103 protein-coding genes, 1 tRNA gene, 2 rRNA genes and 2 pseudogenes are annotated in these 109,323 nt (G+C 64.3%); 50 read left to right on the top strand and 58 right to left on the bottom strand.

The window, feature by feature from the left end:
* Positions 1-65: 65 nt before the first annotated feature.
* The gene (locus tag FJW05_RS21975) at positions 66-437 is read right to left on the bottom strand and encodes a VOC family protein (RefSeq protein WP_140635635.1); all 372 of its coding nucleotides are present in this window, start codon (positions 435-437) and stop codon (positions 66-68) included.
* A 70-nt stretch (positions 438-507) separates the two neighbouring features.
* Positions 508-1,218, bottom strand: a complete 711-nt coding sequence (locus tag FJW05_RS21970; RefSeq protein ID WP_140635633.1) for a YafY family protein — start codon at positions 1,216-1,218, stop codon at positions 508-510.
* Between the two features lie 102 nt (positions 1,219-1,320).
* Here FJW05_RS21970 and FJW05_RS21965 point away from each other — a divergent pair, with 102 nt between their 5' ends.
* The 7 genes from FJW05_RS21965 to FJW05_RS21935 all read left to right on the top strand — a co-directional run bounded on the left by FJW05_RS21965 (position 1,321) and on the right by FJW05_RS21935 (position 8,858).
* On the top strand, positions 1,321-1,806 hold the full coding sequence (locus FJW05_RS21965) for a DUF1772 domain-containing protein (protein WP_140635631.1): 486 nt from the start codon (positions 1,321-1,323) through the stop codon (positions 1,804-1,806).
* A gap of 88 nt (positions 1,807-1,894) precedes the next feature.
* The gene (locus tag FJW05_RS21960) at positions 1,895-2,977 is read left to right on the top strand and encodes a class I SAM-dependent rRNA methyltransferase (RefSeq protein ID WP_140635629.1); all 1,083 of its coding nucleotides are present in this window, start codon (positions 1,895-1,897) and stop codon (positions 2,975-2,977) included.
* On the top strand, positions 2,978-3,838 hold the full coding sequence (locus FJW05_RS21955; protein ID WP_140635627.1) for an RNA methyltransferase: 861 nt from the start codon (positions 2,978-2,980) through the stop codon (positions 3,836-3,838).
* Between the two features lie 10 nt (positions 3,839-3,848).
* Complete coding sequence (gene lspA / locus FJW05_RS21950) at positions 3,849-4,337, top strand: signal peptidase II (RefSeq protein ID WP_140635626.1); 489 nt, start codon at positions 3,849-3,851, stop codon at positions 4,335-4,337.
* Between the two features lie 55 nt (positions 4,338-4,392).
* A complete protein-coding gene (locus FJW05_RS21945) occupies positions 4,393-5,382 on the top strand; it encodes an MDR family oxidoreductase (protein WP_140635624.1) in 990 nt (329 codons plus the stop codon).
* Between the two features lie 125 nt (positions 5,383-5,507).
* A complete protein-coding gene (locus FJW05_RS21940) occupies positions 5,508-7,787 on the top strand; it encodes a PAS domain-containing hybrid sensor histidine kinase/response regulator (RefSeq protein ID WP_140635622.1) in 2,280 nt (759 codons plus the stop codon).
* A gap of 183 nt (positions 7,788-7,970) precedes the next feature.
* The gene (locus FJW05_RS21935; RefSeq protein WP_095769253.1) at positions 7,971-8,858 is read left to right on the top strand and encodes a GNAT family N-acetyltransferase; all 888 of its coding nucleotides are present in this window, start codon (positions 7,971-7,973) and stop codon (positions 8,856-8,858) included.
* A gap of 124 nt (positions 8,859-8,982) precedes the next feature.
* Here FJW05_RS21935 and FJW05_RS21930 read toward each other — a convergent pair whose 3' ends face one another.
* Both FJW05_RS21930 and grpE read right to left on the bottom strand, forming a co-directional pair.
* A complete protein-coding gene (locus FJW05_RS21930; RefSeq protein WP_140635620.1) occupies positions 8,983-9,615 on the bottom strand; it encodes a trimeric intracellular cation channel family protein in 633 nt (210 codons plus the stop codon).
* A 127-nt stretch (positions 9,616-9,742) separates the two neighbouring features.
* A complete protein-coding gene (gene grpE / locus FJW05_RS21925; protein ID WP_140635618.1) occupies positions 9,743-10,375 on the bottom strand; it encodes a nucleotide exchange factor GrpE in 633 nt (210 codons plus the stop codon).
* Between the two features lie 218 nt (positions 10,376-10,593).
* Between grpE and FJW05_RS21920 the strand changes: the two genes are divergently transcribed.
* Positions 10,594-10,794 carry a hypothetical protein gene (locus FJW05_RS21920; RefSeq protein ID WP_140635616.1) on the top strand — a complete coding sequence of 67 codons (201 nt, stop codon included), beginning with the start codon at positions 10,594-10,596 and terminating at the stop codon, positions 10,792-10,794.
* Between the two features lie 23 nt (positions 10,795-10,817).
* Here FJW05_RS21920 and FJW05_RS21915 read toward each other — a convergent pair whose 3' ends face one another.
* From FJW05_RS21915 to cysG, 6 genes are all read right to left on the bottom strand, one after another.
* The gene (locus tag FJW05_RS21915) at positions 10,818-11,438 is read right to left on the bottom strand and encodes a DJ-1/PfpI family protein (RefSeq protein WP_140635614.1); all 621 of its coding nucleotides are present in this window, start codon (positions 11,436-11,438) and stop codon (positions 10,818-10,820) included.
* A 217-nt stretch (positions 11,439-11,655) separates the two neighbouring features.
* The gene (locus tag FJW05_RS21910; protein WP_140547055.1) at positions 11,656-12,189 is read right to left on the bottom strand and encodes a DUF934 domain-containing protein; all 534 of its coding nucleotides are present in this window, start codon (positions 12,187-12,189) and stop codon (positions 11,656-11,658) included.
* Between the two features lie 97 nt (positions 12,190-12,286).
* On the bottom strand, positions 12,287-13,048 hold the full coding sequence (locus tag FJW05_RS21905) for a phosphoadenylyl-sulfate reductase (protein WP_140635612.1): 762 nt from the start codon (positions 13,046-13,048) through the stop codon (positions 12,287-12,289).
* Positions 13,023-14,693 (bottom strand): nitrite/sulfite reductase, encoded by a 1,671-nt coding sequence (locus tag FJW05_RS21900; RefSeq protein WP_140635610.1) that lies wholly within the window; start codon positions 14,691-14,693, stop codon positions 13,023-13,025. The genes FJW05_RS21905 and FJW05_RS21900 overlap by 26 nt, the downstream gene beginning before the upstream one ends.
* Before the next feature lie 41 nt (positions 14,694-14,734).
* Positions 14,735-15,040: a DUF2849 domain-containing protein gene (locus tag FJW05_RS21895; RefSeq protein WP_140635608.1), complete on the bottom strand. Its 306-nt coding sequence runs from the start codon at positions 15,038-15,040 to the stop codon at positions 14,735-14,737.
* The gene (gene cysG, locus FJW05_RS21890; protein ID WP_140635605.1) at positions 15,037-16,485 is read right to left on the bottom strand and encodes a siroheme synthase CysG; all 1,449 of its coding nucleotides are present in this window, start codon (positions 16,483-16,485) and stop codon (positions 15,037-15,039) included. Before cysG ends, FJW05_RS21895 begins: the two co-directional genes overlap by 4 nt.
* A 416-nt stretch (positions 16,486-16,901) precedes the next feature.
* Here cysG and FJW05_RS21885 point away from each other — a divergent pair, with 416 nt between their 5' ends.
* Both FJW05_RS21885 and FJW05_RS21880 read left to right on the top strand, forming a co-directional pair.
* Positions 16,902-17,342 (top strand): host attachment family protein, encoded by a 441-nt coding sequence (locus FJW05_RS21885; protein WP_140635603.1) that lies wholly within the window; start codon positions 16,902-16,904, stop codon positions 17,340-17,342.
* Positions 17,343-17,395: 53 nt separating this feature from the next.
* Positions 17,396-17,589, top strand: a pseudogene (locus FJW05_RS21880) (sodium:proton antiporter); the annotation flags it as partial.
* Between the two features lie 6 nt (positions 17,590-17,595).
* Here FJW05_RS21880 and FJW05_RS21875 read toward each other — a convergent pair.
* The gene (locus tag FJW05_RS21875) at positions 17,596-18,402 is read right to left on the bottom strand and encodes a helix-turn-helix transcriptional regulator (protein ID WP_140635601.1); all 807 of its coding nucleotides are present in this window, start codon (positions 18,400-18,402) and stop codon (positions 17,596-17,598) included.
* Positions 18,403-18,528: 126 nt separating this feature from the next.
* Between FJW05_RS21875 and FJW05_RS21870 the strand changes: the two genes are divergently transcribed.
* Positions 18,529-19,446 carry a zinc-binding dehydrogenase gene (locus FJW05_RS21870; protein ID WP_140635599.1) on the top strand — a complete coding sequence of 306 codons (918 nt, stop codon included), beginning with the start codon at positions 18,529-18,531 and terminating at the stop codon, positions 19,444-19,446.
* 10 nt (positions 19,447-19,456) lie between these two features.
* Here FJW05_RS21870 and FJW05_RS21865 read toward each other — a convergent pair whose 3' ends face one another.
* From FJW05_RS21865 to FJW05_RS21840, 6 genes are all read right to left on the bottom strand, one after another.
* Entirely contained in the window at positions 19,457-20,206 is a 750-nt protein-coding gene (locus FJW05_RS21865) for an SDR family oxidoreductase (RefSeq protein WP_095769240.1), read from the bottom strand.
* A gap of 65 nt (positions 20,207-20,271) precedes the next feature.
* Positions 20,272-22,551 (bottom strand): transglycosylase domain-containing protein, encoded by a 2,280-nt coding sequence (locus tag FJW05_RS21860; RefSeq protein WP_140635597.1) that lies wholly within the window; start codon positions 22,549-22,551, stop codon positions 20,272-20,274.
* A 229-nt stretch (positions 22,552-22,780) separates the two neighbouring features.
* On the bottom strand, positions 22,781-22,927 hold the full coding sequence (locus FJW05_RS21855) for a hypothetical protein (protein ID WP_140635595.1): 147 nt from the start codon (positions 22,925-22,927) through the stop codon (positions 22,781-22,783).
* Positions 22,928-22,987: 60 nt separating this feature from the next.
* Positions 22,988-23,194: a hypothetical protein gene (locus FJW05_RS21850; protein ID WP_140635593.1), complete on the bottom strand. Its 207-nt coding sequence runs from the start codon at positions 23,192-23,194 to the stop codon at positions 22,988-22,990.
* A 41-nt stretch (positions 23,195-23,235) separates the two neighbouring features.
* Positions 23,236-23,856: a ribonuclease D gene (locus tag FJW05_RS21845; RefSeq protein ID WP_140635591.1), complete on the bottom strand. Its 621-nt coding sequence runs from the start codon at positions 23,854-23,856 to the stop codon at positions 23,236-23,238.
* Positions 23,857-23,991: 135 nt separating this feature from the next.
* The gene (locus FJW05_RS21840) at positions 23,992-25,377 is read right to left on the bottom strand and encodes a M20/M25/M40 family metallo-hydrolase (RefSeq protein WP_140635589.1); all 1,386 of its coding nucleotides are present in this window, start codon (positions 25,375-25,377) and stop codon (positions 23,992-23,994) included.
* Positions 25,378-25,807: 430 nt separating this feature from the next.
* On the opposite strand from FJW05_RS21840, the gene polA reads away from it, so the two are divergent.
* Positions 25,808-28,771, top strand: a complete 2,964-nt coding sequence (gene polA, locus FJW05_RS21835; RefSeq protein WP_140635587.1) for a DNA polymerase I — start codon at positions 25,808-25,810, stop codon at positions 28,769-28,771.
* A 235-nt stretch (positions 28,772-29,006) separates the two neighbouring features.
* On the opposite strand, the gene FJW05_RS21830 is transcribed toward polA, so the two are convergent.
* The 8 genes from FJW05_RS21830 to FJW05_RS21795 all read right to left on the bottom strand — a co-directional run bounded on the left by FJW05_RS21830 (position 29,007) and on the right by FJW05_RS21795 (position 37,004).
* The gene (locus FJW05_RS21830; RefSeq protein WP_042640862.1) at positions 29,007-29,411 is read right to left on the bottom strand and encodes a Fur family transcriptional regulator; all 405 of its coding nucleotides are present in this window, start codon (positions 29,409-29,411) and stop codon (positions 29,007-29,009) included.
* Between the two features lie 144 nt (positions 29,412-29,555).
* The gene (gene mgrA, locus FJW05_RS21825; RefSeq protein ID WP_140635586.1) at positions 29,556-30,602 is read right to left on the bottom strand and encodes an L-glyceraldehyde 3-phosphate reductase; all 1,047 of its coding nucleotides are present in this window, start codon (positions 30,600-30,602) and stop codon (positions 29,556-29,558) included.
* A gap of 213 nt (positions 30,603-30,815) precedes the next feature.
* The gene (locus FJW05_RS21820; RefSeq protein WP_140635584.1) at positions 30,816-31,958 is read right to left on the bottom strand and encodes a Gfo/Idh/MocA family oxidoreductase; all 1,143 of its coding nucleotides are present in this window, start codon (positions 31,956-31,958) and stop codon (positions 30,816-30,818) included.
* A gap of 5 nt (positions 31,959-31,963) precedes the next feature.
* On the bottom strand, positions 31,964-32,716 hold the full coding sequence (locus FJW05_RS21815; protein ID WP_140635582.1) for a sugar phosphate isomerase/epimerase: 753 nt from the start codon (positions 32,714-32,716) through the stop codon (positions 31,964-31,966).
* A gap of 36 nt (positions 32,717-32,752) precedes the next feature.
* Positions 32,753-33,862, bottom strand: a complete 1,110-nt coding sequence (locus tag FJW05_RS21810) for an ABC transporter ATP-binding protein (RefSeq protein ID WP_181165031.1) — start codon at positions 33,860-33,862, stop codon at positions 32,753-32,755.
* Complete coding sequence (locus tag FJW05_RS21805) at positions 33,862-34,794, bottom strand: carbohydrate ABC transporter permease (RefSeq protein WP_140544558.1); 933 nt, start codon at positions 34,792-34,794, stop codon at positions 33,862-33,864. The genes FJW05_RS21810 and FJW05_RS21805 overlap by 1 nt, the downstream gene beginning before the upstream one ends.
* Positions 34,787-35,680 carry a sugar ABC transporter permease gene (locus tag FJW05_RS21800; protein ID WP_140544557.1) on the bottom strand — a complete coding sequence of 298 codons (894 nt, stop codon included), beginning with the start codon at positions 35,678-35,680 and terminating at the stop codon, positions 34,787-34,789. The genes FJW05_RS21805 and FJW05_RS21800 overlap by 8 nt, the downstream gene beginning before the upstream one ends.
* A gap of 85 nt (positions 35,681-35,765) precedes the next feature.
* Positions 35,766-37,004, bottom strand: coding sequence for an ABC transporter substrate-binding protein (locus FJW05_RS21795; RefSeq protein ID WP_140544555.1), 1,239 nt, complete (start codon positions 37,002-37,004; stop codon positions 35,766-35,768).
* Between the two features lie 384 nt (positions 37,005-37,388).
* Here FJW05_RS21795 and FJW05_RS21790 point away from each other — a divergent pair, with 384 nt between their 5' ends.
* Complete coding sequence (locus FJW05_RS21790) at positions 37,389-38,435, top strand: LacI family transcriptional regulator (RefSeq protein ID WP_140635580.1); 1,047 nt, start codon at positions 37,389-37,391, stop codon at positions 38,433-38,435.
* A 133-nt stretch (positions 38,436-38,568) separates the two neighbouring features.
* Here FJW05_RS21790 and gndA read toward each other — a convergent pair whose 3' ends face one another.
* The 6 genes from gndA to FJW05_RS21760 all read right to left on the bottom strand — a co-directional run bounded on the left by gndA (position 38,569) and on the right by FJW05_RS21760 (position 44,515).
* A complete protein-coding gene (gene gndA / locus FJW05_RS21785) occupies positions 38,569-40,056 on the bottom strand; it encodes an NADP-dependent phosphogluconate dehydrogenase (protein ID WP_281405781.1) in 1,488 nt (495 codons plus the stop codon).
* 188 nt (positions 40,057-40,244) lie between these two features.
* Positions 40,245-41,849: a copper resistance CopC/CopD family protein gene (locus FJW05_RS21780; RefSeq protein WP_246673586.1), complete on the bottom strand. Its 1,605-nt coding sequence runs from the start codon at positions 41,847-41,849 to the stop codon at positions 40,245-40,247.
* Between the two features lie 75 nt (positions 41,850-41,924).
* Positions 41,925-42,443 carry a YcnI family protein gene (locus FJW05_RS21775; protein WP_140635576.1) on the bottom strand — a complete coding sequence of 173 codons (519 nt, stop codon included), beginning with the start codon at positions 42,441-42,443 and terminating at the stop codon, positions 41,925-41,927.
* Between the two features lie 31 nt (positions 42,444-42,474).
* Positions 42,475-43,032 carry a copper chaperone PCu(A)C gene (locus FJW05_RS21770; RefSeq protein ID WP_140635575.1) on the bottom strand — a complete coding sequence of 186 codons (558 nt, stop codon included), beginning with the start codon at positions 43,030-43,032 and terminating at the stop codon, positions 42,475-42,477.
* 88 nt (positions 43,033-43,120) lie between these two features.
* Entirely contained in the window at positions 43,121-43,468 is a 348-nt protein-coding gene (locus FJW05_RS21765; RefSeq protein ID WP_140635573.1) for a hypothetical protein, read from the bottom strand.
* Positions 43,469-43,612: 144 nt separating this feature from the next.
* Complete coding sequence (locus tag FJW05_RS21760; protein WP_140544539.1) at positions 43,613-44,515, bottom strand: GntR family transcriptional regulator; 903 nt, start codon at positions 44,513-44,515, stop codon at positions 43,613-43,615.
* 355 nt (positions 44,516-44,870) lie between these two features.
* Between FJW05_RS21760 and FJW05_RS21750 the strand changes: the two genes are divergently transcribed.
* The 5 genes from FJW05_RS21750 to FJW05_RS21730 all read left to right on the top strand — a co-directional run bounded on the left by FJW05_RS21750 (position 44,871) and on the right by FJW05_RS21730 (position 51,461).
* Complete coding sequence (locus FJW05_RS21750; RefSeq protein WP_140635569.1) at positions 44,871-46,376, top strand: altronate dehydratase family protein; 1,506 nt, start codon at positions 44,871-44,873, stop codon at positions 46,374-46,376.
* 337 nt (positions 46,377-46,713) lie between these two features.
* Positions 46,714-47,709: an ABC transporter substrate-binding protein gene (locus tag FJW05_RS21745; RefSeq protein ID WP_140635567.1), complete on the top strand. Its 996-nt coding sequence runs from the start codon at positions 46,714-46,716 to the stop codon at positions 47,707-47,709.
* A 157-nt stretch (positions 47,710-47,866) separates the two neighbouring features.
* Positions 47,867-49,420, top strand: a complete 1,554-nt coding sequence (locus FJW05_RS21740; RefSeq protein ID WP_140635565.1) for a sugar ABC transporter ATP-binding protein — start codon at positions 47,867-47,869, stop codon at positions 49,418-49,420.
* Entirely contained in the window at positions 49,417-50,382 is a 966-nt protein-coding gene (locus FJW05_RS21735; RefSeq protein WP_140544531.1) for an ABC transporter permease, read from the top strand. The genes FJW05_RS21740 and FJW05_RS21735 overlap by 4 nt, the downstream gene beginning before the upstream one ends.
* Before the next feature lie 62 nt (positions 50,383-50,444).
* Entirely contained in the window at positions 50,445-51,461 is a 1,017-nt protein-coding gene (locus FJW05_RS21730; protein WP_140635563.1) for a zinc-binding alcohol dehydrogenase family protein, read from the top strand.
* Positions 51,462-51,763: 302 nt separating this feature from the next.
* Here the strand turns inward: FJW05_RS21730 and phnF are convergent, their stop codons facing one another.
* Entirely contained in the window at positions 51,764-52,507 is a 744-nt protein-coding gene (gene phnF, locus FJW05_RS21720; protein WP_140635561.1) for a phosphonate metabolism transcriptional regulator PhnF, read from the bottom strand.
* A gap of 138 nt (positions 52,508-52,645) precedes the next feature.
* Here phnF and phnG point away from each other — a divergent pair, with 138 nt between their 5' ends.
* The 12 genes from phnG to phnE (FJW05_RS21655) all read left to right on the top strand — a co-directional run bounded on the left by phnG (position 52,646) and on the right by phnE (FJW05_RS21655) (position 63,499).
* A complete protein-coding gene (phnG, locus tag FJW05_RS21715) occupies positions 52,646-53,107 on the top strand; it encodes a phosphonate C-P lyase system protein PhnG (RefSeq protein ID WP_140635559.1) in 462 nt (153 codons plus the stop codon).
* Complete coding sequence (gene phnH, locus FJW05_RS21710; RefSeq protein ID WP_140635557.1) at positions 53,107-53,718, top strand: phosphonate C-P lyase system protein PhnH; 612 nt, start codon at positions 53,107-53,109, stop codon at positions 53,716-53,718. Before phnG ends, phnH begins: the two co-directional genes overlap by 1 nt.
* Before the next feature lies 1 nt (position 53,719).
* Positions 53,720-54,832, top strand: a complete 1,113-nt coding sequence (locus tag FJW05_RS21705) for a carbon-phosphorus lyase complex subunit PhnI (protein WP_140635555.1) — start codon at positions 53,720-53,722, stop codon at positions 54,830-54,832.
* Positions 54,829-55,740 carry an alpha-D-ribose 1-methylphosphonate 5-phosphate C-P-lyase PhnJ gene (locus FJW05_RS21700; RefSeq protein ID WP_140635553.1) on the top strand — a complete coding sequence of 304 codons (912 nt, stop codon included), beginning with the start codon at positions 54,829-54,831 and terminating at the stop codon, positions 55,738-55,740. The genes FJW05_RS21705 and FJW05_RS21700 overlap by 4 nt, the downstream gene beginning before the upstream one ends.
* Positions 55,737-56,513, top strand: coding sequence for a phosphonate C-P lyase system protein PhnK (gene phnK / locus FJW05_RS21695; protein WP_140544515.1), 777 nt, complete (start codon positions 55,737-55,739; stop codon positions 56,511-56,513). The genes FJW05_RS21700 and phnK overlap by 4 nt, the downstream gene beginning before the upstream one ends.
* 202 nt (positions 56,514-56,715) lie before the next feature.
* Entirely contained in the window at positions 56,716-57,423 is a 708-nt protein-coding gene (phnL, locus tag FJW05_RS21685; RefSeq protein ID WP_140635549.1) for a phosphonate C-P lyase system protein PhnL, read from the top strand.
* Positions 57,420-58,034, top strand: coding sequence for a DapH/DapD/GlmU-related protein (locus FJW05_RS21680; RefSeq protein ID WP_140635547.1), 615 nt, complete (start codon positions 57,420-57,422; stop codon positions 58,032-58,034). Before phnL ends, FJW05_RS21680 begins: the two co-directional genes overlap by 4 nt.
* A 162-nt stretch (positions 58,035-58,196) precedes the next feature.
* A complete protein-coding gene (locus FJW05_RS21675) occupies positions 58,197-58,907 on the top strand; it encodes a DUF1868 domain-containing protein (protein WP_140635545.1) in 711 nt (236 codons plus the stop codon).
* A 115-nt stretch (positions 58,908-59,022) separates the two neighbouring features.
* On the top strand, positions 59,023-59,880 hold the full coding sequence (gene phnC / locus FJW05_RS21670; protein ID WP_140635543.1) for a phosphonate ABC transporter ATP-binding protein: 858 nt from the start codon (positions 59,023-59,025) through the stop codon (positions 59,878-59,880).
* 139 nt (positions 59,881-60,019) lie between these two features.
* Positions 60,020-60,928: a phosphonate ABC transporter substrate-binding protein gene (gene phnD, locus FJW05_RS21665; protein WP_140544502.1), complete on the top strand. Its 909-nt coding sequence runs from the start codon at positions 60,020-60,022 to the stop codon at positions 60,926-60,928.
* A 166-nt stretch (positions 60,929-61,094) separates the two neighbouring features.
* Positions 61,095-62,048: a phosphonate ABC transporter, permease protein PhnE gene (phnE, locus tag FJW05_RS21660; protein ID WP_140635541.1), complete on the top strand. Its 954-nt coding sequence runs from the start codon at positions 61,095-61,097 to the stop codon at positions 62,046-62,048.
* A 92-nt stretch (positions 62,049-62,140) separates the two neighbouring features.
* The gene (phnE, locus tag FJW05_RS21655) at positions 62,141-63,499 is read left to right on the top strand and encodes a phosphonate ABC transporter, permease protein PhnE (protein WP_246673582.1); all 1,359 of its coding nucleotides are present in this window, start codon (positions 62,141-62,143) and stop codon (positions 63,497-63,499) included.
* A 259-nt stretch (positions 63,500-63,758) separates the two neighbouring features.
* Here the strand turns inward: phnE (FJW05_RS21655) and FJW05_RS21645 are convergent, their stop codons facing one another.
* The 3 genes from FJW05_RS21645 to FJW05_RS21635 form a co-directional block, all read right to left on the bottom strand.
* Positions 63,759-64,610, bottom strand: a complete 852-nt coding sequence (locus FJW05_RS21645) for a sugar phosphate isomerase/epimerase (protein ID WP_140635537.1) — start codon at positions 64,608-64,610, stop codon at positions 63,759-63,761.
* 203 nt (positions 64,611-64,813) lie between these two features.
* Positions 64,814-66,001 (bottom strand): Gfo/Idh/MocA family oxidoreductase, encoded by a 1,188-nt coding sequence (locus FJW05_RS21640; protein ID WP_140545875.1) that lies wholly within the window; start codon positions 65,999-66,001, stop codon positions 64,814-64,816.
* A 143-nt stretch (positions 66,002-66,144) separates the two neighbouring features.
* Positions 66,145-67,200: a sugar phosphate isomerase/epimerase gene (locus FJW05_RS21635; RefSeq protein ID WP_140635535.1), complete on the bottom strand. Its 1,056-nt coding sequence runs from the start codon at positions 67,198-67,200 to the stop codon at positions 66,145-66,147.
* Between the two features lie 401 nt (positions 67,201-67,601).
* On the opposite strand from FJW05_RS21635, the gene FJW05_RS21630 reads away from it, so the two are divergent.
* From FJW05_RS21630 to FJW05_RS21615, 4 genes are all read left to right on the top strand, one after another.
* Positions 67,602-68,489 (top strand): sugar phosphate isomerase/epimerase, encoded by an 888-nt coding sequence (locus FJW05_RS21630; RefSeq protein WP_095769204.1) that lies wholly within the window; start codon positions 67,602-67,604, stop codon positions 68,487-68,489.
* Positions 68,490-68,546: 57 nt separating this feature from the next.
* Positions 68,547-69,716, top strand: a complete 1,170-nt coding sequence (locus tag FJW05_RS21625; protein ID WP_140635534.1) for a mandelate racemase/muconate lactonizing enzyme family protein — start codon at positions 68,547-68,549, stop codon at positions 69,714-69,716.
* A gap of 2 nt (positions 69,717-69,718) precedes the next feature.
* Positions 69,719-70,435 (top strand): FadR/GntR family transcriptional regulator, encoded by a 717-nt coding sequence (locus FJW05_RS21620; protein WP_140545878.1) that lies wholly within the window; start codon positions 69,719-69,721, stop codon positions 70,433-70,435.
* A 175-nt stretch (positions 70,436-70,610) separates the two neighbouring features.
* Positions 70,611-71,591: a hydroxyacid dehydrogenase gene (locus FJW05_RS21615; RefSeq protein ID WP_140635532.1), complete on the top strand. Its 981-nt coding sequence runs from the start codon at positions 70,611-70,613 to the stop codon at positions 71,589-71,591.
* Positions 71,592-71,672: 81 nt separating this feature from the next.
* Here FJW05_RS21615 and FJW05_RS21610 read toward each other — a convergent pair whose 3' ends face one another.
* On the bottom strand, positions 71,673-72,968 hold the full coding sequence (locus FJW05_RS21610; RefSeq protein ID WP_140635530.1) for an amidase: 1,296 nt from the start codon (positions 72,966-72,968) through the stop codon (positions 71,673-71,675).
* A 119-nt stretch (positions 72,969-73,087) separates the two neighbouring features.
* Between FJW05_RS21610 and FJW05_RS21605 the strand changes: the two genes are divergently transcribed.
* Positions 73,088-73,435, top strand: coding sequence for a GFA family protein (locus FJW05_RS21605; RefSeq protein ID WP_140635528.1), 348 nt, complete (start codon positions 73,088-73,090; stop codon positions 73,433-73,435).
* A gap of 69 nt (positions 73,436-73,504) precedes the next feature.
* On the opposite strand, the pseudogene FJW05_RS21600 reads toward FJW05_RS21605, so the two are convergent.
* A pseudogene (locus tag FJW05_RS21600) lies at positions 73,505-74,722 on the bottom strand (MFS transporter).
* 90 nt (positions 74,723-74,812) lie between these two features.
* Between FJW05_RS21600 and FJW05_RS21595 the strand changes: the two are divergent.
* A complete protein-coding gene (locus FJW05_RS21595) occupies positions 74,813-75,781 on the top strand; it encodes an AraC family transcriptional regulator (RefSeq protein WP_140635526.1) in 969 nt (322 codons plus the stop codon).
* A 98-nt stretch (positions 75,782-75,879) separates the two neighbouring features.
* Positions 75,880-76,311 (top strand): DUF4437 domain-containing protein, encoded by a 432-nt coding sequence (locus tag FJW05_RS21590; RefSeq protein WP_140545883.1) that lies wholly within the window; start codon positions 75,880-75,882, stop codon positions 76,309-76,311.
* Positions 76,312-76,333: 22 nt separating this feature from the next.
* Here the strand turns inward: FJW05_RS21590 and FJW05_RS21585 are convergent, their stop codons facing one another.
* From FJW05_RS21585 to FJW05_RS21555, 7 genes are all read right to left on the bottom strand, one after another.
* A complete protein-coding gene (locus FJW05_RS21585) occupies positions 76,334-77,437 on the bottom strand; it encodes an ABC transporter ATP-binding protein (RefSeq protein ID WP_140545884.1) in 1,104 nt (367 codons plus the stop codon).
* Positions 77,437-78,543, bottom strand: coding sequence for an ABC transporter ATP-binding protein (locus tag FJW05_RS21580; protein WP_140635524.1), 1,107 nt, complete (start codon positions 78,541-78,543; stop codon positions 77,437-77,439). Before FJW05_RS21580 ends, FJW05_RS21585 begins: the two co-directional genes overlap by 1 nt.
* Positions 78,540-78,761 (bottom strand): hypothetical protein, encoded by a 222-nt coding sequence (locus tag FJW05_RS21575; RefSeq protein WP_140635522.1) that lies wholly within the window; start codon positions 78,759-78,761, stop codon positions 78,540-78,542. Before FJW05_RS21575 ends, FJW05_RS21580 begins: the two co-directional genes overlap by 4 nt.
* Positions 78,758-79,714, bottom strand: a complete 957-nt coding sequence (locus FJW05_RS21570; RefSeq protein ID WP_140545886.1) for a carbohydrate ABC transporter permease — start codon at positions 79,712-79,714, stop codon at positions 78,758-78,760. Before FJW05_RS21570 ends, FJW05_RS21575 begins: the two co-directional genes overlap by 4 nt.
* Position 79,715: 1 nt before the next feature.
* Positions 79,716-80,621, bottom strand: a complete 906-nt coding sequence (locus FJW05_RS21565) for a sugar ABC transporter permease (RefSeq protein WP_140545887.1) — start codon at positions 80,619-80,621, stop codon at positions 79,716-79,718.
* A 64-nt stretch (positions 80,622-80,685) separates the two neighbouring features.
* Positions 80,686-82,002, bottom strand: coding sequence for an extracellular solute-binding protein (locus tag FJW05_RS21560; protein ID WP_140545888.1), 1,317 nt, complete (start codon positions 82,000-82,002; stop codon positions 80,686-80,688).
* 351 nt (positions 82,003-82,353) lie between these two features.
* On the bottom strand, positions 82,354-83,049 hold the full coding sequence (locus FJW05_RS21555) for a TetR/AcrR family transcriptional regulator (protein WP_140635643.1): 696 nt from the start codon (positions 83,047-83,049) through the stop codon (positions 82,354-82,356).
* Positions 83,050-83,345: 296 nt separating this feature from the next.
* On the opposite strand from FJW05_RS21555, the gene FJW05_RS21545 reads away from it, so the two are divergent.
* From FJW05_RS21545 to FJW05_RS21535, 3 genes are read left to right on the top strand one after another with little or no spacing between them, the layout of a single operon-like run.
* Positions 83,346-84,542, top strand: a complete 1,197-nt coding sequence (locus FJW05_RS21545) for a Tm-1-like ATP-binding domain-containing protein (RefSeq protein ID WP_140635520.1) — start codon at positions 83,346-83,348, stop codon at positions 84,540-84,542.
* Between the two features lie 12 nt (positions 84,543-84,554).
* Positions 84,555-85,421, top strand: a complete 867-nt coding sequence (locus tag FJW05_RS21540; protein ID WP_140635518.1) for a phosphoenolpyruvate hydrolase family protein — start codon at positions 84,555-84,557, stop codon at positions 85,419-85,421.
* Between the two features lie 4 nt (positions 85,422-85,425).
* The gene (locus FJW05_RS21535; RefSeq protein ID WP_140545892.1) at positions 85,426-85,842 is read left to right on the top strand and encodes a cupin domain-containing protein; all 417 of its coding nucleotides are present in this window, start codon (positions 85,426-85,428) and stop codon (positions 85,840-85,842) included.
* Positions 85,843-86,017: 175 nt separating this feature from the next.
* Here the strand turns inward: FJW05_RS21535 and FJW05_RS21530 are convergent, their stop codons facing one another.
* Complete coding sequence (locus tag FJW05_RS21530; RefSeq protein ID WP_140547035.1) at positions 86,018-87,211, bottom strand: Xaa-Pro peptidase family protein; 1,194 nt, start codon at positions 87,209-87,211, stop codon at positions 86,018-86,020.
* A gap of 335 nt (positions 87,212-87,546) precedes the next feature.
* Here FJW05_RS21530 and FJW05_RS21525 point away from each other — a divergent pair, with 335 nt between their 5' ends.
* The 6 genes from FJW05_RS21525 to FJW05_RS21495 all read left to right on the top strand — a co-directional run bounded on the left by FJW05_RS21525 (position 87,547) and on the right by FJW05_RS21495 (position 93,582).
* Positions 87,547-89,157, top strand: coding sequence for an ABC transporter substrate-binding protein (locus tag FJW05_RS21525; protein ID WP_140547036.1), 1,611 nt, complete (start codon positions 87,547-87,549; stop codon positions 89,155-89,157).
* Between the two features lie 267 nt (positions 89,158-89,424).
* Positions 89,425-90,411, top strand: a complete 987-nt coding sequence (locus FJW05_RS21515) for an ABC transporter permease (RefSeq protein WP_140635516.1) — start codon at positions 89,425-89,427, stop codon at positions 90,409-90,411.
* Positions 90,408-91,238: an ABC transporter permease gene (locus tag FJW05_RS21510; RefSeq protein WP_140635641.1), complete on the top strand. Its 831-nt coding sequence runs from the start codon at positions 90,408-90,410 to the stop codon at positions 91,236-91,238. Before FJW05_RS21515 ends, FJW05_RS21510 begins: the two co-directional genes overlap by 4 nt.
* Entirely contained in the window at positions 91,235-92,239 is a 1,005-nt protein-coding gene (locus FJW05_RS21505) for an ABC transporter ATP-binding protein (RefSeq protein WP_140635514.1), read from the top strand. The genes FJW05_RS21510 and FJW05_RS21505 overlap by 4 nt, the downstream gene beginning before the upstream one ends.
* Positions 92,236-93,012 carry an ATP-binding cassette domain-containing protein gene (locus FJW05_RS21500; protein WP_140635512.1) on the top strand — a complete coding sequence of 259 codons (777 nt, stop codon included), beginning with the start codon at positions 92,236-92,238 and terminating at the stop codon, positions 93,010-93,012. The genes FJW05_RS21505 and FJW05_RS21500 overlap by 4 nt, the downstream gene beginning before the upstream one ends.
* A gap of 63 nt (positions 93,013-93,075) precedes the next feature.
* The gene (locus FJW05_RS21495) at positions 93,076-93,582 is read left to right on the top strand and encodes an L-2-amino-thiazoline-4-carboxylic acid hydrolase (RefSeq protein WP_140635510.1); all 507 of its coding nucleotides are present in this window, start codon (positions 93,076-93,078) and stop codon (positions 93,580-93,582) included.
* Positions 93,583-93,587: 5 nt separating this feature from the next.
* Here the strand turns inward: FJW05_RS21495 and FJW05_RS21490 are convergent, their stop codons facing one another.
* From FJW05_RS21490 to FJW05_RS21450, 8 genes are all read right to left on the bottom strand, one after another.
* A complete protein-coding gene (locus tag FJW05_RS21490) occupies positions 93,588-94,376 on the bottom strand; it encodes a DeoR/GlpR family DNA-binding transcription regulator (protein WP_224633692.1) in 789 nt (262 codons plus the stop codon).
* Positions 94,377-94,487: 111 nt separating this feature from the next.
* Entirely contained in the window at positions 94,488-95,786 is a 1,299-nt protein-coding gene (locus FJW05_RS21485; RefSeq protein WP_140635508.1) for an FAD-binding oxidoreductase, read from the bottom strand.
* A 2-nt stretch (positions 95,787-95,788) separates the two neighbouring features.
* A complete protein-coding gene (locus tag FJW05_RS21480) occupies positions 95,789-97,159 on the bottom strand; it encodes a glutamine synthetase family protein (protein ID WP_140545826.1) in 1,371 nt (456 codons plus the stop codon).
* Positions 97,160-97,541: 382 nt separating this feature from the next.
* Positions 97,542-98,303 (bottom strand): glucose 1-dehydrogenase, encoded by a 762-nt coding sequence (locus FJW05_RS21470; RefSeq protein ID WP_140635504.1) that lies wholly within the window; start codon positions 98,301-98,303, stop codon positions 97,542-97,544.
* 11 nt (positions 98,304-98,314) lie between these two features.
* The gene (locus FJW05_RS21465; RefSeq protein ID WP_140635502.1) at positions 98,315-99,127 is read right to left on the bottom strand and encodes an ABC transporter permease; all 813 of its coding nucleotides are present in this window, start codon (positions 99,125-99,127) and stop codon (positions 98,315-98,317) included.
* A complete protein-coding gene (locus tag FJW05_RS21460; protein ID WP_140545822.1) occupies positions 99,127-99,990 on the bottom strand; it encodes an ABC transporter permease in 864 nt (287 codons plus the stop codon). The genes FJW05_RS21465 and FJW05_RS21460 overlap by 1 nt, the downstream gene beginning before the upstream one ends.
* 77 nt (positions 99,991-100,067) lie before the next feature.
* Positions 100,068-101,231: a spermidine/putrescine ABC transporter substrate-binding protein gene (locus FJW05_RS21455; protein ID WP_140635500.1), complete on the bottom strand. Its 1,164-nt coding sequence runs from the start codon at positions 101,229-101,231 to the stop codon at positions 100,068-100,070.
* Positions 101,212-102,348: an ABC transporter ATP-binding protein gene (locus FJW05_RS21450; protein ID WP_140635498.1), complete on the bottom strand. Its 1,137-nt coding sequence runs from the start codon at positions 102,346-102,348 to the stop codon at positions 101,212-101,214. Before FJW05_RS21450 ends, FJW05_RS21455 begins: the two co-directional genes overlap by 20 nt.
* A 116-nt stretch (positions 102,349-102,464) precedes the next feature.
* Between FJW05_RS21450 and FJW05_RS21445 the strand changes: the two genes are divergently transcribed.
* The 3 genes from FJW05_RS21445 (at position 102,465) to FJW05_RS21435 (ending at position 105,693) form a co-directional block, all read left to right on the top strand.
* Positions 102,465-103,277: a LuxR C-terminal-related transcriptional regulator gene (locus FJW05_RS21445; protein WP_140635496.1), complete on the top strand. Its 813-nt coding sequence runs from the start codon at positions 102,465-102,467 to the stop codon at positions 103,275-103,277.
* Between the two features lie 129 nt (positions 103,278-103,406).
* Entirely contained in the window at positions 103,407-104,105 is a 699-nt protein-coding gene (locus FJW05_RS21440; protein WP_140545818.1) for a GntR family transcriptional regulator, read from the top strand.
* A 232-nt stretch (positions 104,106-104,337) separates the two neighbouring features.
* The gene (locus FJW05_RS21435) at positions 104,338-105,693 is read left to right on the top strand and encodes a glutamine synthetase family protein (RefSeq protein WP_140635494.1); all 1,356 of its coding nucleotides are present in this window, start codon (positions 104,338-104,340) and stop codon (positions 105,691-105,693) included.
* Between the two features lie 19 nt (positions 105,694-105,712).
* Here FJW05_RS21435 and FJW05_RS21430 read toward each other — a convergent pair whose 3' ends face one another.
* Entirely contained in the window at positions 105,713-106,354 is a 642-nt protein-coding gene (locus tag FJW05_RS21430; RefSeq protein WP_140635637.1) for a ThuA domain-containing protein, read from the bottom strand.
* A gap of 315 nt (positions 106,355-106,669) precedes the next feature.
* Here FJW05_RS21430 and FJW05_RS21425 point away from each other — a divergent pair, with 315 nt between their 5' ends.
* Positions 106,670-107,521, top strand: coding sequence for an NmrA family NAD(P)-binding protein (locus FJW05_RS21425; RefSeq protein ID WP_140635492.1), 852 nt, complete (start codon positions 106,670-106,672; stop codon positions 107,519-107,521).
* Positions 107,522-107,749: 228 nt separating this feature from the next.
* On the opposite strand, the gene FJW05_RS21420 is transcribed toward FJW05_RS21425, so the two are convergent.
* From FJW05_RS21420 to FJW05_RS21405, 4 genes are all read right to left on the bottom strand, one after another.
* Positions 107,750-108,259: an AAA family ATPase gene (locus FJW05_RS21420; protein ID WP_140545815.1), complete on the bottom strand. Its 510-nt coding sequence runs from the start codon at positions 108,257-108,259 to the stop codon at positions 107,750-107,752.
* Between the two features lie 319 nt (positions 108,260-108,578).
* Positions 108,579-108,655 (bottom strand) — tRNA-Met (locus tag FJW05_RS21415).
* A gap of 211 nt (positions 108,656-108,866) precedes the next feature.
* Positions 108,867-108,981, bottom strand: a 5S ribosomal RNA gene (gene rrf / locus FJW05_RS21410).
* A gap of 262 nt (positions 108,982-109,243) precedes the next feature.
* A 23S ribosomal RNA gene (locus tag FJW05_RS21405) occupies positions 109,244-109,323 on the bottom strand; the annotation flags it as partial.

Below are 109,323 nucleotides of genomic sequence, written 5' to 3'. Positions count from 1 at the left end.
GCCTACTGCCTACTGCCTACTGCCTACTGCCTACTGCCTACTGCCTACTGCCTACTGCCTACTGCCTACTGCCCATTCGGCCAGTAGACGCGCAGGCGGTGATTGTCCGGATCGAGGGCGACGAAGGTGCGGCCGAAATCGAGATCGGTTGGCGCCTGCAGCACGTTGATACCTCTGCCAGCCCAATCCGCATGGGTGGCATCGACCGCGCTAGCGTCCTCGACCGCGATGACGATCTCGCCGCCCCCGCCCGCTGCCGCGGCCGCCGGTTCCACCGTGTGGCGCGACCAGAGGCCGAGCTTGAAGCCATTGTCGAGCACGAACATCACGAACGTCGGCGAAGACTCGATCGGCTCGCGTCCCAGCAGCGAAGCGTAGAACGCGCCGCTCTTTTCCGGGCTGTCGACATAGAGGATGACGAAATTCGGCGTGGTCATATCTGATCTCCAAAGTGTCTGAACCTTGGAGACAATACGCGGACCTGCTGTCAGATTCTGGCAGCAGCGATCAGCGGGAAGCGTCTTTCGCTCCATTTTGGCCCGGCGCATCGAGGGTTGCCCGCCACTCTTTGAGCATCGCCTGGCGGCGGCGCGGGTAGCGGATGTCTGTGGCTGTCAGGCCGGACATCCGGTCGGCGCGGAAGTGCCGGAAATCCTGGCGCGTTTCGCACCACGCCACCATCACCCGCACCTTGTCGAAGAAGGCGAGCGCGAACGGCCAGACCAGACGCTTCGATGCCGCTCCCCCGGCGTCACGGTAAAGGAAGCCAAGCTTGCGCTCGTCGCGGATCGCCTGCCGCACGATGCCGAGGTCGACCGCTTCGGCATTTTCCGAGCGCGGCCCGACGAGCAGTGTCGTAGCGTCGAGATCGTCGCGCAGATCATCCGGCAGCACCGCAGCGATCTTGGCCAGCGCATCCGCCGCGGCGGCCGCCAGCCTTTTGTCCGGCTGCTTCGCCACCCAGCGCGAGCCGAGCACGATCGCCTCGATCTCCTCGTCGGTGAACATCAGCGGCGGCAGCATGAAGCCGGGCTTCAGCACATAACCAAGCCCCGCCTCGCCTTCGATCGGCGCGCCCTGCCCCTGCAGCGTCGCGATGTCGCGATAGAGGGTGCGGATCGAGACGCCGATTGCACCCGCAAGCGTGCGGCCGCTCACCGGCCGACGATGGCGGCGAAGGATCTGGACGAGATCGAGCAAGCGGGCTGAACGGGACATTGATTTGTCATCAGGTACGATCGATCATAGAGCCGGGGCGCACATCGCGGCAAGCGACCTGATGCCAAGGAACGCCTGCGTCCGATCCTCGTTGTCTCAACAATGGAGATGCGCGGGACCCTGCTGTTCTGGGCGGTGCTGACCGCTTTCGTCGCGGCGCTCAGCCTTGGGCCGTCCTTTGCCCATGTGCTGGAATCGCTGCCCAGGCTGACGAAATGGTCGCCGGCGCTCTGGCGCGAGGCGACCGTCTTCAACGGTCAATTCCTGCTCTTTGCCGTCATCGGAGCGCCGCTCGATATAGCGGCGATCCTGTGCCCGGCGTTTCTCGCATGGATGCTGCGCGGCCAAGCTGGGGCGTTCGGCTTCGTGGTCACCGCCACACTGCTTTATGCCGTCTCGCTGGCGCTCTGGTTCGGACTGGTCAAACCGGCCAACGACATTCTTGCGACCTGGGCGCCCGGACCGATCCCGGACAATTTCGAAGCCGTCCGGCTGCGTTGGGAGACCGGCCACATGGCGGTGGCCGCGGCGAAGGCGCTTGGCTTCATTTCGCTTTGTTTCGGCCTGCTCGGCGTCCGGCATGGTTGATGACAGCACCATTGAATGAGCCGAGCTTTGTTGCGCCGGTGGACTGAGCTGTGGCAGAAGCGGACCGAACCGCCGGAGATGACCCTTCTTGAAATCTTTTCGCGACAAACGCCGCGATGGCCGCCCGCATCCCGCAAGGGCGGAACAGCCCCGCCCGCGTGATGCATTCGCGGCCGGACGGCAGCAGGCCGCACCTGCCGAGCGCCGTGAAACGAAGTCGGCGGAGCGGCAGGAAGCCAAGCCGGCGCCGCGCGTGCTTGCGCGCCGCGAAGGCGCGTTGCCCGCCGAGCGCCTGCCATTGATCCTCGAAGTCGCGCCCAACGCCGATTACGCCCTGCTGGACAGCGGCGCCGGCGAGAAGCTCGAGCAATACGGCCCGTACCGCATCGTGCGCCCCGAGGGCCAGGCGATCTGGCAGCGAGCCCTCCCGGCGAAGGAATGGGAGCGCGCCGACGCCATCTTCACCGGCGACACCGACGAGGAAGGCATCGGCCGCTGGCGGTTTCCCAAAACGCCGCTCGGCGAGACCTGGCCGATGAAGCATGACGGCATCGATTATCTCGGCCGCTTTACCTCGTTTCGCCATGTCGGCGTCTTTCCGGAGCAGGCCTCGCATTGGGACCATATGGCGGGGCTGATCGCGTCGGCGAGACGCCCGGTCAAGGTGCTTAACCTGTTCGGCTATACCGGCCTCGCCTCGCTGGTGGCGGCCCGCGCCGGCGCCGAGGTCACCCATGTCGATGCCTCGAAGAAGGCGATCGGCTGGGCGCGCGAGAACCAGGAGATGGCCGGCCTTGCCGACAAGCCGATCCGTTGGATCGTCGAGGACGCGATGAAATTCGCCGAGCGCGAGGAACGCCGCGGCAGCCGCTACGACATCGTGCTGTTCGACCCGCCGGCCTACGGCCGCGGCCCCAAGGGCGAGGTCTGGCAATTGTTCGAGGACCTGCCGGGGCTCACCGACCTTTGCCGCTCGATCCTGACGCCGAAACCGCTGGCTGTCGTTCTCACCGCCTATTCGATCCGCGCTTCCTTCTTCGCCATCCATGCGCTGATGCGCGATACCTTCGCCGGCATGGGCGGCACGGTCGAATCCGGCGAGCTGATCATTCGCGAGAAATCCGCCGGCCGCGCGCTGTCGACCTCGCTGTTCTCGCGTTGGGTGGCTTGAATGACGGCACATGACGGCGCTCGCCCTGTCGGGCAGGTCAAGGAAGTCACCAGCCTTGCCAATCCCCTGGTCAAGGACATCAAGGCGCTGGCGCTCAAGAAATTCCGCGACCAGCAGAACGCCTTCATGGCCGAGGGCCTGAAGCTGGTCATCGATGCCCTCGACCTCGGCTGGTCGATCAGGACCTTGGTCTTCGCCAAGGCCGGACTCGGCAACCCGGCCGTCGAAAAGGTCGCCGCGCGGACCGTCGCCGCCGGCGGCATGGTGCTCGAGGTTTCCGAAAAGGTGCTCGCTGCCATCACCCGCCGCGAGAACCCGCAAATGGTGGTCGGCGTCTTCGCGCAGCAGACCGTGCCGCTGAAGGACATCCGCGCCAGGGACGGTGATGTTTGGGTCGCGCTCGACCGGGTGCGCGACCCCGGCAATCTCGGCACCGTGATCCGCACCGTCGACGCGGTCGGCGCCAAAGGCGTCATCCTGGTCGGCGACACCACCGACCCGTTCTCGCTGGAGACGGTGCGCGCCACCATGGGCTCGATTTTCGCCGTGCCGGTCGCCAGGGCGACCGAGCAGGCCTTTCTCGCTTGGCGCCGCGATTTCTCCGGCCTTGTCGCCGGAACCCATCTCAAGGGCGCGGTCGACTATCGCTCGGTCGATTTCTCCAGAGGGCCGGTCTTGCTGCTGATGGGCAACGAGCAGCAGGGCCTGCCGGACAGTCTCGCCGAAAGCTGCGACCGGCTGCTCAGAATTCCCCAGGCAGGCCGGGCCGATTCGCTCAATCTGGCGGTCGCCACCGGCGTGATGTTGTTCGAGATCCGGCGCGGCGCGTTGAAGCTCGAGCCTGCCAACGACATCCGATGAGGACTGCCAAATGAAATCCTGGTCCCCTTACGCGGTGCTGGTCGTCATCGCCATCGCGCTCGACCAGTGGATCAAGCAGCTGGTCGAAAACGGTCTCGCCTTTCAGGAGAAGCTCGATCTCCTGCCGTTCCTGGCGCTGTTTCGCACCTACAACACCGGCATCGCCTTCTCGATGTTCCAGTCCTTCGGCGATACCGGCCTGGTTGTCATCGCCGTGCTGGTCGTCGCCTTCGTGCTCTATCTCGCCACGCGCACGCCCGTCGGCCATGTCGTCGCTCGTATCGGCTTTGCGCTGATCATCGGCGGCGCGCTCGGCAACCTCATCGACCGGGCCGTCTACGGCCACGTCATCGACTACATCCTGTTCCACACGCCCGTCTGGTCCTTCGCGGTCTTCAATCTCGCTGACGCCTTCATCTCGGTCGGCGCAGCGCTTGTCGTCTTCGACGAGCTGATCGGCTGGCGGCGCGAAGCCAAGTCCCAGGACCTTGGCAATTGACCTCACGCTGTTGAAACAGCAGACTTCCTCATCAGCCAGAGGCGAGGAGAAAATCATGCCCGACACCTTCAAAGCCATCCTCGTCTCGCGCGATGCGGACAAGAAGCAGTCCGTCGATGTCGTCGACATCAGCGAGGCCGACCTGATGGAAGGCGATGTCACCGTCGCCGTCGAGGCGACGACGGTGAACTACAAGGACGGGCTTGCCATCACCGGCAAGGCGCCGGTCGTGCGCCGCTGGCCGCTGGTTCCAGGCATCGATTTCGCCGGCACCGTGATTTCCTCCTCGCATGCCGACTGGCGCAAGGGAGACAAGGTGATCCTCAACGGCTGGGGCGTCGGCGAGACGCATTACGGCGCCTATGCCGGCCGCGCCCGCGTCAAGGGCGACTGGCTGGTGCCGCTGCCCGAGGGCATGAGCGCGCATGACGCGATGGCTATCGGCACGGCGGGCTACACGGCAATGCTCTCGGTCATGGCGCTGGAGCGGCACGGCATCGTGCCGGACCGCGGTCCCGTGGTGGTGACGGGCGCTGCCGGCGGCGTCGGCTCGGTCGCCATCTCGATCCTGTCGAGCCTCGGCTACCATGTCATCGCCTCGACCGGCCGCAACGCCGAGAGCCCCTATCTGATCGATCTTGGCGCGGCTGAGGTGATCTCGCGCGAAGAGCTCAGCCAGGCCGCGAAACCGCTCGCCAAGGAGCGCTGGGCAGGCGGCGTCGACTCGGTCGGCAGCCATACCTTGGCCAATGTGCTGTCGATGACCTCCTATGGCGGCGCGATCGCCGCTTGCGGCCTGGCCGGCGGCATGGACCTGCCGGGAAGCGTCGCGCCCTTCATCCTGCGCGGCGTCTCGCTGCTGGGCATCGATTCGGTGATGGCGCCGAAGGAAGTCCGCCTGGAGGCATGGCGCCGCATCGGCACCGACCTCGATTCCAAGAAGCTGTCGACATTGTCGCGCACGATCGGTTTCGACGGCATTGTCGCTGCCGCGCGCGATATCGTCGAGGGCAAGATCAGGGGTCGCGTCGTCGTCGACATGTAGCTGGCAACGACCTCGTAAAGCTACGGTTTCGCCCGCGCATGCGCGCGGCCGAAATCGGCGCGATTCGCTAAAATTCGAACGATCCCTCCCAGCCTTCCATAATTTCTGTCTGCCATGGTCTGCGCATGGTCGCGGACTCCGACATCAGACAGGACAGCAAAGCCGCGGGCGCTGACAGGCTCATCCCCGATGCGCCGAAGCGGCAGGTGCTCGTCGCGCCGCCGCTGGCTCCCGATCTGCCGGGGGCCAGCCACGACGGCCTGCCCTTCCTGACGATCGTCGCCATTGCCGTTTTGGCGGGGCTGGCGCATCTTACCGGGGCGCCGCTGATCGTCACCATCGGCCTCGCCGCAGCGGCCTTTGCCGGCCTTGCCATGCATCTGCGCAGCCGTCGCGACGAGCGGCGCACCGCAGTGCTGCTCGACGAAACCGCGGCCCGCAGCCGCGCCGAGATCGAGACTCTCGCCGACCGCATGTGGGAGATGCAGGAGAGCGAGGAGCGCTTCCGCGGCCTGATCGACGCGCTTGGCGATCTTGTCGTCCATCGCGATCGCGACGGCCACGTCGTTTATGCCAACAGCGTCTTTGCCTCGCTCGTCGAGCTCGATGCGCGCGATCTTGCCGGCAAGACCTTGTCGGAGCTTGGCATCGATGTCGGCATCGTTCCCGACGCCGCCTTCTCCGATCATGAATGCCTGAGCTCGACCGATGTGGCGATCCGCACCCCGAACGGACCACGCTGGTTCTCCTGGATCGAATTGTCGGTGCGCGACAAGGACACGGGCGCAGTCTCGCACCGGGCGATCGCCCGCGACATCACCGCCCGCAAGCGCGCCGAATCCTCGCTGATCACCGCGCGCGAACGGGCCGAATATGCCAGCCAGGCCAAGTCACGCTTCCTCGCCACCGTCAGCCATGAAATCCGCACGCCGATGAACGGCATCATGGGTATGGCGAAGCTGCTTGCCGATACCGACCTCTCGCCCGAACAGCGCACCTATGTCGGCGCTGTTTCCACCTCGGCCAGCGCGCTGCTCGCGCTCATCGAGGACCTGCTCGACTATTCCAAGATCGAGGCCGGCCGCTTCGAACCCGAGCCCCAGCCGACCTCGCTGCGCGAGATCGCCGACAACATCATCGAACTTTTGGCCGCAAAGGCCTTCGCCAAGAACATAGGCCTCGGCTGCCATGTCGAGCCCGATGTGCCGCAGATGATCACCGCCGATCCCGGCCGCGTGCGCCAGGTGCTGCTCAACCTCATCGGCAATGCGGTGAAGTTCACCGACACCGGCGGGGTGCTGCTGACCGTGACGCGCGCCCGCACAGAAACCACCGACCGCATCTGCTTCACCATCGCCGACACCGGCCCGGGCCTGCGCGAAGAGGACATGGAGCGCATTTTCGAGGAATTCGAGCAGTCCGACGGCACCTCGACCAGGGTGCATGGCGGCGCCGGCCTCGGGCTTGCCATCTCGAAGCGGCTGGCGACGGCGATGGGCGGCTCGATCTCGGTCTCGAGCCGGCTCGGCGAAGGATCCGAATTCGTCCTGGAGCTTCCGGCGGTCGCCGCGACCGAGCCGCCGCCGCATCGCCACAACATCCTTGCCGACCGGCGGGCAGTGATCGTGTCGAAAAACGCCATCGAGGCCGATGCCATCGCCCGCGCGATCAGGGCCCATGGCGGCATTGTCGAGGTTGCCGCGACACCGAGCCAGGCCGCCCCGTTCGCTGCAGGCTGCAACGTGCTCCTGATCGACGCTGCGCTCGAAAGCGGCGACGGCAGACTGCTCAAGCGGCTGCGCGATTCGGGCTTTGCCGACTGCGAGGCCATCACCCTGATTGCGCCGACGGATCGCGGCATGCTCGGCGAATTCCGCGCCAGCGGCTATGCCACCTTCCTGGCCCGGCCGGTGCGTGGCGAGACCCTGCTGCGGGTGCTGTTGACCAGCCATGGCTCAGCGCTGGCCAAGCCGCTGCCGGAGCCGCGCGGTGCCCCTTCGGTGCGCAAGCGCGACCAGGGCCTGTCGGTGCTGATCGCGGAAGACAATGACATCAACGCCATGCTCGCCCGCGCCACGCTCCTCAAGGCCGGGCATCGCGTCAAGGTCGTCGGCAACGGCAAGGCCGCGGTCGATGCCGTTACCGATGCCGGCCTCAAGTTCCGCTTCGATGTGGTGCTGATGGACCTGCATATGCCTGTCATGGACGGGCTGGACGCGATCGCCGCTATCCGTCGCCATGAAGAGTCCCTGGCCATGCCCCCGATTCCGATCATGGTGCTTTCGGCCGACAGCCAGGAAAAGACCCGGCATGCCGTGCTCGCCCATGGCGCCAGCGGTTTCGTGACCAAGCCGCTCGACCCGGACGCGCTCGTCCAGGCGGTCGAGGGCCAGGTTGCCGCCTGAGGAAATTTCTAACCGTTGAACGCCTTGGCTTGCTTGGCTTTCGCGGTCACAAGATAGCCGGTTGAGTGTATTGCCCAGCCGACAAAGTATTGCCCGCCACGTCGTATCACGGTACTGTCACAATCCTGTTGCACCTACACCGTATCCCCGTGCCAAGAGGGATGGCTCGAAGGAGAATCACTCGTGCATACAGTCGTGCCTGAATGTGACACTCGGCCGAATGCCGGCGGCGCCCTGCTCGCCGCTCGTACCGCCGACGCCGTCGCAAGCGGCGCTCCGCTGGGCCGCATCGGCAATCTCGAAGTGCGGCTCGCCCGCAACGAGGCCGAGATCGCCGCCGCCCAGGAAGTGCGCTATCGGGTATTCTACGACGAGCTTGGCGCGAGGAAGGACCTGTTCCAGGCGCAGGACCGGCGCGACGCCGACCGGTTCGACCCGCTCTGCGATCACCTTCTGGTGTTGGACAATTCCCTTCCCGGCCCTGAGCACCGCCGCATCGTCGGCACCTACCGCCTGCTGCGGCAGGAAATCGCCGCGACGGCCGGCGGCTTCTATTCCGAGGGCGAGTTCGAGCTCACCAAGCTGATTGCGCGGCATCCCGGCCAGCGCTTCCTCGAGCTCGGCCGTTCCTGCGTTCTGCCGGAATACCGCTCCAAGCGCACCATCGAGGCGCTCTGGCAAGGCATCTGGGCCTATATCAACCACTACGACATCGGCGTGATGACCGGCTGCGCCTCGTTCCATGGCATCGTGCCGGCGGCGCATGCCGAGGCGCTGACCTATCTCGCCCATCATTGCCGCACCAACTCTGCCTGGGATGTTCGCGCGGTTCCGGGACGCTACTGTTCGATGGACCTGATGCCGATCGAGGCGGTGAACGCCAAGGCGGCGATCGCCGCCATGCCGCCGCTGGTCAAGGGCTATCTGCGCGTCGGTGCCCGCATCGGCGACGGCTGCGTCATCGACCACGAATTCTCGACCGTCGACGTCTTCGTCGTCATGCCGGTCAAGGAGATCGGCGCCCGCTATGTCAACTACTATGGCGGCGAAGGACAGCGCTTCGCGGCGTGATTCCAGTGAGTAGTGAGTAGTGAGTAGTGAGTAGTGAGTAGTGAGTAGTGATGGACACCACCGCTCGCGCCTTGTCACTACTGACTACTGACCATTCACTATTCACCATTCACCACTCGCTCCCTCACGGAATATCCTCCGGCCTTCGCCCCGGCCGGCTCTTATAGGCCGGAAACGACCAGCCGAATTTAAGCGCTCCGCCGCGCACCGCGAATGCGCCCGCGAAGCCGAGCAGGCTGGACGCCAGCGCAGGCAGGCCGGCAACATCGCCAAGGGTGAAGATGGCGGCGCCGGCAAGGGCGGCCGTGACATAGATCTCGGGCCTGAGCAGCACCGATGGCTCGCCGGCAAGCAGGTCGCGCAGAATGCCGCCGAAGGTCGCTGTCAGCACGCCGGTGATGACCGACACGACGGGCGAGCCGGTGATCGCCAGCCCCTTGGCCGCGCCCATCACTGAAAAAGCCGCAAGGCCGACGGCATCGAGCCAGAGTAGCAGCTTGTAGCGGGATTCAAACCGGTGGGCGCTGAAGAAGACCAGCACCGCGACAACGGCACAGATCAGCACAAAGCCGCTGTTGGCGACCCAGAACACCGGCAGGTTGAGGATGACGTCGCGCAGCGTCCCGCCGCCGATGCCGGTGACGCTGGCCAGGAACAGGAAGCCGATGATGTCGAGTTCTTTGCGCGACGCGGCAAGCGCGCCCGTCGCCGCGAAGACGGCGACGCCGGCATAGTCGAGCAAGGCGATGGGATTCATGGGAGTAAGGCAGTAGGGGAGTAGGGGAGTAGGGGAGTAGGAAATTAAATAGCATAAGTCGCGTGAATTGCACGGCCGCTATCCAACACCCCTACTGCCCTACTGCCCTACTCCCCTACTCCCCTACTCACGCATCTTTCTCGGCCTGCTCGTTCACCGGGCCCGGCTCGACCTTGGCCTCGGCGGCCGCCTTCGGGCCGCCCTTGGCGACACCGACCATCGCTGGCCGCAGCACGCGCTCGCCTATCGAGTAGCCCGGCTGCACCACCTGGACGACGGTGCCTGCGGGAACATCCGGATTGGGGATCTCGAACATCGCCTGGTGGAAGTTCGGATCGAACTTCTCACCTTCGGGGGCGAGTCTCTTCACGCCGTGGCGCTCCAGCGCCGAAAGCATGGCGCGCTCGGTGAGGTCGACGCCTTCGATCAGCGATTTGAAGCCGGCGTCGCCGCTGGCCTTCGCCTCGGCGGGAATCGCGTCCAGCGCGCGGCGCAGATTGTCGGACACCGACAGCATGTCGCGCGCGAAATTGGCGACGGCATAGGCGCGGGCGTCCTGGACGTCGCGCGCGGTGCGCCGCCGCAAATTCTCCATTTCGGCCGCCGTGCGCAGCGCGCGGTCCTTCAGTTCGTCGTTTTCCTTCAGCAGCTGCACCAGCGCTTCGTAGTCGCCGTCGATGCCACCCTCCGCACGCTCGCCGGAAGCCTCGGCGGCTTCCATCTCTTCGGGCGTGCGTTCGTCTTTTGCCTGGTCGCTCATCGCGTTTCCCGTCATTTCGAATTGCTCTGGATTTGCGCCCGATATCGAGGTTTGGAGGCCAAAAATCAAGGGGCAAGCGCAGGCGGCTGGCGTCGGGCTACCGTTCCTAATTAATTCAAACTTTACCGTATCACGCAGCTTTGCTTGCTCTCGGACGCTGGCACGGGAACCATGGACTGGCTGCAGGAGTTTCGAAACCGACACAGGATTTTGGGACGATGAACGGCAACAGCGGCCATAGGCGCGCCGAATTGGCCAACGATATCAGGCGACAGGCGGGCAGCGAAGCGACGAAGCGCTTTCTGCGCACCTTGCCGGCATTTCGCCTGGAAAGGGAGATGCCCCGGCAGTTGACCGATCTGCTTGACCGCCTCGACGGCGCCGAGGCTGAGAACGCGGACGACCCGCGGCGTCAATAGCCGCGCGCCGCAACTGACAAGTTTCAGGCCGCCTTCCTGTCGTCGCGCATCAGCACTTCGCCGTGACGGATCTCGGTGCCGAGCACCTTCAGGCATTCTCGCATGAAGGCGGCAAGGCCCGGCCAGCCCTTGGCTGAAACCAGATTGCCGTCGACATGGGCGCCGGTCGGCGCGACATCGATATAGATGCCGCCGGCGAGCGTCACTTCCGGCTCGCAATAATGCAGCGCCGCCACTTCCTTGCCGCGCACCACGCCGTCGACCGCGATCAGGATCTGCGCGCCGTGGCAGATGGTGAAGATCGGCTTGCCGGTTTCATGGAAATGTCTGACCAGCGCCTGCACGCGCTTGTCGATGCGAATATATTCCGGCCCGCGGCCGCCCGCCGCATAAATTGCATCGTAGTCGGCAGGGTTCACTTCGGCGAAGGTCTTGTTGAGGATGTAATCGTGACCGGGTTTTTCGGTATAGGTCTGGTGGCCCTCGAAGTCGTGCAATGAGGTCTTGAGCACGTCGCCGGCCTTCTTGTCCGGGCACACGACATGGACGGTGTGGCCGACCGCGTGCATGGCCTGTTCAAAGACGAAAATCTCGTATTCCTCGCTGAACTCGCCAACGAGCATCAATATCTTCTTGCCTGCCATGCTGCTTCCTCCCTTAGGATAAGGCCATTATTTCGCGGTACGAAGTAATGGCCTTATCCTAAGGGCAGGTCGGCCGAAGCGGAAGCCCGAATCACCAATGTGGTCTGTCCAGACCAGCACCGCGAGCTTTCCAAACCTATCTTGAACCAAGCTGACCAACAAAATGCGTGACGCTGGTCGGACCACAGCGATTTCATTGGTCGTATGAAATGCCGCGTCAGCTGGGGCGCTTGCGCCGCCAGGAATATTTTGGACCCTTGGCCTCCGGTTCGACCGCCGGCTGGTAGTAAAGCGGCAAGCCGCCGGTGCGACCTTCCTCCAGCCGCTTCAGCAGCACCGGATTGGAGACCTCGAACTCGTCGAAGCCGAGCCGCAGCATATGCGGCAGCTGGTCGACCAGCACCTGCCCGGTGGCGCGCACCGCGCCCTTGAATTGATGCCGGGCGCGCAGCAATTCGCCCTTGGAAAAAGAGCGGCCGTCATTGAAGGCCGGGAAGGCCAGCGCCACCAGCGACAGCTGGTCGAGCAGGCCGGTTATCTTGTCCAGCTCGTCGCCGGGCTGCAGCAGGACGCCGAGGCGCTCCTTGGCTGACTTGCGAACTTCTTCATCCAGCCCGAGAAAAGCCTGCAGCGGCAGGATGAAACGGCCATTGCCGGCAAGCGCCTCGGCGCTTTCGGCGTGGGTCCACTCATCCTCGCGAAAACCGTCACGGGTCCAGAGGCGGGTCCCCGCTGTCGTCGATCCAGTCATCAAAATTCCTAAAGTTCCAAAGAGTCCCAAGCGAGCCGGCAGGCCGCCAGCAATCGGAACCCGCTTTCGGCCGACATCACGTGAATAGCGATATAACCTAAAGCGAGGCGTCGGTCAGCGACTTCTCCAAACCGGAGAGGTGAATGCCGCACTCGGTCTTGGCGTGTCCCGCCCAGCGGCCGCTGCGCGCATCCTCGCCCGGCTGCACCGGCTGCGTGCAGGGAAAGCAGCCGATCGAGAGATAGCCATAGGCGACCAGCGGATTTTCGCGCAGCGCATGCGCCCGCATATAGTCGGCCTGGTCCGATGTCGTCCAATGCGCCAGCGGATTGATGCGGATGCGCGAGCCGACGGCCTCGAAGACGGGTAAAGCCGTGCGCGTCGTAGCCTGGAAGCGCTTGCGCCCGGTGAACCAGGCGCGGAACGGCTCGACGCCGCGCGCCAGCGGCTCGACCTTGCGCACATTGCAGCAGGAATCGGTGTCGGTCTCGTGCAGCCTGCCGGTCGGGTCGACGCGTTGGAGCGCACCCTCTTCCGGCTTGATCACCCTGATGTCGGTGAGGCCGAAATCGGCGACCAACGCGTCGCGATAGCCGAGCGTCTCCTCGAAATGCTTGCCGGTGTCGAGGAAGATGACCGGCAGCGAGCGGTCGATCTCCGAAATCATGTGCAGCAGCACGGCGGAGTCCGCGCCGAAGGAAGACACCGCGGCGACCGCGCCGCGGAATTCATGCGCCGACCGTTCGATGATCTCGATCGGCTTCAGATGGCCCAACAGCGCGTCGAGCCCCGCTGCCTCGGCGGCAACGCCGGTCTCGACTTCGCCTGTCCGGTCAAGCGGCCTTGGTTTCGCCAGCATAGAGCGCCTCCTTGAACGGCGCGGGACCGACACGGCGGTAGGCGTCGATGAAACGTTCGTCGGGACTGAGCCGAAGGCCGAGATAGGTATCGACGATCTGCTCGATGGCATCGGTGATCTCATCCGAGGAGAAGCCGCGGCCGATGATCTCGCCGACGGATGTGTTTTCGTCGGCCGAGCCGCCAAGCGTCACCTGATAGAGCTCGGTGCCTTTCTTCTCCACGCCCAGAATGCCGATATGGCCGACGTGGTGGTGGCCGCAGGCATTGATGCAGCCGGAGATCTTCAGCTTCAGCTCGCCGATCTCGCGCTGCCGCTCCAGCGAGGCGAATCGGCGTGAGATTTCCTGCGCTACCGGGATCGAGCGCGCCGTGGCCAGCGCGCAATAATCGAGGCCCGGGCAGGAGATGATGTCGCTGATCAGATTGGAATTGGCTGTCGCCAGGCCGATCTCGACCAGCGCGTCATAGACGGCCTTGAGGTCGGCGCGCGCTACATGCGGCAGGATCAGGTTCTGTTCGTGGCTGACCCGCAATTCGTCGAAGGCGTACTTCTCGGCGATACCGGCAACCGCTTCCATCTGGCTGTCCGTTGCGTCGCCGGGCACCTCGCCGATGCCCTTGAGCGAGATCGTCACCGCCGCGTAGTCGGGATGGCGATGCGTCACGACATTCTGGTCGAGCCATTCCGAAAAGCTCTTGGAATCGAGCCTGGCCTGTTTCACCGCATCATCGCCTTCCGGACGGGAAACCAGCGCCGGCGGCGCGAAATAGGCGTTGATCGCCTGGATATCGGCTTCCGGCAGCTTGAGCTCGGCGTCCTTCAGCTCCTGCCACTCGGCCTCGACCTGGCGGGTGATCTCCTCCACGCCGGTCTCATGAACCAGGATCTTGATGCGCGCCTTGAACTTGTTGTCGCGGCGGCCGTAGAGGTTGTAAACGCGCAGGATGGCCGTGCAGTAGGACAGCAACTCCGCCTCCGGCAGGAAGTCGCGGATCTTTCTCGCCACCATCGGCGTGCGGCCCTGGCCGCCACCGACATAGACAGCGAAGCCCAGCTCGCCAGCCGCGTTCTTTTTCAGATGCAGGCCGATGTCATGCGTCTGGATGGCGGCGCGGTCGCGCTCGGCACCGGTCACCGCGATCTTGAACTTGCGCGGCAGGTACGAGAACTCGGGATGCACCGAAGACCATTGGCGCAGGATTTCCGCATAGGGACGCGGATCGGCGACCTCGTCGGCGGCGGCCCCGGCGAAATGGTCGGCGGTGACGTTGCGGATGCAGTTGCCGCTGGTCTGGATGGCGTGCATCTCGACGCTCGCCAGATCGGCGAGGATCGCCGGGATGTCCGACAGCGCCGGCCAGTTGAACTGGATATTCTGGCGCGTGGTGAAATGGCCGTAGCCCTTGTCGTACTTGCGCGCGATGTGGCCGAGCATGCGCAATTGCCTGCTGTTCAGCGTGCCGTAGGGCACGGCGATGCGCAGCATATAGGCGTGCAGCTGCAGATAGACGCCGTTCATCAGCCTGAGCGGCCGGAACTGGTCCTCGGTGATCTCGCCGGCAAGCCGGCGCTGCACCTGGTCGCTGAACTCGGCGACACGGGCGTGAACGAAATCCTGGTCGAACTCGTCGTAACGGTACATGCTTCGTCTTTCAGGGCGCGTCCGCCCGCTGCTTTCGTTGGTTAAGCCGCCCGTGCCGGTTGCGGGCTCGCCTGCTTGCCGAGATCGGTGCGGATGGTCGGGCCCGCGGCGCGGATCTTTTCGCGCAGCCGCACCGGTTCGACCAGGCCATCGACCATCGTGACGTCGATCAGGTTGACGTCGACCACCTCATTGTTGGCGCCAGCCGTGGCGCCGATCGCTTCCAGCCGGTCCTCCGCCGTCTTGTCATGCGCGATATCGGCGTGACCAACCGTCTCCGCCCAGCCGCCATCGGCGTACCAGACGGCGATGCCGTCGGAGAGCCTGTTCGCGGTGAGAACCTTCATTGCCGGACTCCTTCGGCGACGGCTGAAGCCGCGCCCTCATGCTTATGTGCCGCGAGCGGCTCGGATTGTTCAAAATTGGCGCCGGCGACGGCGTCGCCGATGATCGTCATCACCGGTCCGGTGAGATCGGCGCGCTCCTCCAGCGACGGCAGGTCGGCAAGCGTGCCGTGGAAACGGCGGCGGTTGCCGAGGCTGGCATTCTCGACGACGGCAACCGCCGTGTCCGGCGACAGTCCCGCTTCGATCAGCCGGCCGGCGACTTCGGCAGCCACCGAACGGCCCATATAGACGGCAACGGTCGCGCCCGAAATGGCAAGCTTGGCCCAGTCGGGCAGCGAGTTGCCCTTGAGGTCGTGGCCTGTGGTGAACACCATCGACGACGAAACGCCGCGCAGCGTCAGCGGTAGCTCGAAATCGGCGGCGGCGGCGAAGGCAGCGGTGACGCCCGGAACCACCTCATAGGCAATCCCGGCCTCGCGCAGCGCCGCCATCTCTTCGCCGGCGCGGCCGAACACCAGCGGATCGCCGGACTTCAGCCGCACCACGCGGTTTCCGGCGCGGCCCAGTTCGATGAGCAGCGCGTTGATCTCTTCCTGGCTTTTGGAATGGCAGCCCTTGCGTTTTCCCACCGGCAGGCGCTCGGCGTCGCGGCGACCCATGGCGACGATCGCCTGCGGCACCAGCGCGTCATAGACAATGGCGTCGGCCTCCAACAGCAGGCGATGCGCGCGCAAGGTCAAAAGGTCCTCCGCGCCCGGACCGGCGCCGACCAGCGCGATATGTCCGGTGACCGGAGCATCCTGGGCCAAGAGCTCGAGCGCCGCGCCATGCGCCTCGGCGAGGTCGCCTACTTCGATGGCCTTGGCCGGCGCGCCGGCGAAGAAATCGCTCCAGAAGCGGCGGCGGCGATTGCCTTTCGGCAGCGTCTCGGCGGCGGCGCGGAAGGACGCGGCAAGCGCCGCCAGCCGGCCGAGCGACGGCGACAGCATGCGGTCGATGCGCCCGCGCAGCATCTGCGCCAGAACCGGTCCGGCCCCCTCGGTGCCGATGGCGATCGCCACCGGCGCCCGGTTGACCAATGCAGGCGTGAAGAAATCGCACAGCTCCGGACGGTCGACGGCATTGACCGCAATGCCCAGCCGCCGCGCGTCGTCGACGACGCGGCGATCGAGCGCCTCGTCGCCGCTGGCGGCGAACGCCAGGACGGCACCTTGGAGATGCGCGGCCTCATAGGCTGCGTTAATGTGAACAGCGCCGGCCGACGCGATGAAATCCAGCAAGCCGTCGCTGGCATCGTCGGCAACGATGCGCAACACCGCGCTCGATTGCGAAAGCAGCCGCGCCTTGGCGAGCGCCTCCTCGCCATTGCCGACGATGGCTACGGCTTCGCCGTCGACCCGCATGAAGACGGGAAAGGCATTGAGCTTGGTGTTGGCTGGTGACATGGCGATGAGCAATACTGAAACAGTTTGGCAGTTTTACGCGGCCACGCCCAAAATCAGAAGGCAAGCACTCGCGCGCCGCCGAACGGCAGGCAATCGCTTTTTCGCAACCGCGAAGGCCAAGAGAAAAAAATTCTACTTCGAGGCTGAGACGGCCGGACCGGCATAAGAAACCGCCTTGATCCGTCGTAATTTTTAGCGCCTGACGGGGAAAGCCGCAAAACGGTTTATTCTAAATTCCACTAAGTTACTAGATTAAAGCCGACCCTGCGGTATCGGCGCTCGACCGTGTCTGCCGGAAGCGATCGAGACGCCATCGCCGGATCGGAACAATCATGCCTCGCGGCTCGTTTGCCTAGCAATCCATTTGCGGATCCCAAGCTCCATCTATCGGCAAGCAGCAGGCAAGGAGGAACGCCATGAGCATCAAGCTGAAACACGGACTGTGGGTCGTCGTGGCCGATGGCGAAAAGGCGCTCTTCCTGCGCAACCGGGGCGACAGCAAATTCCCGAACCTGGAAGTGGTGCAGGAGATGGAGCAGGACAACCCCGCCACGCGCGAGCAAGGCAGCGGAAAGCCGGGCCGGTACAGCAACGAGGGACCTCGCAGCGCCATTGAGGAGACCGACTGGCACCGTCTCGGCAAGGAACGCTTCGCCGTCGACATTGCCGACCGGCTCTACAAGCTGGCGCATCGCGGCGCGTTCGACGCGGTCGTGCTGATCGCGCCGCCGCAGGTGCTTGGCGAGATGCGCCAGAAACTGCACAAGGAGGTTTGCGAGAAGGTGCAGGCGGAAATCCCAAAGACGCTCACCAACCATACGATTCCCGACATCGAGAACCTGCTCCAGGCGGCATGAAGCGGCGAAAGAAAAGCGGCTGAGGGCAAAACAGGGTCCCGAAGCCGTCTCCCCGCGCCGCCAATCGGGCGATCAGCGCCATTGCCCGCGCTCATTGCGACGCCGAGGTCGAGCACCTCAAAGGACCGGGCCCGACGCCGTGATCATGGGCGAGCGCGAGATCGCTTGCGGTATCGTCGAGGTGGTGACCGGCAAGACCCTCGATCGGGCCGGGCCTGCCATGGAGATCAACCCGCAGCCTGCTTGATGGATGTCAGGCCCGGAACGCGGAACCGCCATTCTGCGCGATGTCGTTAAGATATTTCGCCGGCGGCTTGCCCAGCGCCTTTTTGAACATGGTGATGAAAGCGGTCACGGATTCATAGCCGAGATCGCCCGACACCTGCTGCACGCTGGCGCCGGAAGACAGCTCCCTGAGCGCGACGATCAGCTGCAGCTGCTGGCGCCAGCGCCCGAAGCTCAGGCCCGTCTCCTTCACGACGAGGCGCGCCAGGCTGCTCTCGCTGAGCGCTACGCGGTCCGCCCACTCCGCCAGCGTGCTGCGATCGGCAGGGTCGTCGGCCAGCGCTTCGGCGATCCGACGCAGCCGCGGCTCGGCCGAGATCGGCAAATGCAATTGCTGGACAGGCATACGCGGCAATTCCGCGAGCAGCACGCTTCCAAGGAAATTGCCGCGCGCATCGTCCGGCGCGCACTCCGACAGTTCGACGATCAACTCGCGCAGCAGCGGCGAGATCGAAAGCGTGCAGCACCGGTCCGGCAGGTCGGCGGCGCCGGGCTCGATATAGACGAAGAAAATCCGCGCGTTCGCCGTCGCGATGTTGCTGTGTTCCATGCGGCTCGGCACCCACACCCCGCAATGCGGCGGCACCATCCAAAGACCGCTCGGAACGCGGCAGATAACGCCGCCGCCGAGCGCGACGACGAGCTGCCCCTTGCGATGCCAATGCTCACGCGCCTCGGCCCTGGTCTCGGTGACATCGACGCCGACAGCCATCGCCGGCGCGGCCACGTCGTCGACGTCGAAATCCAGCCACGGCCAGCGAAGCGGCTGTCTCATTCTTGACTGCTTTCAGCGATCATCTGGCTTTATCTCTAAATTCTTCGACCACGAAAGTCGATAGGCTCCAGCCAATTCATCAATCGATCGCGACTCCCAAACGCCAAATTCAAAAGGATGGGGCCCATGCTCGCTCTCGCCATCTCTTCCGACAGCTCCGACCGGCTGAAGCTCACCGAGGTCGATCAGCCAAACTGCAATGGAAATGAAGTATTGGTGGCAGTTCATACAACATCGTTGAATCGTGGCGAGCTGCGCCTGCTCGGCATACGACCTGACGGGTGGATACCTGGCCAGGACATCGTCGGCATTGTCGAGCGCGCGGCGGCCGATGGCTCAGGCCCGACCGCAGGCACGCGCGTTGCCGCCTTGGTCGACCAGGCCGGCTGGGCTGAACGGGTGGCCGTTCCGACCGATCGTCTTGCCGTCGTGCCGGACGCAGTCAGCTTCGCCGCCGCAGCCACGCTTCCCGTGGCGGGCACGACGGCGCTGAGGACCTTGCGCCATGGCGGTGACCTGGCCGGACAGCAGGTCCTGATCACCGGCGCGAGCGGCGCGGTCGGTCGTTTCCAGGTCCAGATCGCCCGCGAGCAAGGCGCTTCGGTGACAGCGGTCGCTTCGGCGCGGCATCACGATGACCTTCGCGATCTGGGCGCCGGGCAGCTCGTCGAGTCGGTCGAACTGGCCGAGGGACCCTTTTCGCTGATCACCGAGTCGGTTGGCGGCAAAAGCCTCGCCGATGCGATCGAGCGCATCGCGCCCGGCGGGACCATCGTCATGTTCGGTTCGAGCAGCGGCGAGCTCACGCCGATCGGCTTCCGTCAATTCGCTCCCGGCCACGAAGGCGCGCGGCTACAGACCTTCGCCTATTACACGTCCGGCTCAGCCATCGGCGCCGACATCGCCGCGCTGCTCGATCTGGTCGCGGCCGGCCGGCTGGAGACCCGCGTGGCCATGACAGTGCCGTGGGCGGACATCGGCCGGGCCCTGGACGCGCTACGGCAGCGCAGCTTCAGCGGCAAGGCCGTTGTCACCATGACCTGAAGTCAGCCAATCAAACGTGCTGGCCGCCATTGATGTGGATCTCCGAGCCGGTGACGTAGGACGCCTGGCCCGAGCACAGGAAGAAGATGATGTCGGCCACTTCCGAAGTGGCGCCCAGCCGTCTCAGCGGGATCGTCTCGACTATTCTGTCGGTGCCGGGCGAAAGGATCGCCGTGTCGATCTCGCCCGGCGCGATCGCATTGACGCGGATGCCGTGCGGCCCGAAGTCATGCGCCATCTCGCGCGTCAGCGAGCCGAGCGCCGCTTTCGACGTGGCATAGGCCGTGCCGGCGAACGGATGCACCCTGGTGCCGGCGATCGAGGTGACATTGACGATCGAGCCCTTCGCGGCGGCGAGTTCCTTGAACAGGCCCCTTGCCAGCATGATCGGCGCGAAGAAATTGACCTGGAACACGTCGCGCCAGACATGCATCGGCGTCTCGATCGAGTCCATGCGCCTGCCGTCTTTCAGCTTCGGCGAAATGCCGGCATTGTTGACCAGGGCGTGCAGTTGCCCGCCATGCGCCTCCAGCCGGTGACGGATTTCCGAAACGGCGATGCCGACGTCTTCCTGGTCGGCGAGGTCGACCTTGATGTGGTCCTCCGGGCCGGCCGGCCACGGGCAGTCCTCGGCAAAGGCTTGGCGCGAGCAGGTGATGACGCGCCAGCCTTCGCGCGAAAAGCGCTTCACCGTCGCATGACCGATGCCGCGGCTGGCGCCGGTGAGCACGATCGTTTTTCTGCTGTCGGTCTCGGCCATGGTTTTGTCTCCGGCCGGACATGTAGCCGAAGGCGCTTGCCATTACGAGAGGTGAAGTTGCCGCTCTAACCGCCGCCCAGTATATCGAGGATCGAAGTCTGGCGCTTTTTCGTCGGGCCGCCGACATTTCCGGGCGGCACCGGATGCTTGATCGAGGCGGTTTCGCCGCTGTCGCTCGGCATGCCGAAGCCGCCGGTATCGACGGTCTCGGCAGGTCGCGTGGTCCGCACCTGACGCGCGGGCGCCTGCGCGACAGGCTGCGATGGAGCGGCAGGCTGTGACTGGCCGACAGCCGCGGGCGGCGCAGGCGGCGGCTGCGATGCATCCGCCGACGGGATCTCGTCCGGCACGATCGTGTCGGACGGCGTCGACTTCCAGGTGCCGGGCAGCGGCCGCACCGGCACGCCCTCATGCGCGGCCACCATGAATTCGTGCCAGGCCTGCGCCGGCAGGGCGCCGCCGGTGACCTTCTTCATCGGGCTGCCGTCGTCATTGCCGAACCACACGCCGGTGGTGAGATTGGCGGTGTAGCCGACGAACCAGGCGTCGCGCGAGTTCTGGCTGGTGCCGGTCTTGCCGGCCGACGGCCAATTGAAGGCCGCCTTCTTGGCGGTGCCGATCTCGACCGTGCCGGTCATCATCGAATTCATCATACCGACGACGTCGGCCTTGATGACGCGCGGCGCGCTGCCGCCGCTGTTCTCGTAAAGCACCTTGCCGTCGCCGGTGGTGATGCGGCGGATGAAATGGACGTCCGGCTTGTAGCCGCCATTGGCGAACGGGACGTAGGCGGAAGTCAGCTCCAGCGGCGTCACCTCCGAGGTGCCGAGCGCGATCGAGGTGTTGGCCTGCAGATCGGACTGGATGCCCATGCGATGCGCGGCTTCCACCACCGCGTCGGGCCCGACTTCCATGGTGAGCTGCGCCGCCACCGAGTTCAGCGACTTGGCCAAAGCCGTGGCCAGCGTCACCTTGCCGTAATATTTGCCGCCGTAATTGTCGGGCGTCCATTTGCCGATTTTGATTGGCGCGTCGTTGCGCACGCTGTCCGGCGTGCGGCCTGCTTCCAGCGCCGCCATGTAGACGAAGGGTTTGAAGGCCGAGCCCGGCTGTCGCCGCGCTTCCGAGGCGCGGTCGAACTGGCTGGTCGAATAATCATAGCCGCCGACCATGGCGCGCACCGCGCCGGAATCGTCGATCGACACCAGCGCGCCCTGCGTGACGTTGAGCTTCTTGCCGCTTTCGTCGATCAGCCGGCGGATCGATTGTTCGGCAAGCTTCTGCAGGGTCAAGTCGACGGTAGTGTCGACGATGATGTCGCCGCGCACGTCGCCGATGAGATCGGGAAGCTCCTCCATCACCGTGTCGGCGACATAATTCTCGGAGCCGGTCCAGTAGGACGGCGCGCGCGTCGCCGGCGCGCTCAGCGCCACCTTGTATTCCTTGTCGCTGATCTTGCCTTCCTCGCGCATGGCCGCGAGCACGAGCTGCGCCCGCTCCTCGGCCGCCTTCGGGTCGCGCGCCGGCGAAAGCTTGGACGGCGCCTTGAGCAGCCCCGCCAGCAGTGCTGCCTCCGAAAGGCTCACGTCGCGCGCGCTCTTGCCGAAATACCGGCGCGAAGCCGCTTCCACGCCATAGGCTCCGGATCCGAAATAAACCCGGTTGAGGTACATTTCGAGGATCTGGTCCTTGCTGTGCTTGTGTTCGAGCCACAGCGCCAGGAGCACTTCCTGCACCTTGCGCTCCAGCGTGCGGTCCGGCGTCAGGAACAAGTTCTTGGCCAGCTGCTGCGTCAGCGTCGAGCCGCCCTGCGAGAAATGGCCGCCGAGAACGTTGGTGACCATGGCGCGTGAAAGACCGATCGGGTCGATGCCGAAATGCGAATAAAAGCGGCGGTCCTCGATGGCGACGACGGCTTGCGGGATATAAGGCGACATTTCGTGCAGGCCGACGGCCTCGCCGCCCGACATGCCGCGATTGGCGATCAGCCCGCCATCGACCGAGACGATCTTGATGTTGGGCGCGCGGTCGGGGATCGACCAGGTGGTCGCCGCCGGCATCTTGGCGCCGTAATAGACGACGATGCCGGCCGCCGCGATGCCGCCCCAGATACAGAGCACGAAGCACCAGTAAACCAGGCGGGTGGCGATGCCGAACAGTCCTCGCCGGCTTCCGCCGCGCCCGCGGCGTGAGGTTTTCGCCTTGGCGGATTTGCCTTTTGCAGTGGATTTACGGGTGCGCGGCACGACGCGATCCTCCTCGCTCACCGAAAAGCCCTCGGAGGATTTCGCGCGCGGCGCCTCCTCGAAGCTCGGTTCGATGCGACTGTCTCTGCGGTTCGCCATGCGCTCTTGCTAGCCTGCCCCCGGGTCCCGATGGCGTTCGGGTTGAAGACTAGATGCGGCGATTTAAGGGCGGGTTAAAGCAGGGTTTATGCAGCCTTATGCAAACCCTCAGGATTTCCGAATCCGCTAACCGGCCGGCGTCATTTTGCCGGCGTCGGCATATCATTCATGACGACAATGTTGTTGGGACCGCAGCCGAAGCTGCCGGTCTCCCGGCTGGCCACCATGGTCAATTCTGCTGGATCGAAATGCCCTTGTCGTCGATCTTGAGCTCGACGCCTTTCGGCCTGGTCTGCTCGCGATAGACATAGATGCCGAGCGCGATGACAACCGCGACCAGCGCCCCAATGACGAGATAGAGCGTGTTCTGTCTCATTGCGCCCCCTTGTTGCGGCCAAGCCTCGCGCCCGCCCTGAAATTGTCGGGCGAGGCTCGCCTACTGGTCGTCGTCCCCTTCATCGGATGCCGGTCGCCAGCTCGTCGGATCGACCTTCTTCTGCGTGTCGCTGTCGGTGTAGACCCACCAGCCGCCGTCGCGATATTGCCCGACGGATTCGTTGACGACGCCGTCGCTGTCCTTCCACATGATCGTGACTTTGGAGCCGTCCTTCGGCGCGCTTTCTATCGGTTTGCGCTCTGCCATTTCAGTTCTCCACGGGCTAGGGTCGACGGACCTTCGTCCCCTCAACTATGCGCGAAAATATCTTCCTCAGCCCAGCCCATAAGGTCGAGCTTGGCGCGCGTCGGCAGGAAACGGAAGCAGGCGTCCGCCTCCTTGGTGCGGTTCTCGCGCGCCAGGCGCGCGCCCAGCACCTCGCGCAACCTGTGCAGGTAGAGCACGTCCGAGGCGGCATATTCGATCTGTTCGGGCGAGAGCGTTTCGGCCGCCCAGTCGGAGGATTGCTGCACCTTGGACAGGCCGATGCCGAGCAGTTCGCCGCAGAGATCCTTCAACCCGTGCCGGTCGGTATAGGTGCGGGTGAGCCGCGAGGCGATCTTGGTGCAGAACACCGGCTCGGCCATCACGCCGAAGGCATGGTAGAGCACGGCGATGTCGAAGCGGCCGTAGTGAAACAGCTTGGTGATCGTGTTGTTTCTCAACAGGCTGGCGAGATTCGGCGCCTCCTTCTGGCCTGGTGCGATCTGGATGACATCGGCGCTGCCGTCGCCGGGCGAAATCTGCACCACGCAGAGCCGGTCGCGATGCGGGTTGAGCCCCAGCGTTTCCGTGTCGATGGCCACCGCCCCGACATTGTATCGCGACAGGTCGGGCAGATCGTTTTTGTGGAAACGGATATCGGTCATTCTCTTCTCCGGGTCGCGCCTGCGGCGTGGCGCATCCTCGCAACGCCGCAGCATTTCGCGTAGCTAATTCGTCCTCGCCGCGATCCGGAGAAAAATCAACAGAAAGTTGAACCTCAGGGCTTTCGTGATTTTCGCTCAGCGGGTCAGCGCGTCGAGAATTCGCGCCCAGGACCGCTGCCCCTTGTGGAACGAGGTCAGCTCATACTTCTCGTTCGGCGAATGAATGCGGTCGTCGTCGAGGCCGAAGCCGACCAGCAGCGATTCCATGCCGAGATAGGTCTGGAAATCGCCGACCACGGGAATGGAGCCGCCACCGCCGGTGGTGACCGCCTGCTTCTCCCATTCGTCGGACAGCGCATCCTTGGCCTTGGCCAGGAACGGCGAATCGTAGGAAAGCTGGATCGCCGGCGAGCCGCCATGCGGGTGGAATTCGACCGAGCAATCGGCCGGGATGCGCTCGCGCACGAAGGCCTGGAAGGCGGCGCGGATCTTCTTCGGGTCCTGCTTGTGCACGAGCCGGAACGACACTTTCGCCGACGCTTGCGCCGCGATCACCGTCTTGAAACCCTTGCCGGTATAACCGCCGATGATGCCGTTGAATTCCGCCGTCGGCCGCGCCCAGGTGAGCTCGAGCACCGAGCGGCCCTTTTCGCCGGCCGGAATGGAGAGGCCGACCGGTCCGAGGAAAGTCTCGGCCGTCTCGCCAAGTCCCTCCCAGGATTTCAGCACCTGCGAAGGCGTCTCCTCGACGCCGTCATAGAAGCCTCGAATGGTGACGCGGCCGTCCTTATCGTGAATATCGGCCAGCACCTTGGCCAGGATCCGGATCGGATTGGCGGCGGGACCGCCATATAGGCCCGAATGCAGGTCGCGGTTGGCCGCCTTGACGGTGACCTCCTCGCCGACCATGCCGCGAAGCGACACGCAGATCGACGGCGTCTCGCGGTTCCACATACTGGTGTCGCAGACCAGCGCGAAATCAGCCTTCAGCTCGGCGGCGTTGGCTTCCAGGAACGGCTTCAACGACGGCGAGCCGGATTCCTCCTCGCCCTCGAACAGGATGGTGACGCGGCAGGGTAGATTGCCATGCACCTGCTTCCACGCGCGGCAGGCCTCGACGAAGGTCATCAACTGCCCCTTGTCGTCGGCCGAGCCGCGCCCGGTGATCACCTTGCGGCCGGGCTCGAGCTCCTTGACCGACGGCGCGAACGGATCGGTTTCCCACAATTCGATCGGATCGACCGGCTGGACGTCATAGTGGCCGTAGAACAGCACATGCGGCGCGCCCTCCGGTCCCTCGTGATGCGCCACCACCATCGGATGTCCGGGCGTATCGCGCATACTGGCGTCGAACCCGATCAGCTTGAGCTCGGCGACCAGCCATTCGGCACCCGTGCGGCAATCGGCGGCAAAGGCCGGATCGGTGGAGATCGACCTGATGCCGAGCAGGCCGAACAGCCGCTCCAGGCTCTGGTCGAGATTCTGGTCGAGACGGTCGAGGACGGGGGAGATTCTGGACATGCGCTTTGCCTTTCGATTTTGGGCAGACCCTAAAGGGCCATGCCGAAAACGAAAAGCCCGCGATCATTGGACCAAGCGGGAAAGGCTTGCCTGAAGGCAAAAAAGAACCGCCGTGGTGGAGGGGGAACCACGGCGGTCTTTACTTTACTCGAAACGATGCGGCAGCCCGGAGAGGGGGGATAGGCTGCCGCAATTGCCCGGGATAGGCGGGGGACGGGCCTTACTCCGGACTTCGGCGAAAAACTGCCGATGACGTGTATTTGGGTCCGTGAACATGGCGATTCAAGGGCACGAAAATTACACTTTTGTAACATGCCCGTGAGCGGCAAATTTCCAGCCGGACAGGATGTGTCAGGGGTGTTGCCCGAACCGGTGGGTTCCACAGCCTGAGCCATGGACCGCGAAGCCGGGCCGCGCTATCCCTGCCGGCATGAAAAAAGGCGATCACCTCTTCCTCGTCGACGGCTCCGGCTACATTTTCCGCGCCTACCACGCGCTGCCGCCGCTCAACCGCAAATCCGACGGCCTGCCGACCAGCGCCGTGCTCGGCTTCTGCAACATGGTGTGGAAGCTGATGCAGGACGCCCGCAACACCGATGTCGGCGTGGTGCCGACGCATTTCGCCGTCATCTTCGACTATTCGTCGAAAACCTTCCGCAGCGATCTCTACCCCGAATACAAGGCCAACCGCTCCGCGCCGCCGGAAGACCTGATCCCGCAATTCGGCCTGATCCGCCAGGCGACCGCGGCCTTCAATGTCCCTTGCATAGAGACGGAGGGTTTTGAAGCCGACGATATCATCGCGACTTACTGCCGGCTGGCTTGCGAAGCCGGCGCCGATACCACCATCATCTCTTCCGACAAGGATCTGATGCAGCTGGTCGGTCCGACCGTCGGCATGTACGACCCGATGAAGGATCGCCAGATCGGCATTCCCGAGGTGATCGAGAAATGGGGCGTGCCGCCCGAAAAGATGATCGACCTGCAGGCGCTGACCGGCGACTCGGTCGACAACGTCCCGGGCGTGCCCGGCATTGGCCCGAAAACCGCGGCGCAATTGCTCGAACAGTTCGGCGACCTTGACGGGCTGCTGGCGCGCGCTTCCGAGATCAAGCAGGACAAGCGCCGCGAGACCATCATCGCCAATGCCGACAAGGCGCGCATCTCGCGCGAGTTGGTGACGTTGAAGAACGACGTACCGCTAAGGGAAGGATTGGACGACCTTGTCCTGCATGCGCCGGATGGCCCGAAGCTGATCGGCTTCCTGAAGACGATGGAGTTCACCACGCTGACCCGACGCGTCGCCGAAGCGACCGCAACGGACATTGGCGACGTCCAGGCCACCGCCGTCACAATCGAGCGCGCCGATACCGCGCATGGCCCCGATGTCGGTGCCGGCGCTCCGCCGGTGCCAGGGCCGGCGGCCGCGCCGAACGATGCTTTAAAACCGGCTGCGCCGGTCAGGGGCGAGGACGCGCCGCCGCAAGGCGACACCCCATCGCTCCTCTCTGCCCTGCGGCTGGAGCAGGCGGCCGCTCGCAAGATCGACCCTTCGGCCTATGCGCCCATTCGCGACGCGGCAGCGCTCGAGGCCTGGATAGCCGAAGCCCGCGAGGCCGGTGTCCTTGCGTTCGACGCCGAGACCAGCTCGTCGGACCCGATGCGGGCGGACCTGATCGGCCTTTCCATGGCGCTCGCGCCTGGCCGCGCCGTCTATGTGCCGCTCGCCCACAAGAGCGGCAATGGCGACCTGCTCGGCGGCGGCATGCTGGAGAACCAGATCCCGGTCCGCAAGGCGCTGGCGCTGCTGAAGCCGCTGCTTGAGGACCGATCGGTCCTCAAGATCGTCCAGGATATGAAATACGACATCGTCGTGATGAGCCGGCACGGCATCGAGGTCGGCCCGTTCGACGACACGATGCTGATCTCCTACGTGCTCGACGCGGGCACATCCGGCGGTCACGACCTCGTCTCGCTATCGGAGAAGTGGCTCGGCCACGCGCCGGCCTCGAAGAAGGAACTCGCCGGCTCGGGTAAGAGCGCCATCGGCTTCGATCAGGTCGATATCGAACGCGCGACCGCCTATGCCGGCGAGCAGGCCGACCTGGCGCTGCAGCTCTGGCAGGTGCTGAAGCCGAGGCTTGCCGCCAAGGGCCTCGTTTCCGTCTATGAGCGGCTGGAAAGGCCGCTGGTGCCGGTGCTCGCCCGCATGGAGCAACGCGGCATCTCGATCGACCGCCAGATCCTGTCGCGGCTCTCCGGCGAGCTGGCTCAAGGCGCGGCTCGCGTCGAGGAAGAGATTTACGGGATCGTCGGCGAGCGCATCAACATCGGCTCACCGAAACAGCTCGGCGACATATTGTTCGGCAAGATGGGCCTGCCGGGCGGCTCGAAGACCAAGACCGGCCAATGGTCGACCTCGGCACAGCTTTTGGAAGATCTCGCCGCCGAGGGCCACGAGCTGCCGCGCAAGATCGTCGACTGGCGCCAGCTCACCAAGCTGAAATCGACCTATACCGACGCGCTGCCCGGTTTCATCAACCCCGGCACCAACCGCGTCCACACTTCCTATGCGCTGGCAGCGACCACCACCGGGCGCCTGTCGTCCTCCGACCCCAATCTGCAGAACATCCCGGTGCGCACGGCAGAAGGCCGCAAGATCAGGACCGCCTTCATTGCGGAGAAAGGCCACAAGCTGGTCTCGGCCGACTACAGCCAGATCGAATTGCGCGTGCTTGCCCATGTCGCCGAGATCCCGCAGCTCAAGCAAGCCTTCGCCGACGGCGCCGACATTCATGCCATCACCGCGTCGGAAATGTTCAACGTGCCGGTCGAGGGCATGCCTTCGGAAGTGCGCCGCCGCGCCAAGGCGATCAATTTCGGCATCATCTACGGCATCTCGGCCTTCGGCCTCGCCAACCAGCTGTCGATCCCGCGCGAGGAGGCGGGCGCCTACATCAAACGCTATTTCGAGCGTTTTCCGGGTATCCGGGACTATATCGAGGAAACCAAGGCCTATGCGCGCGAGAACGGTTTCGTCGAGACGATCTTCGGCCGCCGCATCCACTATCCGGAGATAAGGGCTTCCAACCCGTCGGTGCGCGCCTTCAACGAGCGCGCCTCGATCAACGCCAGGCTCCAGGGAACCGCCGCCGACATCATCCGCCGCGCCATGGTGCATATGGAAGAAGCGCTGGAGAAGGCGAAGCTCTCGGCCCGCATGCTGTTGCAGGTCCACGACGAGCTGATCTTCGAGACGGTGGAAGCGGAGGTCGAGGCGACGATCCCCGTGGTGCGCCGCGTCATGGAAAACGCGCCGATGCCGGCGGTCTCGATGTCGGTGCCGCTGCATGTCGATGCGCGAGCGGCGAACAACTGGGACGAGGCGCATTAGGCGCCTCACGTTCGTTCGTCATCCACGGGCGGAGCAAGGAGCGAAGCGACGCGGCGAAGACCCGAGGATCCATGCCGTGACGCAGGCCGTAAAACGCGGCGGTTGCGGATAGCCTTGCCAGGCTCTTCGATCCAGATTCTGCGCCGTGGCTGCGCGTGCATGTCACGGCATGGATACCAGGGTCTGCGCGCGTCGCTTCGCTCCTTGCTTCGCCCTAGTATGACGAAGTGATGGCTTACGCCGCCTCCGCCCTACACTTGGCGCATACACCGCGAAACTCGATCACCGCCTTCTTGGCCGCAAATCCCGTCGAGCGCACCCATTCGTCCAGCCGGTGGCCGACATCGTGGTCGGACATCTCGGTCACCTGGCCGCAATTGTCGCAGATGGCGAAGGCCGTCATCGAATGGCTGTGGTCGTGCGGCTCGGCGCAGGCGACGAAGGAGTTTAGGCTTTCGAGCCGATGCACGAAGCCGGACTTCACCAGTGTGTCGAGCGCCCGGTAGACCTGCAGCGGCGCGCGGAAACCGCGCTCGCGCAGCTGGTCGAGCAGCGTATAGGCGCTGAGCGGCCCGCTGGACGCCTCGAGCTTCTCGAGCACGCAGAGCTGGTTTTTGGTCAGCGCATCTCTTGCCGTCATCTTGCTCGCCCAATCGACGCTCGCGGCAGATCTCGCGAACGACTTCAATTCCACTGAGATAACGACGAACGAGCGATTTTGCCACTGTTTCCGCAGCGCATCCCTTCCGGCGCGCGCCGGACGGGATGTTTCGCCAGCTGATCGCTACTTGCGCGGCGGCCCCTTGCGCTCGGCCGAAGCCGCCCAGAGGTTGATGTCGGACTCGCGGGCGTGGCTGTCGATCTCGGCGAGCTCGGCGTCGGAGAACTCGAGCGCCTTGAGCGCGCCGACGCAATCCTCGACCTGTTCCGGCCGGCTGGCGCCGATCAGCGCCGTGGTCACGCGGCCTTTGCGCAGCACCCAGGCCAGCGCCATCTGCGCCAAGGTCTGTCCGCGGCGGCCGGCAATGGCGTTGAGCGCCTTGATGTTGGCGATCGACTTGTCGTTGATGAAGGCCGGTCGCAAAGACTTGCCCTGGGATGCGCGGCTGCCCTCGGGGATGCCGCCGAGATATTTGTCGGTCAGCATGCCTTGCGCCAGCGGCGAGAACACGATCGAGCCGATGCCGAGCCCCTCCAGCGTGTCAAGCAGCCCATCCTCCTCGACCCAGCGGTTGAGCATCGAATAGCTCGGCTGGTGGATCAGGCAAGGGGTGCCGAGCTGGCGCAGAATGTCGGCTGCTTCCCGCGTGCGCTGCGAATTGTAGGACGAGATGCCGGCATAGAGCGCCTTGCCCGAGCGCACCGCGTGGTCGAGCGCGCCCATCGTTTCTTCGAGCGGCGTCTCGGGATCGAAACGGTGCGAATAGAAGATGTCGACATAGTCGAGCCCCATGCGTTTGAGGCTCTGGTCGAGGCTGGCCAGCACATATTTGCGGCTGCCCCATTCGCCGTACGGACCGGCCCACATCTCGTAGCCGGCCTTGGTCGAGATGATCATCTCGTCGCGGTAGGCGGCGAAATCGGTGCGCAGGATCTCGCCGAACGCGGTTTCCGCCGAGCCGGGCGGCGGGCCGTAATTGTTGGCGAGGTCGAAATGCGTGATGCCGAGGTCGAAGGCCTTGCGCACGATCGCCTGCTTGGTCCTGTGCGGCGTGTCGTTGCCGAAATTGTGCCACAGCCCGAGCGAGATCGCCGGCAGCTTCAGGCCTGACCGTCCGCAGCGGTTATAGATCATCTTCTCGTAGCGGTTTTCGGCGGCGACATAGGGCATGGGAATCCTCGGGATCGAAACGGCGCAGCGACCACCGCCAGCCTGATTTGAATCGATGCTTGCCCCTAACCCTTACCCTCTCCCCGCCGGAACGGGGAGAGGGGGTTGCCACCTAAAGCGCGTCGCGATCTTTCAGATCGCTCCCTGCGCTTCAGGCTTTGATTTGCGCATGTCTTTGCCCCGAAACCGGTTCCCACTTTCGGGAGGCATGCTTTACTTTTTCTTCGCCAGCAACGCCTTCGCGTCCTTGACGCCGAGCGCGGCCGGCCGCTCGCAGGTCGTCTGCATGGCGACATATTTGCCGCTTTCGCCCGAGCGCAGGATGCCGGTCATCACATCGACGGCGTGCAGCGCCAGCTCCATCGAGCAGCGATGCGGCCGCCCTTCGGCGATTGCGATTGCCATGTCGGCAAGGCCGGCGGTGCGGTAATTGGCCATCATGCCCTGGCCGTGCATCTCGTTCGGCACGCCGAACGGATGGTTCCACTTGGGCAGCTTCTTTACCGGCTTGGCCGAGTCGGTGAAGCGTACATCGCCGCCGAAGAAATTCGGATCCGGCACGAAGACGGTGCCCAATTCGCCGTAGAGTTCCATCGGCGCGTGGCCATGGCTCCAGACGTCCCAGCTGGTGTTGAGCGTGATCACCGCGCCATTCGCGAATTCGAGCAGCGCATGGATGGTGGTCGGCGTGTTCACCGGGATCTTTTCACCCGCCCGCGGTTTGGAGCTGATGGTGCGCTCCTTGGCCGGCGTCGTTGCGAAGGCCGCCACCTGCTTCACCGGCCCGATCAGCTGGATCAGGTTGGTGACATAGTATGGCCCGATGTCGAGCACCGGACCGGCGCCCGGCTGGAAGAAGAAATCCGGATTGGGGTGCCAGTGCTCCATGCCGTGGCCCATCACATGGCAGGTGCCGCTGGTGATCGCGCCGAGCTTGCCGCTGTCGATGAGATCGCGGGCCAGTTGGTGCGCGCCGCCGAGAAACGTGTCCGGCGCCGAACCGATGCGCAGACCCTTCTTCTCGGCCCGTTTCTTGAGATCGAGCCCTTCCTCGATCGACAGCACGAAAGGCTTTTCCGAATAGACATGCTTGCCGGCGTCGAGCACCGCTTTGGAGATTTCGTAATGCACCGCCGGAACCGTCAGGTTGACGATGATGTCGATCTCGTCGTCCTTGAGCAGGTCGTTGACCCCCTCGGCGCGCAGCTTGAACTCCTTCGCCCGCGCTTTCGCGGCCTCCATGTTGATATCCGCGCAGGCACGCATCTTGATGCCGCGGAACAATGGCGCCAGCGAGAAATATGCCTTCGAGATGTTGCCGCAGCCGATGACGCCGATGCCAAGTTTGTCTGCCATTTCGATTACTCCTGCCAGCTCTTGGTTGCCGCGATCGAGCGGCGGGCATAGCGCTCGATGTCGTTGGGGTTGTCCTGCTCCATGACGAAATACTGCGCCGCGCTCTTGGCGCGCAACGTCTTGAACAGGCCCGCCCAGTCGATCGTGCCGTGACCGACATCGGACCAGCCATCCTCGTCCAGCCCCTCGCCCGGCTTCGCCATGTCCTTGACGTGGACGGCGACGATGCGCTTGCCATGCTTCTCGATCCAGGGCAGCGGATCGGCGCCGCCGCGCACCACCCAGGCGACGTCCATTTCCCAGCCGATGTCGGGTGCTGCGGACAGGATGTGATCCTGCGGCAGCGAGCCGTCCGCAAGCGCCTTGAACTCGAAATCGTGGTTGTGCCAGGCAAAGCCGTAGCCGGCCTTTTCTGCCGTCTCGCCGACCTTGGCCAGGCGCTCGCCGAAGCCGCGCCAGCCGGCGGCGTCGGACGGGCGCTGATCGGGCATCAGATAGGGGCAGATCAGCAGCTTGATGCCGAGCGCGTCGGCGATCTTGCGCACGCCGTCGAAATCGTTCTCCAGCGCGTCGATCGAGAAATGCCCGGTCGGCATCGCAAGCCCGTTCTTGTCGAGCTCGGCGCGAAACGCCTTCGGGTCGTCATAGACGCCGCCAAAGCCTTCGACCTGGCTGTAGCCGAGCTCGCCGAGCATTTTCACCACGCCGTTCCATGGTTGAAAATTGCGGGCGCTGTAGAGTTGGAATGACCAGTTCATGTCCTGTCCGTTCTGCTTGGGGGATGGTTTTGGGCGTTAAAGGCGGCTGTCGGTTTGAGCGTCGAAGAGCGAGGCGCGCGCCGGATCGAAGCCGATGCGGATAGCTTCGCCGTTGCGCAGCGTCTTGTCGGCTTCGACGCGGAACGAGATGATCTGGCCGGCGAGCTTCGTCCACACCAGCGTGTCGGACCCCATCGGGTCGACGATCTCGACGGTCGATTCGGCGGTAAACGGCATCGCCTTGGCGGCTTCGCCGAAGGCGATGTGCTCGGGCCGGATGCCGAACACGCAGGACTTGGCCGTGCGGCCACCATCGCCCTCGAACTGATAGCGGTCGAGCGGCACGGAAACGCCATCGCCCTTGAACGTCGGCGTGGCGCCCGTCTCCAGCTCCCCTTTGAGAAAATTCATCGCCGGCGAGCCGAGGAAACCGGCGACGAAGCGATTGACCGGGCGGTTGTAGATGGTCTGCGGCGCGTCGAGCTGCTGGATGACGCCGCCCTTCATCACTGCGATGCGGTCGGCGAGCGTCATCGCCTCGATCTGGTCGTGGGTGACGTAGATCATAGTGTTTTCGAGCTTGCGGTGCAGCAGCTTGATCTCGACGCGCAGCTCCGCCCGCAGCTTGGCATCGAGATTGGAGAGCGGCTCGTCGAACAGGAAGACGTCGACGTCGCGCACCAGTGCCCGCCCGATCGCCACGCGCTGGCGCTGGCCGCCGGAGAGCGCCGAGGGCTTGCGCTGCAACAGCGGCTCGATCTGCAGGATCTCGGCGGCGCGCGCGATGCGCTTGGCGATCTCGTCCTTGGCCACGCCGGCAACGCGCAGGCCGAAGGAAAGGTTCTTCTCGACCGTCATCTGCGGATAAAGCGCGTAGGACTGGAAGACCATGCCGATGCCGCGGTCCTTCGGCTCCTCCCAGGTGACGTTCTTGCCTTTGATGAAGATACGGCCTTCCGAGATGTCGAGCAGGCCGGCGATGCAGTTGAGCAAGGTGGATTTGCCGCAGCCGGACGGTCCCAGAAGCACGATGAACTCGCCCTCGGCGACGTCGAGATTGAGCGTCTTCAGCACCGACATCACACCGAAATTGAGCGACAGGTCCTGGATCGAAACGCTGGGATTGGCGATTGCCGCTGCCATCATCATCCTTTCACCGCGCCGGCAGCGATGCCGCGCACGAAGAGCTTGCCGGAAATGAAATAGACGACGAGCGGCACAAGGCCGGTCAGGATGGTGGCCGCCATGTTGACATTGTACTCCTTCACGCCTTGCACCGAATTGACGATGTTGTTGAGCTGCACCGTCATCGGATAGGTGTCGGGGCGCGTGTAGACGACGCCGAACAGGAAGTCGTTCCAGATGCCGGTGACCTGCAGGATGATGGCGACGACGAAGATCGGCAGCGACATCGGCAGCATGATGCGCAGATAAATGCCCCAGAAACCGGCGCCGTCGACGCGCGCCGCGCGGAACAGTTCCTCCGGCATCGACGTGAAATAGTTGCGGAACAAGAGCGTCAGGATCGGCATGCCGAAGATCGAATGCACGATCACAAGGCCGGTCAGCGTGCCGTATATGCCGATCTCGCGCAGGATGATGACGATCGGGTAGATCATCACCTGGTAGGGGATGAAGGCACCGACGATCAGGATGATGAAGAAGGTGTCGGCGCCCTTGAAGCGCCAGTTGGCCAAGGCATAGCCGTTCACCGATGCGATCGCGATCGACAGCAGCACCGAAGGCACGGTGATGCGCACCGAATTCCAGAAACCGCGCGAGAGCCCGTCGCAGTTGAGGCCGGTGCAGGCGGTCGCCCAGGCTTTCACCCAGGGTTCGAAGGTGATTTCCACCGGCGGCGAGAAGATGTTGCCGAGGCGGATTTCCGGCATGCCCTTCAGCGACGTGACGATCATCACGTAGAGCGGCAAAAGGTAATAGAGCGCCACGACGATCAGCGTGCCGTAGAGGAAGATGTTGCGGCGCGAGAGCGCATGCCGCGGCTTCGCTCCGGCGGGCCCGGCGTCGTCGCGCGGAAGGACGCCCGCATCGGACGGGGAGGCAGCGACATCAACCACGCCGGCGGCCTCCGAATTCGAGATAGGCCCATGGCACGATGACGATCATCACCGAGAGCAGCATCATGGTCGAGGCGGCGAAACCCTGGCCGAGATTCTGGGCGAAGAACATGTAGTCGTAGACGTATTTTGCCGGCACTTCGGAGGCGATGCCCGGCCCGCCGCTGGTCTGCGCCACGACGAGATCATAGACCTTGACGATGCCGGCGGCGATGATGACCAGCGTGGTGATGAAGACCGGCCGCATCATCGGGATGACGATGAACAGGTAGGTCTTCCACATCGGGATGCCGTCCACCCGCGCGGCCTTCCATATGTCTTCGTCGATGCCGCGCAGGCCGGCAAGCATCAGGCACATGATCAGCCCCGTGCCCTGCCAGAGCGCGGCGATGGAAATGCCGTAGATGACGATGCTGGAATTATAGAGCGGGTCGAAGCTGAAGCTCGTCCAGCCGAGATCGCGCACGACGCGCTGGATGCCGAAATCCGGGTTGAGCAGCCATTGCCAGACCAGCCCGGTGACGATGAAGGACAGCGCGAACGGATAGAGGAAGATGGTGCGGAACGTATCTTCGAAGCGGATCTTCTGGTCGAGGAGCGCCGCCAGGACGAAGCCGATCACCAGTGAGAACACCAGCGAGATCACGCCGTAGATCAAAAGGTTTTCGATCGAGATCAGCCAGCGCGGCGTCGCCCACAACCGGTGATACTGGTCGAGCCCGACGAAGTTGAGCCGTGGCAGCAGCTTCGAATTGGTGAAGGAGTAGAGAACCGTCCACGCCGTGCCGCCGACGAACACCACAAGCGCGGTGAGCACCATCGGAATCGATGCGATCTTCGCATTGAGGTTACGGAAAAGCTGGTTGGGGCGTTCGCTATTGCTCATCTGGACAGCCGGGCTGGGGCAATGAGGACATCATGCTCCCAACCCCCGATAGGCAGGGGCCGGGAGCTGGCTGGGCGCCGGTAAATCAATCGGCCGAAGCGATGATGGCGGCGAAGCGCTTCTGCGCTTCTTCGACTGTCATGTCCGGCTTGGCGAAGAACTCGGAGAACAGGTCCTCCTTCTGCTTCTGGCTGTCCTGCGAAAGCAGTTGGTCCGTCCACGGCATGACGGCGCCCTTGGCGAGGATGGCGAGGCCCTTCTTCATGCAGTCGTTCGCCGCGTTGAGGTCGACGTCGCCACGCACCGGCAGCGAGCCCTTCTTGAGATTGAAGGCGACTTGCGTCTTCGGATCGAGCAGCGTCTCGGCCAGCACCTCCTGGGCCTTGGACTTGTCGGCATCTTTCAGCAGCGGGAAGTAGAAGGCGTCGCCGCCGGTGGCGATGACTTCGTTCAGGCCGAGGCCGGGCAGGCAGGTATAGTCCTTGCCGGCCGTCTTGCCGGCAACCTGGAACTCGCCCTGCGCCCAGTCGCCCATGATCTGGCCGGCGGCCTTGCCGGTGATGACCAGATTGGTGGCCTGGTTCCAGTCCTGCACATTGGTGTTCTTGGCCATCTTGCGGGCGTCGTCAGCCGCCTTGAACACCTTTGCAATCTCCGGGCCTGCCGCGAAGGTGGCATCCTTGTCCTTGTAGACCTTGAGGAACGTGTCGGTGCCCCCGGTCGCGGCCATCAGCACGTCGAAGGCGCCCGAGGCTTGCCAGGCCTGTCCGCCGACCGCGAGCGGAATGATGCCCGCCTTTTCGAGCGCCGGCGCATCCGCCACTAGTTCGTTCCAGTCCTTCGGCACTGGCAGGCCGGCCTTCTGGAAGGCCTCGTTGGACAGCCACAGCCATTGCCAGGAATGGATGTTGACCGGCACGCAATAGATCTTGCCGTCGATGGTGCAGCTATCGAGCAGGCTCTTCGGCCGCACGATCTCCGTCCACTTGTCCTTGGTGGCGATATCGGTGAGGTCGCGCATCAGCCCGGCCTGCACCAGTTCCTCCGCCTGGCGGCCGTGGTTGAACTGGGTGGCGCCCATTGGATCGCCGCCGGTGATGCGGCTGATCATGATCGGCCGTGCCGTGCCGCCGGAGCCTGCGATGGCGCCGTCGACCCAGTGGTTGCCCGTCGCGTCGAACGCCTTGGCAAGCTCGGCCACCGCCGCCGCCTCGCCGCCGGAAGTCCACCAATGGGTGACTTCCAGGTCGGTCGCGGCCGCCGGGCCGGCGAAGTTGAGCGCAACTGTCGCGGCAAAGGCGGCAGTCAGGATTTTGTATCGCATTTCGGCTCCTCCCAGAATCTGAAACGTTACAGATTTTCGATACGGCAAATGATCCGCCTAGGCAACCCCTCGCCTTAAGGCCGGTCAAGATTTTTTCGCGGCGCGAACAAAATCTTTTTTCCGAGGCGGCAATGCCGGTGTCGGATCAGACGATTGGTGCAAGAAGCAGGCTCGGACCGATATTTCTTTGTGATTCCAGCGAGCTTCGGCCCCTCTCCGCATCTGTGATTCAGAGGGTGCGATCTCGCTGGTCGATCACGAAGATTGGCAATCTGTAACGTTTCAGTATATTGAGCCGAGCCGCAAACTGAAGGTCGCGCAAATGTCACCGCCGCACGATTGCCGGTCGGCTCTGCGACTGCTATGCGCCTGACGGGCGGGACGATGGATAGACGGATAACGAAGAAGGGCGACGACGACACGTCGGGCAAGGAACGGCCGACGCTGAAGACGCTTGCCTTCATGACCGGGCTGGGCGTCACGACGGTCTCGCGCGCGCTGAAGGATGCGCCCGAGATCGGCGCCGAGACAAGGCGCCGCGTCCAGCTCGTCGCCAAGCAGATCGGCTATCGCCCGAACCGCGCCGGCGTACGCTTGAGAACCGGCAAGACCAACGTGATATCGCTTGTGCTGAACACCGAGCACGAGCTGATGAGCTTCGTCTCGGACATCATCTACGGCGTCACCGAGGTGATCGCCGACACGCCCTACCATCTGATCGTCACGCCCTATTCGCGCTCGCAGGATCCGCTGGACCCGGTGCGCTATCTGGTCGAGACGGGCTCGGCCGACGGCGTCATTATCTCGCGCACCCAGCCCAACGATCCACGGGCGCGCTATATGCTGGAGCGCGGCATTCCCTTCGCCACGCATGGCCGTACCGACATGGGGCTGGTGCATCCCTATCACGACTTCGACAATTACGCCTTTGCCGGCGAAGCCGTCCGCTACCTCGCCGGCAGGGGCCGCAACCGGCTTGCCCTGGTGACGCCTCCGGTCGGCCTCACCTATCACGGCCATACGGTCGCCGGCTTTACCGATGCGCTGAGCGAGGTGGGTGCCAGCGAGGTGCCGTTCAACACCGTCTCCATCGATCAGTCGATCGAGCAGATCAGGATGCGGACCGCGCAATTGATGCGGCGCAAAGACCGTCCGGACGGCTTCGTCAGCAGCGCCGCCGCCGCGACGCTCGCCATCGTGGCCGGCATCGAGGACGCCGGGCTGAAGCTCGGCCGCGACGTCGACGTGGTGTCGAAACAATCGTCGGAACTGCTGCATCTGTTCCGGCGAGAGCTGCTCGTCGTCAACGAGAATTTCCGGCTCGCCGGCTCCGAGCTCGCCCGCGCCGTGCTCGGCTGGATCGGCGGCGCCGATCCAGGCACGCTGCAATCGCTCAGCACGCCGAGCGAGGTTTTGCCCTATCGTGGTTGATTGGCGCGACTTGAGGGGCAGGTCAGGCCGAGTCGAAAATGGTGGCTTCCGAGAACCGGAGCGGAGCGTACTTAAAGTACGTGAGCACCGGAAGCGCAAGAAGCCGCCATTTGCAGGCCGGCCTCACCTGGCTCTAGGCGGCCCCACTCCCCCATGGGCCATGAAACGCCCCCTCTTCCCCGATGCGCTCGAAGCCGTGCGCGCCGAAGAAGTCGCGCTGCGCCTGGATCAGGTTCGAGGTGCCGCGTCCTTGGCGGTAGCTGTCGAAATAGGCGAGCGCCGACGACAGTGCCGGCACCGGCGAGCCGGCCTCGGATGCGCGCGCCACGATGCGCCTCAGCGACGGATGCGCCTCCTTCATCATGGCGATGAAGGCCGGCGCCATCAGCAGATTGGTGGAAGCGCCGCCCGAACCGAAGGCCTCGGCCATCGTGTCAAGCATCTGCGAGCGGATGATGCAGCCGGCGCGCCAGATCTTGGCGATGGTCGGCATGGGCAAGTTCCAGTTGAATTCCTTGGAAGCGCCGCTCATCACCGCGAAACCTTGCGCGTAAGCCGCGATCTTGCCGGCGAACAATGCCAGCTCCAAGTCCTTGAGCAGCGCGCCCCTGTCGCCAGAAATCTTCTCGACACCGATATTGCCATAGGCCTTTTCCGCCGCCTGCCGCTCATCCTTGATTGAGGACAGCACGCGCGCCGCGACCGCCGCCTCGATCGCCGTCGCCGGAATGCCGAGCTGCTGCGCTTCGATGACCGACCATTTGCCGGTGCCCTTCTGCCCGGCACGGTCGAGAATGACGTCGGCAACCGGCTTGCCGGTCTTGGGATCGTCGGCGGCGAGAACTTTTGCGGTGATCTCGATCAGGTATGAGTTGAGCCGGCCTTTGTTCCATTCTTCGAAGACCTTGCCGATTTCCTTCGGCGCCATGCCGAGGCCGTCGCGCAAGATGCCGTAGATCTCGGCGATCATCTGCATGTCGGCATATTCGATGCCGTTGTGGATGGTCTTGACGAAATGGCCGGCGCCGTCGGTGCCAAGCCAGGCGGCGCAGGGCTCGTCCTTGAACTTGGCCGAGATCGCCGTCAGCACTTTCTCGACGCGCTTCCAGGACTCTTCCGTGCCACCGACCATGATCGAGGGGCCGTGCCGCGCGCCCTCCTCGCCGCCCGATACGCCCATGCCGATGAAGGTCAGGCCCGAGCCGGACAGCTCTGAGAAGCGGCGCATCGTGTCGCGGAAATTGGCGTTCCCGGCATCGATGACGATGTCGTTGTGAGAGAGCACACCGCGCAGCGCCGCGATCTGCTCGTCGACCGGCTTGCCGGCCAGCACCATGATGATGATCGGCCGCGGCGGCCGGATCGCAGCGGCGAGCTCCTCCAGGCTGTAGCAGGGAACGACCATGTCCCTCAGCGAACCGGCACTATCGACAAAGGCGTCGGTGCGCGATGGCGTGCGGTTGAAGACGGCGATGCGGTGCCCGTGCTCGGCGATGTTGAGCGCCAGGTTGGAACCCATCGTGCCAAGGCCGATCAGGCCGATTTCGGCTTTTTCCATCGTTTCTTCCCTGCGTTCGGATGCTTGTTGTGGGTTGCGTCCTGGAGAACGCCTTTCCCAGATGAATGACGGGCCTTGGCGGCTGCGTCAACCGTCTCGCAGAATTGTGTCGAGGTCGGTGAGACCGAGGGGGAAGACTGAGGGCGAATGGTGAATGGTGAATAGTGAAATGGACAGGCGAACGTCGTCGCGACGCGGAAACGAAAATCGCCTGCTATTCACCATTCACTATTCACCATTCACTCTCAATTTCACTCTGCGCGGATATCGATTGGCGCCTCGATCTTCACCACCTCGAAGTCCGAAACGAGAATATCGAGCCGGGCGTTCCAGCGGCCGGGGAGCGGGATGACGAGATTGTCGATACGCCAGGTGCCGTCGCCGGATTTTCTCGCCGGCCGCTTGATCGGCTCGATGCCGGAATCCGGCTTGGACAGCACCAGCATCACCTCCTTGGCGTCGAGTGGTCCGAAATCGCCGGTCATGATCATCATCGAAGCGGCGACCTCGCCGGCATGGCCCGGCGTGATGCTGAGATCGGCCATCGCCTTCAGCGTGTGGATGTGGATCGAAACCGGCTGCGCGGAGGCGATCGCCAGCGCGCGTGGCGGCGGGGTGAAGCGCCAGCCGGCGGCGACGCCGAAGATGGCAAGCACGATGGCCACCTCGATGCCGATCGAGCGCACCATCCGCCGCTGCACCTCGGTGTCGCCGGCTACGGCTGGCGCCGTCAGCGTCCACCGGTTGATCGCGGCCAACGTGAACAGGAAGAGCAGCAGCGTGAGCTTGAGCAGCAGCAGCCGGCCATAAGCGGTATGGATCAACGCTGTCGGCTGCTGCACCTGGATGATCGCCAGCACGATGCCGCTGGCGGCAAGGACTGCCACGACCGGCAGGATCGCGCGCGAGAAGCGCCGCAGGAAAGCCTTCGCTTCCGCCGGCTGCTGCCGCAGCGCGAGGCCGAGCGGCGCCAGCGCACCCGCCCAGAAGGCGATCGCGGTGCCGTGCAGGAACACCAGCGGCCGCGTCAGCCATTGCGGTTCGGCGGCGCTGGCGTGACCGCTCGCGGCAAGGGCCGCGCCAACCCCGAGAAGCGCTACGGACGCCGCCAGCCTGCGCAGGCCCGACGGTCCGGCAAGGGAAAGCAAAGCCAAGCCGAGCGCGATCAGGCCGAGCAGCACCGTCCAGACGAAGCTCGTCTCGAGCGCGGTCTTCCAGACAGCCGGTGTCGCAAACCGGGCGAGCGGCGCGCCGAGCGCATCCAGCCCCTGGAGGCCGAGCGAAAGCGGCGCTCCGACGAGGCCGATAAGAAGCGTCGCGATGACGAAGCGTTGGCCGCGGCGCCGATCCTCGGCCAGCCAGGCAAGGGCGAACGCGCCGCCGATGCCGAGAAAAAGCCCGGCATAGAGAAACAGCTTGCCGAGCCAGATCATCGCCCGCAGCGTCCGGTCGACGGCCTCGCCCGCCACTGGTGCCGCGCTTGGCGCGCCTATGGAAAACAGCGCCGAGCCGCCGACCGGATGACCGTCGACCGAAACGACCCGCCAACTCAGCACATGCGTGCCGGATTCGAGCGTTTCGGGATTGCCGATCTCGACCGTCCGGTCCTTGAGACGGAAGGATGTCAGCGCAAGCTGCGAGCCGTCCGGCCGCACAAGCCTCAGCACCAGCGGCGAGACGGGCTCGCTGAAGGTGAGCGAGAATTGGGTTGGACTTTGCGCCAGCACCGCGCCGTCGGCCGGATCGGTTGCGACCAGCGCCGCATGCGCCAAGGCGCGGCCGGGCACGACGAGCAGCGCCATCGCCACGAGCATTGCCGCCAGCCAGACAAGCGAGCCGGCAAGCATGCGGTTCATCGAGGAAGGCAGTGCTGCGTTCATGCCGTCATAACTGGAAATGGTGGCGCGCCCGATGGAGCGCGCCAACAGAGATCATTTCTTCGGCAGCAATTTGATGCCGGGCGCAGGCGTTTCCAAGGCGTCCTCGTCCTGGCCGGCCGCAGGGATCTCGATCCAGCGCTCGGCGGCATCACCGCATTCCTGCACCACCGGGAAATAGAGCATCTGGCCGGCCGGCAGATCGGCCGCCAGCGAGGCGCGGAAGGCGAACTCGTCATAGAATTCGTCGGGCAGATTGCCGCCGCTCCAGTCGACTTCCTTCACGCCGGTGGTCAGCGTCTCGCCATAGAGCTGGTAGGATTTCTCGTATTTGCCCTTCTTGACCTGCAACGTCCAGCCGGGCTTGGGCATCGGCTTCACCGCGATGACGCCTTCAGGTATCTGCACGCGCACGGCGGTCGTTGCCTTGCCCTCGCAGCCATGCGGCACGCGCAAGACCGCCTTGTAGGTCGAGCCGACAGCCGCTTCCTGCGTTTCGAGCGTGATGTGGGCGAGCGCGGCATTGGTCCCGAGCGCGCAAAGCGCGCCCGCCGCCAAAAGATACTTGTTCATGAATTGTCCCTCTGATTTCGAATTGGGCGGATTATTCGGCGTGATCCATGTCGCCCATATCGCCACTCCCCGTCTCGCCCATGCCTTCGACGGCGAATTCTACCTTGACGCTGCCGGCCTTCTCGAAGGTCAGCGTCGCCGGGAATTTCTCGCCCTGCTTCGGCTGCCGCTTCAGGCCGGTGAACATCAGGTGGTAGGCGCCCGGCGTCAGCGCGACCTTGCCGCCGGCAGGGATCTCCAACCCGCCCTCGACCGGCCGCATGGTCATGACGCCGTCCTTGACGCCCATCTGATGCAGTTCGGCCTTGTCGGAGATGTCGGAGGAGATCGACAGCAGCCGGTCCGGCGCGCTGCCCTTGTTGATCACGGTGAAATAGCCGCCGGCCACCTTGGCGCCCGGCGGCGTCGCCCGCGACCAGGGATGCTCGATCTCGAGATCGCCGACCTTGAACTCATGCGCCAGGGCGGCGGGAATGCAGGCCAAGAGAAGAAAAAGGCTGAGCACGGCAAGGCCAACGCGCAGCTGGAGGTGGAACGGCGGCGCGCCGCGAAGGGCGAAGGCTTGCGCCTTGGGAAGAAGATTGGACATGGTTGCTCCATGAGTAGGGGATCGCGCCGGAAAGCGGCCGCGAACAGTCTGATCTTTGGATGAATAGGCGCGCGGAAGGTTCCGCGGATCAGACCATCGCCGGCGGCGCGCGCGGATTGGCCGGAGAGCGGCCGCGGGCAAAATCCTGGTGCCGGAAGGCCGGAAGTTGGAAGGCGACCGCCTCGAAAAGCTGGGTCCCGGCCAGCGCGCAGGCTTCCGGCGGCGACAGATGCGCCGCCGTAACCATGTTGCAGCCGAGCGAGCAGCAGGCCGGCAGATGCTGCTGGTGGGGATCGCCGCCGGGGAGTTTTACGGCCCCTTCATGCGTGCAGATGACGTTGCCGAAGGCGTCGAGCTGCGAAGGCGCGCCGAAGGCGAAAGCGCCGAGAGAGGACTGAAGCAATAGAAGCAGCGCCGCGACGAACGCGGCCGGCATGCTCCTTCGTCTCAGCCGGATATCCAACGCAAAGCCTCTCCCGGAAACGCCTCGACGGTAGCACGCGGAATGCGCGCGGGAAATCGGCAAAACCGCGCTGCGGCAACGCGGCGCGATGGGTCGTTGTGGATCGCGGCCCGCCTATCAGGCGGGCTGCATCTGCCGCCCTTCAGGAATGGAGGTCAGAAGCGTCTGGCGCGCCGACTTCAGGTGCTTGCGACAGGCGGCGTCCACCTTGCCGGGATCACGCGATTTCAGCGCCGCGATGTAAGCGAGATGCTCCTGAATAGCGACCTCGTTGCGCTGGCGCTCCTCAGCCTTGTTCCACTGATAGTGGTAGTGGAAGATCATCGCGATGACATCGTAGAAGTCGACGATAAAGCGATTGTGCGAGGCGCGGTGGATCAGCCGGTGGAAGCGCTCGTCGAGCTCGGAGAATTCGTTGAAGCGCGTGGCGATTTCGCTGGCGAGCTGACGATGCTCGAGCTCCAGCCGGTCAAGATCGGCCCATACCGCGCTATCTTCCGGCAGCGCGGCGAAAGCCGCTGCCGAACGCAGCTCGAAAATCTCGCGGATCTCGGTCAGCTCCAGCGCGAAGGCGCGCGTGAAACCCTTCAGCACCCAGTGGCTGTTGCGCCGCTTCTCGATCAGCCCGAAGCGCGAGAAGCGGATCAGGAATTCGCGCACGCTGGTGGTGCCGACGCCGATCTCGCGCGCCAGCTCCAGCTCGTTGATCTGCATGCCGGCTTCCGCGCCCCCCGCAAGCAGGCGACGCATGAAGGAGCGCTCGATGATCTCGGCCAGCGAGTCGGTCTCCTCCTCGGGGAAGAAATCCTCCGGCCGCGGCGCCCTGAGCACCGTCTTGTTGCGCTTGTTCCAGTCGATCAGCCCGGTTTCTTCCATGCGCGCAAGGATGCTGCGCACCGTGGTGCGGCTGACGCCGAGCAGCGTGCCGAGTTCCGGTTCCGACGGCAGGCTCTTGGTCTCGTCGAGCAGCCGCAGACAGCGGTTATAGGCATCCTTGTAGACATTGTTGCTTTTCGACATGCCCCGTATCCCCCAACGCTTGCGGCGGCCTGCCGGAAACGCGATATGGTCGGTGTTCCTAGAGCAGTTCAGCGTTTCTCGGAATCGCCGAACTGCGCTAAATCTTTGTTTCTGCGCAATTCCGGACGGAAAGCCGCTACGCACTTTTCCTGGAATTGCTCTGGCTCAAGCCTCCGAAAAGCGGAACGTTTTTCGCCGGCTTGCCAAACGAGCGGCGCTGGCGTCCAAAAGACGAGCGCCAACCGAGCGAAAAAACAATTGACGCAAAATTGTTTTTTCCCGATAAAAGACATTACCTTTAAACGGGCGCAAGTCAATCCGCCCGCATTCCCAGGATCACCCAGGACAGCCGCCCGTGAACGTTGCAAACACCATCCTTCTCTCACCCTCCGATAATGTCGCCGTCGCCAACGGGCGCATCGAGATCGGAACGCCATTGCCGGGCGGCGCAACCGCGGCTGCCGTGATCGAGCCGGGCCACAAGGTGGCGATCAAGCCGATCCCGGCGGGCGAAGCGGTTGTGAAATACGCGCAGGCGATCGGCCGCGCCACGCAAGACATCGCGCCCGGCGAGCATGTTCATTCGCACAATCTGGTTTTCGAGAGCGGCCGCTTGCCGGTGGTGCCGCCGAGCGAGGCCGAGCACGCCACCGAGGCCGACCGCAAGCGCACCTTCATGGGTTACCGCCGCGCCGATGGGCGCTCCGGCACGCGCAACTTCATCGGCATCATCGCCAGCGTCAATTGCTCGTCGACCGTCTGCCACGCCATTGCGGACGAAGCCAACCGCACGCTTCTGCCGAAATATCCCGGCATCGACGGCTTCGTGCCGATCGTGCACGGCCAGGGCTGCGGCATGAGCGCCACCGGCGACGGCATGATGGTTCTGCACCGCACTTTAGCCGGCTATGCGCGCCATCCGAATTTCGGCGGCATCCTGATGGTGGGCCTGGGCTGCGAAGTCAACCAGCTTACGCTTTACGGCCAGAAGGGAGCGGCCGCGGGAAAACGGCATTTCAACATCCAGGAAGCCGGCGGCTCGCGCAAATCGGTCGAACGCGCGATGGGCGTTCTGGCCGAGATCGCCGAGGAGGTCGGCCAGCTGCAGCGTGAGCCGATCCCGGTCTCGGAGATCGTCGTCGGCCTGCAATGCGGCGGCTCGGACGGCATGTCCGGCATCACGGCAAACCCGGCATTGGGCGCCGCTGTCGATATCCTGGCAGACTGCGGCGGCATCGGCATCCTGTCGGAGACGACCGAGATCTACGGCGCCGAGCATCTGCTGGCCTACCGCGCCGCTTCTCCCGAAATCGCCGCCAAGCTCGACGGCTTTGTGAAGTGGTGGGAGGACCATACCGCCAAACACGGCGCCTCGATCGACAACAACCCCTCGCCCGGCAACAAGCGCGGCGGCCTGACCACGATCCTCGAGAAATCGCTGGGCGCGGTCGCCAAGGGGGGCCAGACGCCGCTCAACGGCGTCTTCGGCTACGCCGAGAAGGTTTCGGGCAGCGGCCTGGTGTTCATGGATACGCCCGGCTACGACCCGGTCTCGGCGACCGGACAGGTCGCCGGCGGCGCCAACGTCATCGTCTTCACCACCGGCCGCGGCTCCTGCTTCGGCTGCCGGCCGACTCCGTCGATCAAGGTCGCCACCAACTCCACCATGTATCACCAGATGGAAGAGGACATGGACGTCAATTGCGGCGTCATCGCCTCGGGCGAGAAGACGATAGCCGGCATGGGCCGCGAGATCTTCGAGCTGATCATCGAGACGGCGTCCGGCCGCAAGACCAAGAGCGAGGCGTTCGGCTACGGCGACAACGAATTCGTGCCCTGGCACCTCGGCGCGACGCTTTAATCGCAGGCCGTATCGCGTCGGAAGCGCCACCGACAACAGGAGGCGACCTTCACAACCGTGCAGGCTTTTTCTATGGAATGAATATTCCATATTGACAGAAATATGAAATTATCGTTCCATGCCGATAAGGAGGAACGGGAGCATCCGAGCACTGCCAGGGAGGAGCCGAACGGGCCCTGACCCGCATCATGCATGGCAACAGACATCGCTTGCATCGGTCACGGCAATGCTCTATCAAAAAACGGTATCTGTTTTTTATTGATAAAGTTCTGTTTGGGCCGCGCCTATCCAGATGGAGCTTCCGCAACCTTCACCAGGCGACTTAGGGAGGAACCTAATGAAATTCGTGACCAGCCTTCTCAACCGCCGCGGCTTCGTGGCTTTGGCCGCCGCTTCGATGCTCGCCGGGGTGATGCATTCCGCGCCCGTCTCGGCGGCCGACGTGACCATTCCGATCATCGTCAAGGATACCACATCCTTCTATTGGCAGATCGTTCTGGCCGGTGCCCGCAAGGCCGGCAAGGATCTCGGCGTCAACGTGCCGGAACTCGGCGCCCAGGCCGAAACCGACGTCAACGGCCAGATCTCGATCCTGGAAAACGCCGTCGCCAGCAACCCGGCGGCCGTTGTCATCTCGCCGACCGAGTTCAAGGCGCTCGGCAAGCCAATCGACGAGGCTGCCTCCAAGGTCAAGGTCATCGGCATCGACTCCGGCGCCGATTCCAAGGCCTTCACTTCCTTCCTGACCACCGACAACGTGCAGGGCGGCCGCGTCGCCGCTGACGGCCTCGCCGCCGCCATCGGCGCCGCCAACGGCGGCAAGGTAGAAGGCAAAGTCGCGCTGATCACGGCGCTTCCCGGCGCCGGCTCGCTCGAGCAGCGCAAGCAAGGCTTCATCGAGCAGATCAAGGCCAAGTATCCTGGCCTCGAGCTTGTCGCTGACAAATATGCCGACGGCCAGGCCACCACGGGCTTGAACATCGCGACCGACCTGATCACTGCCAATCCGGACCTCAAGGGCATCTTCGCCTCGAACCTGATCATGGCACAGGGCGTCGGCCAGGCGATCGCCGAAAACAATCTCGGCGGCAAGGTGGCGCTGATCGGCTTCGACAGCGACGAAAAGCTGATCAAGTTCCTCAATGACGGCGTCATCTCGGGCCTCGTCGTCCAGGATCCGTATCGGATGGGCTATGACGGCATCAAGACCGCCTTGGCCGCCTCGAAGGGCGAGAAGGTCGAGGCTAATGTCGACACCGGCGCGAACCTCGTCACCAAGGACAACATGAAGGATCCCAAGATCGACGCGCTGCTCAACCCGAAGCTCAAGTGAGCAGCGTCGCGACACTCGTTTCCGGGGCCTCGCGCCCCGGAAACATCCATCAGGACGATTTGGAAATTCGCCGGCTCGATTTAGGCTCCGCCTTCAAGATGCGCGTCAGATGCATCGCTGCGTACCCAATGGTTGAGGCCAATCTGGGAGGATTGTCATGACGTCGACGGCGCAGGAATTGCACCCGGCCCCCACGTTGGAACCGGGCAGGACGATCCTCGAGCTCAACGGCCTGGAAAAGCGCTACCCCGGCACGCATGCGCTGAAGCCTGTGCATCTTGCCTTCAAGGCAGGCGAGATCCACGCAATCGTCGGCGAGAACGGCGCCGGCAAGTCCACCCTCATCAAGCTTCTGACCGGCGTCATGCCGCGCACTTCCGGCGAGGTGATCTGGGAAGGCAAAGCCGAGGCGCTCGCCACCCCTTACGAGGCGATGGCGCTCGGCATCAACGCCGTCCACCAGGAGGTGGTGCTGTGCCGCCATCTCACCGTCGCCGCCAACATGTTCCTCGGAGAGGAGGAATCCCGCTTCGGCCTGCTGCAGCAGCGCGCCATGGTCAAGGACGCGCAGAAGATCATCGACGGCCTCGGCTTCGACCTGCCGGCGCATGTCGTGCTCGGCGACCTCACCATCGGCCAGCAGCAGTTGATCGCCGCGGCGCGAGCCACTGTGCGCGGCACCAAATTCCTGATCTTCGACGAGCCGACCGCCTACCTCACTCGCAAGGAGGCCGACCAGCTCTTCAAGCTGATCCGGCGGCTCAAAGGCGAAGGCGTCACCATCATCTATATCAGCCACCGCATGGAGGAAGTGTTCGAGCTCGCCGACCGCGTTTCCGTGCTGCGCGACGGCACTTTGGTCGGCACCCGCAACATCACCGAGACGGACGAGGCCGAGCTGGTCAAGCTGATGATCAACCGCTCGATCGAGCAGATCTACCACAAGGAGCATTTCACCCCCGGCGCCACGATCGTCGAGACGAAGAACCTTTCGGGCAAAGGCTTCGAGAATGTCTCGGTGACCGTCCGCGCCGGCGAGATCGTCGGCCTCTACGGCCTGATCGGCGCCGGCCGCAGCGAGTTCGTCACCACGCTTTACGGCCGCCACAGGAAATCGGCCGGCCAGATCCTGTGGCAAGGCAAGGAGGTCCAGGTCAATTCCGAGCACGACGCGATCCGGCTCGGCATGGCGCTGGCCCCGGAAAGCCGCCGCGACCAAGGCCTGTGCCTCAATTTGCCGGTCGGCATGAACCTCAACCTGCCGATCTACAAACGCATCTCCAGCAATTTTCTGATCTCCGGCGCCAAGGAGAAGGCCGAGGCCGACCGCCAGATCGCCGACCTGCGCATCAAGACGCCGACGCGCCATGCGCTCGCCTCCAGCCTGTCGGGCGGCAACCAGCAGAAGATCGTCATCGGCAAATGGCTGGCGCATGGCGCCAAGCTGTTCATCTTCGACGAGCCGACGGTGGGCGTCGATGTCGGCACCAAGGCCGAGATCTACCGCCTGTTCTCGACGCTCTTGTCCAAGGGCGCCGGCATCATCCTGATCTCGTCCTATCTGCCGGAAGTCTACGAGCTTGCCGACGCGCTGCATGTGTTCCGGCGCGGCAAGCTGGTCGCGACCCATGGTTTCCGGACCGCGAGCCACGAGGACATTTTGGGTCAGGCACTGGCCGAGAAACAAGAAAAGTCGGGAGGACAGATATGAGCACCGAGGCGATCCCCGCCGAACGATCCAAGCGCAATTTCAACGCCCTGTTCGGCTTGACGCTGCTTGGCCTTCTGCTCCTGATGTGGATCGTGCTGGCTTTCGCCACGCCGTCCTTCGCCACGACGCTCAACATCACCAACCTTCTGCGTCAAGGCTCGCTGATCGCCATCCTGGCCGTCGGCCAGACCTTCGTCATCATCACCGGCGGCATCGACCTGTCCGTCGGCGCGGTGGTCGGCTTCACCACGGTCATCGTCGCGCTGTTGATCAATGCCGGCTGGCCGATCTGGGCGGCGGTGCTGGCGACCTTGCTGGTCGGCGTCGCTATCGGCCTCTTCCACGGCTTCGGCATCGTCAAGATGGGCCTGCCGCCCTTCATCATCACCTTGGCCACCATGACCTCGCTGCGCGGCATCGGCCTTTTGATGACCAACGGCAACTCGATCTCCATCAACAGCGACCCTTTTCAGGCGTTTTCCCGCGGCTCGCTGCTCGGCATCCCCTATCTGTTCTGGATGGTCATCCTGGTCGCCATCCCCTCCTACGTGTTCCTGCACCACACGCGCTGGGGCCGTTACCTGTTCTCGGTCGGCTCCAATGCGGAGGCCGCGCGTCTGTCGGGCGTCAATGTGCCGCGCACCATCTTCATGGCCTACATCCTGTCCGGCCTGCTTGCCGCCATCGTCGGCGTTCTGCTGGCCTCGCGCATCGGCATCGGCAACCCCACACAGGGCGACACCTATGAGCTTCAGGCTATCGCCTCGTCGGTGATCGGCGGCACCTCGCTGTTCGGCGCCATCGGCTCCGTGCATGGACCGCTGATCGGCTCCTTCATCCTTTCAACGATCAACAACGGCGCCAACCTGCTCAACGTCAACACCTTCTGGCAGCGCGTCATCACCGGCCTGCTGATCATCGTCATCGTCTACTTCGACGGCCTGCGCCGTCGCGGCAAATGACTCCTACCTGAACCTTCCGCGCCGGCCCGCGCGAGGCCGGCGCTTTTTGCCTTGGATTGCCTATGAAAGCCGTTGTCTGCCTCTCGCCCGGCGAGCTTGTCCTCGAAGACCGCGCCGGGCCCGGCACACCGCCGCCCGGCTGGGCGCGCGTCGCGGTCAGCCATGTCGGCATATGCGGCACCGATTATCATATCTTCGAAGGCAAGCACCCGTTTCTGGCCTATCCGCGCGTCATGGGGCACGAGGTCTCGGGCACTGTCATCGAGAAAGGCGAAGGTGTCGATCTCGCCGTCGGCGAGCCGGTCGTCATCAACCCCTATCTTTCATGCGGCAAATGCATCGCCTGCCGGCGCGGCAAGCCGAACTGCTGCGTGAGGATCGAGGTGCTGGGCGTCCATCGCGACGGCGCCATGTGCGACGAAATTCTGGTGCCGGCGCAGAACCTCTACCCGGCGAACGGCCTGTCGCTGGCCGACGCCGCGGCGGTCGAATTCCTGGCCATCGGCGCGCATGCGGTGCGCCGCTCGCTCGGGCTGCCCGGCCAGCGCACGCTGGTCATCGGCGCCGGCCCGATCGGCCTCGGCACGGCGATTTTCGCGCGCATCGCCGGGCTGGATGTCAGCCTGCTCGACATGAGCGCCGAACGTCTCGGCTTCGCCGAAAAGCAGCTCGGCTTTGTCCCGTTGGACAGCTCGAAGGTGCCGGCTGCCGAGTTGGTCCGGCAGGCAACCGCCGGCGAAGGGTTCGACCTTGTGTTCGACGCGACCGGCAACACCCAGTCCGTGCAGTCGGCCTTCGCCCATGTCGCGCATGGCGGCACGCTGGTGCTGGTCAGCGTCGTCAAGGACGACATCACCTTCTCCGACCCCGAATTCCACAAGCGCGAGATGATGTTGATCGGCAGCCGCAACGCGCTGAAGGCCGATTTCGACCATGTCGCAGATTCGATCCGCAACGGCGCCGTGCCGTTGAACAAGCTCGTCACCCATCGCACCACGCTCGCCGGAACGCCGCGCGACCTTGCCCGGTGGACGCATGAGAAGTCGGGACTGATCAAGGCGGTTATCGAGGTCGGGTGATAACAGGACAGGCGGTGAACTCGGCCCGAATTGACGGAGCGCCGCACGGGTCGACCCCCACTCCGTCTCGGCTTCGCCGAGCCACCTCTCCCCCGGTCGACGGGGGAGAGGAAAGGCACGAGGCGATTCCAGCTGGCACCCTTCCTCTCCCTCCGGAGGGGGGAGAGGTGGCGCCGCGAAGCGGCGACGGAGTGGGGGAAGGCGATCCTCAAACGCGAAGCCGCTGACAATTAAGCGGCCGAGCTGAGCTGACATCAGCGTGGGTCGGATAAATCACGGGTCTCGTATAAGGCCGGCACTCCCTACAACACCGACAACTTCAGCTCCACCCGCTCAGCGGGAAAGCGCGACTCCGCGAACTGGATCGGCTCACCGTCGAGCGTCACGTTAATGGCGACGGTGACCAGCACGATGGCGCCGGGCTGCAGATCGAGGGCTGCAAGGTCGTCGGCGTCGGCGTGTCGCGCCGACAGCACGGTCGAATGCCGCAGATAATCATTGATGCCGAAGCGTTTGAGCGAGGCGGTGATCGATCCCGTTTCCGCCATTGCCGCCTCGATTCCGGCGAAGCGCTTGGCATCGAACCAGGTCGTCGCGCGCGACACCGCATGACCGTCGGCCTCGCCGCGCGTCTCCAAGCGGATGACGGCAGCGCCTTTGGCGATGCCCAGCGCCTCGGCGATGCGCCGGCTGGCCGGCTCGGTGGATGACGACAGCAGCGCGATATGCCGCTCGCTCGTCTGCCCCTGCAGCCCGGTCGAGAAGCGCGTGCGCGCGCCGATCGGATAGGACAGCCGCTTGCGCGACAACACGAAGGTGCCGCGTCCCTGCTCGGCCCTCAGCACGCCTTCCTGCACCAGCGCTGCAATGGCGCTACGCACCGTATGGCGGTTGACGCCGTAGCGCTCCGCCAGCGCGACTTCAGGCGGCAGCGCGGCATTCTCGGCGAAATCGCCATTGGCGACCGCCTGCAGGATCCTGTCGGCGATCTGCCGCCATAGCGATACGCCGTTACGCCTCTCGATGCTGCTTGCCAGCCCGGTCATTTCCCCGCCCCCAACGTCCCCACCCCAACTTTTGCACCCGTTGTCATCCACCCGTCATGGACTCCCGATACCAAGTGAGTATAATTTGTATAGTTGTCTATATCAATAGACAAATTTCTCCATGCAAGGAGCGATGCCATGCGAGGACAGGAAGCGCGCGAGCAGGCCGGGCGGAAGGCTTTGATGGCGACGCTGGCGCACGCCGCGGCCGACGAGATCGCCCGCCTGTGGAACGAGTCGGGCCTGCCCTCCGAGGCCGAGCTTTTGCGCGGTCCTGAAACCGGATTGGTGACGGTGCGCGGACGGATCGGCGGCGGCGGCGCGCCGTTCAATGTCGGCGAGGCGACGGTCACCCGTGCGACGGTGCGGTTGCCCTCCGGCCAGGTCGGCCACTCCTATGCGCTCGGCCGCGACAAGGGCAAGGCCAAGCTTGCGGCGATCGCCGACGCGCTGTGGCAGGACCTGGCGCACCGCGAAGCGGTCGAGACAAAGCTCGCCGCGCCCTTGCGCGCGGCGCTTGCCGCGGCGCGCGAGACAAAGCGCGTCGAAACGGCGGCCACGAAAGTGGATTTCTTCACCATGGTGCGCGGAGAGGACTGATGGATATCGCCACGCAATCGATCGACGGCGGCTTCGCAGAGCCGGTCTTCAACGCCCAGGCGGTGTTCCGCGCCATCATGGACGCGATGGCCCGCCCCGGCACCGTCCAGAACCTGCCGCAGCTCGCCCGCCCGCCGGCGCCGCTGTCGGCGACGGCCGGCGCCGTGGCGCTCTCGCTCTGCGACAACGACACGCCGGTCTGGCTCGACTCGCCGCTGCAGGCGGAAGCCGCGGTCAAGGCCTGGCTCGGCTTTCACACCGGCGCGCCCTCGGCCAACACGCCGGCCGACGCGCATTTCGCCTTGATCGCCAATCCGAAGGAGATGGCGGCGCTCGACGGTTTTGCGCAAGGCACGCAGGAATATCCCGACCGCTCGACGACGCTGATCCTCCTGGTCGACGATCTTGCCTCGGGCCCGTCGCTGCTGCTCGAAGGCCCAGGGATCGAGAAGACGTCGATGATCGCGCCTCCCGGCATGCCGCGCCATTTCGTCGAGCAGTGGAAGCAGAACAACCAGCGTTTCCCGCGCGGCGTCGACATCATCCTGGCGGCGCCAGGCCACCTCGCCTGCCTGCCGCGCACCACCCGCATCAAGACGATGGAGGCATGACATGTATGTCGCGGTGAAAGGCGGCGAAGCCGCTATTGCCAATGCGCATCGCCTGCTTGCCGACCGCCGCCGCGGCGACCGCTCGGTACCGGCGCTGCGCCTCGACCAGATCGTCGAGCAGCTGGCGCTGGGCGTCGATCGCGTGATGAGCGAAGGCTCGCTCTATGACCGCGAGCTTGCGGCTCTGGCCGTCGTCCAGGCGCGCGGCGACATGATCGAGGCGATCTTCCTGGTGCGCGCCTACCGCACCACGCTGCCGCGCTTCGGCTACACCAATCCGATCGATACGGGCGCCATGCAGGTCGAGCGCCGTGTCTCGGCCACCTATAAGGACCTGCCCGGCGGACAGGTGCTTGGCCCGACCTTCGACTACACCCACCGCCTGCTCGATCCCGAGCTTGCCGCCGGCGCCGAGGTCGAGATGCCGGCGCAGCGTCCGGCTGAGCCGGAGGCCATGCCGCGCGTTTCGGCGATCCTCGCCCATGAAGGCCTGATCGAGGCCGATGGCGACATGCCGCTGGACCACGTGCCCGGCGACATCACGCGCGAGCCGCTGCAATTCCCGATGGCGCGCGACATCCGCCTGCAGGCGCTGTCGCGCGGCGACGAGGGTTTTCTCCTGGCGCTCGGCTATTCGACGCAGCGCGGCTACGCCCGCAACCATCCCTTCGTCGGCGAGATACGCATCGGCGAGGTCGAGCTGGAACTGGACGTGCCGGAGCTACCCTTCGCCGTGCCGCTCGGCTCCATCCGCGTCACCGAATGCCAGATGGTCAACCAGTTCAAGGGCTCGGCCAAGGCGCCGCCGCAGTTCACCCGCGGCTATGGCCTGGTCTTCGGCCAGAGCGAGCGCAAGGCGATGGCGATGGCGCTATGCGACCGGGCGCTGCGCGCGAGCGAGCTCGGCGAGGATGTCGTTGCCGCCGCGCAGGACGAGGAATTCGTCATCTCGCATTCCGACAACGTCCAGGCCACCGGCTTCGTCGAGCATTTGAAGCTGCCGCATTATGTCGACTTCCAGGCCGAGCTCGGCCTCGTGCGCCGCATGCGCGCCGAATACGAGGCGCGGGAAAACGAGGACAAGGCTGAAGACAAGAGGGAGGCCGCGGAATGACCGCGCAACCGACAGAGATCGCCACTTACAACTTCGCCTATCTCGACGAGCAGACCAAGCGGATGATCCGCCGCGCCATCCTGAAGGGCATCGCCATTCCCGGCTACCAAGTGCCTTTCGCCTCGCGCGAGATGCCGATGCCTTACGGCTGGGGCACAGGCGGCGTGCAGGTCACCGCCTCGATCATCGGTCCCGATGACGTGCTCAAGGTCATCGACCAGGGCGCCGACGACACCACCAATGCCGTCTCGATCCGCGCCTTCTTCAAGAAGGTCGCCAAGGTCGTCGTCACCACCGACACGGCAACCGCCACCATCATCCAGACCCGCCACCGCATCCCCGAGCATCCGCTGACCGCAGGCCAGGTGCTGGTCTTCCAGGTGCCGATCCCCGAGCCGCTGCGCTTCCTCGAGCCGCGCGAGACCGAGACGCGCAAGATGCACGCGCTGGAGGAATACGGCCTCATGCATGTGAAGCTCTATGAGGACATTGCCAGGCACGGCCGCATCGCCACCACCTACGCCTATCCGGTCAAGGTCGAGGGCCGCTACGTGATGGACCCCTCGCCGACACCGAAATTCGACAATCCGAAGATGCATCGCTCACCGGCCCTGCAATTGTTCGGTGCCGGCCGAGAGAAGCGCATCTATGCGGTGCCGCCCTTCACCGATGTCGTCAGCCTCGACTTCGAGGACCATCCCTTCGAGGTGCAGACCTTCGACCAGCCCTGCGCGCTTTGCGGCGCCGAGAATGTCTATCTCGACGAGGTCATCCTCGACGACCATGGCGGCCACATGTTCGTCTGCTCCGACACCGACCATTGCGAGAAGCGACGAGCCGACGGCCATCACGGCCATCTTGCACCCGAGACCCACCTTGCCTCTGAGAAAACGGAGCCGGCAGAATGACCGACGAACCGCTGCTGCGCGTTTCTGCGCTGTCCAAATTCTACGGGTCGCGCGTCGGCTGCGAGAACGTCACCTTCGACCTCTGGCCAGGCGAGGTTCTGGCGGTGGTCGGCGAATCCGGCTCCGGCAAGACCACGCTGCTCAACTGCCTGTCGACCCGCCTGCTGCCCTCTTCCGGCACGGCCAGCTACCGCATGCGCGACGGCCAATGGCGCGAGCTCTACCGCATGAGCGAGGCCGAGCGCCGCTTCCTGATGCGCACCGACTGGGGCTTCGTCCACCAGAACCCGGCCGACGGCCTGCGCATGACGGTATCTGCCGGCGCCAATGTCGGCGAGCGGCTGATGGCGGTCGGCGACCGCCACTATGGCAAGATCCGCGCCACCGCCGTCGACTGGCTGTCGCGCGTCGAGATCGACGAGGACCGCATCGACGACGAGCCGCGCGCCTTTTCCGGCGGCATGCGCCAGCGCCTGCAGATCGCCCGCAACCTGGTCACCGGCCCGCGCCTGGTGTTCATGGACGAGCCGACCGGCGGTCTCGACGTCTCGGTGCAGGCGCGCCTGCTCGACCTTCTGCGCGGGCTGGTTACCGATCTTGGGCTTGCCGCGATCGTCGTCACCCACGACCTCGCCGTGGCGCGGTTGCTGTCGCAGCGCATGATGGTGATGAAAGATGGCCGCGTCGTCGAAAGCGGCCTCACCGACCGCGTGCTCGACGATCCGCGCGCGCCTTATACGCAGTTGCTGGTTTCTTCGATTTTGCAGGTGTGACGATGGCGCTTGAACACCCCCCTCTGGCCTGCCGGCCATCTCCCCCTCAGGGGGGGAGATTAGCAGCTTTCATGCCCCGCTTTTTCTGCAACGCGGGAGAGTGGCGAAACCGAATGCGACAGCCGATCTCCCCCCCTGAGGGGGAGATGTCCGGCAGGACAGAGGGGGGCGCTGTCCCGCCGACAAATTGGAGGATTTTCTGATGGCTACGCCTCTCGTTGTCTCGGACGTCGCCAAAAGCTTCACCATGCATCTGCGCGACGGCGTCACGCTGCCGGTGGTGGCGGCTGTCTCCTTCTCGATCCGCGCCGGCGAATGCGCGGTGCTCGGCGGCCCGTCCGGCGCCGGAAAAAGCTCGATCCTGAAGATGCTTTACGGCAATTACGCCGTCGATGAAGGTCAGATCATTGTCCAGCATGGCGACGGATTGATCGACCTCGCCTCCGCCAGCCCGCGCACCGTGCTTTCCGTGCGCCGCCATACCATCGGCTATGTCAGCCAGTTCCTGCGCACCGTGCCGCGCGTTTCCGCGCTCGACGTCGTCGCCGAGCCTTTGGTCGAGCGCGGCGAGGATCGCGAGGCCGCGCGGGCAAAGGCTCGCTCCTTGCTTGCGCAGCTCAACCTGCCTGAAAAGCTCTGGGCGCTGCCGCCGGCCACCTTCTCGGGCGGCGAGCAGCAGCGCGTCAACATCGCACGCGGCTTCATAACCGAGCATCCAATCCTGCTGCTCGACGAGCCGACCGCTTCGCTCGACGCGAAGAACCGCGATGTCGTGGTCGAGCTCATCGCCGCCAAGAAGGCGGCGGGCGTTGCCCTGCTCGGCATCTTCCATGACCAGGATGTCCGCGAGGCTGTCGCCGACCGCGTCATCGATGTCACCGCCTTCGCCGCCGGAAAGATCGCCGCATGAAGAAGCTTTCGGAGGCGCCTCTGATCCATCCGACGGCGCAAGTCGAGAACTCGACGCTCGGCCGCTGGACCGAGATCGCCGAGCGCAGCCGCGTCGCCGAATGCAAGCTCGGCGACTATTCCTACATGATGCAGGACTGCGCCGTGTGGTGCGCGACCATCGGCAAGTTCTCCAACATCGCGGCAAGTGTGCGCATCAACGCCACCAACCATCCGACATGGCGTCCGACGCTGCATCACTTCACCTACCGCGCATCGGACTATTGGGACGACGCCGAGCATGAAAGCGCGTTCTTCGCCGAGCGCCGCGCCAAACGCGTCACCATCGGCCACGACACTTGGCTCGGCCATGGCTCGACCATCCTGCCCGGCGTCACCGTCGGCGATGGCGCGGCGGTCGGCGCGGGCGCCGTGGTGTCGAAGGATGTCGCGCCCTACACAATCGTCGGCGGCGTGCCGGCGAAGCCGATCCGCGAGCGCTTCGACCGCCGCACCGCCGAGCGCTACCAGGCTTTGGCCTGGTGGGATTGGGATCATGCAAGGCTGCGCTCTGCGCTCGACGATTTCCGCGAGTTGTCGGCGGAGGCTTTCCTGGAGAAGCATGGCGGCTAGGCGCGGTGAATGGTGAACCGGTCAATAGTGAATGCAACGAAGCCCTTCCTTCTCACCATTCACCATTCACCATTCACCATTCACCATTCACCATTCACCATTCACCATTCACACCGTTGACACATGACTCGGACAGGACGCCATCTCCCCAAGGAGATCGCGATGTTCGCCACGGTCATACCCTCGCTCGCCGGATTTTTCGAAGGCACCAACCCGACGGCGCCGGTGCATCTCGGCACCCGTTACGACAGCTCGGGCAACTTCCTCCCCGAACCGGGCAACACGGTCGTCAGTCACCTCGTCGGCGGCTCGCCTTCGCAAGCCGCGATCATCGAGGTGCGCGAGCGCATCCGCGCCATGCCCGACGCGGACCGCCTCGCCTTCACCCCGATCTCCAGCCTGCACATGACCCTGTTCCAGGGCATCATCGAGTACCGGCGCCGGCTCCCCTACTGGCCCTCCGACGTGCCGCTCGACACCAGCATCGACGACATGACCGGCCTCTATCTGCAGCGCCTGGAGGACTTCGAGGCCTGTCCATCCTTCCGCGTCAAGACCGTCGGCATCACGCCGAACGGCCTTACGGTTGCCGGTGCTTCCGCTGAGGACGAGCGCATCCTGCGCCTGTGGCGCGATGCGCTATCGGTGCCGTTCGGCTACCGCCATCCGGACCACGACGCTTATGTCTTCCACATCACCTTCGCCTATCAGATCCGCCGTCTCTGCGGCGAGCGAGCCGCGGCCTGGCAGGATCTGTTCGATGACTGCCTGTCGTTCCTCGAACGCGAGGCTCCTGTGATCGAGCTCAAGCCTCCGGCCTTCTGCAGCTTCAAGGACATGAAGCATTTCGAGGAATTGCTGGTGCTTGCTTGAATCTCCAAGCCTGTGGGACGTAACAAAACTGACATCAATCCGACACCCCAGCTTCATCGGCCTGCGCTAGCGAAGGTTAACAGACCTGCGAAGCGCGACGGACTGGAGTTTTGGTATGTCAGCATCATCGGCCACGCTTGAGATCCGCGGCGTAACCCGACGATTTGGCAAGAACACCGCCGTCAGCGATATCAACATCTCGATCCCGCGCGGCCAGATGGTCGGCATCATCGGCCGTTCCGGCGCCGGCAAGTCGACGCTTTTGCGCATGATCAACCGTCTCATCGATCCGAGCCAAGGATCGATTTTTTTTGAGGGCGCGGAGGTTTCCAGCCTGCAGGGATCGCCGCTGCGGCGCTGGCAGCGCGACTGCGCCATGATCTTCCAGCAGTTCAACCTCGTGCCGCGTCTCGACGTGCTGACCAACGTGCTGCTCGGGCGTCTCAATCATCGCTCGACGGTTTCCAATCTGCTCGGCATGTTCACACGCACCGAATGCGCCGAGGCCGTGGCCGCGCTCGAGCGCCTCGACATCGCCCGCACCGCGCTGCAGCCGGCCGGCACGCTGTCCGGCGGTCAGCAGCAGCGTGTGGCGATCGCCCGCGCCATGATGCAGCAGCCGAAGGTCATTCTGGCAGATGAGCCGATCGCCTCGCTCGACCCGCTCAACGCCAAGGTGGTGATGGACTCGCTGCGCGACATCAATCTGCGCGAAGGCATCACCGTCGTCACCAACCTGCACACGCTGGACACGGCGCGCGCCTATTGCACCCGTATCATCGGCATGGCGGCCGGCAAGGTCGTCTTCGACGGCGCTCCGGAAGACCTCGACCGCGATGCCGTGCGCACCGTCTACGGCGCCGATGCCAGCGGCGCCGAGATCTCGGAAGCCATCACGTCGACCAGCGTGACCATCAAGCCGAAGATCACCGCATCCGCCGGACCGCTCGAACCAGCCTTTCCTGGCTACTGAATCCACCGTCCCGGCCCCAGCCGGTGCGGGCAAATCGTGGATTTCAGCAGAGCAACCCGGATCGCCCGCCAGCGTCAAAGGCAAGACTTGAAAAATCAGAACGCCGCCGGCGCAGCCGGAGCAACAGGAGAGAGACAAAATGTTCAGGAAGATGGTTTTTGGGGCGGTATCGCTGCTCGCCATGGCGGCAAGCGCCGCGCACGCCGCTGACGTCAAGGAATTCCGCGTCGGCATCCTCGGCGGCGAGAATGAGACCGACCGTCTGCGCAACTACCAGTGCCTCGCCGATCACCTGAAGTCGGAATTCGGCTTCGAGAAGGTGTCGCTGTTCCCGGCCGCCGACTATGACGGCGTCATCCAGGGCCTGCTCGGCGGCACGCTCGACTTCGCCGAGCTCGGCGCTTCCGGCTATGCCAGCGTCTATCTCAAGGACCCGAAGGCAGTCACGCCGATCCTCACCACCAAGCAGACCGACGGCTCGACCGGCTACTTCTCGATCGGCCTGGCGCTGAAGACCTCGGGGATCACCGACATCAAGTCGGCCAAGGGCAAGAAGCTCGGCTATGCCGATCCGGATTCGACCTCCGGCTATCTGATCCCGCTGACCCAGATTCCGAAGGACACCGGCGCTTCCAACGAAACCTACTTCGCCTCGACCCAGTTCAACGGCGGCCACGAGAACAACGTGCTGGCCGTGCGCGACGGCAAGGTCGACGTGGCGGTGGACGATTCCTCCGGCATCGGCGACTTCAAGAACGGCTACACCTCAGGTACCTTCCACAAGGAAGTCGCCAAGGGCGCCGTCGACCCGAACGACTTCGTCGAAGTGTGGCGCTCGGGCCTGATCCCGAACGGCCCGCTGGTTGTCCGCACCGCGCTCGGCGACGACATGGCCGCCAAGCTCACCGCTTTCTTCACCGCGCTGCCGGCCAAGGACAAGGCTTGCTTCGAAGGCGTCGAGGGTGGCGATTTCACCGGCTACGTCCCGGTGAAGCCTGACTTCTACAGCGTCATCGTCGAAGCCCGCAAAGCCGCCATCGGCGGCTGACGGCAAGATCAGAAAGGGCGGCGGCTTCCTCTAAAGCGGCGTGCGTCCAGTTGGACGCACAAAGTACGCTTTAGCACTTTGAATGGCCGCATCGGCTTTTTCCGAAGATCGGGATTTCGATTTTCGGGCCGATGCGGCGACGCCGCCCTTTTTGCATGTCCCGATCATGACATCAGCGACACTTCATTCCGACGCCACCCGCCAGCAGGCCGACGCCTGGCGGCGCCAGACCTCGCTGCGACGTTTCTACACCGCGCTCGGCGTCGGCCTGCTGCTTGTCGCCATGTGCGCCACCATGTGGTTCGCCGACGAAGCCAATGCCGGGCATTTCTTCGACCGGCTGCCGCACATCCTCGATTTCCTGAGCTGGCTGGTCCCGAAGGACTGGAACGATGTCTGGCGCGCCCTGTTCGACATCGCCTCGCCCAGCGACAAGGGCACGCAGGAATTCAACTTCCCGCTCGGCCGCGTCTATGTCTGGGGCGGCTTCTACATCCCCGAATATTTCGAGCTTATGCTGACCACGGTGAACGTGGCGCTGGTCTCGACCTTCATCGGCTTCGTCTTCGCCGTTCCCTTCTCCTTCATCGCCGCGCGCAACCTGACGCCGAGCCCGATCCTGCGGCTTATCGTCAAGCGCTTCATGGAATTGCTGCGCGCCTTCCCCGAGATCGTCATCGCCGGCCTGTTCGCGGCCATCGTCTCGATCGGCCCGGTCGCCGCCATCATCGCCATCGGCCTGCATTCGATCGGCGCGCTGGGCAAGCTGTTCTATGAGATCAACGAGAACATCGACATGCGCGCGGAAGAGGGCCTGCGCGCTGTCGGCGCCAACTGGTTCGAGCGCGTGCGCTTCGCCGACCTGCCGCAGGTGTTGCCCAATTTCATGTCCTATACGCTGCTTCGGATCGAGATCAACGTGCGCATCTCGACCATCATGGGTGCGGTCGGCGGCGGCGGCATCGGCGAGGAGCTGAAGCTTTCCATTTCACGCGGCTTCGGCGCCAAGACGCTGGCGATGGTGCTCCTGCTCTTCGTCACCATCTTCCTCGTCGACCAGTTCTCCGCTTGGCTGCGCCGCAAGCTCGTCGGCGAGCAGGCTTTCCTGATGAGCGCGTGACCATGATCCCGAACCGAAGGACCGCGTTAGCGAAAAATCGATGCCGGTTTTCGGACAAGATCATGGTCAGGACCAAAGAGTAAGCTATGGCCATGACCGCCTCTGAACTGAGCGCCATCGAAGACCGCCATCCGCAGATATTCCAGCGGCCGGCCTACAAGCGTTTCTGGCCGCTGCTGCTGATCGCCGGCACCGTGCTCTATCTCGCCTATGCCTTGTGGTTCTTCAGCCTGCCGCAGGTGCTGCGCGAGTCGCACTGGGAGCGCCTGCCGCTCTTCCTGTCGCAATGGATCAGCTACGATTTGCAGCCGGAGTTCCGGCTCGACCAGCCCGAGATCACGCCGAAATATCCGCGCTTCTCGGCGCTCGGCGAGCATCCTGATCCCGACTGGGTGATCAAGAATCCGGACGGCACCTTCACCGTCCTGATCGACGGTCGGGACAAATCCGTCACCTTCGACAAGGTCAGGGCAACGATCGTCGCCAACGGCCAGACGGTGCCGGTGTCGCTGACCGGCGGCAAGCCGGTGGTTACAGGCCCGGTGCCCGACTGGGTGACCGTCCATGACGACGAGATCGTCGCCAAGATGGGCTTTGTCGGCGAGGTGCGCGTCACCGTCGATCGCGTCAAGGTGCGCAAGCGCTTCCTCGGCTGGGCCAATTTCGTCTTCGACACGCGCTCGCCCTTCTTCGGCAAGTCGACCGGCGAGGTCATCTCGCTCATCGCCTCCGGGCCAGAGCTCAGGCCGGGCACCTCAAACCTCGCCTTGGCCGCCGACAACATCTGGAACAACGCCCAGTGGCAGCACGGCGATGTCTGGACGAAGCTGTTGCAGACCATCGTCATGGCCTTCCTCGGCACGCTGCTTGGCGGCATCGTCGCCTTCCCGCTTGCCTTTTTCGCCGCCCGCAACATCACGCCGAGCGGGCTGCTCGGCCAGGTGCTGAAGCGCTTCTTCGATTTCATGCGCTCGGTCGACATGCTGATCTGGGCGCTGTTCTTCACCCGCGCCTTCGGCCCCGGACCGCTGGCCGGCAGTGCGGCGATCTTCTTCACCGAGATCGGCACATTGGGCAAAACCTATTCCGAGGCGCTGGAGAACATCGACGACAAGCCGCGCGAAGGCGTGCTTTCGACCGGCGCCAACGGCATTTTGGTGCAGCGCTACGGCGTGCTGCCGGAAGTGGTGCCGGTCTTCATCAGCCAGACGCTCTACCAGTGGGAATCCAACACCCGCGGCGCCACCATCATCGGCGCCGTCGGCGCCGGCGGCATCGGCCTGAAGCTCTGGGAAGCGATGCGCACCAATTCGAACTGGGCCAACGTCTTCTACATGGTTCTGCTGACGCTGCTTGTCGTCTTCATCTTCGACAACATCTCGAACTTCCTGCGCCGCAGGCTGAGCCGCACGCTGCATGATTACAATCGGCTGCAGGCGGCGCAGGTGTAGTTGGACTGCTGCTTCTAAGGAGAGGTCGGCGGGACAGCGCCCCCCTCTGCCCTACCGGGCATCTCCCCCACTTGGGGGGAGATCAGCCGTCATCGCGGCTTTCGCCAATCGCCCACGTAACAGGATTGAGCGGAGCGCCGAAGCCGCCAATCTCCCCACTTGTGGGGGAGATGTCCGGCAGGACAGAGGGGGGCGCGAAGGATCGCGACGGCGGATGTTGGACGACTTTGCTCCGCCCGTGGATGACAAAGTGAGCAGCTTACGCCGCGTTCTTCCACCCGTCCCTGATATGCCGATACCCCTCGCGATAAACCGCCTCCGGGCTCTCGGCGAAATCGCGCCACACCTTGGTCGCCGCCGCCAGGTCCTTCAGCGAGCGGCCGAAGGATTCGATGGTTAGCCAGTCGTCGTAGCCGCTTTTCCGGATGGCGGAGAACGTCTCCTTCCACGGGATGTTGCCGCGCCCCGGCACGCCACGATCATTCTCCGAAATGTGGATATGAACGACATTTCGGCGATGCTTCGTATAGGCGCCGATCGGATCGGCCTCCTCGATATTGGCGTGAAACGTGTCGTACATCGCCTTGATGTGCGGCCGGTCGATCGCGTCGACATGTTCCGACAGGTCGGCCATGGTGTTGACGAGATAGCATTCGAAGCGGTTGAGCGCTTCGAGCCCGATGGTCACGCCCCTTTTGCCGGCATGGTCGCCGATGGCGCGCTGCGAGGCGACCGAGCGCTTCTTTTCGGCGGTAGTCGGCCCGCGGCCGGAAAAGGCGCCGAGTGTCGAATGCAGCGGTCCGCTGAGCGTGTCCGCGCCGAGGGCTGCGCTGCAGTCGATCGCCCATTTCATATAGTCGATGCCGGCCTTGCGGGTGGCGGCGTCCGGCGAGATCAGGTTCATCGCCGGATCGCCCATGGCCGAGACAGCGGTGCGCTCCAGGCCGATGTGGTCGAGCATCGCGCCAAGTTTTTTATAGTCGTCGGGCACCCCGACGAAGACGGGTATCTCGACGCCGTCGAAGCCGGTCGCCTTGATGTCCTTGAGCAGCGCCTCGTGCTTCTTCGAGACGCTGGTGGTCCACAAGAACATGCACATGCCGATTTTCATCGACACCCCCTCCCCGCTTGCCGCCAGCCATTTGCGCTAGCGGGCCGCACTCCCCCTCATCCGGCCGCTTCGCGGCCACCTTCTCCCCAAGGGGAGAAGAGGTTGTCGCCGGCGCCTGCCACCTCCTCTCCCCTCGGGGAGAGGTCGGATTGCCCCGAATTGCTCTTCGCAATTCGGCTGGCAATCCGGGTGAGGGGGATTCCCTACAGCTTCGTCCACGCCCCATTCTTCTTCGACGACCTCACGCAGGCCTCGATGAAGGCCATGCCTTCGACGCCGTCCGCGACCGTCGGGAAGACCACATCCTTAGCCGGCTTGCCGCCTTTCCTGCGCGCCGCCCGAATGGCGCGCGCGGCCTCCTGGTAGATGTTGGCGAAACCTTCAAGGTAGCCCTCCGGATGACCGGACGGCACGCGGCTGACGCGCGCAGCCACGGGCATCGCGCCCGCGCCGGCACGCGTCAAAAGCTGCTTCGGCTGGCCGAACGGCGTGTACCAGAGATAGTTCGGGTCGGCCTGCACCCATTCCAGCCCGCCCTTGGAGCCGTAGATGCGCAGCTTCAGCCCGTTCTCGTGGCCGGGCGCCACCTGGCTGGCCCAGATCATGCCCTTGGCCGGATGCGACTTGCCGACTGGCTTGAAGCGCAGCATGACGTTGACATTGTCGTCGAGCTGGCGCCCCGGCACGAAGGCGTCGAGATCGGCTGACAAAGTGTCCAGTTCTAGCCCGGACACGAAGCGGGCGAGATTATAGGCATGCGTGCCGATGTCGCCGAGCGCCCCGCCGGCGCCTGCCTGCTTGGGGTCGGAACGCCAGGAGGCCTGCTTCTGGCCGGTGGCGGCAAGGTCCTCGGTCAGCCAGTCCTGCGGATATTCCGACTGCACGATGCGGATGTCGCCGAGCATGCCCTTGGCCACCATCTCGCGTGCCTGCCGGATCATCGGATAGGCGGTGTAATTGTGCGTCAGCACGAACACCTTGCCGGTCTTTTCGACCAGGCCGGCAAGCTTCTTCGCCTCGGCCAGCGAGGTCGCCAGCGGCTTGTCGCAGATGACGTGGATGCCAGCCTCGAGGAAGGCTTTCGCCGCCGGCACATGCACGTTGTTTGGCGTCACGATCGCCACCGCCTCGATACCGTCGGGACGCTTGGCTTCGGCCTTGGCCATCTCGGCGTAGGAGCCATAGCTGCGCGCGGGATCGAGCCCGAGTTCTTCGGCCGATGCCTTGGCCCGCGCCGGATCCGACGACAGCGCGCCGGCCACCAGCACGAAGTCGTTGTCCATGCGCGCCGCGATGCGATGCACCGCGCCTATGAAGGCGCCCTGCCCGCCGCCGACCATGCCATAGCGGATCGGGCCGCCTCCCGCTTCCGACTTCGATGCGCCGACCATTCTTGTCCTCTCTCTTTAGTTCCTCACCCTCCCCTGTAGGGAGGGTCGACGCGCAGCGTCGGGGTGGGGGTATAAGAGTCCGCTGCGACTTGGGATTCAACCCCACCCGGACCTGCGGCCGAACCTCCTCAAGGGAGCTGCAGTCAAATCCCCATCATCGCCCGCAGCAGCTTTTTATCGGTCGTGCCGGCGGCGAAATCGTCGAAGGCCTTCTCCGTCACCCGGATGATGTGGTGCTGGATGAAAGGCGCCCCTTCCGCCGCCCCGTCCTCGGGATGTTTCAGGCAGCACTCCCATTCCAGCACCGCCCAGGAATCGTAATTGTACTGGGTGAGCTTGGAGAAGATGCCGCCGAAATCGACCTGCCCGTCACCCAGCGAGCGGAAGCGCCCTGCACGGTTCACCCAGCCCTGATAGCCGGAATAGACGCCTTGCCGCCCGGTCGGGTTGAACTCGGCGTCCTTGACGTGGAACGCCTTGATCCGCTCGTGGTAGATGTCGATGAATTCGAGATAGTCGAGCTGCTGCAAAAGGAAATGCGACGGGTCGTAGTTGATGTTGCAGCGCTTATGGCCGCCGACCGCGTCGAGGAACATCTCGAACGTAGCGCCGTCGAACACGTCCTCGGACGGATGGATCTCGTAGCCGACATCGACCCCATTGTCCTCATAGACATCGAGGATCGGCTTCCAGCGTTTGCCGAGTTCACCGAAAGCTTCCTCGATGAGGCCGGCCGGGCGCTGCGGGAACGGATAAAGGTAAGGGAAAGCCAACGAGCCGGTGAACGACACCGAAGCGTTCAGCCCGAGATTGCGCGATGCCTTGGCGCCGAACTTCATCTGCTCGACAGCCCATTTTTGCCGTGCGGTGGGATTGTTGTGCACCGATGGCGGCGCAAAGCCATCCATCTGCGCGTCATAGGCGGGATGCACCGCGACCAGTTGCCCCTGCAGATGCGTCGACAATTCGGTGATCTCGACGCCTGCATCCGCGCAGACGCCTTTCACCTCGTCGCAATAGGCCTTCGACGACGCTGCCCTCTCGAGGTCGAACAGGCGTGCGTCCCAGCTCGGGATCTGCACGCCCTTATAGCCCAGCCCTGCTGCCCATTTGGTGATGGAACCCAGCGAATTGAATGGCGCGGCGTCGCCCGCGAACTGCGCCAGAAACAGGCCGGGGCCCTTCATCGTCGTCGGCATCGGCATCCTCCCTCGTTTGTTTTCGCGACCAAGCATAGCGCCTATTGAAATGAGGGCCAGCCTGTTTGGTCAACCCTGTCGGCGTCTATGCATTGCGCCATTCTGGTATTACCAAATCCCGGAATTCGGTCAAGCGGCCGAAAACCGCGGAGGCGAGCCGAGCTTGCAAACAGATAAGTGGAATTACCACGTAAAATCAGACTATTGCTCGGCCGATAGAGCTTCAGCCGCCCACTTGTTGCCGTGCATGAAAATTTGCTGTAGAGGTCATGAAGGGCCCAATTGGTCGAACCAGTTTCGAGGAAAACGCTGGCAACGCCTTGGGGAGGAATCATGCGCCCGCCTCTACTGGAGGCGTCGCGGGGTAGAATGTGACAGGCGAATTCTGGGAAGGATAGACCATGCATCTTTCGACGCACAATTGGATGCGGGCGGAACCGCTGGAGGTGACGCTCAAGCGCATCAAGAAATTCGGCTACGAATCGATCGAGATTTCCGGCGAGCCCGAGCAGTACAAGACCAAGGAGACGCGCGCGCTCCTGAAGGAGCACGGCATCCGCTGCTGGGGTTCGGTGACTCTGATGCTCGGCGAGCGCAACCTCGCCGCAAGGGACCAGGGCCAGCGCGAGCGCTCCGTCCAATACGTCAAGGACGTGCTCACCATGGTCAGCGAGCTCGACGGCGAGATCATCACGCTGGTGCCCGCGACCGTCGGCAAGGTCGTGCCGGACGGCACCGAGGCGGAGGAATGGGGCTGGGTGGTCGATGCCACGCGCGAATGTTTCAGCCATGCCCAGAAGGTCGGCGTCAGGATCGCCGTCGAGCCGCTCAACCGCTTCGAGACCTACCTCTTCAACCGCGGCGCCCAGGCGCTGGCGCTCGCCGATGCGGTGAGCCCCGAATGCGGCGTCTGCCTCGACGCCTACCATATCCACATGGAGGAATTTAACGTCTATGACGCGATCCGTCAGGTCGGAAAGCGCCTGTTCGATTTCCATGTCGCTGACAACAACCGCTTCGCAGCCGGCCTTGGCCAGATCGACTGGCCGAAGATCGTGCGCACGTTGAAGGAAGTCGGCTATGACGGCGCGCTGACCAACGAGTTCGTCGCGCCCGTCGACCGCACGCCGGCGGCGCCCTATCCGGAGATGGTCGAGCGCAATCCGGTCGACATCTCGCCCGAGCAGCTCAAATTCATCCAGGACCACGGCTCCAGCGTGCTCACGGAAAAATTCTACACCGACCAGATGCGCATCACCGCCGAAACGCTGCTGCCGCTGATCAAGTAGGCCTCCGATCGAAACCTGTCCCTTCCACCCGGCGGGCGGAGGGGCCGAAGGGAAAACATGCGCATCAAGAGCGTCCAGGCCTGGTGGGTTCGTATCCCGATCGAAGTCGCGAAGCAGCATCGCAGCGACTTCGGTCAGGTGACGACGTTCGACGCCGCCATTCTGCGCATCGAGACCGCTGACGGCCTTGTCGGCTGGGGCGAGGGCAAGAACGCCGCCGGCAGCGCTGGCAGCTATGGCGCGCTCGTCCATATGCTCAACCACGAGATCGGCCCGCAGCTGATCGGTTGCGATCCGGCCGACATCGGCATCATCTGGGAAATGCTCTACAACGGCGTGCGGCATGAGACGGCGGCGCATGCCGGCCATGCCATGCCGCAGCTGGCGCGACGCGGCATGAGTGTGGCGGCGATCAGCGCCGTCGACATCGCGCTGTGGGACATCCTCGGCAAGTCGCTGGGGCAGCCGGTGTGGCGGCTGCTCGGCGGCCGCAAGGTCGAGCGCATGCAGGCCTATGCCTCGGGCGGCTGGGCCTCAGCCGACGCCATCGGCGAGCAGTTGACATCCTACATCGCCAAGGGCGGGTTCAAGGCGCTGAAGATGCGCATCGGCGCCATGGATGGTGCCCCACATGCCTCGGCCGCGCGCGTGCGCGCCGCAAGGCAGGCGATCGGTCCCGACGTCGATCTGATGGTCGACGCGCACGGCACCTATACCGTCGCCGAGGCCAAGCGCTTCATCAACCTCACCGCCGATCTCGACCTTGCCTGGTTTGAGGAACCGGTGACCGCCGACGACAAGCCGGGCATGGCCGACGTGCGCGCCTCGGGATCGACGCCGATCGCCACTGGCGAAAGCGAGGCGACGCGCTATGCCTTCCGCGATCTGGCTGTGCTGAAGTCGGCCGACATCTTCCAGCCGGATCCCGCCTTCTGCGGCGGCATCAGCGAGGCGATGAAGATCGGCACCATCGCCAGCGCCTTCAACCTGCGATTCGCGCCGCATCTATGGGCCGGCGCGCCCTGCTTCTTTGCCGGGTTGCATGTGTGTGCCGCCTCACCCGCCAGCTTCACCATTGAATATTCGCTCGGCGCCAACCCGATGATCCACGACCTCGTCGAGGAGACTGTCGAGGCGAAGGACGGTATGATAGCGATCCCTGAAAAGCCTGGATTGGGATTCACCATCTCCGAGCGATTCCTGGAGGCGCACGCGCAACGTATTTGACGATGAAAGAAAAGAACCTTCTCGCGGAACTCGCCGCCTATCTCTTTTCCAACTCGGACAAGGAGTCCGGCCGCACGCCCTCCGAGCGAGAGCTGGCGGAACATTTCGGTGTCAGCCGCGGCCAGATCCGCGAGGCGCTCGCCATCCTCGAGGCCATGCGCATCGTCGAGCGCCGCGCCAAATCCGGCATCTATATCGACACCAAGCAGGCGAGCGTGGAAGCGCTGGCGCTGTTCGCCCGCGCCGGCTTGCCGCTCGATCCGGTGCAGATCTACGAAACCGTCGAGTTGCGCAAGATCCACGAGATCAAGGCGGCCGAGCTTGCCTGCTCGCGCGCCACCGAGGAGAACTTCGAGCGCCTGCGCGAAATCCTGAAGGCTTCCGAAGAGCGCATCGCCGCCGGCGAAGGCCTCGCCAAGGAAGACCGCGAGTTTCACCTCGAGATCGTGCGCGCGACCAAGAACAGCGTCTTCCACAATATCTGCAGCGTCTATTACCTGATGGGCGAGCAGCGCCTGCCGATCTATTTCAACGATCCCGAACGCTCGGTGCGTTCGCATGCCGAGCATATCCAGATCTACGAAGCGCTGTTGCGCCGCGACGGCAACCTCGCCCAGGCCCTGATGAATGCCCATTTGCAGGGCGCCGAGAGCTACTGGAAGGGGATTATCGAAGGCCGCGGAATGGAGCCGAAAAGCGCTGCGCTCGAGAAGGCTTGAGCAATTTCAGGAAAGTGTGGACGGTCAGGTTCGGCACCTTCGCGTAGCCTTCCGTCCGAAAGTGAACCCACAGAGACAGGGCAGTTCTCCGTTTCCGTGAAACGGCGAAATGCCCTTGAGCATTTTGCAGCCAGACGTTTAGCTTGGCATCGCACAAATGCGGGAATGGAACCCCATGCGCAAGATACTGTCGACGCATCCGCTGCATCCTCGCGCCACGGCGATGCTGGCCGGCGCCGGACGGCTTGCGATCGCTTCCGCGCTCGATGCCAAGACACTGACCGCGGAGGCCAGCGACGCCGACATCGTCATCGTGCGCGCGCCGCTGCCGCCGGAGCTGTTTGCGGGTGCTTCGAGCCTGCGCGCCGCGATCCGCCACGGCGCCGGGCTGGACATGATCCCGGTCGAGGCCGCGACCGCCGCCGGCGTGCTGGTGGCGAACGTGCCCGCCGTCAACGCCCGCTCGGTCGCCGAGCATGTGATGTTCGTGACACTTGCCCTGCTGCGGCGCTTCCGAATGATGGACCGCGACCTGCGCGCCAAGGGCTGGCTTGCCGGCCGCGAGCACGCCAACTCGACCAGCGAGCTGGCCGGCAAGACCATCGGCATCGTCGGCCTCGGCGCGGTCGGCCAGGCTGTCGGCCACATCGCCGCGCACGGCTTCGACCTCAATGTCGTGGCGACCACGCGCAGCCTGCGCCCCGCGCCCGAGCGTGTCGGCTTCCTGTCGATCGATGCGCTGGTCGAGCAGAGCGACATCATCGTGCTCTGCTGCCCGCTGACGCAGGAAACGCGCGGCCTCATCAGTCGAGAGCGCATTGCCCGCATGAAACCCAACACGCTGCTGATCAATGTCTCGCGCGGCCCGGTGGTGGATGATGAGGCGCTGATCGAAGCCCTGCGTGCCGGCCGCATCGGCGGCGCTGCGCTCGACGTTTTTGCGACCCAACCGCTGCCGCCGAACCATCCCTATTTCGGCTTCGACAACGTCATCGTCACCCCGCATATGGCCGGCATCACCGAGGAATCAATGATGCGCATGGGTGTCGGCGCCGCCGGCGAGGCCTTGCTGGTGCTCGCCGGCAAGCTGCCGGTCAACCTGCGCAATCCGGAAGTGATAGAGCACTACCGGCGGCGCTTTCCGGTCGGCGAATAGTTCCGAGGCGAACATCGCGACAGGTGCAGACCTGAGATTCCCGCCAGCCTTTCCGGACTTGCATCCTGATGGCCTCCGCAATCAACGGCCAAGCAAAGTCTCGACCGCGGCGGCAATGCGCAGCAGATGACTGTCATGCCCGTGCTTGCCCACCAGCATCAATCCGGCCGGCAGTTTCGTGCCGGTCATCGGCAGCGAGATCGCGCAAAGGTCGAACTGGTTGGCGACCTGCGTGTTGCGCAAGAGCAGCCCTTCCGTCTTGTCGCGCAGTTCTTCGTCGCCGGCCATGGCGGCGATGGACGGCGCGACCATCGGCACGGTCGGCAATGCCAGAACATCGACCGCCTCCAGCCGTTCGTCCATCAAGGCGGCCAGTTCGGCGCGGCGGCGGATCGTCCGGATGTAGGCCGAGGCAGGGACAGCCAGCGCGCGCGTCAATGGCCCGGTGACATGCGGATCGACCGGCACCGAGGCGCCGCTCGCCAACCAATCGGCATGGATTTCGGCGCCTTCCATCGACGCGATCGTGCCGCGCCTGGTTGCCGCGCGCATCTCGGCGATGAGATCGTCGATGGACAAATCGGCTGCACGGGCGCCGGCCCGCCCGATCCTGTCGATGCAGGCCTCGAAAGCTTCGGCGACCTGCTCCTGCGTCTCGTCGAAAAGCACGCCGCGTGGAATGCCGACGCGCAGGCCGGCGAGCGAAACCGGCTGAAGCGCCGCCGGCTCTTCTCCCGCCATGATCGCATCGGCAATCGCGCAATCGGCGACGCTGCGGGCAAGCGGACCGATGGAATCCAGCGTCATCGACAGCGGAAAGGCGCCCGTCAAAGGCACGCGCCGCGCCGTCGGCTTGAAGCCGACGATGCCGTTGAGCGAGGCGGGAATGCGCACCGAACCGCCGGTGTCCGAACCGATCGAGATGTCGCTCGTGCCCTCGCCGACCGCAACGCCCGCCCCAGACGATGAGCCGCCCGGGATCAGGCCGGCATCGGCAGCGTTGCCCGGTGTGCCATAGTGCGGATTGTCGCCGATCGCGGTGAAGGCGAACTCGGTCATGTTGGTCTTGCCGAGGATGACGGCGCCCGCCTGGCGCAGCCTCTGCACGATCGCCGCGTCCCGCGCCGCCGGTTCGGCGCTGGCGCGGATCAGCGATCCGGCCGCTGTCGGTTCGCCGGCGACGTCGAACAGATCCTTGATCGAAACGATGCGCCCGTCGAGCGGCCCAAGGCTGACGCCGGCCTTGCGGCGGGCATCGGACGCTTCGGCGGCTGCCCGCGCGGCCTCGGCATAGAGCTTCGTATAGACCTTCTCATCCCCCGCCCGATTGGCAAGACGTGACAGGATGATTTCGAGGCGATCGCGGACGGATTGCATTTTCGATGTCGGGCCTTGCAAAATTGCAACGTCTTTAGGGCGTGCGGCCTGGTGTTGGCCGGCAAAGAGATAACCCGGCAAGCGTGCCTTTGCACCCTGCCAGCGATGGAAAGATGCTGATGCTGTACAAAGGCAGCTGCCACTGCGGCAAGGTGGCGTTCGAGGTCGAGGGCGAGCTCGGCATGGCCGTGCGCTGCAACTGCTCGATCTGCCGGCGCAAGGGGGCGCTGCTGTGGGCCGTGCCGCATGATAAACTCAATCTGGTCGCCTGGGGCGACGACCTCGGCCGCTACACCTTCGGCAAGACTCAAATCGCGCACCGCTTCTGCCGCACCTGCGGCGTGCATCCTTTCGCCGAGGACGTCAGCCAGGGCAACGAACGGTCCGCCTATATCAACATCAACTGCCTGGAAGATGTCGATCTCACCGCAATCGAGGTGTTCGAGTTCGACGGCCGCTCGGCTTGAAGCTAGAATTAACAGCCCGGCGCTCGTGAGAGCCGCCGGGCCGATACTCGCAAGGGCAAGCGGTCTTTGCTACGCGGCGGCCTGCTTGGGCCCCATCAGGAACGCCACCAGCGCCGCCAGCAAGGTCGCCACGCCGCCATAGGCGAAAGCGCTGGCCACGCCGGCGTGATCGACCAGCAGCCCTCCGAAGATGGCGCCCAGCGCGATCGCCACCTGGAAGGTCGCGACCATCAGCCCGCCGGCGCTTTCAGCCTGGTCGGGCGCGGCGCGCACCAGCCAGGTCTGCAGGCCGACCGGCACGGCGCCGAAGGCAAAGCCCCAGGCGGTGACGGCGACCGCCGCCGCAATCGGCGAAGCGCCGAGCGCAAGCAGCACAGCCGCCGAGAGGGCGATCAGCAGCGGCGCCAGGCCCACGGCCATTTTCAGGTTGCGCTCGGCCAGGAACGCGCCGGCAAAATTGCCGAAGAAGCCGCCAATGCCATAGGCGAGCAGCACCAGCGAGATGGTCTCAATCGGCATCGCCGGAACTGTCTCAAGGAACGGCCGCACATAGGTGAAGCCGGCAAACTGTCCGGAGGCGACCAGCAGCACTACCAGCAACGCGATGCGGATCATGGGCCGCTTCAGCACCTCGACCAGCGTGCGGAAGCTTGCCACGGTCGTCGGCGGCAGGCTGGGAAGGGTGGCGAGCTGCACCAGAAGCGCCAGTCCGCCGACGACTGCGGCGATCATGAAGGCGGTACGCCAACCCCAGATATCGCCAACATAGGCGCCGACCGGAGCCGCCGTGACGGTGGCGACCGAGACGCCGGTGAGAATGATCGACATGGCGCGCGGCATCAGCCGCATCGGCACCAGCCTGAGCGCCATGGCCGCCGACATCGACCAGAAGCCGCCGAGCGCCACGCCCAGCACGACACGGGCAAGAAGCAGCATGGTGAGCGATGAGGCGAAGGCGGCGACGAGATTGGAGACGATCAGCAGGACGGATAGGATCCACATGACCAGCCGGCGGTCGAGCCGCTTGGTAACGATCGCCATGGTCGGCGCGGCAATTGCCCCGACGACAGCCGTCGCGGTCACCGCCTGTCAGGCGGCGCCTTCGCTGACGCCCAGGTCTTGCGCCAATCGCGTCAACAGGCTGGCGGGCAGGAATTCGGCGGTGACCAGGCCGAAAACGCCGAGCGCCAGCGAGACCACCGCGGCCCACGCAGGCTCACTTCGTTCTTCAGGTTCGGTTCTGTCGAGGACAGCGGCGTCGATGGCGCCTGTGGCGGGCTCGGTCATGGCAAATCTCCGGTGAGTTGCAGCGCAACATTTGGCTGCAGTGCAACATAGGGAGTGACTATCTGGAGTTTCCATGCTAGAAACGCCGAAATGAATTACAATTCGTCCAAATCGGTTTTGGAGACTTCGGGCGACCCGCTCACCGACATGTTGCGTGGCTTGCGCCTCGATGGCGTCGACTATGGCCGCTGCGTGCTGGGCGAGCCCTGGGCCGTCTCCTTCTCCGCGCAGAAGGCCGCGCGTTTCCATTTCATCGGACAGCAGGGCTGCTGGCTGTTCTCGCCGGCCAAGGAATGGATCGAGCTCTCGGTGGGCGACGCGCTGCTGATCCCGCGCGGCGACGAGCATGTGCTGGCAAGCGCGCCCGGCGTGCCGCCGGTGCCGATCGGCCGCTACACCATCGAGCCGGTATGCGAGAACATCTACGACGTCTCGAACGGCTGCGACGGCTGCAAGACCTTGCTGTTTTGCGGCTCGATGCATTTCAACCTCGACGGCTCGCATCCGCTGCTGGAGATGATGCCCGACCTGATGCAGGCGCATAAGCTGATGGCGAACGCGCCCGGTATCCAGCATCTGCTCGACGCCATGGCCGGCGAGGTGGCGATGGACCGCGTCGGCTCCGGCGGCATTCTTGCTCGCCTGGCCGACGTGCTGGCCGCCACCATCATCCGCTCCTGGGTGGAAAACGGCTGCGGCGACGCCACCGGATGGATTGCCGCCGTGCGCAACCCCGATGTCGGCAAGGTGCTCGCCGCCATCCACCTGCAGCCGGAGCGCGACTGGACGGTCGAGGCGCTGGCCAGGATGATGGGCGCCTCGCGCTCCGCCTTTGCGCAGCGCTTCGCCGCCGTGGTCGGCGAGACGCCGGCCAAATACGTGCTGCGCGTGCGCATGCACCAGGCGCGGCAATGGCTTACCCGCGACGGCACGAGGGTTTCGGTCACGGCCTCGAGATTGGGCTATGATTCGGAAGCCTCCTTCAGCCGCGCCTTCAAGCGGGTGATGGGCGTGGCGCCGAGCCATTTCCGCAATGCCAGCGGCGACGAACAATCCTGATCGCGGCTGTCGGGCTGGAGGAATTGCCAAGTCTTTTGGACGCCGCGTCATTCCGCGTCGGCCGAGGCCGCATAAGCTGGCCGGCGGAGGAAACCGCCATGCCCAATCATCTTGCACCGCTTGCCCTTGCCGCACTTGCCATCTTGCCGAGCCCGGCTTTCGCGCTGGAAGACAGCTACCTGCCGGCCGACAAGATCCCTTACGCCGTCGAAGCGCCAGGCCAGCCTCAGCGCCTTGGCCCGCTATGGGGCGAACGGGCAAGAGGACCGGCCGGCACGCTGCTGAAGGTTCCCGGCAACTGGCGCGCGCCCGTCCATGCCCACACCGCCGATTACCGCGCAGTGGTCATCAAGGGTCTCTGGGCGCACTGGCAGATGCAGGGCGGCGAAGCCACCAAGGTCGAGTTGCCGCCCGGCTCCTACTGGACCCAGAAGGCCGACGAAATGCATGACGACGCCTGCCTGTCGGACACCGAATGCGTGATCCTGCTGATCAACGACACGCCTTACGAGACCTATCTGCCGAAATAAGACTGCAGGCTAAGCCCGACTTCTATCCGACGTGCCGCAGGCTGACGCCGCTGCCTTTGTCGAACATCACCACCTTGTCGGGATTCCAGGCAAAGCGCACCGGCTCTTCGATCGCGACGTCGGTCCTGGCCGGCACCGTGGCCCGCAGCATCGTGTCGCCGACCCTCAGCGTCAGGATCTTCTCCACGCCGTGGTTCTCGACATCGTGCACGCGTGCCTCAACCGGAGCCCCGCTCTCCAGATAGACGTCCTCCGGACGGATGCCGAAGACGAGCGGGCGACCGTCGGTCGCGCCGCTTGCCTTGGCTCCCCCAAAAGTCTTGGCCCCAATTGCGAGCGGCAGTTCGAAATTCATCGGCGCCATCACCGCGCGGTCGTCGACCAGTCTGCCGTCGATGAGGTTCATCGGCGGCGAGCCGACGAAGCTCGCGACATAGGTGTCGCGCGGATTGTTGTAGATCTCATGCGGCGTGCCCGTCTGCACGATGCGGCCATGGTTGAGCACGCCGACCTTGTCGCCCATCGACATGGCCTCGATCTGGTCATGCGTGACGAACAGGAAGGTGGCGCCGAGTTGCATCTGAAGGTTCTTCAACTCCGTGCGCAGCGCCTCGCGCAGCTTGGCGTCGAGCGCCGACAGCGGCTCGTCCATCAGGAACACGCGCGGTTTGCGCACGATGGCGCGGCCGATCGAGACGCGCTGCATCTCGCCGCCGGAAAGCCGGTCGGTCTTGCGGTCGAGCAGGTGTTCGATCCTGAGCGTGCGGGCGGCGCGCGCGACGCGGTCCTTGATCTCGGCATCCGGCAGCCGACGGATCTTCGGCTTCAGCGGAAATTCGAGGTTCTGCCGCACAGTGTAGCGCGGATAAAGCGAATATTGCTGCAGCACCAGCGCGACGTCGCGCTCGGCCGCGCCCCATCCGGCAACGTCGACACCATCGATGAGAACCTGCCCCTCGGTCGGCTTATCCAGTCCGGCGATCAGGCGTAGCGTCGTCGTCTTGCCGGCGCCGGTCTCGCCAAGCAGCACGAAGAACTCGCCGTCGGCTATGTCGAGGTTCAGACCCGTCAGCGCGGTGTGGCTGCCGTATTTCTTGGTGATGTTCTTCAGTTCGATATGGGCCATTACAGCCTTACTCCCAGCGACTTGCCGTTTGCCGTGTCGAAAAAGTGCGCCTGCTCGGGATCGATGCGGACATGGACTTTCTCACCGGGGCCCGAGACGTAGCCCGCCTTGGTGCGGGCGCGCAGCATCGTGGAGCCGACCCTGAGATCGACAATGTCGAACGACCCGAGCGGCTCGATGATGCTCGCCTCGACCGGCATGTAGCCGGGCGCCGCATCGTGCCGCACGAGTACGCCCTCCGGGCGGATGCCGAGCGTCAGGCCGCCATTGGCTGCATGCCCGTTGAGCCTGGACAGGAGATGGCGCGGGAACTCGAAGCCAGTCGGCGCATCGCCGACGGTCACGGAGGCAGCGCCCGCCTGATCCGCGACACTGGCCTGGGCGATGTTCATCACCGGGCTGCCGACGAACTGCGCCACAAACAGGTTTGCCGGATGCGAATAGACATCGTCTGGCGTGCCGACCTGCTGGATGAAGCCTTCATGCATGATGACGATGCGGTCGGCGAGGCTCATCGCCTCGATCTGGTCGTGGGTGACGTAGATCGTGGTGGAGCCTTGCTTGACGTGCAGACGCTTGATCTCGGCGCGCATCTCCTCGCGCAGCTTGGCGTCGAGCGCGCCGATCGGCTCGTCCATCAGCATCGCCTTCGGGCGCCGCACCAGCGCACGACCGATGGCCACGCGCTGCATGTCGCCGCCCGAGAGCGCCGACGGCCTTTTGTCGAGCAGATCGGTGATGCGCAGGACCCGGGCGACCTCGCGCACGGACTTGTCGACTTCGCCACTGCTCATGCGCATTGCACGCAGCGGAAAGGCGACGTTCTCGAACACCGTCATATGCGGATAGAGCGAGAAGGACTGGAATACCATGGCAATGTCGCGGTCGGCAGCCTTGAGGTGCTGCACCGGCTTGCCGTCAATCAGGATGTCGCCCTGGTCGATCGTCTCCAGCCCTGCCACGGCGCGCAGCGTCGTGGTCTTGCCGCAGCCCGACTGGCCGAGCAGCACGATGAACTCGTTGTCGGCGATGGCCAGGTTCAGATTATGGATGACCTGGACGGCACCGAAGAATTTCTCGATGCCGCGAAGTTCGATCTGCGTCACTGGCGGGCTCCCTCATGCGTCGCGGCGCCGGTTTCCTCGCTCTGCTCCGGTGCGATCTTGGACGTGACGTTGAAGCCGATCAGCCCGATCAGGATGATCGTCACACCGTATGAATGCAGGCCGAGGCTCCATGGTTGGCAGAGCGCTACGATGCCCAGCACCATGAGGATTTGCGAGGCCGGCAGCAGGTACTTCTCGTTGGTGGAGCGAAAGCTCATTTGCGGATTGCTCCGAACGTCACGCCGCGAAGCAGATGGTTGCGCAGCAGGAAGGTGAAGATTGCGACCGGCAACAGGAACAGGAAGGTACCTGCCGCGATCGTCGTCCAGTCCGGCAGGCCGGAGCCGATCTGCGAGGGGATGAAGGGCGGCGCCGTCTGCGCGCGCCGGTTGGTCATGATCAGCGCAAAGGCGTATTCGTTCCAGGCGGTGATGAAGCAGAACACCGCGGTGGCGGCGATGCCGGTCGCCGCTTCCGGCAGCACAATCTTGAAGAAGGCCTGCATGCGCGTGTAGCCGTCGACGAGTGCCGCCTCCTCATATTCTTTCGGGATCTCGTCCATGAAGCCCTTCATCAGCCAGACCGAGAAGGAAAGGTTGAAGGCGACATAGAGGATGATCAGGCCGATATGCGAATCGTTAAGCCCGACGACCCGGTACATCAGGAACATCGGAATGGCGACCACCACCGGCGGCAGCATGCGGGTCGACAGGATGAAGAAGAGCAGGTCCGCCTCGCCGGCGATCTTGAAGCGTGAGAAGCCATAGGCGGTGAAGGTTCCCATGCCCACCGCCAGCACCGTGCTGATCACAGCCACGATCAGGCTGTTCATAAACCGGTCGGGATATTGCGAAAGCTGCACGTCCTTGCCGACCTTGAGAACCCGCTCGCCGCCGTCATAGATGCGTTTTTCCCACCAGGGCGCGGCATCGTAGACTTGCGGGTCGACGGGCTTCTGCATCTGCACGCGCTTGGTGAAGAGCCGCACGAACGGCGTCACCTCAGGCTCGAACAGCACGGTGGGCGGGACGCTGACGGCGAGCTCCTTCGGCTTGAAGGCCGTCGAGGCGATCCAGTAGATCGGTGCCAGGAAGATCAGCGTCGCGATCAGCACCGCGGCGATGGCGATGCGGTTGAAGGCGACCTCGGAAGAAGTGCGGACGGCGGCCATGTCAGCGCTCCTTCACCTTGTTGAGATACTTTACGTAGAGATTGGTGATCGCCAGCACCATGATCAGCACGATGTAGGCCAGCGCGCAGGACTTGCCCGTATCCCACTGCTGGAAGGCCTGCTTGTAGAGCCGGATCGCGATCAGCTCGGCGGTCGGCTGGGTGGTCATCGTGTAGGCGATGTCGAAGGTCTTGAAGGCTTCCATGGTGCGGAAGATCAGCGCGATCAAAAGGATCGGCGAGACCAGCGGCAAGGTGATGCGAGTGAAGGTGTACCACCAGCCGGCGCGGTCGATCGCGGCCGCCTCGTAGAGATGCTGCGGCACGGCCGAGAGACCGGCGAGCGACAGCAGCATGACGAAAGGCGACCACATCCAGATATCGGTGATCGCGACTGCATAGAGCGCGCTGTCGGGATTGGAGAGCCAGGCGAAGTCGCCAAGGCCGAAGACATAGTTGATCGGTCCCCAGGACGGGCTGTAGAGCAATTGCCAGAACAGGCCGACGACCGCCGCGGACATCATCATCGGCAGCAGCAGAAGCGTGGTGACCAGGCCCTTCATCGGAAAGCTGCGGTTGAGCAGAAGCGCAAGGCCGAAGCCGACGATCATCTGCCCAGCCACCGAAACGATCACGTATTTGGCGGTGATGACGAAGTTCGACCAGATATGATCGTCGCTCAGCAGCTCACGATAGTTCTGCAAGCCGACGAACTGCCAGGGTTCGCTGCGGTTCGCGGCGAAGTTCGTGAAGGAATAGCCGAGCGAATAGATCAGCGGGAAAATATTGAAGACGATCAGAAAGACCAGCGTCGGGATGATGAACAGGTTGCGGATGGTCAGATCGGACCAGCCGCGAGCGGCGGCCCTGGACGCTGGATCAAGATTGGTAAGGGCTACCGAAGCCAACTTTGTCTCCTGAAAACAGGAATGCCGGAGGGGGAAACCTCCTCCGGCATTCTGACTGCGATGCTTACTTGTAACGGTTGTACTTGGTGAAAGTCGCCTTCCAGTCGGCGGTCGTCTTGTCGAGCGCCTCCTGGGCGGTGCCCTTGCCGCCGACCACGAACGGATAGATGTTCTGGTTCAGCTGGTCGAGCACTTCGGCGTATTCAGGCGTTGCCCAGAAGTCCTTGACCATGAACATCGTGTCGTAGAACGCTTTGTTGTAGGGCGTCGCGTTCTGGAAGGCTTCGGACTTCAGCACGGCCTGGCTGCAGGTGTAGCCGCCGAGCTCGGCCCACTTCTTCTGGGTCTCGTCCTTGATGAACCACTCGAGGAACTTCATCGCCTCGTCCTTGTTCTTCGAATACGAGACGACCGAGATGCCCTGGCCGCCGAGCGCGGCGAAGCGCTTGCCGTCCGGGCCGGCCGGATTGGCGAAGAAGCCGGTGACGTCGGCGTAGGGGTTGGTGGCCTTGTTCACCAGCGGCGGGAAGAAGGCGAAGAAGTTCATGCTCATCGCGGCCAGGCCGCCGGTGATCGCCTGGTTGTCTTCCACGAAGAAAGTCTTGCCCCAGCCCGGAGGCGTGAACTTGTAGAGTTGCTTGTACATGTCGAGGCCGGCGGCGGCTTCCTTGGAGTTGGTGATGCCGTCGACCTTGTAGGTCGCGTAGTCGCCGAGATCGCCGCCATAGCTGAAGATGGCGCTTTCGACGCCCATCGCCATCGCGTCATAGGAATTGTCGGTGTAGATGGCCACGCCGTACCGCTTCTGGTCCGGACGGTGGAAGAACTCGGCGATGTCGCGCAGCTGCGCATAGGTCGTCGGCACCGCGAGGTCGTAGCCGTATTTGGCCTTGAAGGCTTCCTTCTCCTTCGGGTCCTCGAACCAGTCCTTGCGATAGGACCAGCCGATCGCGTCGCCTTCCAGCGGGATTGCCCAGTACTTGCTGGAACCGCCCGGGTACTCGGCGTAATATTTGATGGTCGCGGGCGCCATCACGTCGCCAAGCTTGTGCTGGTTGAAGAAGTCGGTCAGGTCGACATAGTGGCCTTGCGTCGAACCGGCGCCCAGCCATTGCGAGTCGCCGACGACCATGTCGTAGGCGTCGCCATGCGCGTTGAACTCGGTGAAGGCCTTGGTCTGGAAGTCGGGCCACGGCGTTGTCTGAACCGTGACCTTCACGCCGGTTTCGGCCGTGTAGTCGTTGACGAGTTCCTGCAGATAGTTCGCCGGATCCCATTCCGCCCAGAAGATGGTGAGTTCCTTATCCTGCGCGCGGACGGATGTCCCGCAGGCAAGCGCCAGCCCAATACCAGCAATCACGCTGGTCACAATCTTGCGCATAGTTTTCCTCCCTTGTGCGCATTCTACCGTCTCATGCGAGCCGGCGGCGAAGCCGGCCTTGGTAGTTCCTCCTGTGATGGCACCTCTCCGGTTCCAGGCCTCCCACCCTGTCGGAAATGGATCGCAGCCTTCACTTTGATCCGCTTTATCGGTCCTAAATCTGGTATTACCAATTTCAGCTTGGCGTCAAGCGCTTTCTTGGAAGGCCAGAAGCGGACGAACGAGCCAACCATTATTGCATCTGCCTGTTTTCCCTCGTTTTTCCTACTCCTTGATACGCGGAGCCCTTGTGGCGAGCCGCCCACCTCAATTAACATTCAAAACTGTCCCTACAATCTGGTCGAACCAGATTTAACCGATCGTCGCCTCAGGCGCCGTAGCCATTCCTGCCGATTTTGCCTCCGATTCCGTCATCGCGGCGCGCACCAAGGCGCCTGCCGCCCACTGCGCGACCGACATCATCTCGGCGCTGTTCAGCCCCCAGATGTCCTTCAGCACCGTGACCACCTCGACGCCGAACATCAGCGACAGCGCCTGGGCCAGGCGCCTCAACTGGCGCGGCTTCAGGCGCCCCTTGAGCGGCGCGACCGCATCCTTCAACAGGTCGACGCGATGGCCGCGAATGAAGGCCGGTTCGGACCCGAGCGTGCCCGCCTGGCGCCGCGCCCATTGGTCGAGGGACAGTTTCAGCGCCGCCTTGAACGTCGCCTCGAAGGCTTCGATGCGCGGCATCGCGGTGGCGAACAGGTCCGCCACGCGCCGCTCGGCATCGTCGGATGCCGACTTCCAGGTGAGGATCGGGCCGAGCCCTTGATCGACCACCGCCTGCACCAGCGCCGCCTGGCTCGGGAAATAGCGGTAGGCGGTGGCGCGCGACACCTCTGCCGCCTCCGCGACCTCGCTGACCGAAGGGGTCATGCCGGACTGCATCAGCCTCGTCGCCGTTTCCAGCATCAGCCTCTTCGTGCGGGCGCGCGGCCCCTTCTCTGCGGCCGGCGCCTGCGTGGCATCATCGGCGGAGGCGGCTTGTTGACGTGAGACATCCATATCAATACGATACGCGCGTCTCAAAAATTTGCAATGGCTCCCGGATTGGCCACGTTGACGCTCTACGGCGCCCCCCTCTGTCCTGCCGGACATCTCCCCCACTTGGGGGGAGATCGGATTTCCGGCTTGCTTTCGCCAATCTTGAGCGTCGCAGGAGAAGCGGCGGCATCAAGGCAAGCCAATCTCCCCCCTTGTGGGGGAGATGTTCGGCAGGACAGAGGGGGGCGCCGAAGAGCAACAGGCTCTCATGCGTTAAGCATCGCTATCTCCGGCCCGCCCAGCCGAGAGACGCATCCATGAAGCGTATCTATGTGATCGGCACCGCCGACACCAAAGGTGAGGAACTCGCCTTCCTGGCCGATGCCGTCGCCAAGGCCGGCGGCGCGGTCGTCCGTGTCGATATCGGCACGCGCGGCGCGACCGTCCCGGTGGATACCCCCGCCAGCGAGGTCGCCGCGCATCATCCCAAGGGAGCGGGCGCTGTTCTCGGCATCGACGATCGCGGGGCCGCCGTTGCCGGCATGGGCGCGGCCTTCGCGAATTTCATCCAGTCACGTAACGACATCGCCGGGGCGATCGGCATCGGCGGCGGCGGCGGCACCTCGATCGTCACCGCCGGCATGCGGGCGCTGCCGCTCGGCCTGCCGAAGATCATGGTCTCGACATTGGCCTCCGGCGATACCGCGCCTTACGTCGACATCTCCGACATCATCATGATGCCGTCGGTCACCGACATGGCGGGACTGAACAGGCTCTCCCGCATAGTGCTGCACAATGCCGCCCAGGCGATCGCGGGCATGGCGGCGAAGCCCGCCTCGGCCGCCGCCGGCAAGCCGGCGCTCGGGCTCACCATGTTCGGCGTCACCACGCCCTGTGTGACGGCGATCGTCGACCGATTGCGCCCCGACTATGACTGTATGGTCTTCCATGCCACCGGCACCGGCGGCCGCTCGATGGAGAAGCTCGCCGACAGCGGCCTGCTTGCCGGCGTCCTCGACATCACCACGACGGAAATCTGCGATTTCCTGTTAGGCGGCGTGCTGCCGGCGACCGAGGATCGCTTCGGCGCGATTGCGCGCACGAAATTGCCCTATGTCGGCTCGGTCGGCGCGCTCGACATGGTGAACTTCTGGGCGCCGCCGACGATCCCGGAAAAATATCGCGGGCGGCTCTTCTACGAGCATAATCCCAATGTCACGCTGATGCGCACCACCGCCGAGGAGTGCCGCAAGATCGGCGAATGGATCGGCGGTCGCCTTGCCCGATGCGACGGTCCGGTCCGCTTCCTGATTCCGGAGAAGGGCGTCTCGGCGCTCGATATCGAAGGCGGCGCCTTCTTCGATCCGGAAGCCGACGCCGAGCTGTTTGACGCCATTGAGCGCACGACCGGTCCGACCAGGAACCGCACCGTCACTCGCCTGCCCCTGCACATCAACGACCCCGCCTTCGCCAAGGCTGCGGCGGAGGCCTTCCTCGACATCGCCAAGAAGTGAGACAAGACAAGCATGGCTGCCATTCCACGCAAAACGATCCTGGAAAAATTCGGCAAGATGATCGCCGACGGCGTGCCGATCGTCGGCGGCGGCGCCGGCACCGGCCTGTCGGCCAAGGCCGAGGAAGCCGGCGGCATCGACCTGATCATTATCTACAATTCCGGCCGCTACCGCATGGCCGGGCGCGGCTCGGCCGCCGGCCTGCTTGCCTACGGCAATGCCAACGAGATCGTCAAGGAGATGGCCTATGAGGTGCTGCCGGTGGTGAAGAAGACGCCGGTGCTGGCCGGCGTCAACGGCACCGATCCATTCGTTATCATGCCGCTGCTGCTCGCAGAGCTGAAGACGATGGGCTTTTCCGGCGTGCAGAATTTTCCGACCGTCGGCCTGTTCGACGGCACCATGCGCCAGAGCTTCGAGGAGACCGGCACGGGTTTTGGGCTCGAGGTCGACATGATCGCCGAGGCGCACAAGCTCGACCTCCTCACTACGCCTTACGTCTTCAACCCCGACGAGGCGCGCGCCATGACGAAAGCTGGAGCCGACATCGTCGTCGCCCATATGGGTGTGACGACAGGAGGCTCGATCGGCGCCACCTCGGCGAAAACGCTCGACGCCTGCGTGAAGGAAATCGACGCCATTGCCGATGCCGCGCGCTCGGTGCGCAAGGACGTCATCCTGCTTTGCCATGGCGGACCAATCTCGATGCCCGACGACGCGCGCTACATTCTCGAACGCTGCGAGGGCTTGCATGGCTTTTACGGCGCAAGCTCGATGGAACGGCTGCCGGCCGAAGCGGCGATCGCCAGGCAGACGGCGGATTTCAAGGCGGTTTCGCTTCACGACCAGAAGACAGAAGCAAAGAAAAAGAAGGGATGAGACAATGGCCGATAGGAGCAAGGTTTTCGTCTATCCGAAGGATGTCAGCGCCTTCGGCTTCGACTGGGGCAAGCTGTCGCTGACCGTCGCGCCGGAAGTGAACGGCGCGGAGCGCTTCTCCGGCGGCGTCGTCGACTTGCCGCCGGGCCAAGGCCACACCCGCCACAACCATCCGGGCGCGGAGGAAATCATCTTCGTCATCTCCGGCAATGGCGAACAGATGGTCGAGGACGAGAACGGAAATCCTGCGGTGGCGAAAGTCGGCCCCGGCTGCACCATCTACGTGCCGGAAAGCCGCTTCCATTCGACGCTCAACACCGGTGGCCAGCCGATGCAGCTCTTCGTCGTCTATTCGCCGGCCGGCCCGGAGCTGGCGCTACGCGATCTGCCGGATTTCAGGCTGCTGCAGGCGGGTGCGTGATCTTCAGCGTCGCAGCCCCTCATCCGGCCGCTTCGCGGCCACCTTCTCCCCGTTGGGGAGAAGAGGTTGGCGCCGACGCTGACAGGCTCCTCTCCCCTTGGGGAGAGGTCGGATTGCCCCGAATTGCCCTTCGCAATTCGGCTGGCAATCCGGGTGAGGGGGAGCGCCGTCGACGCTATGCTGCCGTCCCGCCCCTGTTCCAGCCGCGTCCGCGATCTCCGAACATCACATAACCGCTGTCCGTCACCGCTACCGTGTCCTCCAGCTTGATGAAGCCGCGTGTCGGATGAAGCATGGTGGTCTCGACCGACAGCACCATGTTCTTCTCCAGCGGCTTGGCCGCATAAGTACCCTCATAGGCGACCGGGTGATTGGTCATCAGGAACGGCGCCTCATGCGTGATCAACCCCATGCCGTGCGCGAAGAAATCCGTATAGGCCGCAACCTTGGAAGCCTTCAGCACACTCTCCGCATGCGCGATCATGTCGCCGCCAACCGTGCCCGCCTTCACCTTGGAAAAAGCGGCCTGCTGCACCGCTTCGACTTCGGCCAGAAGATCCTGCAGCTCGGCATCCGGTTCGCCAAGCACACCCATGCGGCAGAGGTCGCCGATATAGCCGTGATAGTTGCCGCCGGAATCGATCGACATCACTTCGCCCTTCTTCCAGGCCTGGCTGGACGCCGCGCGGTTGTGGCTGGAACCCAGCGTCAGCAGGCAGTATTCGAAATGCGCGCCACGATTGGTCTCCTCGCGCCGGAGCCGCTCGATGATGTCGGTCTTGCTCGTGCCCTCGCGCGCCCAGCCAATCGTCGCCAGCATGGAATCGGTTATCAGTTCGGAAGCGATGCGCAGTTGTTCCAGCTCAGCCTCGGTCTTGATGGCGCGCATACGCTCCAGCATGTCGGTCGCGTCGATCAGCTTTGCATCCGGCAGCGCCTTGCGGATCAGCGTGTAGGCATCCGACGGCAGGAAACCCGGCTCGATGCCGATGCGCGCCGCCGTCTTGCCGATTATTTTGACATGCTCCACCGCCAGATTGGCGGCATCGAGCGTGCCCCAGCAGGCGGCGTGCAAGGTCGGCGTCCAGAATGGATGGTTCTGGTGCTCGCCGCCTTCCATCTTGTTGCCGATATAGGCGGCATGTTCCGGCCCGCCCTTCTCGTAAAGGACGATCGGCAAATAGCGGCTGTGACCGATGGCGTCCATCGCCGCGAAGAAGATGAACTTGTAGCCGCCGAGCAGATATTGCGTGTTGTGCTTGGACGTGGCGAACAGCACGTCGATACCGGCCTCTTCCATCAGCCGGTCCACCCGCGCCTGGTCGAACGGGACATTGCTGACCTCGGTTTTGCCCGGAGCGATGTTCATCTGCCTCTCCCTATTTTTCATCGGCCGCAGGAGCGCCGAACGTCACGATGTATGGCTGTTGGCTAAATCTGCATCCTTTTGGCCGCTCTGGTCCAGCCAGAATTGATCACTTCGCGCCAAAGGCAGGCTTCTAATCCAAATCCCGATCCCATCGCTCCGTAATCTGGTCCTGCCAGATAAGAGCATGAGAGCCTCTTTCGGCTGGCTGGTCCAGCGGACGGAAATTTCAAAGCCAAGCCATGATGCGCCAAATCCGTCTCTGGCGAAACCTTTGCCAAGGGCCATAATCACCGGATTGCCGCGCCTGTCACGGCGCGAAGAGGGGAGTTTGAGCGATGTCCGATTTGACGATTTCACGCCGCAGCCTGCTGGCCGGCTCGGCGCTGCTGCTGGCCTCGACCGCGCTGCCGACCATCGGCTTCGCGCAGACGCCGAAGAAGGGTGGCCGCCTCGTGCTGGCTGCCGATTCCGAACCGCGCAACCTCAACCCCGCTATCGTCGCTTCCAACGGCGTCTTCTTCATCTCCAGCAAGATCGTCGAGACCCTGGCCGAAGCCTCCTTCGACGGCAAAGACGGCCTTCAGCCGCGCCTGGCGCTTTCCTGGGAAGGCGCGGCGGACGGCCTGTCGGTGACCTTCAAGTTGCGCGACGGCATCAAATGGCATGACGGCAAGCCTTTCACCTCCGCCGACGTCGCCTTCTCGGCGCTGCAGATCTGGAAGCCGCTGCAGAATCTCGGCCGCACCGTGTTCAAGGACCTGGCCGCCGTCGACACGCCGGACGATCTCACCGCGATCTTCAAATTCGCCAAGCCGACGCCGTTCCAGCTGATCCGCAATGCGCTGCCGGCGCTGTCGAGCGTCGTGCCGAAGCACCTCTATGAGGTGGGCAAGATCGAGGACAACCCCGCCAACAACGCGCCGGTCGGCACCGGTCCGTTCAAATTCGCCGAGTACAAGGCCGGCCAGTATTACCGGCTGACCCGGAACGACGCCTATTGGGGCAAGGACGAGCCCTATCTCGACGAGATCGTCTATCAGGTGCTGCCGGACCGCACCTCGGCCGCGGCCGCGCTGGAAGCCGAAGAGATCCAGCTCGCCGCCTTCTCCGCCGTCCCGCTCGCCGACCTCGACCGCATCTCCAAGGTGCCAGGCCTGAAGGTCATCACCAAGGGCTATGAGGGGCTGACCTACCAGCTCGTCGTCGAGATCAACCACCGCCGCAAGGAACTGGCCGATCTGAAAGTGCGGCAGGCGATCGCGCATGCCATCGACAAGGATTTCGTCATCAAGACGATCTTCCTCGGCTACGCCGCGACCGCAACCGGCCCGGTGCCGAAGAACGATCCGCAATTCTACACCGCCGACGTGCCGACCTATCCTTTCGATGTCGCCAAGGCCAATGCGCTGCTGGATGAAGCCGGCTACAAGCGCGCCGACGACGGCAAGCGCTTCGCGCTGAAGCTGCTGCCGGCGCCTTACTTCAACGAGACGAAGCAGTTCGGCGATTATCTGCGCCAGGCGCTCGCCGCGATCGGCATCGACGCCGAGATCGTCAACAACGACTCCGCCGCGCACATCAAGGCCGTCTACACCGATCACGCCTTCGACCTCGCCGTCGGTCCGCCGGTGTTCCGCGGCGACCCGGCAATCTCGACCACCATCCTGGTGCAGAGCGGCATTCCCGACGGCGTGCCGTTCTCCAACCAGGGCGGCTACAAGAACGCCGACCTCGACGCGCTGATCGCGAAAGCATCGGAGACGCTGGATACAGCGGCCCGAACCGAGCTTTACAAGGAGTTCCAGAAGAAGGTAGCGGCCGATTTGCCGCTGATCAATGTGGCGGAGTGGAGCTTCATTTCCGTCGCCCGCGACACGGTCGGCAACATCGCCAACAACCCGCGCTGGGCAGTATCGAACTGGGCGGACACCTATTTGGCGGGCTAACGTTTTCCCAAGGCTTGCACATCGCTTGATCGGGTGCTCAGCTTCCACGGTGAGAGTTCCTTCGCGCCCCCCTCTGTCCTGCCGGACATCTCCCCCACAAGGGGGGAGATTGGCGGCTTCCGCGCCCCGCTCAATCCTGCAGCATCTGCGGTTGGCGAAAGCCGGCGAGACAGCTGATCTCCCCCCTCGTGGGGGAGATGTCCGGCAGGACAGAGGGGGGCGCCGTAGAGCGCAACGTCCGTGGTTTGGCCTCAACCAGGCTTCGCCATGACCCGTGCCCTCCGCCTCCTGCGCCGTCGCCTCGTCGGCAGCGTCTTCGTTCTCCTCATCGTCGTCATCGGCAGCTTCCTGCTGCTCGAAGCCGCGCCCGGCGACGCAGTGGACGCCTACATCGTCTCGACCGGCGGCGATGCCGGCATGATCGAATTGCTGCGCCACCGCTGGGGCCTCGACCAGTCGGAGTTAACGCGCCTCGCCAATTATCTCTGGGCGCTGCTGCATCTCGACCTTGGCCAGTCCGTCACCTTCTCGCGGCCCATCCGCGAAACCATCCTCGAACGCCTGCCGACCACGCTGATCCTGATGGGCAGTGCCACCGCGCTCTCCTTCGGCCTCGGCTCGGCGCTCGGCATCTATGCCGGTGCGCGGCCTGGCAGTTTCCGCGACCGTTTCCTCTCCATCGGCTCGCTGGCGCTTTATGCCGTGCCCGGCTTCTGGCTCGGCCTGGTGCTCATCGTCGTCTTCGCCGTCGATTTGCGCTGGCTGCCGATCGGCGGCATCGAGACCATCGCCTCCGGCAAAACCGGAGTGGCGCGCGCCGCCGACATCGCCACTCATCTCGTGTTGCCGGTCTCGGCGCTCGGCTTCATCTATCTGGCGCTCTATTTGCGCATGATGCGCGCCGGCATGACCGAGGCCTGGCGGCAGGACTTTATCCTCGCCGCCCGCGCCAGGGGGCTGCCGCGCCGGCGCATCGTGCTTGCCCATGTCGCCCGCAACGCGCTCCTCCCTTTGGTCACCATGCTCGGCCTGCAGTCGGCGCAGATGCTGGGCGGCAGCGTCGTCATCGAAAGCGTTTTCGCTGTGCCGGGTCTCGGCCGGCTGGCGCAGGAAGCCGTCGCCGGACGCGACGCGCCGCTGCTGCTCGGCATCATCCTGGTCAGCGCCGTGCTCGTCGTCGTCATCAACCTTCTCGTCGATCTCGCCTACGCTGTCCTCGATCCGCGCGTCGGCGCCGGCGAGGCAAGCGCATGAACCGCCTACATCGTTTCTTCCGCACGCCGGAGGCGATCGCCGGCGCGATCATTCTCGCCTTGCTCATTGTGATGGCATTGGCGGCGCCGCTGCTGTTTCCCGGCGACCCGCAGGCCATCGCCGGACCGGCGCTGCTGCCGCCGTTCCAGGACTGGTCGCTGCCGCTCGGTACCGACCGGCTCGGCCGCGACGTGCTGGCCGAGCTGTTCCATGGCGCCCGCACCTCGCTGGCGGTGGGGCTGGCGGCGGCTGCCGCGGCGCTCCTGATCGGCTCGGTGGTCGGCACTTTGGCCGGCTTCGCCGGTGGCCTGGTCGACGACGTGCTGATGCGCATCACCGACGCCTTCCAGACCGTGCCGAGCTTCCTGCTCGCGCTCGCTTTCGTCAGCATCGTCGGGCCTTCGCTCGGCGTCGTCGTCGCGGCGATCGCGCTCGGCGCCTGGACCGGACCCGCGCGGGTGGCGCGCGCGGAGGTCCTGTCGATCCGCGAGCGCGATTATGTCGCCGGCGCCCGCGTCATCGGCATGCATCCACTTGAGATTGCCTTTCGCGAGGTGCTGCCCAACGCCTTGCCGCCGGTGCTTGCGCTGTCCTCGGTGATCGTGGCTGCGGCGATCCTCACCGAGGCCGCGCTTTCCTTCCTTGGCCTCGGCGATCCCAACCGCGTCACCTGGGGCGGCATGATCGCCGAGGGGCGTGCGGTGCTGCGCACCGCGCCGTTTTTGTCGGTCGTTCCAGGTATCGCGCTGGTGCTGACCGTGCTCGGCGTCTACCTCGCCGGCGAAGGCGTGGTGGAGAGCACCGCGGTGCGCAGGAGCCTGTCGTGACCGCGCTGCTGTCGATTCGCGATCTTTCGGTGCGCTATCGGCGCGACAGGGTCGAGGTGCCGGCGCTGAAAGGCGTCAGCCTGGATGTGAAAGCCGGAGAGCGCCTGGCGATCATCGGCGAAAGCGGCTCGGGCAAGAGTACGCTGGCGCTAGCGGTTGCGGGGTTGTTGGCGGGGGGTGCCGAGATTGGCGGGCTGGTAGACTGGTTCCTGCCGGCAAGCGCTGGCGCCAAGGCCCCCCTCTCTGTCCTGCCGGACATCTCCCCCTCAAAGGGGGAGATGGGCAGTTCCGTCGCCGGCTCTCCTCTTGCGACCTCGAAAATTGGCGAAGGCGGAGATTACGAGCTAATCTCCTCCCTGGAGGGGGAGATGTCCGGCAGGACAGAGGGGGGCGCCGTAGAGCGCCAGCCTTTTCATCTTCACGATAAACCTGCCCGTCTCGGCCGCGACATCGGCTTCGTCTTCCAGGACCCCTCGTCCAGCCTCGATCCGGTCATGCCAATCGGCAAGCAGATCGCCGAAGTCGTCCACACCCATCTCAACCTCAGCTGGCCTGACTCCTTCGCCCAAGCCAAGACCCTCCTCGACCGCGTCCGCCTTCCGGACCCGAACGCCATCCTACATGCCTACCCGCACCAGCTCTCTGGCGGCCAGAAGCAGCGCGTGGCCATCGCGGCGGCAATCGCGGCCGGGCCGAAGCTGCTCATCGCCGACGAAGCGACCAGCGCGCTCGACACCATCGTCCAGGCCGAGATTGTTTCCCTGATCCGCCGGTTGGTGGCCGAGGACGGCATGACGCTGCTTTTCATCAGCCACGATATCGCGCTTGCCGCCACGCTTGCCGACCGAATCGCAGTGCTGCGCCACGGCGAGCTGATCGAACTTGGCGAGACCGACCAGATCCTCAACGCGCCGCGCCATGCCTATACGCGCGCGCTGCTCGACGCTCATCTCGGCCTCGATACCGAGCCGTTGTTTCACCGGCAAGGCGCGTCGGCATGACCGTGCTTGCGGTCTCGAATCTGGCCAAACGCTACCGTCGCGGCGGCAAGCCCTTCGCGGCGGTCGACGACGTCTCCTTCGAGATCGGCCTGGCGGAGACGCTGGCGCTCGCCGGCCCGTCCGGCAGCGGCAAATCGACGATCGCAAGGCTGGTGCTGCGGCTGATCGAGCCCGATGCCGGCCGCATCGACTTCGAAGGCGCGGATTTCCTCGCGCTGTCGGGCACCACGCTGCGCGCGCGCCGCGCCCGTCTCCAAATGGTGTTCCAGGATCCGCTCGCCGCCTTCAATCCACGTGCCACGGTGGCGAGCGTGCTTGACGATCCCTTGCGCATCCATGGCATTGCCACACGCGCCGAGCGCCCCAGCCATATCGCGGCGCTGCTGGAACGCGTCGGCCTCGATGCGAGTCTCGCGGCTCGTGCCATCCACGAGATTTCCGGCGGCCAGCGCCAGCGCGTGGCGATCGCCCGCGCCATCGCCACGCGGCCGTCGCTGATCGTGCTCGACGAAGCCGTGTCGGCGCTCGACGTCTCGGTGCGGGGCCAGATCCTGGAATTGCTGCTCGACCTGCAAAGACAGGAACGGATCGCCTATCTGTTCATTTCGCATGATCTCGGCGTCATCCGTGCCGTGGCGCATCGCGTCGTCATCCTCGACGCCGGCCGGGTCGCCGAGAGCGGCGATGCCCGCGCCATCATTGCCAACCCGCAATCGGCGATCGGCAAGGCGCTGGTCGAGGCGACGCCAAGATTGACCAGGAACCGACCATGATCCTCCAAAGTGGGAACCGGTTTGCGGACAGATCATGGTCAAACGACAAAATCAGGACACAGCATGACCGATCCCGAAGCAGCCAGAGCCGAAAAACTGTCGCGCGAGCTCGACTCCGCCTTCCGCAACCGGGCCGACCTCTATCGTCTCTTCCTCGACGAGCTGACCGCCGAGTTTGGCGCCGAGAAAGCCGAGGCGGTCATGATCCGCAGCATCGAGAAGCGCGGCCGGGAAGTCGCGGCTGCGGCGTTCGCCGGCTTCGGCCCCAATAATGCGCCGGCGATCGGCGAGGCCTTTCTGGCGGTCAGCCCGGATGGCGGGCGCATGTATCCGACCGATGTCGAGCGCGGGCCTGGCCACATCGCCTTCAAGGTGAAGCGCTGCCCGCTGAAGGATGCCTGGATCGAGGCCGGCGTCGGCGAGGAGAAGCTCGCCACGCTCTGCCGCATCGCCGGCGCCTTCGACCGCGGCCTGTTCGAGGCAACCGGCGTGCGCTTCGACAATGTCACCTGGACACCGGGCCATGGCTCCGGCTGCTGCCATATCGCGCTGACAAACCGCGACGCTTAACCTATTCAGCTCTCGGCAAAGACGTGCAGCTCGCCGCCTGCCTCGTCGATCGCTGCGCGCATCTCGGCTGCCGGCTCGCTGTCGGTGACGACATCGGAAATCTCGCTCAGCGCGCAGACGCGTTCGAGGCCGCTGCGGCCGAACTTGTCGTTGGTCACGACCAGCATGGTCGACAGCGACCGCGCCATCATCGCACGCTTCACCGCCGCAGCGCCCGAAATCATGTCGCTCGGCCCTTCGGCGTTCAGCGCCGAGGCGCCGATGATGGCGACGTCGGCATTGTAGCGGCGCACGAACTCGACCGTGTCCTCGCCAAGCACGGCCGCCTCGCGGCTGTCATAGGTGCCGGGGCAAAGGATGACGCGGAAGCTGGAATTGGCGCCGGCCACCGAGGCGACGCCGACGGAGTTGGTGATGATCGTCAGGTCCCGGCCGTGTTGCGAAAGGCTGCGCGCGACCTCGTAGGTGGTCGATCCGCCGTCGATCATCACGATGCTGCCTTTCTCGATCAGTCCGGCCGCACCTCGTCCGACACGGGCCCGCTCCTCGACCATTGTGAGGCCGCGTTCAGCGATCACCGGTTCCGACGTCACCAGTGAAATGGTGGCGCCGCCATAGGTGCGGTTGATGAGCCCCGCATCGCCAAGCTCGATCAGGTCGCGGCGGATGGTCTCGCCGGCGACGCCGATGCGGCGCGCAAGCTTCGAGATGCGGATCGAGGCCGAGCGCCGAACCTCCGACAGGATCAGCTCGTGGCGCTCCTTCTTGGTCAGGCGGCCCGCCTCAATATTCATAGATCTGCCCCTTGCTGCGACCTGTGAGCTGCCTTCGATTAAGTGGCGAACGCCGGGGGACTCGTCCCTGGCGCGGAGACATTAGCCACGCCGGGGGCAGGAAAGCCAGCGTCAGTGTCTGAGCCGATCGCGCATCGCATACCACAACATCCCGAGCACATAGAGCGGGCCGCGCAGCGCCGTGCCGCCCGGGAAGGGCAGCGGCGTCAGCGCCGAGAACAGGTCGAGCCGCGAGGCATCGCCCGTGATCGCTTCCGCCAGGAGCCTGCCCGACAGCGTCGACAGGATGACGCCCTTGCCGGAATAGCCATGCGCGAAATAGACCTCGCCGTAATTCCCGACATGCGGCAGGCGCGACGTGGTGATGGACACCAGACCGCCCCAGGCATGGTCGATGCGGCAGCCCTTGAGCTGCGGAAAAGTCTTTTCCATATGCGGCCGCACGAAGCCGGCAATGTCGGCCGGCGGCGACGGCGTGTAGCGCTCGCCGCCGCCGAACAGCAAGCGTCCGTCCGCCGACATGCGGTAGTAGTTGACGACGAACAGCGTGTCCGAGACCGCGACATTGGCCGGGATGACATTGCGCTCGCCCAAGGGCTCGGTGGCGACGATATAATTGCCGACCGGCATGATGCGGCTGTTGACGCGCGGCTCCAGCCCTTTCAGCAGCGCATCGCCGGCCAACACCACATGCCTGGCGCGTACCGAGGCCTTGTCGGTGAACACACGGATGGACGGCTCGCGCTCCATCCGCACCGCGACCGAGTTCTCATGGATGACGACGCCGGCGGCGGTGGCGGCGCGGGCAAGCCCCAGCGTGTAGTTGAGCGGATGCATGTGGCCGCCGAGCCGCTCGAACACCGCGCCCTGATAGGGTGTGTCGACCATCTGCCGCGCCTCAGCCGCCGACAGGATCTCGACATCGGTCAAGTTCATCACCTTGGCGAGGTATTCGACCTCTTCGTCGAAGTCGCGCATATCCGAAGCGCTGACCGCGCCGACCAGATGGCCGGTCTGGCGCAAGTCGCATTCGATGCCGTGACGCTCGATGATATCGATCACCAGCCCGCGCGCCTCGAAGGCCAGATCGAACAGCGCCTTTGCCCGTTCCGGCCCGAAGCTTTTGACCAGGCCCCTGGCGCCCTTTCGCAGGCCGGGGATCATCTGGCCGCCATTGCGGCCCGAGGCGCCCCAGCCGATCTTGCCGCCTTCGAGCAGCACCACGTCAAGACCACGCTCGGCCGCATGCAGCGCCGCCGACAAACCCGTGCAGCCGCCGCCAACCACCACCAGATCGGCCTCGATATCGCCGGCAAGCGCCGGATGGTCGGGCGCCGGGTTGGCGGTGGCGACATAATAGGACTTGTCGATGTCGAGACCGGAATTGAAACCTGTCGAACGCGAAGCCATGGTCACACCTTGAGCAGAAGATGGTCGCGTTCCCAGGACGTCACGACGCTCTGGAACAGGTCAAGTTCCACGCTCTTCACGCGCAGATAGGTCTGGCAGAAATCCTCGCCGAGCAGCGCCCGCACGGGCTCGCAGGCGGCGAAACGATCAAGCGCTTCCTCCATCGTCTTCGGCAGTGTGCTCTTGCTCTTATAGGCGTTGCCGAAGGCCTCCTCCGAGCGCGCAAGCTTCTCCTCGATGCCGAGATAGCCGGCGATCAGCGAGCCGGCCATGGCAAGGTAGGGATTGGCGTCCGCCCCGGGCAGCCGGTTCTCGATGCGGCGCGCGGCGCGCCCGCCCAGCGGCACGCGCAGGCCGCAGGAACGGTTGTCGTGCGACCATTCGATATTGGCCGGCGCGCTGTGGCCGGGCCGGATGCGCCGGTAGGAATTCGCATGCGGCGCAAACAGCGGCATGATTTCAGGGATGTATTTCTGCAGGCCGCCGATGAAGTGCACGAACATCTCGCTGTCCTCGCCGTTGTCGCCGGCAAACAAAGGCTCGCCTTTCCTGTCGACGATCGACATGTGCAGATGCATCGCGCTGCCCGCCTGCGCCGCGATCGGCTTGGCCATGAAGGTGGCGTGCATGCCGTTGGCCTGCGCGATTTGCCGCGCCAGGCGCTTGAACAAAAGCACCTGGTCGGCAAGCGTCAGCGGATCGCCATGCAGCAGATTGATCTCAAGCTGCGCCGTGCCGGATTCATGGATCAGCGTCTCTACCGGTAGGCCAGTGATGGCGGCATGCTCATAGAGCTGCCGCGTCACCGCTTCGAACTCCTCCATCGCCTGCATGTCGTATGGATGCTGCACGCTTTCCGGCCGGCCGTTGCGTCCGATCGGCGCGCTCAAAGGCTGGTCAGGGTTTGGGTTGGGCGCCGTCAGGTAAAACTCGAGCTCCGGCGCCACCACCGCCCGCCAGCCGCGCCGCTCATAAAGGTCGAGCACGGCTTTCAGCACATGGCGCGGCGAGGCCATCCACGGCCGGTCGTCCATGTGGAACGTGTCGGCGAAAACGTAGGCTTTGCCGGCGCTGCCGGGCGCGAGGCACAGGCTCGAAACGTCCGGCACCATGCGCATGTCCGGATCCTGGTAGGCGAAGCCTTCGTCGATGGAGCCGGAATAGCGGCCGTCGATGGCGACCAGGAAGGCGCTGCTCGGCAGATAGAGCGCGCGGTCGTCGAGCGACTTCAGAAATTTGGCCACCGGCAGGGTCTTGCCGCGCAGCACGCCGTTGATGTCCGGCACGAAGCACTCGACCTCGTTGATCGCGTGCGTTTTCAGCCAGCTTTGCGTGTCCGCGCCGGGAAATGAGGTGTTCAGATTGTCAGGCATTGGTCATGTCCGTACGAAGGAGAGATCGCTTCGGCGGGCATGTCCGTTCCGGTAGGGCGTTATCTAAGCTGCGTTATCCGAGGACGGGCGCCCGCCTGTTGACCGGCCGAAGGCCGGGTCAGCGCGCCTTGCACCCCTTCGGTCCAGCCGTCGCGAACGACATGCGAGCCGACCTTGGTCTCCTCCGCGCGCTGCAGGTTCTCGTGGCGGCAGCAGCGCATGATCAGTGATATCCCGCGCGCGCAAAACAAATGCCGCCGGCAAAAACCGGATGCCTTTCGCGGTATCGCTGTTCTGCAGCCTGCATGACGGGTCTCACTGGGGTGGAGTTATCGTTTGACCGATCATCGCCGCCGGCGCAAGCCTGCATTGCTGGACCAGATCAGCCGATACTCTCGCCGCCATCCACCACCAGCGCCTGGCCGGTCATGAAGGACGAGCGATCGGAGACGAGGAACAGGATCGCCTCCGCGATCTCCTCCACGCTCGCCCAGCGCCCCATCGGGATCTTGGTACGGACATAGTTTTCGATCGCGTCGCGCCCGCCCATCTGGGTGATGAACGGCGCGTTGAACGGCGTGTCGACCCAGCCCGGGCAGAGCGCGTTGATGCGCACATTGTGCTTGGCATAATCGAGCGACATCTGCCGGGTCATCGCAACAACGGCGTGCTTGGAGGTGGCATAAGCGATCATCTCGCGGTCGTAGAACACGCCGGAATTGGACGCGGTGTTGAGGATGACACCGCCGCCTTGCGCGATCATCGCCGGCATGACGGTCTTGGCCGCCAGGAATTGCGCCCGCACGTTGATCCGCCAAGAGGCGTCCATCCCGTCGGTGCCGACTTCGGTGAGCGCGCCGCCGACCTGGATGCCGGCATGGCTGTGCAGGATGTCGATCCGGCCATGCCTGCCGAGCGTTCCCTCGATGAGGCCTTCGACGGCCGTATCGTCGCTGACATCTGTGGCGACCGCCTCGGCCCGGCCGCCAGCCGCGCGGATGTCGGAAGCGGTGGCTTCGCCGGCCGCCGGATCGCGGTCGGCAATGACCACATGCGCCCCTTCCCTGGCCATGATCATCGCGCCGGCGCGGCCGATGCCCGACCCGGCGCCCGTCACCACGGCGATACGGTCTTTCAGGATCATGGATTGGTCTCTCAAGGCGGTGGCTTCCGCCGGCCGAGCTGCCATTGCGCTAGCAGCACGAGCAGGACCGACGCGCAGAGCACGATCGTGGCGATGGCATTGATTTCCGGCGTCACACCGCGCCGGATCGAGGCGAACACATAGATCGGCAGCGTCGTCTGAGCGCCGGCGACGAAGAAGGCGATGATGAAGTCGTCGAAGGAGAAGGTGAAGGCGAGCAGGAAGCCCGCGATCACCGCCGGCATGATCTGCGGCAGCACGATCGAGCGGAACGTCGTCAGCGGCGTGGCGTAGAGATCACTCGAAGCCTCGACCAGATTGCGGTCGAGGCTGCTCAGCCGCGTGCCGACGATCATCGTCACCAGCGCCATCGAGAAAAGGCCGTGCGCGGCGATGATCGAGCCATAGCCCAGCGAAAGCCGCGGCGGCTGGTCTGTCGGCCAGAGCGAAGCGAGGAACGGATTGACGACAGCGAAAAGCTGCACCAGGGCCACCAGCGTCGAGATGCCGATGACGACGCCTGGCACGACGATCGCCGCGCCCAGCAGCGCGTCGAACAGAGCCCGGGTCCGTGCGCCGACGCGCTGCAGCCCGAGCGCCGCGCCCGTGCCGCAGAAGGCCGCGAGCAGCGCGCTGGTGGTGGCGATGAACAGGCTGTTCTTCAGCGCCTCGACCAGGAAGGGATTGGACAGCGCCTTGCCGTACCATTGCACGGAAAAGCCGGTGAACTCGCTGGCATGGTGGCCGGCGTTGAAGGAGAACAGCACGACCAGCGCGATCGGCAGATAGAGGAAGGCAAAGACGGCAACGACGAAGGCGCGCATCAGATCAGGTCCACCCGACGTGCGCCCGAAAGCCGGGTCGAGATGCGGTTGGCGACGATCAGCACCACCACCGAGACCAGCACAAGCGTGATGGCGATGGCCGATCCGAACGGCCAGTTGCGCGACTGCAGGAAGAGATCGACCAGCGCGTTGCCGATGAAGAACACCTTGCCGCCGCCGAGCAGTGTCGGGATCAGATATTCGCCGAGCAGCAGGATCATCACCAGCGAGAAGCCGGTCATGACGCCGGGCAGCGACAGTCTCAGCGTCACGCCGAGGAAGGTCGACAGCGGCGTAGCGCCGAGATCGGCGGAGGCCTCCAGCAGGCGCCGGTCGAGCCGCTCCAGGCTGACATAGATCGGCAGGATCATCAGCGGCAGATAGCCGTAGACGATGCCCAGCAGCACCGCACCCGGCGTGTTGATCAGCCTGAGGTCCTCGATGCCGACATAGGCGAGCAAAGCCGGAATGCCGCGCCCGCCAAGGATGTACATCCAGGCATAGGTGCGCATCAGAAGGCTGGTCCAGAACGGGATGACGATCAGCGCAAGCAGGATCAGCCGCCAGCGCTGCGGCGCGCGCAGCGCCAGATAATAGGCGACCGGATAGGCGACGAGCAGGCAGGCAAGCGCGCCGGCCGGCGCCAACACCATCGTGTTCCAGAAGGCGGTCGCCCGCGCCGGCAGGTTGGCGTATTGCGCGAACGTGAGCGCGGCCTGGTAGCCGCCCTCCGGCGCCCGCTCGCCGACACTGAAGACGGCGATGGCGACGAAGGGCAACACCAGGAACACGACCAGCCACAGCGTCGCCGGGGCGAGCAGCAGCGCCGTCACGAGATTTTTACGAAAGAGGCTGCGGCGCATCGGGAAAGCCGGTTGGGAGCCGGCGGACTTTTGTCCGCCGGTCGCATTGTCTGGTTCTGGTTTGTTGCCGGTCCCGCTCAAGCCGACTTGAAGCGCGCCATCAGCTCGGCGCGGCCCGGATCGGTCAGCGTCGCGGCGGCGCCGAATTCGAGCGGTTTCAACAGGTCGGCCGCCGGATAGAGGATCGGGTTGTCGAGCACTTCCTTGGGCAGCAGCGCGTTGACGCGCGCGTCGGTCGAGGGCGCGCCATTGGCCAGATGCTCCTTCACCGCCACCTTCGGGTTCATCAGGTAATTGAGCAGCGCATAGCCGGCCGGCTTGTTCGGCGCATCCTTCGGGATGGCGTAGAAGTCGGTCCAGATCTCGCCGCCCTCCTTGCCCAGCACATAGGCGATCTCGGGAATATCGCGATGCAGCTGCGCCCCGTCATTGGTCCAGCACATCGTCATCCAGGCATCGCCGGCGCGCATTCCCGGCTGGTAGTCGCTCGACACCGCGAACAGATGCGGCTTGACCTTGAGCAGCAATTCCTCGGCCTTGGCGAGCTCGTCCTGCTTCAGCGAGTTGAACGAATAGCCGTAATATTTCAGCGCATTGCCGATCGTGGTGAGCTGATAGTCATGCACCATGGCGCGGCCGTCGGCCTCGGTCATGGCCGTGTCCCAGAACTCCTTCCAGCTCGACATCGGCTTGGCGAGCTTCTTGGTGTTGACGGCAAAACCGGTCGTGCCCCAGTTCTTCGGGACCGCGTAGATCGTCCCGTCGATCGTGCCTTCCGCGGTGAAGCGCGCATCTTCCGACTTGCCGTCGAAATTGCCGAGCTTGGCCATGTCGAGCGCCTCGATGATGCCGAGCTTCTTGTAGGTCGAGATGGTGTAGTTGGTGGGCACGAACAGGCTCCAGCCCGAGCCGCCGGCCTGCAGCTTGGCCAGCATCTCCTCGTTCGAGCCGAAGACATTGACCTCGACGGCGACGCCGGTCTCGGCCTTGAAATTCTCGAAGGTCTGCGGGTCGTGGTAGTTCGGCCAGGTGGCGATCGACATGCGGTCGCCGAGGTTCTCGGCGGCGAAGGCGGGTGTCGGCATGATGCCGAGCTCACGCGCCATCACGGCGGTGGCGACACCGAGTCCGGTGAGGCCGAGAAAGTCGCGCCGGCTGATCGAGCCGCGCTTCAGGCGCATCAACTGGTCGACGAATTTATCGGGGGTTATCGGCAGTCCGTCACGGCAGGATTTCGGCATGTTGGTCTTCCCTCTGGTTGGTCCCGTTATTGTTGGCGTGCGGAAACGCCAGCGGCGCTCCGGCGGCAAAGCCGATGGCGACGGGTTCGCCCGGCTTGAAGAGATTGCCATGGCCGATCACGTGATCGGCCTTGGCGAGCAGCGATCCGATGCCCTGGACCTCGATCGCGTATTCGGCTGTCGAGCCCAGGAAGATCCGATTGCGCACGATGCCTTTCAAGGCACCGCCCCCAGGCGCCGAAAGGCTCAGCGATTCCGGCCGCAGGCTGACGGAGACGGCTTCGTCGCGGCTGAGCGGCACCCGCTTGCGCGCTGAAATCACCGTGCCGTCGGCGAGCGCGACATCGACGAGGTCACCCGAGAGCGCGGCCACCTTGCCGCTGAGAAGATTGGTCTTGCCGACGAAGTCGGCCACGAACAGGTCGGCCGGCTCGTCATAGATCTCGCTCGGCTGCCCGAGCTGGACGACGCGGCCGCCATTCATGACGCAGACGAAGTCGCTCATCGACAGCGCCTCCTCCTGATCGTGGGTGACCAGAACGAAGGTGATGCCGATCTCGCGCTGCAGGTTCTGCAGCTCGATCTGCATGTCGGTGCGCAGCTTCTTGTCGAGTGCCGCCAGCGGCTCGTCGAGCAACAGCACCGCCGGCTTGTTGACCAGCGCGCGGGCGAGCGCCACGCGCTGCTGCTGGCCGCCGGACAGCTCGTGGATCTTGCGGCGCCCGTAGCCGGCGAGCTGCACCATCGAAAGCGCCTCGCCCGCCCGCTGGCTGATCTCGCGCGACGACAGGCGCGGCCTTGCCTGGCGCAGCCCGTAGGAGATGTTCTCCTCGACATCGAGATGCGGGAACAGCGCGTATTGCTGGAACACCATGTTGACCGGCCGCCGGTAGGGCGGCGTGCCGGCCATGTCGCGGCCGCGGATCAGCACCTGGCCCTCGCTCGGCTGCTCGAAGCCGCCGATCATGCGCAGGCAGGTCGTCTTGCCGCAGCCGGAGGGGCCGAGCAACGCGACGAAGGCGGAAGGCGGGATGGCAAGGTCGATGCCGCTGACCGCGGTGATGGCGCCGTAGCGCTTGGTGACCGCGCGAAATTCGATATCGGGCACTGCAGTCAAGCCAAGGCTCCAGCGACAGCGTGAGGCAATGTCATGACGCTAGCAGAGGCGATGCACCTGGTATATACCTCGCAGGTGGTATAGTTAGCCGATTTTATCGTTTAGAGGGGTATGAATTGGCGGCCTCCCGCAGTGACGACTACAACGCCTTGGCCGCCGTGATCGCCGCGTCGCGCGAGACCGGCGGCGATCATTTCGGCAAGGCGATCGTCGGCTGGCTCAGCGGACATGTCCGTTTCGATCACTGCGTGATCTTCGGCTATCGCGGTGCCGCACGGCCACCGCTCCTGTTCGAGACCTTCTCGCCGGCGGAGAGTCACATCTTCGTCGCGCTCTACCAGGAGGGGCCCTACCTGCTCGACCCGTTCCACCACGCCGCGGTCGAGCGCAAGGAGGGTTTCTGGCGCATGCGTGAGCTCGCGCCGGACCGCTTCTATGCCAGCGAATACCACCGCTCCTATTACAGCCAGACCAAACTTGCCGAGGAGGTCGGCTTCTTCGTGCCGCTAGCCGGCAAGGATGCGCTGGTGCTGTCGCTGATGCGGCTGCGCGCCACCGGGCCGTTCGGAACGGCGGATGCCAGGCTGCTGCGTGACATGGCGCCGGCGGTGATCGGTTTCTGCAGGCAGCGCTGGCCCGCTTTGCCTGCCGAAGAAGTTGTGGCCCGGCCCTCCGGCGCGACCGTCGCGCCGACCAACGAGCTCGACCGGGCGCATATCTGGAAAAGCCTGTCCTTGACCTCGCGCGAAAAGCAGGTCGTCGACCTGGTGCTTCAGGGCCATTCCACGGAATCGATCGCCAGGGCGCTGCGCATCGTTCCGGGGACCGTCAAGGTCCACCGCCGTAACATCTATCGCAAGCTCAAGATCAAGTCGCAGGCGGGTCTCTTCGCGCTCTTCGTCGAGATCATCGACGCGCGGATCGGATAGCAACGCCGGCCGCCCTTGCGGCGGTTTGCGTTGAGCGTCTATCGTGCGGCCGAAACGATCGGCCAGCTATCCCGGCGGCGGATCAGGTGACGAGACAGATTTCAGGACGAGTGAAGCAGCGCATCGCCAATGGCCGACAAATCGCAATTCGGACTGACCGCTGTCGATACCGTTCCCCTGCATGAGAAAGTCTATCTGGAGCTTGTGCGGGCGCTGATGTCGGGCCAGCTCCAGCCCGGCCAGAAGCTGACCTCGCGCAAGCTCGCCAAGGAGCTCGGCACCAGCGACATGCCGGTGCGCAGCGCCTTCATGCGGCTGCAGGCGCTGAGAGCGCTGAGCCCGATGCCGAACGGCAGCGTCGAGGTGCCGCTGATTTCCGCCGACCGCTTCCAGCAACTGACCGCCGTGCGCACGATCCTGGAAGGTACGGCCACCGAGCTTGCGACAAAACTCATCAACGGCAACAATCTGCGCGCGATCCGGCGCCACTGCGCCGAACTTACCGAAGCCGCCCGCGGCGGCGGGATCGAAAACTATCTGCGCAAGAACTATGACTTCAAGTTCTCGATCTACCGCCATTGCGGCAACGAGCAGATGATCTTTCTGATCGAGACGGTATGGATGCAGGTCGGCCCATTCCTGCGAAATCTGCACATCGGTTTCGAGGATGACCTGGCAGGCATTCTCGGCATCGACTATCACGAGGAGGTCGTCGCGGCGATCGAGGCTCATGACGGCGAAAGGGCGCGGGCCGCGATCGTGCGCGATATCGCCGAGGGCGCGGCCCACATCCTCGGCCAGGTGAAATTTCCGGAACTGCGCCACTGACAGGCAAGCGGGCCTCCGAATCCGGCTTGGCTTTCGCCGACCGGGCCGCTATGTTGCGATCGCAGATCGCACAATATGGACCTGAAATGCCTCCCGATATCCCGGCTAGTGACTTGAAAAAATGAAGGAAAATCGTTCGGCGTCAGCCACGTTGGCCTTCACGAACTCACAAGCCGAAAATTGGATATCGTAGCCGACAGGCTACAGCACCCAGAAAAACAGGGGCTGGAAATTGAGCGATGCGATTGCGGACGTTTTGAAGTGGCTGGACAGCAGGAAGGACATCCAGAGCCTGCGGGCGGCGGTGTGCGACCTGAACGGAATCATGCGCGGCAAGCGCATTCCGGTCGAGCAGGCGCGCAAGGCGCTCGAAGGCAAGCTGCGCATGCCTTACTCGGCCATCGGGCTCGACATATGGGGCGAGGACATCGAAGGCAACGCCCAGGTGTTCTCGACCGGCGACGCCGACGGACTTTGCCATTGGACGGGGCGCGGCATATTGCCGGTCAACTGGACGGCACACCCGACGGCGCTGTTGCCGGTCTGGTTGGCGGACGACAGCGGCGCCCCCTACCTTGGCGATCCGCGCCGCGCGCTGGCCCGCATCCTCGACCGCTATGCCGCGCTAGGATTGACGCCCGTCACCGCGACCGAGCTCGAATTCTACCTTGTCGACCCGACGTCGCAGCGGCCTGTCGGACCGGTCTCGCCGGTAACCGGACGGCGCCTCGATTCCGACGCGGCGCTTTCGATCGATGAAGTCGACGACTTCGAAGCCTTCATCCACGATATCTACGAAGCCTGCCGCATGCAGGACATTCCGGTCGACACCGCGATCGCCGAGAACGGCGTCGGCCAGTTCGAGATCAACCTCAACCATGTGCCCGACGCCCTGCGCGCCGCGGACGACGCCGTGCTCTTCAAGCGCACCGTCAAGGGCATTGCCCGCAAGCATGGCTTCGCCGCCTGTTTCATGGCCAAGCCCTATGGCGAACGCGCCGGCAACGGTTTCCATGTCCATTTCAGCGTCCTCGACAGGCAAGGCCGCAACATCTTCGATGACGGCTCAGATCAGGGTTCCGACGCCATGCGCCACGCTGTCGGCGGCCTGCTTGCCGCGATGGCCCAAAGCACGCTGGTGTTCGCGCCGCATTTCAATTCCTACCGCCGGCTGCGGCCGCGATCCTATGCGCCGACCGCCGTCGCCTGGGGTTATGAAAACCGCATGGTGGCCATTCGCATTCCGGGCGGCCCGTCGGCGGCGCGCCGCATCGAGCATCGCGTCTCCGGCGCCGACGCCAATCCCTATCTGGTGCTTGCGGCGATTCTCGGCGCGGCCTTGATCGGCATCGAGCGTCAGCTCTCGCCCGGCGAGCCGACCGGCGGCGAAGGCCAGGGACTGACGCTCGCCAAGCTGCCGCCGGATTGGGCCTCGGCGATCGCTGCCTTCGAGGCGGGCCAGCGTGTCGCCGAGATCTTCCCGGACGTGCTGCGCGACGCTTTCGTCGCCTGCAAGCGCCAGGAGCTGAACACTTTCGCGCTCAACGTCAGCGACTTCGAGATCGAGACCTATCTCGAAAGTGTTTAGCCGACCTTGAGCCGGTCGCTCAGCGTGCCGCCCAGACCAGCCCTCGGCGCAGGATGGTGCGCATCTGCGGGACCTCGAACTCCGAGGCCACATGACCCAGCGAAGAATAAAACACGCGTCCCTTGCCGTACCGGCGCTTCCACACCACCGGCATCATGACACCATCGATCCACGGCGCGTGGTCGCCGGAAAAAGTCGTGGTCGCCAGCACCTCGTTGGATGGGTCGACATGCATGTAATACTGTTCGGAGCGGTAGGGGAAATCCTCGATGCCTTGCATGATCGGGTCGTCGCGCCGCGCCACGTTCACTTGATAGTCGATAATGTTGCCGGGATGCGCGACCCATTGGCCGCCGCACATGAACTGATAATTCGTTGATTCGCGAAAAGCGTCGCCCATGCCGCCATGATAGCCGCCGAGGCCGACGCCGTTTTCGACCGCCTCGGTCAGGTTCGCCTCTTCGGCCTTGGTGAGCTTGGACATGGTATAGATCGGCACGATCAGGCTGAGTTCGGCGATCGCCGGGTCGGCAAACGCCGCCGTCGTGTTTTCGACGCGCACGGCAAAGCCTTCTTCCTCGAGCATCGCCTTGACGACACGGGCGCCGGCCTCGGGCTCATGCCCCTCCCAGCCACCCCATACGATCAGCGCTTGCCGCATTTTCCTCTCCGTCAGTTTGGTTGCGTTCATTCGAGATCGCCAAGGGCGAATGCTTGCCGGAATTTCGGACGTTAATGCACGTCAGCAAAAAGCCCGAGGCGAGCCTACCTACAATGGGTTTCGCGACGACGAAACACGAGAACCTCCGAACGCGGCGCGCCTTCGCGCAAATTCGTCTTACGCGGCCTGTTGAAGCGTTACCCAAAAATATGCCGGCGGGGAGGTGACATCCCGGTCGCGGGAACCAGATTTGGTTGAGGGCCCCCGGTGCCCGAACAGATCCGTGATCGTCACGAAACGCGCAGGAACATGATCATGATGATTCTCGCCTTCGGTGCAGCGGGAAATTTTGCGGGCAGCGTCATTCCGGCCCTTGCCGCGCGGGGTGCGCGCGTGCGTGCCTTCATCCGCAAGCCTGAGCAGGCTGAACTGGTACGCGGTCACGGCGCAACCGAGGTTGCCATCGGCGATCTGCGCGATCGTGCAGCTTTGGATGCGGCGCTCAAGGATGTGGGCGCCGTCTTCTATATCGCCCCAGCGTTCATTTCCGCCGAGGCTGATGTGGGAAAGAAAGTCGTGGAGGCCGCTATCGACGCCGGTGTGCGCCGGTTTGTGTTCTCGGCCGTGATCCACCCGGTACTTTCGGACCTCGTCAATCATGTCGCCAAAGCGCCGGTCGAGGAGGCGGTTCTCAACTCCGGCCTGGAATATACGTTCCTCCATCCGGCGCGCTACTTCCAGAACTACGCGGCATTCTGGCCCAAAGTCGTGAAGGAGGGCGTGCTTGCGGAGCCCTGGTCGTCGGGGACACGCTTTTCGCTGGTCGACTATCGCGATGTCGCCGAGGTCGCCGCGATAGCCCTGACCGAAGAGCGGCTGCTTTTTGGAACGTTCGAGCTCTGCGCACCGGGGCAACTTAACCGCCTCGACGTCGCTGCGCTGATGAGCGATGTGCTGGGCCATGAAATCAGTGAGCGCCGCGATCCCGATGTGCTCGGCGATGTTCCTCCCGGCTTGCGGGCGATGTTCGATCACTACGATCGCCACGGCCTGCTCGGCAACCCACTGACGCTAAATGCGATCTTGGGCCGGGAGCCGCGGTCGCTGCGTGCATATTTGGAGGAATTGGCGCAAGGCGATCCCGCCCGATCTGGCGAGCAAGGATGAACAGCCCGGCCCCCATGCCACCACCAGCCGAAATTTCCCTGAATTCCAGCTGAAGCCGAGGTCGATCCGGCCAGCGGTCCCGCACGACTCAGGTCTTTGCGCGTCCGGCTTGCCGATCCGCAAGCTGCCGGTCGCTACAAAGTCTCAGCGCCGCCGGTGAGCCGTTCAGGCGGCGTCTTCCCGCAATATTCGAGTGCTTCCCATCCCATTCACGATGCGTTCAGGACTTCAGGCGAGTTGAGCGAGGATATTGTCGACGACGCTTGGGACCGTACCCGCCGTGTCGATATCGATGCCAACGGGAAGATATTCCCGGGTATGATGGTAGCGCAGTACCAGCCGCCGCTCGGCCGGATCGAAACCTGGCTCATTCGGTCGCCCATCTAATCGTCGGTTCAACGTCTCAACGTCTACGTCGAGCACAAAGACCTTGTCGAATAAGTCCTGGAATTTATGGAAATTGCGCGAGCCGCCACAGAAGAAAGTGGCAGGATGGCTAGTGTCGGAAGCAATGGCCCGGACCTTGTCGACGGGCCAAATCCAGTGCGCGTATTCCCAAACGATGCGATCCGCGCCTTCGGGTGGTCCTGGCAGTGCCTTGCCTGTTTCGGGGTCGCCGACATAGGCCAAGACCCGGTCACCATGGATGACATGGTAACCCCGCCGCTCCAGTTCGGTAGCGACAGACGTCTTTCCAGTGCCGGAACCGCCTTCGATCAGGTAGTTCTTGATTCCCATAGGCGCCGTTTATCATGTCATTCAATTCGAGAGAACTCTGCCTGAGGACGCTCAACCGACCGCTTCACCTGATCAGGGCAGCAATCGGTTTTTCGGATTAGCGGCGAATCTGGCTGATACGCGCCACCATGCCGACCGTAGAGCCCGCGGTGGCGGGAGAAACTTCCATTGCTCGTCCATGGAAAAGGCGATCATAGATTAGGACGGATACGACAACGGGGAGCGGAACATCGGTTCGCCTGGGTCGCTTGCCGATCGGATTGCGAAGAGCAGCGCACATACCAAAACGGCCCGCGTGGATGCGGGCCGTTTTTGGATTTGGTTGCGGGGACAGGATTTGAACCTGTGACCTTCAGGTTATGAGCCTGACGAGCTACCGGGCTGCTCCACCCCGCGTCAACTACGAGCAAGCGTTTGCTTGCGACCACGAGCAAGCGTTTGCTTGCGTCCTTTGAGGTAAGTGCGACCTTACCGGATTCAAGAGGGTGCCAAATGAAAGGGCCGCTTGCGCGGCCCATGCTCCCGTTTGGCGGGCCTTAAGATCGTAGAGAGAAGATTTGTCTCCGTCCGGATCGATCCGGATGTGAGGTGAACGTGTGCTTTGCAGACCTGGCAGCGACCTACTCTCCCGCGTCTTGAGACGAAGTACCATCAGCGCTGGAGCGTTTCACGGCCGAGTTCGGAATGGGATCGGGTGCAGCCGCTCCGCCATAACCACCAGGTCGGCAAAACGCACGTTCAAATCGAGAAGCTGTTTGAGCGAATAGCCAATAGTGAGTAGCGAATAGGGAGCCCTATTTGCTGCTTTCTCTAAGCTGTTCGCTGGTCTTTGTTGTGCCTTTGACGTTCTTTCAGCCTGGCGCCCTTCGAAGCGAAGCTTCGCAAGGTCGACCGACCGTCGGCGCCGATGCGCCGCACCCACGTAGCGCCGCCCGCAGGGCGGAACAAGCGTGAGTGAGAACAAGATGGATATAAGTAATGAGAACAATCAAGCCTATCGAACTATTAGTACCGGTAAGCTTCAAGCGTTGCCGCTCTTCCACACCCGGCCTATCAACGTGGTC

This window comes from Mesorhizobium sp. B2-9-1 (genome assembly GCF_006439455.1).
In the GTDB taxonomy this organism is placed as follows: Bacteria; Pseudomonadota; Alphaproteobacteria; order Rhizobiales; family Rhizobiaceae; genus Mesorhizobium.
The sequence above is the reverse complement of the archived record's forward strand: the minus strand, read 5'-3'. Positions and strand labels throughout refer to the sequence as shown.

Excerpts from the sequence above, each read along its gene's own strand:
- FJW05_RS21975 (WP_140635635.1), bottom strand. The coding sequence starts at position 437 with ATGACCACGCCGAATTTCGTCATCCTCTATGTCGACAGCCCGGAAAAG.
- FJW05_RS21970 (WP_140635633.1), bottom strand. The coding sequence starts at position 1,218 with ATGTCCCGTTCAGCCCGCTTGCTCGATCTCGTCCAGATCCTTCGCCGC.
- FJW05_RS21965 (WP_140635631.1), top strand. The coding sequence starts at position 1,321 with ATGGAGATGCGCGGGACCCTGCTGTTCTGGGCGGTGCTGACCGCTTTC.
- FJW05_RS21955 (WP_140635627.1), top strand. The coding sequence starts at position 2,978 with ATGACGGCACATGACGGCGCTCGCCCTGTCGGGCAGGTCAAGGAAGTC.
- lspA (WP_140635626.1), top strand. The coding sequence starts at position 3,849 with ATGAAATCCTGGTCCCCTTACGCGGTGCTGGTCGTCATCGCCATCGCG.
- FJW05_RS21945 (WP_140635624.1), top strand. The coding sequence starts at position 4,393 with ATGCCCGACACCTTCAAAGCCATCCTCGTCTCGCGCGATGCGGACAAG.
- FJW05_RS21940 (WP_140635622.1), top strand. The coding sequence starts at position 5,508 with ATGGTCGCGGACTCCGACATCAGACAGGACAGCAAAGCCGCGGGCGCT.
- FJW05_RS21930 (WP_140635620.1), bottom strand. The coding sequence starts at position 9,615 with ATGAATCCCATCGCCTTGCTCGACTATGCCGGCGTCGCCGTCTTCGCG.
- grpE (WP_140635618.1), bottom strand. The coding sequence starts at position 10,375 with ATGAGCGACCAGGCAAAAGACGAACGCACGCCCGAAGAGATGGAAGCC.
- FJW05_RS21920 (WP_140635616.1), top strand. The coding sequence starts at position 10,594 with ATGAACGGCAACAGCGGCCATAGGCGCGCCGAATTGGCCAACGATATC.
- FJW05_RS21915 (WP_140635614.1), bottom strand. The coding sequence starts at position 11,438 with ATGGCAGGCAAGAAGATATTGATGCTCGTTGGCGAGTTCAGCGAGGAA.
- FJW05_RS21910 (WP_140547055.1), bottom strand. The coding sequence starts at position 12,189 with ATGACTGGATCGACGACAGCGGGGACCCGCCTCTGGACCCGTGACGGT.
- FJW05_RS21905 (WP_140635612.1), bottom strand. The coding sequence starts at position 13,048 with ATGCTGGCGAAACCAAGGCCGCTTGACCGGACAGGCGAAGTCGAGACC.
- FJW05_RS21900 (WP_140635610.1), bottom strand. The coding sequence starts at position 14,693 with ATGTACCGTTACGACGAGTTCGACCAGGATTTCGTTCACGCCCGTGTC.
- FJW05_RS21895 (WP_140635608.1), bottom strand. The coding sequence starts at position 15,040 with ATGAAGGTTCTCACCGCGAACAGGCTCTCCGACGGCATCGCCGTCTGG.
- cysG (WP_140635605.1), bottom strand. The coding sequence starts at position 16,485 with ATGTCACCAGCCAACACCAAGCTCAATGCCTTTCCCGTCTTCATGCGG.
- FJW05_RS21885 (WP_140635603.1), top strand. The coding sequence starts at position 16,902 with ATGAGCATCAAGCTGAAACACGGACTGTGGGTCGTCGTGGCCGATGGC.
- FJW05_RS21875 (WP_140635601.1), bottom strand. The coding sequence starts at position 18,402 with ATGAGACAGCCGCTTCGCTGGCCGTGGCTGGATTTCGACGTCGACGAC.
- FJW05_RS21870 (WP_140635599.1), top strand. The coding sequence starts at position 18,529 with ATGCTCGCTCTCGCCATCTCTTCCGACAGCTCCGACCGGCTGAAGCTC.
- FJW05_RS21865 (WP_095769240.1), bottom strand. The coding sequence starts at position 20,206 with ATGGCCGAGACCGACAGCAGAAAAACGATCGTGCTCACCGGCGCCAGC.
- FJW05_RS21860 (WP_140635597.1), bottom strand. The coding sequence starts at position 22,551 with ATGGCGAACCGCAGAGACAGTCGCATCGAACCGAGCTTCGAGGAGGCG.
- FJW05_RS21855 (WP_140635595.1), bottom strand. The coding sequence starts at position 22,927 with ATGAGACAGAACACGCTCTATCTCGTCATTGGGGCGCTGGTCGCGGTT.
- FJW05_RS21850 (WP_140635593.1), bottom strand. The coding sequence starts at position 23,194 with ATGGCAGAGCGCAAACCGATAGAAAGCGCGCCGAAGGACGGCTCCAAA.
- FJW05_RS21845 (WP_140635591.1), bottom strand. The coding sequence starts at position 23,856 with ATGACCGATATCCGTTTCCACAAAAACGATCTGCCCGACCTGTCGCGA.
- FJW05_RS21840 (WP_140635589.1), bottom strand. The coding sequence starts at position 25,377 with ATGTCCAGAATCTCCCCCGTCCTCGACCGTCTCGACCAGAATCTCGAC.
- polA (WP_140635587.1), top strand. The coding sequence starts at position 25,808 with ATGAAAAAAGGCGATCACCTCTTCCTCGTCGACGGCTCCGGCTACATT.
- FJW05_RS21830 (WP_042640862.1), bottom strand. The coding sequence starts at position 29,411 with ATGACGGCAAGAGATGCGCTGACCAAAAACCAGCTCTGCGTGCTCGAG.
- mgrA (WP_140635586.1), bottom strand. The coding sequence starts at position 30,602 with ATGCCCTATGTCGCCGCCGAAAACCGCTACGAGAAGATGATCTATAAC.
- FJW05_RS21820 (WP_140635584.1), bottom strand. The coding sequence starts at position 31,958 with ATGGCAGACAAACTTGGCATCGGCGTCATCGGCTGCGGCAACATCTCG.
- FJW05_RS21815 (WP_140635582.1), bottom strand. The coding sequence starts at position 32,716 with ATGAACTGGTCATTCCAACTCTACAGCGCCCGCAATTTTCAACCATGG.
- FJW05_RS21810 (WP_181165031.1), bottom strand. The coding sequence starts at position 33,862 with ATGATGGCAGCGGCAATCGCCAATCCCAGCGTTTCGATCCAGGACCTG.
- FJW05_RS21800 (WP_140544557.1), bottom strand. The coding sequence starts at position 35,680 with ATGAGCAATAGCGAACGCCCCAACCAGCTTTTCCGTAACCTCAATGCG.
- FJW05_RS21795 (WP_140544555.1), bottom strand. The coding sequence starts at position 37,004 with ATGCGATACAAAATCCTGACTGCCGCCTTTGCCGCGACAGTTGCGCTC.
- FJW05_RS21790 (WP_140635580.1), top strand. The coding sequence starts at position 37,389 with ATGGATAGACGGATAACGAAGAAGGGCGACGACGACACGTCGGGCAAG.
- FJW05_RS21780 (WP_246673586.1), bottom strand. The coding sequence starts at position 41,849 with ATGAACCGCATGCTTGCCGGCTCGCTTGTCTGGCTGGCGGCAATGCTC.
- FJW05_RS21775 (WP_140635576.1), bottom strand. The coding sequence starts at position 42,443 with ATGAACAAGTATCTTTTGGCGGCGGGCGCGCTTTGCGCGCTCGGGACC.
- FJW05_RS21770 (WP_140635575.1), bottom strand. The coding sequence starts at position 43,032 with ATGTCCAATCTTCTTCCCAAGGCGCAAGCCTTCGCCCTTCGCGGCGCG.
- FJW05_RS21765 (WP_140635573.1), bottom strand. The coding sequence starts at position 43,468 with ATGCCGGCCGCGTTCGTCGCGGCGCTGCTTCTATTGCTTCAGTCCTCT.
- FJW05_RS21760 (WP_140544539.1), bottom strand. The coding sequence starts at position 44,515 with ATGTCGAAAAGCAACAATGTCTACAAGGATGCCTATAACCGCTGTCTG.
- FJW05_RS21745 (WP_140635567.1), top strand. The coding sequence starts at position 46,714 with ATGAAATTCGTGACCAGCCTTCTCAACCGCCGCGGCTTCGTGGCTTTG.
- FJW05_RS21740 (WP_140635565.1), top strand. The coding sequence starts at position 47,867 with ATGACGTCGACGGCGCAGGAATTGCACCCGGCCCCCACGTTGGAACCG.
- FJW05_RS21735 (WP_140544531.1), top strand. The coding sequence starts at position 49,417 with ATGAGCACCGAGGCGATCCCCGCCGAACGATCCAAGCGCAATTTCAAC.
- FJW05_RS21730 (WP_140635563.1), top strand. The coding sequence starts at position 50,445 with ATGAAAGCCGTTGTCTGCCTCTCGCCCGGCGAGCTTGTCCTCGAAGAC.
- phnF (WP_140635561.1), bottom strand. The coding sequence starts at position 52,507 with ATGACCGGGCTGGCAAGCAGCATCGAGAGGCGTAACGGCGTATCGCTA.
- phnG (WP_140635559.1), top strand. The coding sequence starts at position 52,646 with ATGCGAGGACAGGAAGCGCGCGAGCAGGCCGGGCGGAAGGCTTTGATG.
- phnH (WP_140635557.1), top strand. The coding sequence starts at position 53,107 with ATGGATATCGCCACGCAATCGATCGACGGCGGCTTCGCAGAGCCGGTC.
- FJW05_RS21705 (WP_140635555.1), top strand. The coding sequence starts at position 53,720 with ATGTATGTCGCGGTGAAAGGCGGCGAAGCCGCTATTGCCAATGCGCAT.
- FJW05_RS21700 (WP_140635553.1), top strand. The coding sequence starts at position 54,829 with ATGACCGCGCAACCGACAGAGATCGCCACTTACAACTTCGCCTATCTC.
- phnK (WP_140544515.1), top strand. The coding sequence starts at position 55,737 with ATGACCGACGAACCGCTGCTGCGCGTTTCTGCGCTGTCCAAATTCTAC.
- phnL (WP_140635549.1), top strand. The coding sequence starts at position 56,716 with ATGGCTACGCCTCTCGTTGTCTCGGACGTCGCCAAAAGCTTCACCATG.
- FJW05_RS21680 (WP_140635547.1), top strand. The coding sequence starts at position 57,420 with ATGAAGAAGCTTTCGGAGGCGCCTCTGATCCATCCGACGGCGCAAGTC.
- FJW05_RS21675 (WP_140635545.1), top strand. The coding sequence starts at position 58,197 with ATGTTCGCCACGGTCATACCCTCGCTCGCCGGATTTTTCGAAGGCACC.
- phnC (WP_140635543.1), top strand. The coding sequence starts at position 59,023 with ATGTCAGCATCATCGGCCACGCTTGAGATCCGCGGCGTAACCCGACGA.
- phnD (WP_140544502.1), top strand. The coding sequence starts at position 60,020 with ATGTTCAGGAAGATGGTTTTTGGGGCGGTATCGCTGCTCGCCATGGCG.
- phnE (WP_140635541.1), top strand. The coding sequence starts at position 61,095 with ATGACATCAGCGACACTTCATTCCGACGCCACCCGCCAGCAGGCCGAC.
- phnE (WP_246673582.1), top strand. The coding sequence starts at position 62,141 with ATGACCGCCTCTGAACTGAGCGCCATCGAAGACCGCCATCCGCAGATA.
- FJW05_RS21645 (WP_140635537.1), bottom strand. The coding sequence starts at position 64,610 with ATGAAAATCGGCATGTGCATGTTCTTGTGGACCACCAGCGTCTCGAAG.
- FJW05_RS21640 (WP_140545875.1), bottom strand. The coding sequence starts at position 66,001 with ATGGTCGGCGCATCGAAGTCGGAAGCGGGAGGCGGCCCGATCCGCTAT.
- FJW05_RS21635 (WP_140635535.1), bottom strand. The coding sequence starts at position 67,200 with ATGCCGACGACGATGAAGGGCCCCGGCCTGTTTCTGGCGCAGTTCGCG.
- FJW05_RS21630 (WP_095769204.1), top strand. The coding sequence starts at position 67,602 with ATGCATCTTTCGACGCACAATTGGATGCGGGCGGAACCGCTGGAGGTG.
- FJW05_RS21625 (WP_140635534.1), top strand. The coding sequence starts at position 68,547 with ATGCGCATCAAGAGCGTCCAGGCCTGGTGGGTTCGTATCCCGATCGAA.
- FJW05_RS21620 (WP_140545878.1), top strand. The coding sequence starts at position 69,719 with ATGAAAGAAAAGAACCTTCTCGCGGAACTCGCCGCCTATCTCTTTTCC.
- FJW05_RS21615 (WP_140635532.1), top strand. The coding sequence starts at position 70,611 with ATGCGCAAGATACTGTCGACGCATCCGCTGCATCCTCGCGCCACGGCG.
- FJW05_RS21610 (WP_140635530.1), bottom strand. The coding sequence starts at position 72,968 with ATGCAATCCGTCCGCGATCGCCTCGAAATCATCCTGTCACGTCTTGCC.
- FJW05_RS21605 (WP_140635528.1), top strand. The coding sequence starts at position 73,088 with ATGCTGTACAAAGGCAGCTGCCACTGCGGCAAGGTGGCGTTCGAGGTC.
- FJW05_RS21595 (WP_140635526.1), top strand. The coding sequence starts at position 74,813 with ATGAATTACAATTCGTCCAAATCGGTTTTGGAGACTTCGGGCGACCCG.
- FJW05_RS21590 (WP_140545883.1), top strand. The coding sequence starts at position 75,880 with ATGCCCAATCATCTTGCACCGCTTGCCCTTGCCGCACTTGCCATCTTG.
- FJW05_RS21585 (WP_140545884.1), bottom strand. The coding sequence starts at position 77,437 with ATGGCCCATATCGAACTGAAGAACATCACCAAGAAATACGGCAGCCAC.
- FJW05_RS21575 (WP_140635522.1), bottom strand. The coding sequence starts at position 78,761 with ATGAGCTTTCGCTCCACCAACGAGAAGTACCTGCTGCCGGCCTCGCAA.
- FJW05_RS21570 (WP_140545886.1), bottom strand. The coding sequence starts at position 79,714 with ATGGCCGCCGTCCGCACTTCTTCCGAGGTCGCCTTCAACCGCATCGCC.
- FJW05_RS21560 (WP_140545888.1), bottom strand. The coding sequence starts at position 82,002 with ATGCGCAAGATTGTGACCAGCGTGATTGCTGGTATTGGGCTGGCGCTT.
- FJW05_RS21555 (WP_140635643.1), bottom strand. The coding sequence starts at position 83,049 with ATGGATGTCTCACGTCAACAAGCCGCCTCCGCCGATGATGCCACGCAG.
- FJW05_RS21545 (WP_140635520.1), top strand. The coding sequence starts at position 83,346 with ATGAAGCGTATCTATGTGATCGGCACCGCCGACACCAAAGGTGAGGAA.
- FJW05_RS21540 (WP_140635518.1), top strand. The coding sequence starts at position 84,555 with ATGGCTGCCATTCCACGCAAAACGATCCTGGAAAAATTCGGCAAGATG.
- FJW05_RS21535 (WP_140545892.1), top strand. The coding sequence starts at position 85,426 with ATGGCCGATAGGAGCAAGGTTTTCGTCTATCCGAAGGATGTCAGCGCC.
- FJW05_RS21530 (WP_140547035.1), bottom strand. The coding sequence starts at position 87,211 with ATGAACATCGCTCCGGGCAAAACCGAGGTCAGCAATGTCCCGTTCGAC.
- FJW05_RS21525 (WP_140547036.1), top strand. The coding sequence starts at position 87,547 with ATGTCCGATTTGACGATTTCACGCCGCAGCCTGCTGGCCGGCTCGGCG.
- FJW05_RS21515 (WP_140635516.1), top strand. The coding sequence starts at position 89,425 with ATGACCCGTGCCCTCCGCCTCCTGCGCCGTCGCCTCGTCGGCAGCGTC.
- FJW05_RS21510 (WP_140635641.1), top strand. The coding sequence starts at position 90,408 with ATGAACCGCCTACATCGTTTCTTCCGCACGCCGGAGGCGATCGCCGGC.
- FJW05_RS21500 (WP_140635512.1), top strand. The coding sequence starts at position 92,236 with ATGACCGTGCTTGCGGTCTCGAATCTGGCCAAACGCTACCGTCGCGGC.
- FJW05_RS21495 (WP_140635510.1), top strand. The coding sequence starts at position 93,076 with ATGACCGATCCCGAAGCAGCCAGAGCCGAAAAACTGTCGCGCGAGCTC.
- FJW05_RS21490 (WP_224633692.1), bottom strand. The coding sequence starts at position 94,376 with ATGAATATTGAGGCGGGCCGCCTGACCAAGAAGGAGCGCCACGAGCTG.
- FJW05_RS21485 (WP_140635508.1), bottom strand. The coding sequence starts at position 95,786 with ATGGCTTCGCGTTCGACAGGTTTCAATTCCGGTCTCGACATCGACAAG.
- FJW05_RS21480 (WP_140545826.1), bottom strand. The coding sequence starts at position 97,159 with ATGCCTGACAATCTGAACACCTCATTTCCCGGCGCGGACACGCAAAGC.
- FJW05_RS21470 (WP_140635504.1), bottom strand. The coding sequence starts at position 98,303 with ATGATCCTGAAAGACCGTATCGCCGTGGTGACGGGCGCCGGGTCGGGC.
- FJW05_RS21465 (WP_140635502.1), bottom strand. The coding sequence starts at position 99,127 with ATGCGCGCCTTCGTCGTTGCCGTCTTTGCCTTCCTCTATCTGCCGATC.
- FJW05_RS21460 (WP_140545822.1), bottom strand. The coding sequence starts at position 99,990 with ATGCGCCGCAGCCTCTTTCGTAAAAATCTCGTGACGGCGCTGCTGCTC.
- FJW05_RS21455 (WP_140635500.1), bottom strand. The coding sequence starts at position 101,231 with ATGCCGAAATCCTGCCGTGACGGACTGCCGATAACCCCCGATAAATTC.
- FJW05_RS21440 (WP_140545818.1), top strand. The coding sequence starts at position 103,407 with ATGGCCGACAAATCGCAATTCGGACTGACCGCTGTCGATACCGTTCCC.
- FJW05_RS21430 (WP_140635637.1), bottom strand. The coding sequence starts at position 106,354 with ATGCGGCAAGCGCTGATCGTATGGGGTGGCTGGGAGGGGCATGAGCCC.
- FJW05_RS21425 (WP_140635492.1), top strand. The coding sequence starts at position 106,670 with ATGATGATTCTCGCCTTCGGTGCAGCGGGAAATTTTGCGGGCAGCGTC.
- FJW05_RS21420 (WP_140545815.1), bottom strand. The coding sequence starts at position 108,259 with ATGGGAATCAAGAACTACCTGATCGAAGGCGGTTCCGGCACTGGAAAG.